Origin of the sequence: Prevotella sp. HCN-7019 (genome assembly GCF_037890215.1) — a bacterium.
Lineage (GTDB): Bacteria > Bacteroidota > Bacteroidia > Bacteroidales > Bacteroidaceae > Prevotella.
The window spans coordinates 1-92,129 of record NZ_JBBKBO010000011.1 but is presented as its reverse complement, the minus strand read 5'-3'; the positions used below and the strand labels follow the sequence as shown (position 1 = coordinate 92,129).

The following is a 92,129-nucleotide window of genomic DNA, read 5'->3' as shown; positions in this document are numbered from 1 at the left end:
GCCATACAAAATAATTCTATAACTTTGCTTTCGGTGATCATAGCGATTATTGTTTGTAATCCTTTGTAATTCAGAACTATAAAGATACAGCAATTTTCGCTAATCACCAATTTTACAAGTACTTATAATTCATCGAACTCACGTTAAATAATAAAATTATAAACATATGATTATTAATTGAAAAACATCAAAGCAATTTTCATTATTGTATAATCAGAATTTATTTTGTAAATTTGAACTCTCATTATTATACATACGTATGAGAATAAAAAAAGTTATATTAATATATTTCAGTGCGACATACACCACCCGCAAAGTGGTGCGTGCGCTGGCCCAGACATTCGGATGTGAGGTGACAGAACTCGACGTTACAAGCCGTCTGCCTGATACGGAGGTGAGAATGGCAGGCGAAGGCGAGCTGCTCATCGTGGGCATGCCGGTGTATGCAGGACGCATACCGCAACAGGGAGCGCAGGCCCTGGACATGATAAAGGGCGACGGCACTCCGGCAATAGCCGTGTGCGTGTATGGCAACCGCGACTATGACGACGCGCTACTCGAAACCGCCGACCTGCTTGCAGACAACGGATTCCACACCGTGGCAGCCGCTGCATTCATAGCACAGCACTCCATATTCCCGCAACTTGCGGCCGGACGGCCGGACGAAGCCGACATGGCAAAACTGGAGGAGTTCGGTCGGGCATGTAAGGAAAAGATTGATGCATGGCACAATGGCGACAGCATACCCGCACCGATAATAAAAGGCAACAGGCCGTACAAGAAGCCGGGGGCAATACCTTTGCATCCTCACGGCGACAAGAAGAAATGCAACAGTTGCGGCACATGCGCACGACTGTGTCCGGCAGAAGCCATCGGCACAGACGAGCCATGGAAGACCGACGGCGACAAATGTATATCGTGCGGGCGCTGTGTGGCAGTGTGTCCACAGCATGCGCGACGCTTCAGCGGACTGCTATACGCCGTAGCGGAGAAAAAGATAGTAGGAGGCAACAGGGCAAGAAAAGAGCCCGAATGGTTCATCGGGTGAATCATCCGGACTCTTAGTCATTGCAGCCGTGCAAGGCATGCCGCTTTCCGCAGAACGGAACAGCGCGGCGTGCAGCACGGCTGCTTTGTTTTCTGTATCAGATACGCACCATTACAGCTTGCGGATCCAGATGTTGCGGAAGCTGATAGGTTCGCTCGGGTCGCCGTGACTCTGGAGAAGAATCGGGCCTGCGCCATGGGCACGCACCTGCGGGAAGCCGATGTACTCGGTAGTACCGATGATGGTGGTGTTGTTCTGAACCAGCACACCGTTCTGAATAACGGTAACACGTGGGAATGAACGGTATGTACCGTCTTCCTTGAACACAGGAGCTGTGTAGATGATGTCATAAACATTCCATTCACCCGGCTTGCGCATTGCGTTCACCAGCGGAGCTGTCTGCTTGTAGATACTGCCGGCCTGACCGTTCACGTATGTGCTGTTGTTGTAGCTGTCGAGCACCTGGAGCTCGTACATTCCCTGCAGATAGACACCGCTGTTGCCGCGTGCCTGTCCTTCACCGTGAATATTCTCCGGAACGCGCCACTCAATATGGAGCTGGAAGTTCTCAAACTTCTCCTTTGTGCGGATGTCGCCTTTGCTCTTGTCAACAGTCATCACGCCGTCAGCAACCTTCCATTCTGCCGGACCGCCCTGTGTGTTCTCCCATGCGGAAAGATCGCTGCCATCGAACAGAACGATGGCATCGGACGGAGCAGTGAAGCCACCACCCTGCAGATCTGAACCCGGTGCGACAACAGTTGTCACCGGTGTGTAAAACTCAGACATCTCCGGGCGCATGCCTTCCTGGGCATACGCACTGCCTGCTGCGGCGAGCATCAGAGTTGCCGCGAAAAGATTTCTTGTGTTATTCATAATAATAATTTATTTGGTAATTTATATATATACATATAAAAAACGGCGCCCGTCATAACATAACGGGCGCACGCTTGTATGTTCTATCACTTGCAGTTGTAGGAGTAAGAAGCCTTTACGAACGGAGCTTCCTGCAGATAGCGGAGACTTGCCTCAACGCTTTCCTCAACAGGCATTGTGTACTGTTCTATTTCGGCAACGATGGCCTGCACTCCGGCAACATCGGCATTGCGGAATATTGCGTCGTATCCAACCATGCCGCTCTGACCGATTTCCTTGTCGTCCTTCACATGATAGATCTTGAAACGTCCCGGATAGCGCTTGAAATAGCTTACCGGACTGCACTGGCCGCGAACCACCCAGTAGAGGTCCATCTGGAAGAACACGTATTCAGGATTGGTATTCTCGAGCATGTAGTCGTACATCACCTTGTCCTCAACCTTCTGGAACTCGTGCGAATGGTTGTGATATCCGAACTGCATACCTGCCTCTTTGCACATCTTGCCCACTTCGTTGTAGTAGCGGCAGTATGTGTCAAGGTCTTTCAGTGTCTTGGGTACTTCCATCCACGGGCATACGATGTACTTCATTCCGGCAGCCTTGTGGTCGGCAATACATTTGCTCCACCACTTCAATGCCTCTGAGAAGTCGCCGGAAGCAAGTTCTTCGCCACTAAGGCCATGACCTATATGAGAGGACAGAACCTTCATGCCGGCTTTCTCAACATCCTGCTTGAACTGCGACGGAGTACGGCCGTAGAATGTTCCTCGGCCCTGGTCGTAGTTGGCAGCCTCAACGCTTGTGTATCCCATTTTGCCCAGTTTGTTGAGAATGTCGGTATATTTCTGGTCGGCCTGTCCGTCTTTGTTCACGCCGTCAAGAATGCTTCTAACAGAAAAAAGCTGTATGCACACGTCCTTTTTACCTTTGGCAAAAGCCTGTGTACCTGCTGTCAGAGAAAACAACACTGAAAGCAATACTGAAACAATTATATTTCTATTCATCATTGTCCTATGTTTTTTATGTAATAAAAGAAACTGTTCCGTCTCTTCACATCATCGACGTTCCGGACCGAAACAGTTTCTTTGTTATTCATTTATCGTTATATCAGCGATTATTTCAAAACCTTGATACGGATGTTGCGATACCATACATCGTCACCATGATCCTGAAGACCGATATATCCCTCATGATTCTTGCCACCCATGTTGTTGAGCAGTTCATATGCGATTGGGAAATCACCGTTCTCCTTGAACTTGCTTGCCTGAAGCATTTCTGTCCATTTCGGAGTCCAGAGGTGGTATTCAACTACGTTCTTGTCGTTCTGACCGTGGATAACGGTTCCTTTGTAAACCATGATCTTAGCCTTGTTCCACTCACCGGCCGGTTTAGCGTTCTGTGGTTTGGCTGGTATCATGTCATAAAGAGAAGCTGACTGACGGTTACCGTCCTGTCCGAGCTTAGCGTCCGGATGTCTGTCATTGTCGAGCACCTGATACTCAGAAGCAGACTGCCAGATAGGCAGATATACGTCCTTGCCGTTCTCTGTTGTTGTAACTTCCTGTGCAAGATAGAAGATACCGGAGTTACCGCCTTCAGAAATCTTGTATTCGAGTTCGAGTTCGAAGTTCTGGAATTTGGAAGCGAAGATAAGGTCGCCACCGCCTTCTACCTGAGCTTCTCCTGTGCCTGAACCCTTCAGCTTGATAGCGCCGTCTTCAACAGTCCAGCTCTTTGGAGGTGTGTCCATACCGTAGCCACGCCAGCCGTTGAGAGTCTTACCGTCGAACAGAACGATGTAGCCGTCCTTGTCAACCGGGAATTTAGAAATATCAACATTCTTCTTGTCAGCAACCTTATAATCAAGTTTTGCCTTGTCTGCAGGTTTCTGCTGGTTGCATGTACAACCCGGGCATGTGCAGTTGCACTCGCACTTATTTGTCTTGTTGCCGCATGACGTTACCATAAGCAACGCGCCGACAAACACTACTAATAATTTCTTCATAAGTCTTTGTGTCTTTTAAAATTTTGATTTTAGCTTACTCAAGAACTTTCACACGGATATTGCGGTACCAAACGTCGTCACCGTGATCCTGAAGTCCTATATAACCGCTGTGAAGCACTCCACCACAGTCGTTGAGAAGAATGAATGCCTGAGGCCATGCCTTCTCGCTGAACTTGCTCTGCTGCAACAGATCGGTCCACTCTTTTGTCCAGAGTTTGTATTCAAGAACCTTCACATCGTTCTGATAGTGTGAAACAACACCGTCCTTAACGACAATCTTTGTCTTGTTCCATTCACCGTAAGGATTTGCATTCTGCGGTTTTGCAGGAATCATGTCGTAAAGCGACGCAGACTTGCGGTTGTTGTCCTTTCCGAGTTTTGCGTCAGGATGGTTCTCGTTGTCCAGCACCTGATATTCAGGAGCAGAAATGTAGATAGGTTCGATGTTCATCTTGCCGTCATTACCTATTGTATAGAATTCCTGTGCAAGATAGAAGATACCGGAGTTACCGCCTTTACATATCTTCCATTCCATCTCAAGTTCGAAGTTTCTGAACTTGTGTGCGAAGATTACATCGCCACCTTCTTTTCCGTTGCTTCTTGAGAATTTGAGACATCCGTCCTCAATCTTCCAGCAGTCCGGCATATAACTCTTGCCATAACCACGCCATCCATTGAGAGACTTGCCGTCGAATATCACATAATAGCCTTTATCAACAGGCATATCAACAAGCACATTCTCAGCTGCGCCCAGTGAAGGAGATACAGCCAGCTTTGTGACTTTCATTCCTCCACTGCACGACATAAGAGTGCCTGCAAAAGCGATACCTGCCAATGAATAAAATATTTTCTTCATATTATCAGATAATATCCTTTCTATTGTGTACTGTTAACAAATTAAGGCATATCAGGAAGTTTCCAACCATCACGATAAGTATGCTTGATAAGTTCGTTTGCGAACTGCTGAGCATTCACAGGATCGGTCCATGTCTTGTTGAATGACGGGTGTCCGTTGTGGATTGTGAAACCGTCCTTTATGACGGTGCGTATTGTTTCGTTTGCACCGATGTTTGTGAATCGCATGTTTTCACCATCCCATTCAAGAGTTTTATGAAGACCCTGCAGACGAACTGCGAGAACGCCCATAACAACCATTTCGTTGAACGGACCTGCCTCTGAGAAGTCTGAGTTTGTCTTTACGCGGTTTTCTTTGCTTTCCTTGCAGGCACGTACCCAGTCCATTTCGTGAGAAACTTTCACGCGGCGTGCAACCTGAGGAGCGTTCGGCTTGCGGCCAGAGAGCAACCACGGTTCCTGTCCGTAGCAACCACAGATAAGTGTATCTTTTGTTCCATGGAATATTGTAAGACCACCACCAGACTGCATGAGTTCTTTACCTTGTGGGAATCCAGCTGGACGGTCAGGCATCATACCACCATCATACCAGTGAACCTCAACTTCCGGCAATGCAAGCTTAGGCATATTCTCGCGAGCCGGGAACACCATCTTAACGTGCTGTGCCTGCGGTGCGCAAGCGTTGAGCAGCAATGTAGAAGAACCCTCAACCTTTGTAGGATATCCAAGTTTCAGAGCCTTGAACGGCTGATGCAGGATGTGGCAAGCCATATCACCAAGAGCACCTGTACCATAATCCCACCATCCGCGCCAGTTCCACGGCTGATAGATAGCGTTATACGGATTCAGTTTTGCAGGTCCTGTGAAAAGATCCCAGTTGAGTGTATCAGGAATCGGATCTTCTTTTTCAGGAGCATTGAGTCCCTGCGGCCAGATAGGACGGTCTGTTGCACATTCTACTTTTGTAACTTCACCAATCTCGCCATTCCAGATCCAGTCGCATACAAGCTGTGTGCCGTCCCAAGAAGATCCCTGGTTACCCATTGATGTTGCCACACCTGTTGAAGCAGCAAGCTTGGTAAGCAAGCGTGATTCATACACAGAGTGTGTCAGAGGTTTCTGGCAATAAACGTGCTTGCCAAGTGTCATAGCATCCGCAGTAATGATAGCATGAGTGTGGTCGGCCGTTGCAATGATTACAGCGTCGATAGTCTTGTTCATCTCCTCATACATCTTGCGATAATCCCAATATCTCTTTGCATTAGGGAATTCGTCAAAAACACCTTTTGCGTAATCCCAGTTTACGTCACAGAGTGCAACAATGTTTTCTGTGTCTTTCACTGCATTGATATTGGCATGTCCCATACCACCGATACCAACTACGGCAATATTAAGCTTGTCAGACGGAGCTTTGTGTCCGTGACTCTTGCCTAAGATAGAACTCGGAGCAATAGTGAATCCTGCGATTGCAGCAGCTCCTGTTTTAAGAAAATCTCGTCTTGAAATGTTCGACATGATTGTTTTGTTTTTAAGAGTTTATATATTAGGTTGGCATTAAATAAAAATCTTTTTCTTAAGGGCGGTCTTTTCAATCGTCCGCCCATTTGTTCTGTCCGAGCAGTCCGTATCCATTCTTGATGGTTCTGCGGCGCTGGAGTATCTCGTCCAGTGTTTCCAGATTTCCGATAGCCGGAAGTTCATGATTCTTGGTGTCTTCAAAGAATTTCCATGCATACTCTGAAGCTATTGCAGAATCGCGGAATGTAGGAAGCTGAGGATTCAGACGTCCTTTCTCCAGACTCTCAGCAAAGAGTTCTCCCATAACATCTATGTTCTTTGCACCATAAGGAAGTTCGGTTATCTCGGTCTTTGTCACACCACGGAGTTCTACAACCGCTGTCTTGAAATCGTGATGCATGCGTACGATACCCTTTGTTCCTATCAGATCGACATAAGAATTGTGTGTCTGATCCTTTGACAATTGTCCGTAAACAAATCCCTGTGTAATGTCGAAAACAACACCGTTGGTGAATGTGCCATGACACTGCACCCACCACGGATCCTTGTAGTTCCACATTCTTACGCCCTGTGCATTCCAAGTCTTGTATTCCGCTCCGGCATACCATCTTGTTATGTCCACATAATGCATTCCGCAGTCATGGAATGCAGGGCCTTCATATTCGTGTCCCTCGCCGGGCGCAAGTCCCGGTGTCATATGGCACACACGTATTATAGCGAGTTCGCCGAGTTCTCCCTCGTCGATATATTGTTTCATTTTGTTGTGATACCACGAATTGCGCAGATAGAGGTTGACAGTCGACAACACATTCGAACCTTCCACACAGTTCACTGCCGCCCACTCTCTTTCCGGAGTATCCGCGATAGGCTTTTCCGATATCACATGCTTGCCATGCTTTACGGCTTTCTCAATCTGTTCCTTGCGCATGTTTGCCAATGTCGACAATATCACACACTGTACGTTGTCGTCATTGAATATCACATCCTCATTATCCACCACCTTTGATTCCGGCGATAGCTTACGTGCCATAGCCTGTGCCTCCGGATCAACATCACAGATGTAAGAAAAGTGATATTTTCCTGTTGCATTGAATTTACGCAGGTATTTGCTGCCCATCCTGCCAAATCCGATTAATCCAACGTTTATTTTAGAGTTTTCCATTATGATTTAGTTTAGCTATTCATTTTTCAGTTCGGTACATTCTTCCTCAATGTCATCCTCAGCCGGAGCCGGTTTCACAAGGAAGGCGCTGAGTTCCCACAATACGTATACAGGGATGAACACAGCCATAAGTGTGAACGGGTCAGACGACGGTGTTATCACAGCTGCGACAAACATAATAGCGACAATCGCATGTCGTCTGTACTCAGAAAAGAAACTTCTGTTCAGGAATCCCAGTTTTGACATCAACATGGCAAGCAACGGCAACTCGAACACAATACCCATCATGAAAATAAGCATCAGGAAATTGTTCATGTACGAGTCTAACGACAACTGGTTGGTTATGAACGAACTTATCTCGTATGTGTAAAGGAATCTGAGCGTAAGCGGGAATACCACCGTATATCCTATGACACATCCCAGATAGAACATTATCGTACCGAAAAGAAACGTAAACTTGATGCCTTTACGCTCGTTGTCATACAACGCAGGACATACAAATTTCCATACTTCGTAAACCAGATAAGGAAATGCAACGAGCAATGCAAGCCACAAAGAGAGCGAAATGTGCAGAAAAAACTGCGAAGACAATTTTATATTAATAATGTCAACATGAAATGGTTTGATAACCTCTCCGGGAACAAGTGGCAACACCTTGCCCAACCTTGCAAGAAATCTGTAAAGGAAGAAATCATCCCGGCTCGGCGCCATCACTACGTGATCGAATATGTAAGGAATAAATGCAAAACCTGCGACAAAGAATATTCCTATTGCCGTAAACGACCTCACCAACGTCCAGCGCAAAGCCTCAAGATGGTCCCAGAAAGTCATGTCCGCTCTTAATGCCATTATGGGATACGCTGTTTTTTAGTCTTTCTTTTTATCTTCGGCAGACGCGTTGATGTCTGCATTCAAATCTTTTTCAATTCCGTTCACTCCGTCCTTAAAGCTTTTGACGCCTTTACCCAGACCTTTCATGAGTTCAGGTATCTTCTTTCCGCCAAAGAGAAGCAATACTATCAATGCTATAATCAGCACCTCAGGCATGCCTATCGAACCTAAAAATAACAGTTGAGAAATAATCATAGTAGCATTTACACTTTTAGTTAGTTAATCAGTTATGTTTTTCACGCTTTCTTAAAAGCATGTTCAAAGTTAAAACTTTTAAATTGAGCTATCAAATAAATTCACAATTAAATCCTTCTTCTGTTATTTTTTTAACTCTCGTTAAAATCTGAATTCTTTTTTTTACGTTAATTTTCGGGCAGTGAAAATATGATAACCCAACCGCTGCAAAACATGACACAATATTTGTAAAATATACTTTTTTTTAATACATTTGTCCCCAAGAAAAACATAACCATAACAAAAACAACAAATCAAAACAATGAGAAAACTATTGCTTACCTCCGCCATGATCCTCGCAATAGCCGCCAGCGGACAGGCCGGAACGAAGAAAACTAAAACCAGCGGCAACCCTATTTTCCAAGGATGGTATGCCGATCCCGAAGGCGCCGTGCTCAATGGAGAATACTGGATTTTCCCTACCTATTCCGCTGCATACGATGATCAGATATTCATGGACGCATTCTCATCCAAAGACCTTGTGAACTGGACCAAGCATCCGCGTGTACTCGAGAAGAAGAACGTAAGCTGGGCACGCCGCGCAATGTGGGCGCCGGCCATCATACATGCCAACGACAAATACTATCTTTTCTTCGGAGCCAACGACATCCAGAACAACAACGAACTCGGAGGCATCGGTGTCGCAACATCCGACAAACCAGAAGGACCGTACAAGGACGCACTGGGCAAACCGCTCATCGGCCAGATAATAAACGGTGCACAGCCTATCGACCAGTTCGTATTCCGCGATGACGACGGACAATATTATATGTATTACGGCGGATGGGGCCACTGCAACATGGTGCGCTTGTCGTCCGACCTGCTCAGCGTAGTGCCGTTCGAGGACGGAACAACATATAAAGAGGTGACCCCGGAAAACTACGTTGAAGGTCCGTTCATGCTCAAACGCAAAGGCAAATACTACTTCATGTGGTCTGAAGGCGGATGGGGCGGTCCCGACTACAGTGTGGCTTACGCCATCGCCGACTCACCTTTCGGTCCGTTCAAGCGCGTAGGCAAGATTCTGCAGCAGGATCCTGAAGTGGCAACAGGCGCAGGACATCACTCCGTAATACAGGTTCCGGGCAAGGACGAATACTACATTGTATATCACCGCCGCCCGCTCACCGAGAAAGGACGCGACAGCCGTGTGACATGTATCGACCGCATGTACTTCGACAAGGACGGCTACATCAAACCGGTGAAGATGACTTTCGAGGGTGTGAAAGCCGTGAAAGCACCGAAGAAATAAGAACATAAGGCGTAAAAGACAATACATACGGGAAAAACCACAGGAGCCCACCTGACATAAAAACAGACAGACTCCGACAACAATAAAAAGAACCCTGCCGCAACTCTCGCAATGAGTATGGCACGGTTCTTTTATTTTTATCTTCAGCAAGCCACACTCTTCCGCCCTGCCGCTTATCCGCTCCGCGTCAGATGTCTCCAGAATCCTCAACCTCATAACACCACACATACAACAACATGCTCAGCCCCATCTTTGTTCTGTACACCCCATACTGTCCGGCCACCACACCGTCATACATATAATTTTCATACGTAACAAAAATTTCAGACAAATAACATCCACAATACAATAAATCTCCGTAACTTTGGATTCAGCGTACAGTGGCGCCACAGTCACATCTCTTTCCCCCGCCACTGAAGACAATACGCGTTTACCGTTATAATCCTGATAACCATAAAGATATATTATTTCTAACATCATTTTCACGTTAAGACCAAGGAGATAAATATATGAAAAGACTTTTTGTTCATGCCATCTGTCTGTTACTGGCACTGTCCGTACAGGCCGAAGAATGGAGTCCTGCCGAATGGCCGGTACTGAAACACTACGACCAGAACCATCTCTATCACATCGCCCTTCCCCTGGGAGGCATCGGCACAGGAACAGTATCGCTGGGCGGACGCGGCGAACTGCGCGACTGGGAGATAATGAATGTTCCTGCAAAACAATACAGCACCGTGACTCCGGGCAACAACGCGCCCTTCTTCGCCATATATACTAAGGAAGCGGGAAAGCAGGCGCAGACCACACTCCTCAGCGGTCCGCTCTACGACCACGAATATCTCCACTACGAAGGACGACCCGTAAACCATCACGGATTCCCTCGTTTCTCCGAAGCCTCGTTCGACGCAGCCTATCCGTTCGGACAGGTACGTCTGGCGGACAAGGCCCTTCCGGTAAGAGTCACCGTCAAAGGATTCAATCCGCTCATTCCCGGCGATGCAGACAACAGCGGTCTGCCGGTTGCCGTTTTGAGCTATGAGGTCACCAACCTAACTGATGCTCCGCTCGAAGTAGCAGTGTGCGGATCCATCCGCAACTTCATAGGCAAGGACGGAAGCAAGTACACCTTCAACTGGAAAGGCGATTATGTGCCGCTTGGCGCCAAGAAAAACAAGAACACATACAAGGATGCCGACGGACTGAAAGGCATATATTTCCACTCGGAGGGAGTGCAACAAGACGATTCTGCCTACGGAACGATGGCTCTCACCACACAGTCGTCAGGAAAGGTTTCCTACAGGACGTCGTCCGTGCCCGACGACTGGAACAACGCCATACTGAACTTCTGGGACGACTTCAGTGCCGACGGCATGCTTACGGAATGCGACGTACAGGCCGACGATGACCCGATGGCGTCGCTGGCCGTCATGAAGACCATAGCACCGGGACAGACCGCCACCTATTCGTTCTTCCTAACATGGAGTTTCCCCAACCGCAAGGCATGGTCGGAATCTGTTGTGGGCAATTACTACTGCACGCAATATCCGGACGCCTGGCAGGCCGCCTGCTCCATAGTGCCGCGCATTCCTGAGCTGGAGAAGAGCACCCTGCTGTTTGTCAACAGTTTCCTGAGCAGCAGCCTACCCGACGTCATCAAAGAGGCAGCCCTGTTCAATCTGGCCACACTCCGCTCGCAGACCGTATTCCGCCTGCCAAGCGGTCATCTCATGGGATGGGAAGGTGTGATGGACCGCTACGGCTCGTGCATGGGTTCGTGTACTCATGTATGGAACTACGAGATGGCCACATCATTTCTTTTCGGCGACCTGGCGCGCACCATGCGCGACGTAGAATTCAACTACGCCACACGCGATGACGGACTCATGAACTTCCGCGCCGCCCTGCCACTTTCCGAGGCTGCCAAAGGTAATGCGGCTGCAGCTGACGGCCAGATGGGATGTATCATGAAGTTCTACCGCGACTGGCAGCTGTCCGGCGACAATCAGTTCCTCGCCGACAACTGGGAACAGATAAAGAAAGTTATGTCCTACGCATGGGTGAAAGGCGGATGGGACGGCAATCAGGACGGCGTGATGGAAGGTTCGCAGCACAATACGATGGACGTAAACTACTTCGGACCGAATCCGCAGATGGGCTTCTGGTATCTGGGAGCGCTGCGTGCCGCCGAAGAGATGGCAGCAGCCATGAAGGACCGCACGTTTGAGAAGAAGTGCCGGCAACTGTTCGCACAGGGTTCCGAATGGATGGACGCCAATCTTTTCAACGGCGAATATTATGAACATAAGATAACCGATCCCGCCACGTTTGAGTTCATCAATATGGACGACGAGTCGCGCATTCCGCCCTATCAGCTGGGAAAAGGCTGTCTGGTCGACCAGCTTGTAGGGCAATATATGGCCCACATCTGCGGGCTGGGCTATCTGGCTGACCCGACAAACATACGCACAACGATGGAGAACGTCATGAAATACAACTACGTGGACGACTTCAGCCGCCACTTCAACAACATGCGTTCCTACGTCATGGGGCACGAATCCGGACTACTCATGGCCTCATGGCCCAAGGGCAGACTGAAGGTGCCGTTCCCCTATTTCGCCGAGGTGATGACCGGATTTGAGTATTGTGCCGCCGTCGAAATGATGTACGAAGGCATGGAAGACGAGGCACTCACCTGCATCAAAGCCATACGCGACCGCCACGACGGAGCACGCCGCAATCCGTTCAGCGAGGCAGAGTGCGGCCACCACTACGCACGCTCCATGGCCAGCTGGGCTGCGGTGCTAGCCTCAAGCGGTTTCCATTATTCCGCCGTAAGCGGATGCATGCAGATAACCGACCGCCCGGGCAGATACTTCTGGAGCAACGGATACGCATGGGGAGTGTGCGAAGTGAGCGACAGCAATGTCAGCATTGAGGTACTGAAAGGATGTCTGAATCTGAGAAAACTCACCGTAGGACAGCGTGTCATCAACACCGGCAAGCTGAAACTGGGCGACGGCAGACGGACGTGGAGCCATAAGTTGTAACGTCGGCAGGCGGTGCCAGCACCGCCGCCTTCACCCTGTGCCACACCTACTGCCGCACAAACTCGCCGACATAACGCGGCATGCATAAATATGCAAAAGCATAACGACGACTGTATATTTATTCATCGTCAACTTCACGAGAATCGAATATTTGCAAACAAGAGTGCACCCGACCGCAAATACGCGAGTTTTGAGCACTTTGCGTAACAGTTTATCCGTCAGCAGGTTACGCAATTCCGAAAATTCACATTGCTTCCATCAGCTTGCGATAGAGCCCATATCACCACCTGATATGCACCATTTCATGCCCTGATATGCTTCATTTCGGGCATCAATAAAGTCTGTTTTGCAGGCTCAAAAAGCCCATTCCGGAAAACAGTCAGCGGCGAAGTGTTTTGCGAGGGCATTTTTCTGAGGCCTCCGAAAAAAATCTTTAGTTCGATAAAGGCGTTTTCGCTAAACTTCGTTTTCTATTTTGAAAAAAAATTTTGTCAAGATTTTTTACTTTTCGTTTTGCATATTTATGCAGAAAATTCCCGATATGCCCTTTTTCGTCTTCGGCACGGTAAGTGCAGCAAATGCCTGTTCCGTATGTCTTTACACACAGTTTCCGGAACGCAGACGAAAGCGCAGGCACACAAGAAGGGCGTCGTAGCAGGATGTGAATATCCGTACGCTACGACGCCCTCAAGTTGTCTATATTCTGATGGCGGGCCCTTATACCGGCTCAGGTCTGACTGGAAGATATACCGACGGGCATTCATCCACTCTTCTGCCGGAATCACCTGACAGGCATCAACGCTCTATGTATCTCAGCGAGCCCGGCACCATCTCGAACTTCTTACCCTTCTTCGTGAGTTCCACTATGGCCGTGCGGCGCGGGCTCACCTGCGAGTTGCTGTTGTGAGTATGCAGCACGTACATCCAACGTCCGTCGGCATCGCGGAACAGATCGCCGTGGCCCGTGCCGTTCTCTCCTGTGAGCTGACGCGACACGATGGGCTTCTTGTGCTTCTTCCACGGTCCGAGTGGCGACTTTGCCGTGGCGTAACCCATGGCGTAGTCGATGTTGCGGAAGTCGTTGCATGAGTAGAACATGTAGTATGTGCCGTCGAGTTTCACCACCGTAGGACCTTCGCTCACGCCCCACTTGCTCTTGGCAGTGTTCTCCCATCCGTCCTCGTTCACCGAGATACACTCGCGGGCGGTCTCCTCCTTGAGCGAACGCATGTCGTCGTTCATTTCGGCCACGTAGATACGGTTGCCGTCGATAAGGCGCACATGATACATGTATATCTTGCCATCGTCGTCGCGGAACACGAACGGATCAATCTCCTTGGTCTTCGCCGGTATCATGGCCGGCTCGTCCTGAACGAACGGTCCGAGTGGACTGTCGGCCCAGGCGATGGCTATCTGTTCGTTGGCAGTGTAGGCCATGGCGTAACGTCCGTTGTGCTTGAACACCTGAGGAGCCCAGAATCCCTTTGTGCCGTAGGTGTTGCCCCACAGTGCATAGCCGTCAACTGCGCCTGCCGGACCGCTCCAATGCTGCAGGTCCTTGGAAGTATATACCCAGAATCCGTTGTCGGAAACGGGCGAGGTGCCGTACAGATAGTATGTTCCGTTGTCGCTGAATATGGTCGGGTCGGCCAGATGTATCTGTCCGAAGTATGGCTTCTCACACTCCTTGGCAGGCGCATCACCAGCCACCTCGGGCCAGCCGTCCTTCCAATCGACGCGACTGAGGAACACCACGCGGCCGTCGTCAGCCTCGGCTTTCTTGTAGCCATGATAGAGCATCCAGTCCTGACCGTAGTCGTCGGTTATGAACTCAGCATTATGACCTGTGCCGACAAACGTGTCGTCGCCGTGTACCATCACCTCGTAGTGGTTGTCGAGCAGGCGCTGTCCCTTCTTGTCAACATACGGTCCGAAGAGGTTTTCGGAGCGTCCGTATGTCACACGATAGGTGCTCTTGGCGCCCTCGCAGCACGATCCTGCCGAACCGAACAGATAGTAGTACTTGCCGCGCTTGTGTATGTAGGTGCCCTCCATGAATGTTCCCGATATCTGTTTTTTCTCCGCTCCGGGTTTCACAGACAGTCCGTCGTCAGACAGTTCTATGCCGTATATGCCGCGGAACGAGCCCCAGAACAGATATTTGTGGCCGTTGTCCTCGATGTAGAACTGGTCGATGCTGTTCTGCACACCAATCTCCTTGCTTATGAAGAGCGGACCGTGGTCGGTGAACGGGCCCTCCGGACGGTCGGCGGTGGCCACGCCTATACCGCACGTCCATTCGCCGCCCCACTCCGACTTAGAGTAGTAGAGCACGTATTTGTCGCCTATTCTGTTGATGTCAGGCGCCCATATGCCGCCTTTCTTATTCCACTGCGGACGGGTTTCCTTGGTAAACGCCGTGCCCACAAACTGCCAGTCGATAAGATCGCGCGAACGGTATATCGGCAGATTGCGTATATCCTCCGTGGCGTAAAGATAGAAATAGCCGTCGTCGGCGCGTATCACCGTCGGGTCGGGCAGACTCGTGTTTATGACAGGATTGGTGTAGGTGTCGCCGGCCAGTGCACAGGCAGAGACGGACAACACGAGAGAAGCTGCTAAGATTCTGAGTTTTTTCATTATCTGGTCTGTATGAGTCATGACCGGCCGCAGGCGGTGTCGCTCTGTGCCGCAGACTTTCTGCCGCAGCCGGGACATTGCGCGTGGCCGGTCATGGTTCGGTTTATGGTTTGTTGTGTGTTATTTCTTTGTCAGGAAATTAACCGTACGCTCGGGCGAATAGAGTTCCCAGAGCGAAGCCACGGTCCATCCCGGAGCGAATATGTCGTTGTAGAAGCCCTTGCCGTTGCGGCCGTAATCCCATGTGGTGTGCTGCACTACTTCCGGATAGAATCCTTCAACACCGATGCCGCACAGGCGCTCGTTGACAGGCAGAAGCTGGTTGAGCGATGTGTAGATGACGTCGTATATCTTGCCGAAACGCGGCTCATTGAGTTCCTCGCCCAGCCATTTCACAATGTGCGGGAGTTCGAAAACGAACACGTCCACGTGGTTGTTCTCCACAGACACGTTGCCCCATCCGCGGCTCTTGAATCCGAGATCGCCGAGCATCTGGCCCTGTGCGAACGGCACGTCCCACAGATAATACCATGAAAGAGCGAAGTATGACGCTTTCTTGCAGAGGTCGATGTAGTGGCTACGCTCCTTGCCTTTGGTCATCATTGCCATGTAGTATGTGGCGGTGACGGCACTGATGGCTGCCTCCTTGTCCTCGCAGTTGGCGTCGAGTGTTGATGAGAAGTAGTCGCTCTTCGATATGATGTTTGTCTCAAGATAGTCAACCGTGCGCTCGGCTGCCTTCAGATATTTCTTGTCGCCGAAATATTTGTATCCCATAACGAGTGTGGATGTGGCCGAAGGTGTGCTTCCACCGCTGCCGTCGATCACAGAACCGTCGTCGCGGAACTTGCGTGCAAAGCTGCCGTCCTCATTGAGCAGAGTGAGGAAGTTGTCGAGCAGAGTGCGTATTTTCTTCTCCCACTCCTTGTGGGTGCGGCCCTGCCTCTTCTCGTATTTCAGATAGTGCATCACTGCGTAAGCACCCTCAGACTGCTGGCGTATGGAATGTACCACGTCCATGTCGGCCGGCATGGGGTTGTTCATGTTCAGGTCGTCGTAGAAATATCCCTTTGCAGTGAAGCCGTGGGCAAGGAAGCTGTCGAATATGTCATTGCCTATCTTCACGAGATCCTGCTGTCCTGTGGCCTCGCCGTATTCAATGGCGTTGAACGCATTGAGCAGTACACGGCCGCAGAATCCCACCTGCATCAGTGTGGCGGGTTCGCAGTCGGAACAGCGCAGACCGTGGCCGGAGTTGAACTTCAGGTCGTACTTGTCCACATACGACTTGCGGAAGTAGTTGGCCAGAGTGGCTTTCATCTTGTCCGGAGAGTAAAGCGGTGTGACGGGCTGCGGATTCAGACGGTCGAAGCAATACTCCCATGTCTTGCCGACAAAGTCGCCGTAGTCGGCCGACTTCACCTTGCGTATGCGCCAGCTCACGCTCTTTGTCTCGCCCTTGTCCATCTTCACGAAAGCCTCAACGGCCGGAGCGAGGGTGAGCTTGCGGATGTAACGGCGCGGAGTTTCGATGTAAGGATAACCGAATGTGAGCTTTGCGGTTCCGCTCTCGTTGTCGAATCCGAGATAGCCCACAGATGTGTTGCCCGACAGAATTATCTCGCCCTCGCCAGCAGTGGCAAGCGCGTCAACGCCCTCGGCATCCATACGAAGCACTGTTGTGCCCTCGCCTGCTGTGGCGTTATAGGCTCCAGTGAGCGGCGACGACAGACGGTCCTCACGGAAATTCCAACTCTTCGATGTGTGGAACGACGGTGCCTCTTTAGGCGAACGCAGATTGCGGTGATACCAGAAACCCGGCAGATAGAACTCGCAAGCATCGGTGGTGTAGCCCGTATTGAGCTCGGCACCGAAGTTGAAGTATGTAGTGCCCGATGCGGTGAAGGTGAGTGTCACCACCTCATCGCCGTCAACATTGCTCACACTCTTGCTTATCGTGAGCGGAAGAGCGGCGTCGGCCACAAGTTTGTTACCCTGTTCCTTGAGTTCATAGGTCACAGCCTGATTGCCCGGCTGCTTGATACTGATGTGTGTCACAATATCCGCAGCATAGGCGGTCTGCACCGCCGCCAGCACGACGGCGCACATTAAAGTCTTTGAAAAAATCCTCATTGTTTTCCTGTTTGTGTTTTTATTTATTGTCTATGTCAGTAATCTTCGTCACCGCCGCAGCTTCCACGGCACACCGTATGCAAAATGTTTGCATATTGTAATAATGCTTTACAAAAATAAATATTAATTTGTGAAAAAAGAGCCCGTATCATGTCAAAATTTCAAAAATAGACAATATTATCGTCACTTTTGCATGTTTGTTTGTTGTTATAGACAAAAACACCGTAATGCGTGGACAATTTTACAGACCGACGGAAGCTTTCCGGACATGCATCCGGAGAATGCCGCCAGAGCCATCGCTCCAGCACAGCAGCCCCGTATGCACACGGACGGACAACAGCCGGAAGGTCATAAAAATGTCATTATGCCACTGCGTACAAAAAAACAGCGGCATGGCGCACGGCGTTACAATTTTTATTACTAAATTTGTACAACTAACTAAATCGCTGCAACCGGCGGAACGGATGTTCCGTCATCTTAACAATCAATCAAAATGAAAACAAACAGACGCACTTTTCTCAAAACGATGGGTACAATAGGACTGTTCTCCATCGTTCCGCGCAACGTGCTTGGAGGTAACGGACACATAGCTCCGAGCGACCAGCTGACAAAAGGTATCATCGGAACGGGCGGCATAGGACGTTCTTCCTATCACTTCACAAGCGATGAGCACTGCCGTCTTGTGGCGCTCTGCGACGTGGACAGCAAACACCTTTCGGAGGCCGTTGACATGGCAAAAAAGAAGTTCGGAGAGGACGTTAAGGCCTATCACGACTTCAGAGAACTGATTTCCGATCCCAATGTAGATGTCGTGCACATCGCCACTCCGCCCCACTGGCACGCGCTGATGGCCATCGAGGCGGCAAAGGCCGGCAAGGATATCTGGTGCGAAAAGCCTATGACACGCACCATAGGCGAAGGAAAACGCGTCATGGAAGCTGTGAAACGATATAACAGAATATTCCGTCTGAACACATGGTTCAGATTCACCGATACATTCTACGGCCTCGGAACACCTGTCCTGCCATTGAAGAAACTGGTTGACAGTGGCCTGCTGGGATGGCCTCTGAAGGTAGTGGTGTCGGGCGCTACCGGCTTCGCCTGGAAATTCTTCTGGGTTGGTAAGGAGAATCTTGAGACACAACCGGTGCCAAAAGAGCTCGACTACGACTTCTGGCTCGGTCCGGCTCCGTTCAAGCCATACAATGTCCACCGCACCCATCAGACGTTCCGCGGCTACTGGGACTACGATGGCGGCGGTCTCACCGACATGGGACAACATTATCTGGACCCGGTGCAGTATATTCTGGGAAAGGACAACACGTCGCCTGTGAAAGTGGAAGTAGATGCTGCACAGCAGCATCCTGACGCTGTGGGAATATGGCGTAAGATAACATACACATACGATGACGGCTGCCAGATAGTGCTTGAAGGCGAAGGATTTGAAAGCAGTGAGAAGACGGCTTACATCGAAGGACCGAAAGGAAAGGTCTATAAAGGATTCGAATGTACCATACCAGACATCATGAACAAACTCGCCGAATATCCTGACCCGGTGCCGCAGAACACCGACTTCATCGACTGTCTGCGCACGAGAAAGAAGTTCGCACTCAACGAAGAGAACGGACACCGCAGCTGTACACTCGTAAACATGGGTGCAGTGGCACTGAGACTCAACCGTCCTGTGCTCAACTTCGATCCGAAAACACAGCTGTTTGTCAACGACGACGCTGCCAACGCACTCGTCGACCAGCCTATGCGCGGACAATGGCATCTGTAATGCCGCGCGCTGATAAAATGCTTTCTAACACAAAACCATAATGTAATTGTACTTTACACAACAAAAAGAAAAATGAAAAAATACCTGATTATTCTGATTGCGGCATTCTTGTTTGCACAGACGCAAAGCATCGCACAGACTGACAGCAGGAACAGAACACCTGAGACAGTCATTGCCGACGCACTGGCGCAGATGCCTGCCAAAGACAGCGAATCATTCAAACAACTCATGGGAGAGATGGCAGCCACGGGAAGCGCCGGCATACTGCAGATAGCCGCAACCATGAACTTCGAAGGAAACAACACCTCTGCGGGCGAGTATGCGCTTGGTGGTCTGCAAAGCTACGTCACAACTCCTGACGGTCAGAAATACAGAGACGAGATGCGCAAAGGTCTGAAACTCGCCATAGACAAGACCGACAACCTTCGCAAAAAAGTTTATCTGATAACGGTTCTGACAGGATGTGCCACAACAGCCGACCTACCCGACTTCATCAGATACGCCCAGAATAAGGATCTTAGAGATGCTGCCCTCGCATTCATAGGCAGCATAAAAGGTAGCGAAAAAGAAAAAGCCGACTTCGTCAGAACATCTGACGCAGAGCCTATTCTACTCGCCAAGATAATCAAATCGTGCAATCTGACTAACTGCAACGACCTTCTTGTTTCATGGCTCAGCGGTGCCGACGCCGTAACTACCGCAGCGATATACGACGCTATGGCCGCTGTCGCACCGGCAGACAAACTGACGCTTCTGGCCGAAGCGGCTCAATCAGCCGGATACAAACCCGAAAGCACTCACGCCACAGATGCATACATTGCGATGCTCGACCGCATCTGCAATGACAACAAAGAGATTGTCGAAAAGGAAGCAAAGAAACTCATGAAGTCAGAAACACCGGCAATGAGATGTGCCGGACTGCGTCTGATGCTCAAAGCCGAAGGTCCGAAAGGCATATCCACCTTTACCAAAGCTCTGCGCGACCGCGATGCCGAATACCGCAACACGGCACTTGAACATGGTCTGGAATACTGCGGACCGACAGCTTTGGACGCAATGGCCAAGGCAATGCCGCGTCTTTCCTATGACGGACAGACCGATGTGGTGCGATGGATAGGCAATTACAATGCGACAAACTACACCGACGTGGTGCTCAAAAAGCTTAAGAAGAGCAGCGGAACACTGCTTTCAGAATCGATAATAACAGCCGCAAAACTCGGTGGTGAGCAATCACTCGAGGCTCTTATCGCACTGCTTGGCACACAGAATGCAGAAGAAGCAAAGAACGCACTGTACTTCTTCAATGGCGATCTGCGCGAAGCCATGGTTCAGGCACTCAACTCCGACGATAAGAAAGTAGTGACAAATGCTCTGCAGGTTGTCTCTAAACGCGGCATACGCAATGCTTTCGACAAGGTGCTCGCACTCACATCGTCCGACGACAAGGACATCAGCGCCGCCGCACTCGAGGCTCTCGGTCATGTGGCTGGTCCTGATGAGCTAGACCGTCTGTTCGCAATGCTCGACAAAGCTGACGAGGAATCGGCAGCAAAACTGCAGGATGCCATAATCACTATAAACTATAAATCAGCACCGGAAAAGGCCTTTGAGATGACGAAAAAGGCAATGGACGCATCAGCAAAGCCCGCCCGCTACTACCGGATACTGGCAAGCACCAACACCGACGAAGCCATACAGATACTTCTGGAAGCCGGAAACACCGAGGCACAGGCTGCTCTGCTCGACGTAAAGAACATAAAGATGCTGCCAATTCTGCTCGACATGGCGAAAGACAAACGCAAAGGCGAGGCAAAGGATAAGATACTTTCACGTTATCTCGACCTTGCATCAACTGCAGATGCAACACCGGTAGAACGCTATCTGATGCTCGTTGCAGGTATGGAAAGCGGCGCTTCCGAATCACTCGGAAACCGTTTCCTCAAAGCGATCGGCCAGACACAGACACTCCAGGCTCTCGGTTACATGAGAAAATATTATGACACATCTGAATATGCAGACGTAGCCGCAGAATGCATAAAGGACATCGTGGCTGCACACGACGACTTCAACGGCGGCAGACACGTGAAGGAAATGCTTGAGCAGGGCATCGCCACATACATCCGTCAGGTGGACAACCACGACGCAGGATACGCCGTTGACCAGATCAAGGGCCTGCTCGCAAAACGCACACCGAAGGGATATTCGCTGTCAACAGGCAGAACAAAGATGAACCGTCGTGGCTACTGGAAGATGAAAGAGAGCTTCGAAAACTTCAACCTCAGCTTCGACTGGAAGAGCGGCGACAACCTTGAAGTGAGCCTGCGCGACATGTCCGTACTCACATTCGACAAGGAAAAAGGCGTGAAACTCTACGGAGAGAACCAGCAATGGCATCCTTACAGCAACGTGGGAGAATGGAATTCGGCCGACATAAAGGTTGTTGACGACCGCGTGTTTGTAAGTGTCAACGGCAAGGAACTCATCACAAACGCCGTAATTACAAACCCGAAAGAAGGTAAAAGTCTGAATGCTGTAGGCGGCATAGGATTCCAGGCTGCCAACGACTCGCTCATCGTGAGATACACACGCATACGCAAACTGCCTTCCACTCCGGTATTCCAGCTCTCTGCTGAAGAGAAGAAGGAAGGATTTGAAGTGCTGTTCGACGGACGCTCTCTCGACAAATGGCAGGGCAACACAACAAACTACGTGCCACAGAACGGCAACATCTACGTTTCAGCAAACTACGGCGGAAGCGGAAATCTCTATACAAAGAAGAAGTACAGTGACTTCGTTCTGCGCTTCGACTTCTGTTTCGATACTCCGGGTGTGAACAACGGAGTCGGCGTACGAACCAATCTCGGAACAGACGCAGCCTATGACGGCATGGAGATACAGATTCTCGACCATGACGATCCGATATACAACGGTCTGATGCCATACCAGCAGCACGGTGCTGTTTACGGTATCATAGTTCCGGAACACGTCAAGTTCGACAAGGTGGGTACATGGTATTCTGAGGAAATACGCGTCGTTGGCGACCGCGTGAAAGTGACAGTCAACGGAAAAGTGATACTCGACGGCGACATCCGCAAAGCCTGCAAGGGGCACAACGTTGCACCCGACGGCAGCGAGCACAACCCTTACACAGTTGACCACAAGAATCATCCGGGACTCTTCAACAAGGAAGGCTACATAAGCTTCTGCGGCCACGGTCCTGGCATAATGTTCAGAAACGTGCGTATTCTCGACCTCAGCAAGAAGTCGAAAAGACGCTGACACGAAATCCTTCAGGCGCCGGCGCACAACAGAAAAAGCGCCGACGCCACACATAAAAAACAAAGCCCTCGACACACTCACGCATGCCGAGGGCTTTTTCATATATAATGTATAAAGCGAATTTACTTTATTACATTCCTGCGCAGGCTATGCCTGCATTTCTTTACAGCGGTCGTCCCGTGAAGGACGGCCGTTTTCAATTACATTTCTCCGCCTTCACCACCATACTGCTGGCTTTCGAAATCCTGCATATTGTTTTCCTTCTGCGGTTTCTTCTTTGCCTTCATGTTACCGAAGTTCCATGTCACGGTGAGATTAACATTGCGTCCGCCACGTTTGTTCATCTGATATCTTGTGAACGTGTCGCTCTCAGTATAGTTCACCCATTTGCGTGAATTGAGCAAGTCGCGGCAGTTGATGGCCACGGTGAGTGCCTTATTGAAGAAGTTCTTACGCATTCCCAGATCCACACTGTAGTTGGCTTTGCGGTAACCCTGTGTTATCACCTGGCGGGCGTTATAGCGTCCGGTGGCCTGTACCGATATGTCGTACGGCAGGATGACACTTGCAGTCATGCGGGCGTTCCATGTGAAGTTGTCGTTGCCCTCACCTTTCACAGTCTGTCCGTCGATGTCATAACTGAAACCGTTGAGCTTGTAATAATAAGCATTTGCTGTGGTCGTAAGATCGAGGATGCGGAACAGTTTGTTCTTCAACACAAGTTCCAGACCTGAGCTCAGGCTCTTCGCTACGTTCACGCTTGTAGAATACATCAGTCCGTCTGTAGAGCTCTGATAGTTTATACGCTGTATCACGTCGCTTGTCGGACGGTAGTATGCACTGACGAGCAGCGAGTGTTTGGTCCATGTCTTGAGATAGTTCAGCGAGAAAGAATTACTGAATTCAGGAGTCAGTTCAGGGTTACCGAACGATACCATAGTTGCGTCACGAGTATCGCGGAACGAGTTGAGCTGTCCGCCCCACGGACGACGCAAGCGTCGTGTATAGTTGAGTTGCAGCTGCTGTGTTTCTGTGAGTTGGTAAGAAAGGAACAGACTGGGGAACAACTGGAAATAATCCTTCTTGAAAGCCGGGTCGCGCTTCGATGCATCATGCTCCTGCTCCCATGTGTAACTCTCGGTATTCACCTTCCAGTATTCACCGCGCAGACCTCCCATGACGTTCAGTTTGCCGAACTTATAGCTCAGTGTGGCATACAGTGCATGCAGATCCATATCGTAGATAAATCTGTTGAAATATTCCTTGTCCTCCACACTGTTGGCTCCGTTCCAGCTGGTATCGTCGATATATGACTCCTGCGGTGTGTTCTCATGCGAAAAATTGCCCAAATAACCGGCCTCTACCTTCATGCGGTCGTTTATCTGATTCTCATAATCGAGCTTCACTTCCCAGCGATTGTTGTTCATATACATCGGGCGATACTGGTAGTCATATTCTGTCGGACGTTCCTCGCTGTAATACGTGGTTGAGTCCTGATATAGGTTATCATTATCGCTTTTCCACTTGTTTGCATCCACAGTGAAGTCCAGGAAATGCTTGTCCGAGAAGTTGTGACGGTAGTTGAACTCGCCGTAGAACATTCTCATGTCATTCTCACTGCGTGTGCTTCTGAACATGACACGCGAATCTGTCGCATTACCAAGCGTGCCGTAGTGATATGGTATGCCGCTCGAGTTCTTTCCGGCACCTATCATCATCATTCCGTTGAATGAGAAGTCATCCTTGTCTGTGGCATGCCATGTCAGACCGGCCCGGGCAAAAAGGTTGTTACCGGTGTTCTTGCTGGTTCCCTTGTAGCGCTGATATTCGTTGGTGTTTGTGAATATCTGGTTGCTCTCCGAACGTCCGTCGTTTGAACGATGACGGTAGCCAACATTTGCGTATGCGTCGAATTTTGAGCTGTTGTAGTTGATGTTGAAACTTGTATTAGCGCTTCCGCGTGTTCCTCCACCTGCCTGCAACGATCCGTAATAACCGGCCTTGCGGTCTTTCTTGAGCACAATATTGATAATTCCGGCCGAACCTTCTGCGGAGAATTTGGCCGACGGGTTGTCTATCACTTCTATTCTTTCAATGCTTTCTGCCGGAAGCTGCTGTAGAATCTGTACGCGATTGTCCGACGTCAGTCCGCTCGACTTACCGTTTATCCACACCTCCACACTGCTGTTTCCGCGGAGCGACACGTTGCCGTCGTTGTCCACTTCCACCGAAGGTATGTTATCGAGCACGTCGCTTGCTGCCTCACCACTATTCGAAATGAGCTGAGTCACGTCGAACGACTTGCGGTCAACTTCCAGTTTCATGGTGGACTTCTGTCCTGTGACGGTCACTCCTGCCAGCATGTTCTGGTTTTCCGACATGTAAATACGTGTAAAAGTTCTCTTCGGGTTCTCGGCTGTGATTTCAAAATCACGCACTTCTTCTTTGTAACCCACAAACGAAAGTGTCAGGACATAGGCACCATTCTTAAGGTCCTTCACCGTGAAGTTACCGGCAGCATCGGTCATACTTCCTCCGACATATTCTCCGGAAGCCTTCTGCGTTACCCTTACGTTCACGAATCCGAGCGGTTCGGAATTCTGCTTATCCAACACTTTTCCCTTAACAAATCCCTGTGCCGATAGAGTGCATGCACTCATACACAGCAATAAAAAGAATAATATTCGCTTCATAACGGTCTTTTTGACGTAAACGGAACGTCAAAGTTTAATTCTGTAACAGAAAAAAAATATCTGATAAAATAATGTGTATGCAATTTTAATGTTATTCTCTGAAAAAATTGTACCTTTGCATCTGATAAAAGGGCTCCTATAGTTAAATGGATAGAACGGAGGTTTCCTAAACCTTTGATCCGGGTTCGATTCCCGGTGGGAGTACCAGCGGCAGACGCGGACAAGCTCACTAAGAGATGTCCGCGTCTGTCTTTTCACTCAGTCTCCACCATAATTCTGCACATGGCGTCAGCTACTACAAACCGTCCTCCTGCGGTTTCTGCATGTCAGTATTCTCATTTCAGCCGGCCGCAATATTCCTTAGGCGTCATACCAGTCACGTGTTTGAACATCCGGCTGAAGTGCTGCGGATAATCAAACCCGAGGTCATAAGCCGTCTGCGACACGCTCCTACCCTCTGCAAGCAGGTTTTTCGACTGCTGCACCACATAGTTTCTTATGTAGTCGCGAGCCGTGTCGCCCGTCATTTTCTTTATCAGATCGCCGAAATAATTGGTCGACATGCACAACTTGTCTGCACAATACTGCACACTCGGCATACCCTGTTCCATCTGCCGCCCGTTCTCATAATAGTCGTGCAGCAGTGCGTCGAAGCGCTTCAGCACGTCCGTATTGGCAAGTTTTCGCGTCATGAACTGCCTCTGATAGAAACGGCTGCAGAATCTTAATATCAGTTCGAGATAGCCCGTCAGTATGTTGTCCTGAAAATCATCCCTGCCGTTTTCCAACTCGTTCTTCATCTGACGCATCAGCGACACCAGTATGTCATGTTCCTCGCCCGTCATATGCAGCGCCTCGTTTATGCGATAGTCGAAAAACGAATACTTCCTTATGTCTCTCTGCAACGCACTGCCGTGCAGCAGGTCGGGATGGAAAAGCACCGCCCACCCCTTTATGTCCACCCGCTCGCCGTTGTCCTCCTTGCCGCCTATCTGTCCCGGCGCCACACAGATGAGCGTGCCCTTGCGGTAGTCGTACTTGCCACATCCGTAGGTCAGGTCCACAAGATCGTCGTCGCGGAGAAATATGCCATACACACTGTAATTGTTCAGACTGTGTCTTATGGGCGACACCTCCGAATAGTCAATCACGCTTATGAGCGGGTGTCTGTCGGCATATCCCAGCCAGCCGCTATAGTCGGCCACCTTCCTCACATGAAGAATCTTTGTCATAATACAGCAGTGTTTTATTTCCTGTTGCAAATATAGTGTTTCGCAGCGTATATAAGCCAATGTTCTCCGAAAATCCGTAAAACTGGTAAGAACCTCCAGCTTCGTGGTATCACAGGCCGCCCGCCTTTACATAATTTTGTCAGCAGAAACAACAGACAAAGTACATGACAGAAAAGACATACGCCAACACCGAAGACAGGCTCTATGCCGACGATGTGGTGAACTACATAGCACTGCGCCACCACATCAGCCCGCAAGAACTGATAAGACATTTCACCGCACTCGAGAAAGAAGGCCGGACGACAGACGTCACATCTTCCGTCAGACTCGAACAGAACGAAATCGAGATGCTGAGAGACCTGTGCGCGACAATATACAAGGAACTATAAAATAGAAGAATATGGACAGAAGAACATTTTTGAAACTGACATCAAACTCGGCAATGCTTGCCGCCTTCGGTCTCGGAAGCAGCAGCAAAGTGCTCGCAAGTGAAAGAACATCCGACTCAAAACCCTCCGGTGACAACAAGCCGGCCGACATGGAACGACGCAAACTGTCCGGACTCGATGTGTCGGCCATTGGTCTGGGATGTCTGCCTATGGTGGGATATTACGGCGGTAAATACGAAAAGCGCGACATGATAGCACTCATACGCCACGCCTACGACATGGGTGTGACCTTCTTCGACACTGCCGAGGTGTACGGACCGCACCTGAGCGAGGAATGGGTGGGCGAAGCCTTGCAGCCGTTCCGTGACAAGGTGAAGATAGGAACGAAGTTCGGTTTCGGTGTGGAGGAAGGCCGGCCGACAGCCCTTAACAGCCGTCCCGACCACATACGCCGCGCAGTGGAAGGCTCGCTGAAGCGTCTGCGCACCGACCATATAGACCTGCTCTATCAGCACCGCGTCGATCCGGAGGTGCCAGTGGAGGATGTAGCGGGAACAGTGAAAGACCTGATGAAGGATGGCAAGGTGCTCCACTGGGGCATGTCGGAGGCGAGCGCACGCTCCATACGCCGCGCCCACGCCGTGTGTCCGCTCTCGGCTGTGCAGAGCGAATACGCCATCTGGTGGCGTGAACCCGAAACAAAGATATTTCCTACGCTTGAAGAACTCGGAATAGGTTTCGTGCCCTACTGTCCGCTGGGGCGCGCTTTCCTTACCGGAACAATCGGCGAGGACAGTACGTTTCCGCAAAACGACCGTCGCCACAATCTGCCGCAGTTCACACCCGAAGCACTCCGCCACAACATGCCTCTCGTGGCTCTGGTACGCCATTGGGCCGAGCGCAAAGGTCTGACTCCGGCACAGTTCGCCCTAGTATGGATTCTCTCGCGCAAGCCCTGGACCGCTCCGATACCCGGCACAACAAGCCCTGCACATCTGGACGAACTGCTCGGCGCGGGCACCGTGCGCTTGTCGGCATGGGAGATGGATGAGTTTGAGAAGGAATATGCACGCATCGACCTTATGGGTCACCGCGCCGACCCCTTCACCGAAAGCCAGATAGACAAATAGGACCTCTCACCCCGACTATCAAACATAGCAAAAATATATGTCTAAAACATTCATCTTTCTGCTGTTCCTTGCCGTGCTGTCTGGTTTTATCGCCCACTCCTATCTTGCCACAGACAACGCTACAGACCGCAATCAGACCCAAAACACCCAACCAGGCATGTGCGCCAAGCTGCCCATGGAGGCCGACGGCATTGTGCGGTTGTCAAAGATAGAGGTCTATCCGGAGCATCTCGAGGAATACATGAAGTATGCCTCCGAGGTGGGCGAAGTATCGCTGCGCACCGAACCTGGCGTGCTCACGATGTATGCCATGAGCGAAAAGGACAGTCCGTGCCGCATAACCATACTCGAGACTTACGCCAGCCGCGAGGCATACAAGCGGCATATAGCGTCGCCGCACTTCAGAAAATACAAGGAGGGGACGCTGCATATGGTGAAGTCGCTCACGCTTTCGGATCAGACACCCGTGAATCCGGCCAACAGGATAACCAACTATATGGAATGACGCAGGCACGCGCCTCATTTCCCAAACAAAGTCGACTGCCATCGTGGCGGTCGGCTTCGTTTTTATGACACATGCGTCAGGATTTGCATAAATATACAAAATAAAAAGTAAAAAATCTTGACAAAAATTTTTCGCAAAATAGAAAACGGAGCGCTGCAAAAACGGCTTTATCGGAGCACTGAATTTTTTCGGAGGAGCCGGAAAAACGTGCACGTAAACCGCTTCACCGCCGACCGTTTTCCGAAATGGACTTTTTGAGCCTGCGAAACAGACTTTATTGATGCCCGAAATGAAGCATATCAGGGCATGATATGGTGCATATCAGGTGGTGATATGGGCTCTATCGCAGCACCGTATGGACGATGTGATTTCAAGAAACATTGTAAACAGCTGACTGACAAACACTTAAGCAAAGTGCTCAAAATTCGCGTATTTGCCTCCGGATGTTCTTCTGTTCGCAAATATTCGATTCTCGTGAAGTTGACGATGTATAAATATTCATCCGCCATAACGCAGACTGCATATTTATGCAAATGCGCGATAAACCGATGACAGGAGCAAGGCACACGGTAGATACACATACAAATTTCTCCGATTGCACAGCCTGCCGGCTCTTAATCATAATGTTTGCCGCAGCGACTCAACGTAAGCTATGTTTTGCAATAAAAGCATAATGATTATAATACAGGATATGCCATAAACACAATGAATATATTACACCATTGACAAAAAAGCTACAAAGCATATTATTGGTCTGTTTGGCAAAAAACGGAAACAAACAACCGGCCAATCATCATCTTCTTATATTAAAGGCGATTGCATGCGTTAATTATTGTGAATAATACAAATTTATTAAATATATACACTAATTTTGACTTTCGAAATTTCGGCCAGAAAGTTTCAATTAGTAATTTTAGACGAAGCAAAATAATAAAATAGACACAATAAGACCTAAATTAGAAGCTAATAATTATTCACGTTATAAAATTTAAAATTATTGTTATGAGAATTATTAAAATGTATGCAGGAATGCTTTTCGCATTCTTATTGACAACATCATGCAGTGAGGATGACAACACATCCGGCAAAGGACCAGACCCGGTTGTGGTCACAACGGAATTTTCTGTCGCCGGTCTGGCAGGACAGGCTGTAACAGTAGAGGCTGCTGACGGAACAACCAATGACATTGTATTTGATGCGGAGGGTAAATCCAAGATTGAAGTTCTGAAGACTGATGAATCGAAATTACCGGTATATACAAAACTGAAGATCGCAGACAAAAGCATACGCTTAGGCAGACAAGCCGGCACACCTATCGTGTTTGACTACGAAAACGGTGAAGTGGCACAGCGCACCAACAGCGACGGAAGCGTAATTATAGGCATCGTGGACGAATTTGCAGCCATCATGGCAGACGCGGAAACAGACCCTGACATGCTGGCAAAGGCTTACACACAGGAGGCAGACCTCTACTTCAACGGTGTGACCGACTGGCAACCTATAGGCGCCAGCTTCTCCGCTCCTTTCACAGGAACGTATGACGGCAACGGCTTCAACATACACAACTTTTATCTTGCACCGGAAGGACAACAGCTACAATATACAGGACTGTTCGGTATCACACGCGATGCTGTACTGAAAAACATAACAATAGCATCCGGCGAGATTAAAGGTTTCCGTTATACCGCAGCCATCGTGGCAAGAGTTCAAAACAATACAAGCGAAGTGATCAATTGCCACAATTACGCCAGTGTTACAGGTGAAGAGACAGAAACCGGAGGTATTGTTGCTTCTGCAATGAGCGGTGTAACAATTAAAGACTGTACCAACCATGGACTTATACATGGTAAAAGCACTATTGGAGGAATTGCATCAAGCAGCAACGGCAATGCGAATATAACAAACTGCACCAACTATGGCGACATAATATGCACAACAGGCGGTGCCGGAGGTATAATAGGCAACAGCCAGGGTATGGTTGTGGAATGCAGCAACGAAGGCAATGTGGAAGGTGCGACTTCAGTAGGTGGAATAGCCGGTCAGGCTAGCGGTTATAACATGCAACTGAACAAATGCACCAACAAAGGAGGAGTGAAAGTGCACGTAAACGGCGGAGGTGGTATAGCCGGAAACGTCGGAATGGGCGTGACAGTTCTGGAATGTACAAATGAAGGAACAGTGATGGCAGACCCGCAGACCAATGAGGACGAGACACAGACAGATGTTGAAGCCATAGGCGGAATTGCAGGAATGGTATCGCAGGGAGGAAACATAAAATCATGCGTAAATACCGCTGATGCGGTAATCGTTGCCGGTACAACAATGTCTGTGGGCGGAATTGCAGGATATGTACGCAACGGCGAAGTGACCGACTGCATCAACAAAAACAATATCAGCAGCCAAGGCGTAAACACAGGAGGTATTGCTGGTTTCAATGCAGGCAACATCTATTCGTGCACTAACGAAGGAAGCGTGTCCGGAAAGAACTTTGTCGGTGGAATAGTAGGATTTAACGAAGAGGGTTACGGCAAGGTACGCTTCGGTCTTAACAACGGCAATGTGAACGGCACAGACGGTTTTGTCGGAGGTATTGCAGGCTCGTCGTATGGCACAATCTCCGCTTCACGCAACAATGCCGCCATCACCGGCACAACCGTAACAGGCGGAATCACAGGTGGAATGGCCGCATACGGTTATGTGCTTGCATGCGCCAACTATGGCAAAGTGAAAGGCACCGACAACGTGGGCGGCCTCGTAGGCGAGATGCGCCAGTCTGGACTTATTGAAGCTTCGTTCTCTGTTGGCAACGTAAGTGGCAACACCAACATAGCCGGTATATGCGGTGTTATGACCGATATGTCTGGCGAATGTGGCGTATCGGCAAGTTACTGGTCTGGAAACTGTCAGAAAGGAGTAGCCGTTGGCACAGACGCACCAATGGACGTATACTACTTTGATGACGGAACAACCGCACCACAAGGCGTGACAACAGGCTGGCCTTCGGAGACACAAAACAAGAACTGGGGTGTGAGCGAGGATGGCACAAACTCCAAATGGTGGAAAAATCTCGGAACAAAAGGTAAGGCCGAATACCCTAAACTGTGGTGGGAAGCATAAAAAACATTTATAAATAATGTGTTATTGGAACGCCGGAAATCAGCCACGTTCCAATAACACTTTTCTGTTAATACCATTCAAAAAGCATATTGTGCATATTAATATATGCCATATAAGATATATATTTCTGTTATCTTATATCATTACCGACAATCAGCCTGCAGACATTTCATATCACATTATTCCATATAATATGCCATATTTACAACACAAACATTATGGTACACTATGACATATTGGGACAAACGGCATGGATTTTGTTACTAAAAAAACTAAAAAGATAAGTTTCTGTTCGAATGTAACAGCATAATATACGTATATTTGTAAAACACAGCAAGCGGCGCGGCATAAACAAAAACATATCGTGACACGCAGCCGGAGGCTTTCACTTCAAACATAATAAAAATTAATAACAAAGCGAAACCAACAAACAGAAAAATCATTATGAACTTCAAGAAACATTTAGGATGGATTATCGCCGGAGCAGTGGTGCTGCTTCTGGTAGTATGGTGCGTAACCGGTTACAACGGACTGGTGTCGATGGACGAGAAAGTGAGCAACAACTGGGCCAACGTGGAAACTCAGTATCAGCGTCGCGCCGACCTCATACCGAACCTTGTGAACACAGTCAAGGGCTACGCCGCACACGAAAGCAGCACGCTCGAGAACGTGGTGAAGGCGCGCAGCGAGGCTACACAGGTGAAGCTTGACGCCGACAACCTCACTCCGGAGAAGCTGGCGCAATATCAGAAGGCACAGGGTAACATATCGACAGCCCTCGGACGTCTGCTCATGGTGGCTGAGAACTATCCGCAGCTGAAGGCTAACGAGAACTTCATCAACCTGCAGGAGCAGCTCGAAAGCACGGAGAACCGCATCACCGTGGCACGCCGCGACTTCAACAATTCGGCTAAGGAATACAACGTGGCGATACGCCGTTTCCCGAAAAACATACTCGCCGGACTGTTCGGATTTGAGAAGAAGAGCTACTTCGAGGCTGCTGAAGGCGCAGAGAAAGCTCCTGAAGTGAAATTCTGATATAACAAACAATGAGGCACATATTTATATTAATAGCATGTCTTGCCACGCTTGTGCTGCCTTCGGCGGCACAGGACAGCGTGCGTGCATACAAGGTGGAGGATGTGCCCAACGTCAGACTGACCGACACACGGCTGCACGTGAGCGACCCGACAGGCATTCTGTCGCCTGCCGCACGCGACACCATAAACGCCGTGTTCAGCCGTCTTGAGAAGGAGACGGGCATCGAGGCGAGCGTGGTGATGCTGCCGTCGATAGGCGAAGACAACGCTTTCGACTTCTCTCACCGCCTGTTCCGCCTGTGGGGTGTGGGCAAGAAGAAGAGAAACAACGGACTGCTCATACTCTTCGTGGCCGACCAGCGCAGCATACGTTTCACCACGGGCTATGGTCTGGAAGGCGTGCTGCCCGACGCGGCATGCAAACGCATACAGACGAGATATATGATTCCGGCGTTCAGCAAAGGCGACTGGGACACGGGTATGACGGCAGGAGCTAAAGCCGTGTATGCCCGGTTGAAGGACAGTATGAAACCCGACGCCGCAGCCGACGAGGGATTTCCTGTAGGCGGACTGGTGTTTCTGGTGCTGGCCATAGCACTTATGATGATGCTGCCACGGCTCATCAACCGTCGCACACGCAAATGTCAGTACTGCGGCAAACCGTCATTGCGCAAGATGTCGAGCGACGTTTACAGAACAGCAGACGGCGGACACGTGAGAAAAGACGTGTTTGTGTGTGACAACTGCGGACGCATCACCGTGAAGCATACGCGCCTTGATGACAACGGAGGAGACAGCACCGGAGCATTTCTCGGCGGCATGTTCCTCGGCTCCATGTTCGGCCGCGGCCACGGAGGAGGATTTGGCGGATGCGGATTCTCGGGCGGCAGCTTCGGCGGAGGTGACTCCGGAGGAGGCGGAGCCGACTCCAACTGGTAAGCAGGACATATAATAATGACTATCGTTGCAGCGACTCGCCGACATGACGGAAGCGCTGCAACTTTTCGTTTCACATAACACATAAGGACAATGCAACACACACCTATGACAACAGCGGCCGAAGTGACAGCCCGCATGATAGCCATGGCCAACGACGGGCAGCGCGAGGTACTGATGAAATTCTTCAAGACAGCTCCCGGACAGTATGGCGAAGGCGACGAGTTTCTGGGCATACGCGTGCCGCAGACACGGCGCGTGGTAGCAGAGGCTGCCGATATGCCGCTGAAGGAAACGGAGGAACTGATATACTCGCCGTGGCACGAGATAAGGCTATGCGGATTTCTCATACTGACCGAACACATGCGACGGCTGACACTGCGCCGCGCACTCAACGACACTGAGAGCATGGAGAAGCGCGAGAATCTGGTGAAATACTATCTCAGCCACGCCCGACAGGCCAACAACTGGGACCTGGTGGACCTCTCTGCCGGAAAGATTGTGGGCATGTGGCTCACCACACCTTCAATAGCAACGGAGCAGGAAAAGACGGAAGTGATGGACCATCTGGCTGAAAGCACGTGTATGTGGGAGCAGCGCATAGCAATGGTATCGACAATAGAACCCACGCGTCAGGGCGACTTCCGATATGTGCTGCGCTATGCGGAGAAACTGAAAAAACATCCCCACGACCTGATGCATAAGGCCGTGGGGTGGATGTTGAGGGAAATGGGAAAGCGCGACATGAACATGCTGCGCGCTTTTTTAAGCCAGAATTATGCCGATATGAGCCGTACATCGCTGCGTTACGCCATAGAACGTATGGAGGAAGACGAGCGCCGGCAGTGGCTCACCATGCAGCCATAAAGGCCTTAAAAGCCACATGCACGGGCTATACGGTCCGGCATCAAGACCATAAAAGACAGGAGGCTGTCAGCGTTTCAGCAGTTTTGCAGAACCGTTGGCGGCCTTCACTACATATACGCCGGCAGGAAACGACGAGGCCGGGATTGTGGCACTACCGTCTGCTGACACTGCAGTTTCTGATAATTTATCGCCAGCCACGCTGTAAACGCCTACCCTTCCTGCAGCGGCACCACTGACAAACACACTCTCGCCGTCGGCGCTCATGGATGCCGTAAGTGCGGCAGAAGTTTCAGACGTGATGTTGTCTACGCCCGTATTGACAGACTCTATCTTCATTGAACAAACGCGGTCATTCCATTCATTGCCTATCCATGGATTGGTTGTAGTGAACGTAACAGATTCGCCGTCGAAGTTATCGCCCGAATACATGGTCACCTTATAGCCAGACAACAGCTTGAAAGAAGTGATGTCGTTGGCACGGATGCCGTAAAGCGCCATTTCGGTGCGGTTGAAAGAGCCCTCGGGCAGAGTCACCATGTAGCCGCCATAATTTACGTCCTGATAGAAGCGTGCGGCTGCCTTCTCAACCGTTTTTGTGGGGAATATACGATTGATGGCGGTGGCCCACTCGTTGACATTGCGATCCTCATTATTATAAAACCACAAAAAACCTCCCTGAACTCCATCAGCGTCGCGCCAATTCTTGAAGCGACTCTCCATTTCAGAGAGATTATCACTTTCTTCACAATTATACCCAATATACATCGGAATATCGCCGAACACCTTCCATTCAGAAGGTTTGTTATTTGCGCCACCACTATATGTCTGCAGATAGACAATCTCACACGTGCCCGGTTCTTCGTTCAGACGGCTTACAAGCTGCTGCCAATATTCGCGATTCATGTACGGAGCAATAGTTGTCTTATAGCCTATGTCGGCAAGCATGCGATGGAACTTGACAGCAGTTTCGATGTCATAGTCCTGCTCCTGGTCATTGTTGACAGCAACAATCTCGGGTATCATATCCTTCAAAGCCTTGAAATTTTTGTAGAGAACGGTCTCCTCGCCTGTTCCATAACGGTTGATGAAATCGCGTATATTGCCGTAAGAACCGTTGCCCCAACCGCCAATGCAGATCTCCAGACGGTTGATTGTGGTGGGCTGAGTGACGAGCGACTTAATGTCGTCAACATAGTGTGGTTGGTATCTGTCGAACACATACTCTCCGTTCTGGCAGATTATACCGCCGGCCTCAGCCGGAGTCTGTGAATCCCAACTGTAGTCAGTGGTCAGCGAACCATCCTTCTCGACGTTCACATTGAAAAGAATAGCTGTGGTGTAACCGGAGTTTTTCAGATTTGGTATAGCCGTTTCGCGTGTACGGCGTATGTGTCCACAGGCATAGATGGCCGACTGTGCGTAAAGATCGGCTGCTCCGGCCACGAGCAGCGACAGCATGATAAATGTTCTGGTAAGTGTTTTCTTCATATTATTAAGATAATAGTATGGTTTTTGTTATTTACTGATTTTCCTTATAATGGTAAGTCCGTCACGCAGCGGAAGAATAACTTTCTCAACACGCTTGTCGGCAGCTACATGGTCGTTGAAACGGCGTATGCCGACTGTCTGATGGTCGCGGTCGTAGGCATGATCGGTCACATGACCGTCCCAAAGAGTATTGTCAGCAAGAATGTATCCGCCCGGCCGCAGGACTGACATGACCATTTCGTAGGTCTCAACATATGTGCGCTTGTCGCCATCAATGAACGCCATGTCGAACTCTATGCCGAGCTTGGGTGCCTCGGTTATGGCGTCGCCGATGATGAACCGTATCTTGTCGGCCACGGGCGAGCCTTCGAGCCACGGACGGGTGAAATCTTCCTGTTCGTCGTTTATCTCGAATGTCCACACCTTGCCGTCGTCGTCAAGTCCTTCAGCCAGACAGATGGCACTATAACCACTGAATGTGCCCACCTCAAGAATGTTGCGCGGACGTATCATGGTGACAAGCATCTTGAGCAGACGGCCCTGCAAATGGCCGCTCGCCATGCGTCCGTGAATGGTGTGGATGTTGGTGGCACGATAGAGACGATAGAGATAATCGCCTTCGGCATCTATATGATTGAGAACGTATGACTCAAGTTCACTGTCCATAGCTTCGTTATTTGATGTTTGCGTTAAGTATATTCCGCGATTATTCTGCGGCCTGAGTGGCAAGGCCTTTAAGTGCTTCTACGGCAAGACGGTAAGAGTCGAGACCGAAACCACAGATGACTCCGGCACAGGCACAGGAAATCATGGAATGGTGACGAAACTCTTCGCGCTTGTGCACATTGGATATGTGTACCTCAATGACGGGTGCCTGAAGCGAGCGTATGCAGTCTTGCAGAGCTATACTTGTGTGGGTGTAAGCACCTGCATTGAGCACAATACCGTCGCAGGAAAAACCGATCTGTTGCATCTTGTCGATGAGCTCGCCTTCGATATTACTCTGATAATAATTTATCTCTACGTCGGGATATGCGGCACGAAGCTTCTGCAGATAGTCGTCAAACGAACTGCTGCCATATATGCCGGGTTCGCGCCGTCCGAGCAGATTGAGATTCGGGCCATTAATGATCTGTATTTTCATAATGTCGGTTTTTGGTTATGGTGTCGCCGGTGTGTGGGATAAGGTCTGCATAAAGGATATCAACTGCCGGCAACAACTATGATACTGCAAAAATAAGGAAAATAATTCTGAATATCACAGACGCGGGGTGGCATTTTAGGATTACGGGGCGAATGTTGCGGTAAGACACACGAAAAAAGGCGTAACAGCAGAAATAAGGAAACAAAAAGCTCCGGCTTCTGCATGTGCAGACGCCGGAGCTTATGTGTTATTAAAGAATGCCATCAGGCAAGCAGACGCTTCACAACAGCAGAAATGGCACGACCGTCGGCACGGCCGGCAAGCTGTTTAGAGACAACGCCCATAACGCGGCCCATATCTTTCATACTCTGGGCACCGGTTTCGGCGATGACCTTCTTCACTTCAACCTCTATTTCAGCCTCACTGAGCTGCTTGGGCAGATATTCCTCAATGACTGCAGCCTGAGCCAGTTCGCCGTCAGCAAGATCCTGACGACCGTTGTCGATGTATGTCTGGGCAGATTCACGTCCCTGTTTTGCAAGTTTCTGAAGTATCTTGAGAGCATCTGCGTCCTCGAGAGTATCGTTGGCTCCGGGAGCCGTCTTTGCCTCTAGGAATACTTTCTTAATGTTGCGCAATGTCTCAAGACGCACCTTGTCGCGGGCCTTCATGGCCTCTTTGATGTCTTCGCTGACTTTATCGAAAAGTGTCATAATATTGTTGTTTTAAGTAAAACTGATCAATCCCTGTATAGGTTCTCCATTGTCCTTGTTCTCTGCGACAGGCGTCTTGGCCACCAACAACTGGCGTATCTCCTCTAGTTTCTGACGTGTACGCTTGTATGTCGGCGTATTCTCGACCGCCATTATAACTTCTTCGTTGTCGAGATTATCGGGAGAGAACAGGAAGATATGCGGACGACGCTTGTACTGATTGCAGCCTCCATCTCGTCCGTAGAAGCGCTGGCGGCGGTTGGCGCGGTCGATTTCGTTCTCTTCCTCACGCGCCAGACGGTCGACCTCTTCCTGAGTGTGTTTCTTCAGGTGCTTGTTCATTCCATCCACGTTCTCGATACCAAAACCGGTGGCAAGTATTGTGACCTTGACCTTCTTGCCCAGTTCGGAATCGATGCCGACACCCCATTTGATTTCGAAATCGCTTCCGAAACGCGACATGAAGTCGTTGACATCGTTCATTTCCTCCATCATCAGACCGGAATTGTCGCCATTCTCATTGCAGAAGTTTATACTGAGAAGTATCTTCTTGGAGTTGAATACATCATTATCATTGAGCAACGGAGAATTGAGAGCATCCTCGATGGCTTTGCGCACGCGTCCTTCGCCCTCACCATAACCCATACTCATAATGGCGACACCACCGTCCTTAAGTACGGTCTTCACGTCATTGAAGTCGAGATTTATAAGTCCGTGATTGGTGATTATCTCGGCTATGCTTCGTGCCGCAACACTCAATGTATCGTCGGCCTTGCCGAAGGCTTCGAGCACAGGCAGCTCGGGATAGATCTCACGCAGTCGCTCGTTGTTGATAACAAGCAGTGCATCGACATGTTTGGACATTTCCTCAACACCATCGAGCGCCTGATCGATCTTGCGTGCACCTTCAAAACGGAAAGGAATAGTCACAATGCCGACTGTAAGAATGCCAAGTTCTTTTGATACACGAGCTATCACAGGAGCTGCACCCGTGCCAGTTCCACCACCCATTCCTGCCGTGATGAATGCCATCTTCGTACCATCGTTGAGCATATTTTTCACGCTTTCGATGCTTTCTTCAGCTGCCTGGCGGGCTTTCTCCGGTTTATTACCAGCACCGAGTCCTTCCTTGCCGAGCTGCAGACGCACGGGAACTGGTGAATCGTTGAGGGCCTGATTGTCGGTATTGCATAGCACGAACGACACGTCATGGATGCCCTGACGGTACATGTGGTTGACGGCATTGCCACCTCCTCCGCCAACACCGATTACCTTTATTATTGTGTTTTCCTTAGTGGGGAGTCCGAAATCCACCATTGGGGAATTTGTATTATTGTGATCCATAATATTTTATTTTATCTAAGTTACTGATCTTCCGGAGCTACAAGCGATTTGAAGAATTTCTTCATAGACTCCTTGAACTTGTTGGTTGAAGAATTTTTCTTTCGCTCTTCGCGCTCAATACGCTCTTTCTCTTCCTGTTCGGCCTGTGCCTTGCGTTCCTCTTCTTCTTTACGGCGACGCTCTTCTTCTTCCTTCTTGCGGCGTTCCTCCTCTTCCTTACGGTTGATCACTCCACCTCCGGCAGCTGATGGCTGGCGCTGGACATTATTGTTTGAAGCATTTTGCTGAGCATTTCCAAAGATATCGTCGGATATAGGTTCACCGGCACAATTCATGTCACCCTTCAAAAGAAGACCGCATATGGTATTCATGGTTCCGTCGTGCGGAATAACAATTTTAGGCGTCGACGGTGTTATACTTGCATGTACGAACTTGCTGACACGCACCTTCTCCATATGAGTTGTCTGACGGAAAACAACATCGATGTTGCTCATGTTGGAACCGCCACCGGTAAGTACAATACCTCCAAGGAGTTTGTCGGAATATTCATTCGGCACTTGTGCCCACACATTTTCAACAATCTCTTTGACGCGAGCCTCGACTATTTCAACAAAAATACGGCTGTCAACCGAACGCTCCTGATCGACCGGAAGCATCAGAGTACCATCAATGTCGTTGTTGTCGGTATATGCACTGCCATACTTCAACTTCATCTTCTCTGCCTCAACCTCATCCATCTGCAGCGACTCTATGTCTTTTGTGATATTGCTGCTGCCAAGAGGGATAACTGCTATGTGACGAAGAATATCACGATAATACACCGATACGGTAGTAGTATCTGCACCGAGATCAACAAGCATGCAACCAGAACGTTTCTCAGTCTCTGTGAGCACAGCATCAGCCATTGCCAAAGGAGAAAGATACATCTCAGCTATTGCAATACCGGCACTATCGAAACATTTGTTCAGACTGCGATAGAAAGACTTGCGCCAAAGTATATTGAGGAAATTGCCCTCTATATGCGATGACTGGATTCCAACCGGATCAATCTGGTATTGAGAATCAACCTTATATTCAAGCGTAATGGCATCGAGTATTTCATAATCCGGATAAGTCACACCACGATTGATGTCCATGATTTCATTGACAAGGTCCTGCGAAACAATTGTATCCGCAGGAAGATCTTTCTGAATGACATTTCTGACGCTGCGGATGCTCTGACCTCCAACGCCCACATACACTTGGGACACTTCTGTCTTAAGAATCATCTTCAGCTTGTTTATGATATTTGTCAGACAAAGAGCCGTTTTGTCAATATTATAAACAACACCTTTGCGTATGCAAGAGGCGGCATCCTCCTTCACGGCAGCAATAACGGAGATGCTACCGTCGGAATTCTTTCTTCCTGCCATGCCGGTCATCTTGGATGATCCAAGCTCTATTGCTACTATAAATTCATTTGCCATACGTTATAATGTTTTTTTCTTTTGTTCGGTTTGTTGCTGTTTCTGCTGTTTGTTCTGCTGATCGGTTGCAGGTTTTTCCGATGCTGCTGAAGACTGTGTCTCCACAGTCTGCGGTGTCGGTTGGGGATTATGGACAACTGCCTTATGCGAACGTTTCTTGCATATTATCTGATTGTCAAATTCGAGATTAATATACGAGTATTTGTTCCAGCCGGCATATGACAATCCGTATTTATAAAATTTGACAAGACGTGTCATTTTCCTACCAACAAAATCGGATATCAGTTTCTCGTGACTTACATTCTTCTGGAATTCAGGCAGGCGTCCTATGTATACGATATGATCGCCAACACGAGGAACGAGTTCAACACCCCCTCCGGGAAGCACGTGAATCTGTTCGATAAGATTACGCCATACGTCGTTTGCCATAAGCGCTTTTCCCATAGGGGATATGTAGTTTGTCGCGAAACTTGGAGTGATGTTGCCACTCGCGATAATCAGGTTACTGACATATGAAGAATTGGGCATGACGCTGTTCTTGTCGTCAACATAATAATCATCGCCATTGTCTGCCTTGATGCGGATGACCGGCAACAACTGCGTGATGTTGATAAACACCTGTCCATCTTGAGTTTTGTAACATTCGGCCGTTTTCACAAACGGACTCATCTTAAGGCGGTCCTCAATTTTTCGGGCGTCAACATAGCGCAATGGTTGTCCTTTTGGATATATGCCACCGGCCACAAGACGCTTCTTTATTTCTGCTACAGTGATAAATCCATTATTGCTCTCGTCGGCTATCGAAATATTTACTTTTGTACATTTCTTCTTCGTTTCATCGGGTTTGTTGAACGCGGTGAAAGCAAGAACGATATAAATGCCCAGCACTACATCGAGCAAAATGATAAATGTCCTTTTCCAGATTCGCTTCACTTAGACTCAAGTATCTTTGTGATTTGTGGCACGTAATTGTCAAGATCGCCGGCTCCAAGAACTACCAATACATCGAAGTCTCGGCCTTTCACAAGGTCGAGAACATCTTCTTTATGTATCATGCTCTTTTCCACACCGGGTTTGAGGTTGTCGTAAATCAGCAGGCTTGTGACTCCCGGTATAGGCTGTTCACGTGCCGGATATATGTCACAGAGTATCACTTCATCAAGCTGACTCAATGCATCAGCAAAATCTTTATAGAAGTCACGGGTGCGTGTGTACAGATGCGGTTGGAATATTGCAGTTATCTTACGGTCCGCATACAACTGCCGTATACTGCGCGCACTCTGATATATTTCCTTTGGGTGATGGGCGTAGTCGGAAAGGAAAACAAGTTTGTCTGTCTTTATCTTGAAATCGAAGCGTCTGTCAACTCCACGATAAGTCTTCAAACCATATTTCAATTCTTCAGCCGTACAGCCACAAAGCTGAGCCATGGCCATTGCTGCAACACCGTTTTCGATGTTGATAGGTATCGGTTGGCCAAGTTCGACATTCTTTACATTCTCTATTGGAGAAACAAAGTCGAAAGTAATCTCACCATTACAGATTCTGATATTTTCAGCATGGAAATCACCGGAATCAAGGCTATATTCATACACCTTTACCCCGTCCTGCACATGCTGTTGCATTTCAAGATCCTTATGAATAATAAGAGCACCACCCTCCTGTATAAGCGTCGTGTAATGGTTGAAACTTTCAAGATATGCTTCCTTGGTACCATAAATATCAAGATGGTCAGGATCCGTAGAAGTGATAACACTTATCCACGGACGCAACCAATGAAACGAGCGGTCGAACTCATCGGCTTCAATCACAACATAGTCGCTATTTTGTGAGAGAATATAGTTTGTTCCATAGTTTTTCAATATACCGCCAAGGAATGCATTGCTGTCAATATGACTCTGGTGCATTATGTGTGCACAGATTGATGACGTAGTTGTCTTACCATGAGTACCGGCAACACACAATCCTTTATGAGTTCTTGTAATTGTACCAAGCACCTGTGCACGCTTCTCTATTTCAAAACCGTGTTCCTTAAAATATATTAGTTCCTTATGCGTAGAAGGTATGGCCGGAGTATAAATCACAAGACATGACGCAGCATTACGACATGCCTGAGGGATGCTGTCAATATCTTCTTCGTAATGAAGAAGCATACCCTCTTTCTCAAGCTGTGCTGTAAGAGTAGATGGTGTTTTATCATAACCGGCCACGACAACGCCTTTATGCATGAAATAACGGGCCAAAGCACTCATTCCGATGCCTCCGGCTCCAATGAAATATACAGATTTTATATCTTTAAGTTCCATATTCATTTACATTTAAAAGACATACTCAGCTTTCTGCTAATTTTATCACCTCGTCAGCAATAACCTCTGCAGAATTTTCCTTTCCAAGCATACGGATATTTGTACTCAACTTTGCAAGAAGATCGGAATTTTTCACTGTATCAACAGCCAATGCCAGCAAAGAATGCGGAGCATCTGCATCTTTCACGTAAAGTGCCGCATCTTTGTTAACAAGAGCCATTGCGTTCTTTGTCTGATGGTCTTCTGCCACATTCGGTGAAGGCACAAGAATAACAGGTTTTCCTATAAGACAGAACTCACTGATAGAACTTGCTCCAGCCCGGCTTATCACAAGGTCTGCTGCCTTGTAAGCTGCACCCATATCGCCGATGAAATCCGTCACCTTGAGCATAGGAAGTTCCTTATGAGCTTTCAACTGTTCCATAATGGCTGCATTATAATATTTTCCTGTCTGCCAGATGAACTGTACACCGCTGTTCTCCACCAAATCAAGATGCTGCATAATGCTTTCATTTACGGTACGCGCACCGAGACTACCACCAACAAGCAGTATTGTTTTCTTCTCCGGATCAAGTCCAAATGACCTTATGGCGTCTTCACGACTGATGCTGTTCTCTATAAGAGATTGTCTGACAGGGTTACCGGTAATGACAATTTTATCGGCCGGAAAGAATCGTTCCATTCCTTCGTATGCCACGCAGATGCGCTTTGCTTTCTTTGCCAGGAGTTTGTTGGTAACACCGGCATACGAATTCTGTTCCTGTATAAGACATGGAATACCCATCGAAGCACACTGATTAAGTGTCGGACCGCTGGCATATCCACCCACTCCAACGGCAGCCATAGGTTTGAAATCCTTTATAATCTTACGTGCCATACGCTGACTCTTCCATATACGATAGAGCACTACGATATTGCGCAACATGTTCTTACGGTCAAATCCACATATCGGCAAGCCTTTTATCTCGTATCCAGCTGCAGGCACACGCTGCATTTCCATTCTGCCTAAAGCACCTACAAACAGTATCTTTGCATCAGGGCGCTTTGTCTTTATGGCGTTGGCTATAGAAACTGCCGGAAATATGTGTCCACCTGTTCCACCACCGCTTATTATGACTCTGAGTTCTTTCTGCTCTTTTTCCATTTTCAACCTCCTGTTTCAAATGACAAAATTAATCATTTTCTGACAATAATAGAATTCATCACGCGGTTTTTATTCTGCGTTGCATCACATCATTCACCATCACTTGAGCGGTTCCCGGTTTCTGTTCAGACTGCTCTCTACGTTTGGCCGAACGACTGATACTCAGAATAGCTCCGATATACACACAATTGATAATTGTTGAAGTACCGCCCTTACTTATTAGCGGAAGCGGCTGACCTGTCACCGGAGCAAGTCCCACGGCAACACACATATTGAACAAAGCCTGTGTCACCAGTAACAATGCAAGTCCCATAGCAAGAAATGCCGGGAAGTTATTCTCACACCGATTTGCAATTCTTCCTGTACGGAACAATAATATAATATAAAGCATCGCCACAAATATAGCACCGATAATCCCCATCTCTTCTATTATGATGGCATAGATAAAATCAGAGAACGCCTGCGAAAGAAAATCACATTCCTCCGAATTTCCAGGTCCCTTGCCTGTTATATTGGATGATGCTATCGCGATATTGGCATGTGCCCACTGCCCGTCCTTGTCTAGGTCCACATCCTCAGCTTTCAACGGTTTATTATAGATAAAATCGTCAATACGCGCTTTCCATGTATCAAAGCGATGGAACACTTTCTCCACTGCAGATTCTTCCTTCTTATTTTCCGCTACAACTTGTGTCACATCCACATCCGACACAGTTTTCTCACGTTGTCTGTCCGTACCGAAAACCATCACCATTGCGAAAACTCCCGATATGACAAGAGCCGTTACCCCAAGTAGTTTTCCTAGCTGACTTGCCGGGACACGCCCTATCAGCATCATCATAAAAACTACTAGACACAATAGTGCTGCCGTAGAAAGGTTCTCAAGCATGATAAGCGGAATGAAAAACATACACACCGTCAATATATACCTGAAAGCCTGTCTGTCAGCACCTTTTTCAGTCTGCATTGCGCTCAGAATCTGCGCCACAGCCAGCACAAGTGTACCTTTTGCCAACTCCGATGGCTGGAACTGTATGCCCATGACCGTCACCCATCTGTGCGCTCCATTGGTCATTTGGCCAACTATGTACACACTTATGAGTGCCACAAATGAAACGCCAAGCATAAGCGGCAAGGCTATTCTGAAATATTTGCACTTTATATTAAGCGTAACAACCATGAAAAAAATTCCCATCAGCAGTATGCTTATGTGCTTCAGAACTGGTGCTATGTAGTTTCCCCCCTTGTATGTCAGCTGCGAAGAGGCCGAATAAACCTCGACCACGCTGATGATACAAAGGAAAAAGAAAACCATCCATATCACCTTATCGCCTTTGAAAATATTTCCAAAAGTCTTGTTCATAGTTGATTCTTTTTTTGTTTCAAATTTTATCCTTTCGGACTAAAGCGCTCTTACAAGAGCCTTGAACTGTTCGCCACGATCCTCCATATTCTTAAACAGATCGAAGCTGGCACAACAAGGGCTCAACAGCACAGTATCACCGGACTGCGCCAGTTCGCGGCAAGCCTTCACACAATCTACCATATTGTTCGTGTCGCGCACCGGAAGTCCGAGTCGGTCAAAGAAATTATGCAGTTTAGTATTGTCTGCTCCGAGATAAACCAAAGCTCTGCACTTCTTCGTCACCATATCCTTTATCTCATTATAGTCGTTGCCTTTATCCTTTCCGCCAATGATAAGAACTGTCGGAGAGGTCATACTTTCAAGCGCATACCAGCATGCATCCACGTTAGTCGCCTTCGAATCGTTAATATATTGCACGCCTTCAACTATAGCAACCTTCTCAAGTCGGTGTTCCACTCCAGGAAAATCACCCAAACATTTACGCAGCGTTTCGCTATCTATTCCCGCAGCCACCGCAGCTATACCGGCAGCAAGCGAATTATACATATTATGTTTACCTCTGAGTGAAAGTTCCTCCTGCGGCATTTCAAAATATCCGGGAGTATTTATCTCATACATTCCATTGTCGAGGAATGCGGCACATGCTTCATTCTTTGTCTCAGAGAAAGCGTATCTTGCAACCCTGACGTCATATTTCGGAAGTTCCTTTGTAACCACCGGATCATCATTCCAATAGATGAAACAATCTTCATCCGTCTGATTCTGCAGTATGCGCATTTTTGCATCAATATAGTTCTGCATACAGTTGTCATAACGGTCGAGGTGGTCCGGCGTTATATTCAGTAATATAGCGATATTGGCCCGGAAGTCATACATATCGTCAAGCTGGAACGAACTAAGCTCTATTACATAGCAGTCATGTGGATCCTCGGCCACCTGAAGAGCAAGCGAATTTCCGATATTTCCTGCCAGTCCTACATCCAGTCCGGCTGTTTTGAAGATGTGATAGATAAGAGAAGTTGTCGTGGTCTTACCATTGCTGCCTGTTATGCATATCATTTTCGACGATGTGTAACGTCCGGCAAACTCAATTTCACTTATTATCCCTATGCCTTTTTCCATGGCTTTTCTTATAATGGGAGCCTCCTTGGGTATACCGGGACTCTTGATTATCTCATCAGCATTCAGGATTTTCTCCTCCGTATGCTGTTTCTCCTCCCATTCTATGCCATGATCGTCAAGCACTTTCTTATACTTGTCCTTTATGGCAGACATGTCACTTACAAACACGTCGAAACCTTCCTTTTTAGCCAAAACGGCTGCACCGGCACCGCTTTCACCGGCTCCAAGAACTACAATTCTTTTCATATCATGATGGTTGATACGTCAACCGCGTTTTTATCTTATTTTCAGTGTAATTATAGTCATTGCCGCAAGGATTATCGTGATAATCCAGAAACGTATGGTAATTTTGGATTCGTGAATTGCTCCTTTCGGCTTTTTCACGAGATATTTACATTCCGGATCGAGCATTTCCTGTTGTGTGCGGAAGTTGTCGTGGATAGGCGTACGCTTGAAAATACGCTGTTTCACGCCGCGCCGCTTTCCGAGTTTGTAATAATAAACCTGAAGTATGACGCTCAGACTCTCTACAAAGAATATGCCACAGAGTATCGGCAGCATAAGTTCCTTGTGAATGATAATGGCCGAAACGGCGATAATTCCACCAATGGTAAGCGAGCCTGTGTCACCCATAAACACCTGGGCCGGATACGCATTGTACCAAAGAAATCCGATAAGAGCACCCACAAAAGCACACATAAACACCACAAGTTCCTGCGAACCCGGGATATACATTATATTAAGATAGTTGGCAAACTCCATGTGACTGCTCACATAAGCGAGTATGCCTATGGTCACACCGATGATGGCCGAGTTTCCCGCACACATACCGTCCATACCATCATTAAGGTTGGCACCGTTGGACACGGCTGTAACAACAAGAATTGTCATGATAACAAAGAGTATCCAACCTGCTGCAGTCTTGTATTTTCCACAGAAGCCCATGATGTGCGAGTAGTCAAGATTATGGCCTTTAACAAACGGAATGGTGGTTTTCAAAGACTTACGAGCTTCCGTACGATGTTTGACAACAATTTCCTCACCCTGTTGTTTTACGGCAAGATTCTCGTTCATCTTCACATCCGGCGACATCCACAACACAAGACCGACAATCAATCCTATGCTGACCTGACCTACAATCTTATATCTTCCCTTCAGGCCTTCCTTATTGCGACGGAATATTTTGATGTAATCGTCCAGTCCACCGAGTATTCCAAGCCACACGGTCGTCACAATCATAAGTATAAGATAAATATTGCGCAGACGACCGAGCAGCAACACAGGAACAAGAATGGCAACTATTATGATGACACCTCCCATAGACGGCACACCTATTTTTTTGACTCCGAACGGATCGATATCGGCTGCACGCTGTGTTTCAGTAATCTGTTTTGAACGCAGATATTTTATGAATCTCTCACCGAACCATGCTGATATAACGAGCGAGAGCATCAGTGCCAGAAGAGATCTGAACGATATATATCCCCAAAGATGGGCCCCGGAAATACCATACTCTTCCAGAAATCTGAACAAATAATATAACATTGGCTTTTCGTTTTATTGTTTTTACGCTATTACTTTGATCATCTCTGTATTCACCTCATGGTCTTTCAGGCCTCATGGCCTGTTATACCGATGAATTCTCTCACCACCTCGTGGTCGTCGAAATGATGCTTCACACCTTTTATTTCCTGATAGTCCTCATGTCCTTTACCAGCAATAAGCACTACATCCCCCTTGTTTGCCATCATACACGCCGTGCGTATAGCCTCCCTACGGTCAGCGATACTTATGACTTTCTTCATCTGCTGGGCATTCAGTCCGGCAAGCATATCATTGATGATATCCTGCGGTTCTTCGAAGCGCGGATTGTCACTCGTTATTATCACTCTGTCACTCTGTGCCACAGCCTCCTGTGCCATGAGCGGGCGTTTGCCCTTATCACGGTTGCCTCCGGCACCACACACAGTTATGACATTGCCACGTCCATTGAGCACCTCATGTATGGCGTTGAGCACATTCTTCAGTGCGTCTGGTGTATGGGCATAGTCCACAATGGCCGTAAATCCTTCCGGTGAGCGTATAGGTTCAAGTCGTCCGTTCACGCTGTGCAGTGTACTGAGTACCAGCAGGATGCCTTCCGGCTTCTGACCGAGCATCACCGCTGCACCATAAACGGCAAGCAGATTACTGAGATTGAATTTTCCTATAAACTGCACGCCTACCTCGCGACCGTCAATTTCAAGATACATACCTTCGAAATGACACTCCAACAAACGTCCTTTAAAATCGGCCATAGTGCGTGTGGAATAGGTTTTCACCACAGCTTTGGTATTCTGCACCATCACCATTCCGTTCTTATCGTCGGCATTGGTAATGGCAAAAGCCGTCTTGGGCAGTTCATCGAAAAATGCTTTCTTCGCATCACGGTAGTTCTCAAAAGTCTTGTGATAATCCAAATGATCGCGTGTGAGGTTCGTAAACAGTCCGCCGGCAAAGTGCAGTCCACCAATACGTTTCTGTGCAATGGCGTGCGAGCTGCACTCCATGAACGCATACTCACATCCGGCATCCACCATGCGTGCTAACAGAGAGTTGAGTTCTATAGGGTCGGGCGTAGTGTGATCAGCTGGTATCTTCTCGTCAATAATATAGTTGCACACAGTGGAAAGCAGTCCGCATTTGTGTCCCAACTTTGTGAACATATTATATAATAAGGTGGCAATGGTTGTTTTACCGTTCGTACCGGTCACACCGACAAGCTTAAGTTTCTTTGAAGGCTCACCGTAGAACATTGTCGCTACCTTGCCGACAGCGTCTTCCGTAGATTCCACCTGCACATAGGTTACACCTTCTGCAGATTCAGCAGGCATATCCTCACACAACACCGCCACAGCTCCAGATTCAACAGCGTTGGCTATGAAGCGGTGACCATCTACCTGTGTTCCCTTCATTGCCACAAAAAGATGGCCTTTCTCTATAAGCCGCGAATTGATGTTCACACCTGTGATATCAACTCCGTCATCGCCCTTTATGGCAACGGGCTTTATGTTTTTAATAAGTTTTCTCAGTTCCATATATTGTCGTTTTTATCAATTCCAACGTTATTTTCCTAACCCAGCACAAGCTGGCATACCATACCTTTGCGTGTAGTACGTCCGGCAGGAATACTCTGTTCCACCACCTTTCCTCGGCCCTTCAATCTCACTTTTAGCCCTCGGCTTTCGAGTATATACACCGCATCACGTGCTCCCATACCCGTCACATCGGGCATATCGGGCAGATTACCCACTTTCTCTCGTGTGAGACTTACATTATTGCCGTCTTTCTCCGCCTTACCCCATATAGGATTGCCATCTGCATAAGAACCACTCCAGTCGGCACGTGGTTTGAAGCCAAGATACTTGAGCACATAATCGGCGGCGAGGATATTACCGTTTTTCACATCTGGTACAAGCACCGAAGTAGAATCACGTGCGTCACGTACATCGAGTTTGATGTCCTGCGCCATTATTCCTTCGGCTATGTTGTGGAACACCAGACCGCTCATACCACCTCCTGAAGCCGGCAGTCCTGACTTCTGTATACAGACAATACAGCTGTAGCGCGGCTTGTCGGCCGGGAAGTATCCGGCAAAACTGAGCAGATAGTTCACTGTGCCACTCTTATATCCGGCCGCACCCTGCGAAATCTGTGCTGTTCCCGTCTTTCCGGCCACCTTGAATGACTTCGATCCGGCCTTCTTTCCAAGTCCCTGACTCACCACCTTTTCCAATATAGTCTGTATCTTTCCGAGCGTTGAAGGCTTGCAAATGCTCTCTCTCATCACCTGCGGAGGATATTCGGCAATCACCTCTCCATCCTTCACCACCTTCTTCACAAAGCGCGGCCTCATCATACGTCCACCGTTGGCTATGGCATTATAGAATGTAAGAGTCGATATTGGCGGTATCTGTGTCTCGTAACCGATACTCATCCACGGTAGCGACGTCTTACTCCAGTTGACATACTGGCGGCCTTCCTTCTTCGGCATTCTTATACGCGCCGGTGACGATCCGGCAAGCGGAATCTTCAGGTCGTCGGCAAGCCCAAGACGGTAGATGCCTTCAACAAATTTCTCCGGATGATCCTTATAATGATCGTCGATAATACGGCTCACTCCTATATTCGAGCTCACCATAAGCGTCTGCGGTAGTGTCAGCATGCCATAGCCGCCGCGGCGCCAGTTATGATCGCGCATCTCGCGGCCATACATGGGCCACACGCCTCCGGCCGTCTCCACACGTGCAGTGGTATCCACCACTCCGTCGTCGAGTGCCACCATAATGGAAGCAGTCTTGAATACCGAACCCGGTTCGAGCAGGTCGCTCACAGCATGGTTTTTTCTCTCGCGGTATTCGCCGTCGCCACATTTCTCCATATTCACAATGGCCTTCACATCTCCGGTAGCCACTTCCATGACAATGGCCACACCCACGTTGCCGTTTATCGCCTTCAGCTCGTCTATCACAGACCGCTCAGCCAAATCCTGCATAGTCACGTCTATTGTCGTAACAATATCCGCACCGTCGACAGGCGGAGTATCCATAATGCTCAGGAACTTGTTAAGCACCTTGCGACGATGTGTTATTCCATCTTCACCACGCAGCACTGAGTCGTAGGCCAACTCCAGTCCATAACGCGCCGAGTCCTTTGCACCGTACAGTTCACCGAGTGTACGTCCGGCCAGCGAACCATATGCACGCTTACGGGCATTGAATTCCTCGCAGTGGAATCCACTCCTGTACTTCAGTCTCATATTAAACACAGGGAGCGATTTCACTTCCACATAAGTGTTATAATTAATACGCTTTGGCCATATCGCCCAATGACGGCTCTGCTTCTCACGTCCTTCCTCAAGATGTTTTCTGAACTCCGACGCCTTTTTCTCCGGAAATATGGCGTTCAGCCCTGTAGTAATTGAATCGAGCTTTGCCTCCCAAAGTGAATCATTGCCGGCTTCGCGCAGAGCTTTAAAGTCCATGAAAACCTTATACTCAGGCAGCGACGAGGCCATAAGCAGTCCGTCGCAACTGAGAATATTGCCGCGCGTTGGCTTCACAGTCACACTGTCGGCCTTCACTCTGTCAGCCACATCAAGCCAAAAGTCGCGGCGGGCAGTCATAATGTACATGGCCCTGGCCACCACCGACACGGCCACCAACATGAGCACAATGGCGATGAAACTGTAACGGGGTGTTATTTTCTTTGAATCGAACTTACTCATTCTGTGGAACGTTTATTATGTATGGAGGTTGTTTTGAAATATGCAACGTGCTATCCTTACTCAGTCTGAGCTGTTCCAGCACACGGCTCTCGCGGCTCATCTCCGTGAGCATACTCGTGCTCGACAGAGCTTTATACTTTGCATCCTTAAGTTCTTTGGTCAGATTATCTATCTGAATGAGATACTGTTGGCAGCTGTATCTGTTGGATATATATATCACAACAAAAAGCGTAATGAGCAGGAACACCCATATCTGTCGTCTTATCGGCTCCGTGTTGAGGATATCACCACCGAGTATTTTTCCCAAAGTAAAACTGCGTGAGAGCGGTTCCTCGCCTTCGTTGGCATGTTCTCTTATGACATCGGCCAGCGACTCCGGCTTCACATCTTCCTCCAGCGCGGCATCAGCAGCGACTGATTCTGACGTTTCCGGTTCCGCCTTACGGTCCTTCATGTTCATGATGACCTCCACGGGATCTATATCTTTCTTTTTCTCTTCTTCGTTCATATCTTCTCTGCTACTCTCAGTTTTGCGCTACGACTGCGCGGATTGACAGTCTGTTCCTCGTCAGTAGGCACAATCAGACGACCATCCACCGGACGGAACGGCGTAAGCCTACGACCGAAGAAATCCTGCTCCACACATCCTTCTGCATTGCCGGATTTTATCATATTCTTCACAATACGGTCTTCTATCGAGTGATAAGTTATGACCGACAGACGACCACCCGGGCGCAACAGACGAGCTGCAGCGGAAAGCATTTCGCGCAGAGCGTCCATTTCATGATTCACTTCTATGCGGAGCGCCTGAAACAGGCGGGCCATGTCTTTCTTCTCGCGACCGCGACCCACATAAGGCTCTGCCGTCTTCAGCAGGTCACCCGTAGTAATCAGCGGAGCATTCGAACGGGCCTTGACTATGGCAGCCGCGATACGTCTCGACTGACGAAGTTCACCGTACATGTATATCACATCAGCCAAACGAGCCTCATCGTAATTGTTTAGTATGTCAGCAGCAGTCTTTCCCGAGCGCTTGTTCATGCGCATATCGAGCGGAGCCTCAAACCTGAAAGAGAATCCACGACTCTCGTCATCAAGATGATGCGACGACACCCCAAGGTCAGCCAGCAGACCGTCTATCTGCTCGACACCATAATAGCGCATCCAGTTCTCAAGATAGCGAAAATTGCTACGCACGAAGGTGAACTTTTTTCCGGCATCCACAATATTGCGTTCTGCATCGGCGTCCTGATCAAAACTGAACAGGCGGCCGTTGTCATCAAGACGCGAGAGAATTTCCCTCGAATGCCCACCACCACCGAACGTTACATCCACATACACTCCTCCTGGGCGTATGGCGAGTCCGTCAACGCTCTCCTTCAGCAGCACCGGCACGTGATATGTGCCCGCCACCACCGGCATGGCGTTCTCATCTGTTATCTGTCGTATTGTTTTCATCTGTACCAATTGTTCCGCCGTACATAAGTGTCTCAAGTGCAGCACCGAACTCGGCGCTGTCCATAAACGGCGTCTGAAGTGCTTCGCTGCTCCATATCTCGATGGTGTCGCCCATACCGATGAATCTCACCGACTGACTTATTCCGGCCATCGCAAGATAGCGGCGCGGCAGAAGTATGCGACCACTGGCATCTATCGTCAGGACTTCTGCATCGGACACAAACTGGCGGAATATCTGCTGATGAGCTGCATTCCAGCGGTTTAGCCGCGAGCGAAGCACATCCATCTGCTCATTCCATACCGATGCCGGATAAAGCACAAGGCACGACTGAAAAACATCCTTGCGCAGCACAAGACCTTCCTCGCCTGCAGGCTGCAGTTCTTTACGAAAAACTGCAGGCAGGAAAACCCGGCCTTTGGCGTCGGTTCTGGCTTCTATGTTACCGATAAATCGCACTTTCACCTAATTAAACGTAATCTGGCTTCAAAGATACACAAAATCCACCACATTCACCCACTATTCTCCACGAAAATTTAAATATTTTTTTACAATCTACCCATAGCACCACCACATCATCTTCAACACATCTCCGGCGAGCTTACGAAAAGCGATTTTATAATTGAAATATATCAACTATAAAAATGCTTTTGTTAAATAACCCCACCACAAAGACATACTTACACCCGGCGCACTTTTCAGCAGCGAAATCACCATCAAACCGCCTCATACACACAAACACATGAACACCTGCTACTTGCACAACAACACACAGCAATCCAACATAAACATACGCCACAGAAAAGACGTTATTATTTCAGGAAAAACCCACAAAAAACTACAACATACCCTCCGATAGAAAGACATTACCTTCAAACCTTAGCAAAGGAATACGCCTTATGCAAAAACATCGATGAAATGGACAAAAAACAACGCATCGCAACAAAAATCCAAGAAGACTTACCATCATGCCATAAAATATTTTTTCATTTACAAATTAACTTAAAATTGTTAACAAAACGAGACAGAAAACTTCAACCGTATAAACCACAACACAACGCCACGACACACCTGCATAATGCCGAAAACACACTTTTCAAAATGATGGCATAACACATCCGATATTTTACATTGTCATGTCAAAAACGCTAACAAATGAACTTTTTTACATAAAAATATGAATATATTAAAAAACTTATGATAACTTTGCACCACATTAATGTTAAATACACGAATGCTCGAAACAACAGAGAGAACCATAGACCTTGACAAAATCATCCACGAGAAGATGGGTGCGAAAGCCAAATATGTGCCGGCGATTGCTGTGAGATGGCTGAAGCACATCATACACCAGGACGAAGTGAACAGGTTTTTATGGGAGAGCCGCGACAAAAAAGGCACAGAATGGCTTGAGGAATGCACCAGATACCTCGACATGACGCTTGAGATAGAAGGATTGGAGAATCTTCCCGACAAAAACGACGGCCGGCTCTACACTTTTGTATCAAACCACCCGCTCGGAGGAGTCGACGGTGTTGCGCTCGGAGCAATCATAGGCCGCCACTACGACGGACGCTTCAGATATCTGGTGAACGACTTGCTGATGAATCTTCCGGGGCTGGCACCACTCTGCATTCCAATCAACAAGACAGGAAAGCAAAGCCGAAGTTTCCCGGAAATGGTAGAAGCAGGATTTTCCGGCGACAATCATATTCTGATGTTTCCTGCAGGTATATGCTCACGAAAGATTGACGGACAGATACACGATCTGCCGTGGAAAAAGACATTCATAACAAAAAGCGTGGAGACACACCGCGACATTGTGCCGATACACTTCGGCGGACGCAACTCCAACTTTTTCTATGGTCTGGCCAACATATGCAAGGCACTGAACATAAAATTCAACATCGCAATGCTATTTCTTGTCGATGAAATGTACAAAAACGTGCACAAGACATTCCGCGTGGCAATAGGAAAGCCGATACCGTGGCAGACCTTCGACAAATCGAAAACAGCGATGGAATGGGCAAAATACGTACAGGACGAGGTTTACAAACTATGACATCCGGCCTCGGACTACGCAATTACCCGAACTGAAATATCCATATCATAAACTAACAAAAATGGAAGAAGCAATAATCCAACCGATCAGCAAAGAACTCATCAAAAGCGAGCTCACACCTGAGAGACAGCTGCGCATGACAAACAAAAGTCACAACGAAATATATGTCGTCACAGCAAACAACTCGCCGAACGTGATGAAGGAAATCGGACGACTGCGCGAAATAGCATTCCGCGAAGCAGGAGGCGGAACGGGAAAATCAATGGATATAGACGAATTCGACGTGGGCGAAAACTGCTACAAACAGCTCATCGTATGGAATCCTGAAGCAGAAGAGATAATCGGAGGCTACCGCTATATGCTCGGAACAGACTGGAAACTCAACGACAACGGACAGCCCAAGCTCGCCACCAGCCACATGTTCCACTTCTCCGACAGGTTCATCAACGACTACATGCCATACACAGTGGAACTGGGACGCTCATTCGTCTCTCCTGAGTATCAGAGTTCGAAGATGGGCTCAAAAAGTCTTTTCGCTCTCGACAACCTTTGGGACGGTCTCGGTGCTCTGACAGTTATTCGTCCGAACATAAAATATTTCTTCGGCAAGATGACCATGTATCCGTCGTACATCAGACGCGGAAGAGACATGATTCTCTATTTCCTGAAAAAGCACTTCGACGACAAGGAGAACCTCATCATACCGATGAAACCGCTGAAAATCGAAACTGACGAGAACGAATTGAGAGAACTTTTCTGCGAAGACGACTTCAAAAAGGATTACAGAATACTCAACCGCGAAATACGCAAGCTTGGCTATAACATCCCGCCACTAGTAAACGCTTACATGGGACTCAGCCCGACAATGAAACTCTTCGGCACAGCCATCAACTACGGATTCGGCGATGTGGAGGAAACCGGTATTCTTATAACCGTGGACGAAATTCTCGAAGAGAAACGCATACGCCACATCGACTCCTTCATAAAGGAACATCCGGAAGCGCTGAAGATAACAAGCGGAGCCAACACCGTGATATACAAGGAAAAGGAATAACGTGACAACCACTTCCGTCACATCAAGGTGTGTACACCCATAACAAATCATACCCTACATTCCTAACCTTACCTAACGTCACAAACATTGTATTGCAGCACGCGAAAACACATACAGACCGACCGCTGCAGTATGCTGAACATACAGGAAACGGGTGCGTGCACTCCACGCACCCGTTGACAAACCCAATACAGAACACGAAACCGGCACACTACCAGCCGGCTTCTGCTTTTTACAATCACACCGAAGCTGAAATTTTTTAACAACCTAATTTATCAACTTAACAGTAAAAACAATTTTTTATGAACGTCAAAACGCTTGTATCTGCTTTTGCTGTAGCTGCAATGATGTTATCCGGCAGCATGACTACAAAAGCACAGACTCCGAGACCGGAGTATCCGCGTCCGCAATTCGAACGTAGCGAATGGGTCAATCTCAACGGAACATGGACCTACTCATTCGACTTCGGCCGCACAGGAAGAGACAAAGGATGGCAGAACACCGCCGCATTCGACGGCAAGATCACCGTACCATTCTGTCCGGAAAGTTCGCTCTCAGGAGTGAAATACACCGATTTCATCAATACCATCTGGTATCAGCGCAAGATCAACATCCCAGCAGGATGGGAAGGAAAGAAGATATTGCTCAACTTCGGAGCAGTGGACTATGAATCACACATCTTCATCGACGGTAAACTCGTACGCCGCCACTTCGGCACAGGTTCTTCGTTCTCATGCGACATCACAAAATTCGTGAAGGCCGGCCAGCAGCACAACCTCGTAGTGCTCGTGAACGACAACCTGCGCGACCGCAAGCAGCCGGGAGGCAAGCAGAGTTTCGGTTTCTTCTCTGCAGGATGCAACTACACACGTGTGACAGGTATCTGGCAGACAGTATGGATGGAAGCTGTAGCAAAAGAAGGTCTGAAGTCTGTATTCGCAACTCCGGACATCGACCAGAAGCAGCTCGTCATTTATCCGCAGTTCTATCAGGAGAGCAACACAAACAAACTGGTTGTGACAATATACGACGGCAAGAAGGCTGTAGCTTCAAAGACAGTCAACTGCACAAACAACTCCGTTATCGTACTGCCTGTAAAGAACATGAAGCTGTGGAGTCCTGAGTCTCCGTTCCTCTACGACGTTACTTACAAAGTAGTGAAGGACGGCAAGACCATAGACGAAGTGAAGTCTTACGCCGGTATGCGCAAGGTGCACATCGCAAACGGATATTTCTATCTGAACAACAAACCATACTTCCAGCGCCTCGTGCTCGACCAGGGATATTATCCTGACGGCATCTGGACTGCACCTACTGACGAGGCTCTCAAAAGAGACATCGAACTTGGAAAAGAAGCCGGTTTCAACGGTGCACGTCTGCATCAGAAGAGCTTCGAGGAGCGCTATTATTACTGGGCTGACAAGCTGGGCTACCTCACATGGGGCGAGTCTGCAAGCTGGGGTATCGACGTAAACAACGAGCTGGCAGCACGCAACTTCATCTCTGAGTGGACAGAACTCGTGGAGCGCGACCGCAACCACCCGTCACTCGTTACATGGACTCCGCTCAACGAGACATGGGATGCCAATAACTCTGGCGTTTACACACGCTTTGTAGAAGACGTATACAACATCACAAAGGCTATGGACAGCACACGTCCGGTGAACGATGCCAGCGGTGACTGCCACGTGAAAACAGACATCTGGAGCGTTCACAACTACGAGCGCGATCCGGAAAGACTCAAACAGGCCTTCACATTCGAGAACGGCAAGGAGCCTTACCGCAACACAATGGATCGCAAGGACTGGCTCGCATGCTACGACGGACAGCCTTATATGGTCGATGAATTCGGCGGTCTTGCATGGATACGCGAATCTGAGCGCAAGGGCAACTCTTGGGGCTACGGCTCTGAAATCAAGTCTATGGAAGAATTCTACAAGATTCTCCAAGCTGAGGTTGACGCTCTGAAGGACAGCAAGCACGTGGTTGGCTTCTGCTATACACAGCTCACCGACGTTGAACAGGAGCAGAACGGTATCTACTATTACGACCGTACTCCGAAGTTCGACATGAAACGCATCAAGGAAATCTTCGAAAGAATACCTTCTATTATCGAGAATCCGCAGGATCTGAGCTATTAATAATAGCCCTACAATACAAGAAAACCGGAGACGCTTTCTGCGCTCCGGTTTTTTATTTCCCCTTTATTTCAGATACCCGTTATTCTCTGTCACAAGGTCTGTTTCCTGTTCTGCATAAATTCCACTGTGATTGCCTGCAATAAACAACAGTGGCATCAAGCCCGTACCGGTATTATTGCTTTATGTTGAAAAAGAATAAATCGGGCCAGTTACAGATTTTCAGTATCCTGTGATTTCTCCGTCCGAGTTTTCTGTTCTACCCACAAAAATAAGCGAGAATTTGCGGACTGACTCACCATCGGACGCAAATACACGAAATATGAGAGGATAATGCAAGTAACTGAATAGCAAAGACTTATGTCTGATACATATTTCTTCGTCCTGCGATAAGCACTGTTTCAGCATACGGTTAAGCCCATATCTGGGGCTGAAATTAACCAGATCACACCCTAAAATAGACTGAATCAGACCATGAAACGGGCATTATCAGAACGCATAATGAATTATCCGGTACTCCACAACAGGGTATGACATAAGTCTGTACGAAGCGAACCGGCCTTCTTTATATAGTATTTAACATTTCTTTACATCTCTTTTGCGATTTTATTTTGTCAAAAAAAAGTCAAGAAAAACTGTAAGTCCAGCACTCGAGTTTTCTCTAAAAAGACCCATCTTACGGGTAAGATTACACACGGAAAATATGCATTATTCTTGCGGTAAGAATTTATCAGTAGTGGCAACGTGAATTTATTGCTATGCGAACACATGTGCAGCCTATATCCAAACCTCTACGCATGTCCGGAATTTTTCCTTTTCCCGCAATACTTCATAAATAAAACCAATCTCCACAGAATTTCCGTCAATCCACGATTCCGACACTTTTCCGCCATTTCATCGATGCTTTTATTATTCAGAACAACTGTTCCTAACAAACCATAAAAGCCCCATAAAACCGTAAAAAGTGCCATTCCATCGCATTCATTCCTTCCTACGACAAAAGAGCAAAGGCCTTTCCGTCGCACACAGCGGATTTTTCCTGTGTGCGGAAAACTGCCGGCATACGTTTCAGACAATAGGAAGCGAAGTGCCGTTTATCTTCTGATAGATGTCAAGTGCGAATATATCGGTCATTCCACTCACAAAATCTATCACGGCCATGATGCGTGTCTCCAGGTCGTCACTGTTTATATCATACTGGCTGCTGAACCGTTTGCGCAGCTGACCCGAATGGAATTTCTCCGGACTGAGTGCAGCCTCCATCAGCGTTTCCATCAGTGTCTCGATGATTTTATAACCGCTCAGTTCCACATCGAGCACCGGTTTGCTGTTGTATATTTTCTCACAGCTCAGCTTTGCACAGGCTTTATAGGCATCGCGCACAAGCGGGTCAATGTTGTCGATAAGACTTCCTTCGAGCGTGCCCGACATTATCTCGTCCTCATGCTCTACAAAAGCGCGTGTACATTCCGCCACGAGTTTGCCTATCACCCGCGCCCTCATATACACCACCTTTTCGTTGTCGTCGGTCACATCTTCATCCACTATGCGTTGGAGAAGATATTTCCGGGTCTCCTCATCAAAGAATCCGAGCAGCAGACGCTCCGTCTCATCGTATGTGAGAATCTTCAGTTTGTGGGCGTCTTCGATGTCCATTATCTCATAACAGATGTCATCCGCCGCCTCTACAAGATAAACCAACGGATGGCGTGCGTATCTTATCGGTTCGCCAGGTGCAGACTTGCGGATTATGCCCAATTCATCGGCGATTTTACAGTAAGCGTCGGCCTCCGTACAGAAGAAACCGTACTTGCCGTGAGAACCGGCACAACTGCTCGAGAATGGATATTTCACCACACTTGCAAGAAGCGTGTATGTCATGACAAAACCGCCTATACGGCGTCCGCGGAAACGGTGGGTAAGCAGGCGGAACACATTGGCATTACCCTCGAAACGTATGATATCGTTCCACATTCCCGGATTCACGAGATCCTTCACCCGCTGTCCCGCGCCATCAGTAAAGAATGCCTGGATGGCCTTCTCGCCGCTGTGTCCGAACGGAGGATTACCCATGTCGTGAGCAAGACAGGCGGTGCTGACTATGGTTCCGATCTCCTCAAACAGAGTTCCGCCAAGTGTCGGGTCGCGTTTTATTATCTCATGCGCCACGTCATTGCCCAGTGACATGCCCACGCTCGCCACTTCAAGGCTGTGGGTAAGCCGGTTGTGCACGAAGATACTGCCCGGAAGCGGGAACACCTGCGTCTTGTTCTGCATGCGGCGGAACGGTGCCGAGAATATCAAGCGGTCGTAGTCGCGCTTGAACTCCGATCTGTCGTCATGACGCTGAGCGTGCCTTTCTTCCTGTCCGAAACGCTTGTTGGAAATCAGTTTGTGCCAATCCATTCTCATATATTCAGTCTTTGATGTCATTACGACACAAAATTAGACTAATTTATTCCCATTTCCAAAAATATCATTGCTTTTTTGTCCTGCTCCCGGCCCACACCAGCCGTCTTGTGATAAAATGTCCTGCAAACTGCCGTTCCGGTTGTCCGTAAGTATTATTTAATGCTAAAATTTAAGTTATGTGAATATTATTAGTTATTTTTGCAAACTAAAACAATAACGGCGATGATTAAAATCAAAGTAGTAAACAAAGGCAATCAACAGTTACCAGAATACGCAACACCGCTCAGTGCCGGAATGGACCTGCGGGCAAACATAGGTGAGGACATCGTGCTCAGACCGATGGAACGCCGCATTGTGCCCACCGGACTCTACATAGCGCTGCCTGCCGGATACGAGGCACAGGTGAGACCGCGCAGCGGACTCGCACTCAAACACGGCATAACCGTGCTGAACAGTCCCGGAACAATCGACGCCGACTACCGCGGCGAGATAGGTGTGCTGCTGATAAACCTGTCCGACAAGGATTTTGTCATCACCGACGGAGAACGCATTGCACAGATGGTGATAGCACGCCACGAACAGGGCGAATTCGAAATAGTGGACGAGCTGGACACCACAGAGCGCGGTGAAGGCGGATACGGACACACAGGAGTCAAGTAAGAACAATGTCTAAATCATCGATAAACAAACTGCCGCTCGTCATCATATCGGCGATATTGCTCGGTGCGATATTGCCTATGACAGTTCATGGCAGCAATGAAAACAACACACCGACGGCTTCCGGCGACAGTCTTTCCTACAACGACAGGCGCCGGTATGACTATTTCTTCATCGAAGCCATCCGCAAACAGAATGCAGGCGAGTACGACGCGGCATTCGAACTGCTGAACCATTGTCTGGAGATAAAGCCCGACGCAGCCGAGGCCTATTACGCCAGAGCGTCATATTTCTCCGAGATGCAGATGGACTCGCTGGCCTTGCGCGACATAGAGAAAGCCGCTTCGCTCAATCCGGAGAATGACACCTATCAGGAACGGGTGGCACAATACTACATCGGCTCCGGCAACTACGACAAGGCCATAACGGCATACGAAAACCTGTTTGAGCACCACAAGGACCGCAGCGACGTGCTCAACGTTCTTGTGCAGCTGTATAATCAGAAAAAGGACTACAAAAACATGCTCGACGCCCTTACCCGTATCGAGCAGATAGAAGGAAGTAGCGACGAGCTGACTCTTGCCAAAATGAACGTCTACGAGATGAAAGGCGACAAGAAAATGGCGGAAAAGATGCTCAAGTCACTCACCGAAACCCATCCTAACGACGCCATCTACAAAGTGATGTACGGCAACTGGCTGCTGCAGAAAGGCAAGGAAAAGGAAGCCTACGATATGCTCACCGCCGCACTGAAAGACGATCCGGACAACGAAGCGGCCCAGAGTTCGATGTACGACTACTACCGCTCGTCAGGCCAGGATTCGCTCGCGACAATCGTGCGCGACGGCATACTGCTCAACAAAAAGACATCTTCGAAGACCAAAATATCAATGCTCAACCAGCTGATAAAGGAAAGCGAGAAGAGCGGTGGCGACAGCATTGCCATACTCGAGATGTTCGACAAGGTGATAGCATCGGACAAGTCCGACGCCGACATCGCCACACTGAAAGCTGCATACATGGAACTCAAGAAGATGCCGGAGGACACCGTGAACAACGCTTTCAAATATGTACTGAGCGTGGCACCCGAAAACACCTACGCCACAAAGAAGCTCATAGAGTCTTATTGGAACAAGCAGAAATGGGACGACATCGTGAATCTGTGTACACAGTCGGTGCTCTACAACCCTGAGGACATGACCCTGTACTACTTCATGGGACTCGCCTACTTCCAGAAAGACGACGATGACAAAGCCCTCGACGCCCTGAAAAGAGGTGTGGACGAGATAAACGACGAAAGCGATCCGGCCATCGTATCAGACTTCTACGCCATCATGGGCGACATACTTTATAAGAAAGGCATGCCCGAAGAGGCTTTCGCTGCCTACGACAGCTGCCTGCAGTGGCAGGAAGACAACATTGCCTGCCTCAACAACTACGCTTACTATCTCAGCGAACTCAACCGCGATCTTGACAAAGCGGAGCAGATGAGCTACAAGACAGTGAACGCAGAACCGAGCAACGCCACATATCTTGACACCTATGCATGGATTCTTTTCCTGAAAGGACGCTACAGCGAGGCCAAGAGTTTCATAGATCAGGCGCTGGCAGCAGAAACAGACAGCACCATCAGTGCGGTTGTAATAGAACACGCCGGCGACATATACGCCATGAACGGCGATATGACCAAGGCTGTGGAATACTGGGAGAAAGCGCTCAGCATGGGCGGCGAGAAAGCAATACTGAAGAAAAAGATAAAGCAGAGAAAATACATAAAGAAGAAGTGAGCGCGGCAAGCCGTACTTCCGGACGGAAGTTTCCACCACAGCCCGGTGGCAGGGCCACCACACACTGATGACTCTTCAATACGGCCTCCAGACAACATACGGCCGGCAAGACATGTTCAGAGACACAGCATCGCGCCGCAAACCGCCGCACATTCTTCCGCATACCACACAACAACAAACCATTCATGATATGAAATCATTCAGACTGATACTTCCGCTTCTGCTCCTGCTCGCATCGTGCGCAAGCAAGAAATCCATCGTGTCAGACAGCGGACAGAAGGACGCCTCCGTCACCACCGGCGGACAGCAGACTGCAGGAATAGAGAAACTCGCGTTCATGCAGAAAGTAGCCGACAGCCGTGTATATGCCAAGAACATCGTGGGCAACATGACTTTCAGCATCCAGACAAAGGGCAACGACGTGTCCGTGCCGGGCTCGGTACACATGCGCGAGAACGAGATCATCAGACTGCAGATATTCATTCCGCTGCTCGGCAGCGAGATAGGCCGCATAGAATTCACACCCGACCAGGTGCTCATAATCGACCGCATGCACAAAGAATACATACAGGCCGGTTACGACCAGGTGGCGTTTCTCAAAAACAACGGCATCAACTTCTACACTCTGCAGGCCCTGTTCTGGAACCGTCTGTTCCTGCCGGGTGAGGAAAAAGTGAGCGAGTCGGCCCTCCGCAAGTTCGAGGTGGATACCAATGCCGCCGGACAGACTCTGCCAATAACATTCACCAACGGCAACATGACCTTCACATGGAATGCCGGCAAGAGCGACGGACAGATAACCGAAGCCAACGTGGCCTACCGCAGCGCCACGCACGGAACATCGACACTCAACTGGAAGTACGCCAACTTCAAGAGCGTGGGAGTGAAACTTTTCCCGTCGCTCCAGACATTCAAGTTCACCACCACGGCTACAAACAGACAGCAGGAAGCAACCGTGAGCATCAGGATGAGCGAAGTGAAGGACGACTCCAAATGGGACACGAAGACCACAATATCGTCAAAATACAAGAAGGTAAGCACCGACGAAATAATAAAAAAACTATTGAGCCTTTAAATGAAACGTATTTTCTCCATATTTCTCATTCTCGCGCTGGCCATGACACTGCCGGCACAGACCAAGCGCACCACTCAGACCAAGAAGACAACAACCACGGCCACAAAAAAGAAGACGACTTCAAAACGCACCACACAGAGCAAAAAGAAGACCTCGTCAACAAAAAAGACGGCCACATACAGCAACTCTTCCATAAAGGGTCTGCAGTCAAAGCGCTCGCAGCTGCAGAAAAACATCAAGCAGCAGGAGAAGGCTCTGCGCACCAACAAGGCTGATGTGCAGAAGCGTCTGCAGAATCTTCTGGTGATAAACAGCGAGATTGACAAACACGAGAAAAACATCCGGCAGATAGAAAGCGAGATAAAGACACTCGACAACAACATAAAGATACTCAACGCGCAGCTCAAAACGCTCGAACGCCAGCTGAAGGAACGCAAGGCGAAATACATAAAGTCGATGAGATACATCACACGCCGGCACACCGTGCAGGACCGTCTCATGTTCATATTCTCGGCCGAGAGCTTCACACAGATGTACCGCCGCATGCGCTTCGTGCGCGAATATGCAGCATACCAGCGTGCACAGGGCGAGATGGTTAAGTCGAAACAGGAGCAGGTGCGTGAGAAACAGACACAGCTGCAACAGGTGAAGAACCAGAAAAACAGCCTTCTGAACAAAGGACAGAGAGAGCGCGAGTCGCTCGAAGGACAGAAGGACGAGCAGCAGAAAATGGTGAAGACACTGCAGAAACAGCAGCGCACCATACAACAGCTCATAGACAAACAGCGCAAGGAAGACGCCGCGCTGAACGCTCAGATAGACCGCCTCATCGCCGAGGAAGTGGCCAAAGCCAAGGCACGCGCCGAAGCTGAAGCCAAGCGCAAGGCTGAGGAAGAGGCCAGAAAGAAACGCGCCGAAGAACTGGCACGCAGAAAAGCGGCTGCCGAAGCCGAGGCAAGAGAGAACGCCAAACGCATAGCCGAGGCACGCAAGCGTGAGGAGAAGATGAAGGAGGCAGCAAGGAAGGCTGCCGAACGCGACAACGAGCGTGCACGCGAGAAAGCAATGCAGAAAGCACGTGAGGCAACAGCCGAACGCGAAGCGGCCGAACGCAAGGCCGAGGCCGACGAGCGTCGCAACCGCGAGGAGATGGCACGCGAGAAGCGTCGCGCCACAACAAGCTCGACTGTGAGCAGCGCCGACCGCAAACTGAGCGGCAGTTTCGAAGCCAACCGCGGACGCCTGCCAATGCCTATCACCGGCACCTACCGCATTGTAAGCCACTTCGGACAAAACAACGTGGAGGGCCTCAAGGGCGTGACTATCGACAACAAGGGTATCAACATCCTTGGAAGTCCGGGCTGCAAGGCCCGCGCCATATTCAACGGAGAGGTGAGCGCGGTGTTCGGATTCGGCGGTTCGATGGTCGTAATGGTACGCCACGGAATCTACATCTCCGTATACTGCAACCTCAGCTCCGTAAGCGTGCACCGCGGACAGAGCGTATCTACAGGTCAGCAACTCGGTACTGTAGCACGCGACAACATACTGCAATTCCAGCTGCGCCGCAATCTTGAGAAGCTGAATCCGGAGTCATGGCTCAGATAATGAGCCGAACCGGACTGCGGAAAAGAGTATTCCGTTCATGACAACACATGCAACAGACCTGCATAAAACATATATACAGAAAATCCCCGCACCATCAGGCGCGGGGATTTTTTTGCTTATCCTTTTTCGTTTTTCATTTTTCCGTCATACAGTCTGTCCGCCGAGATCGAGTCCGTCGAGCATCCGCACATACACGTCTATGGCATCAGCTATCTCGCTAAGGCATATATACTCGTCGGCCGAATGCGAACGCGCCGAGTCGCCCGGTCCTATCTTCAGCGAGTCGAACGGCATAAGAGCCTGGTCGCTGAGCGTAGGCGATCCGAAAGGCGTCATGCCCAGCTCCACGCAACGGCGCACAAGAGGGTGATCGTCGCTGATGCCCGATGAGTGAAGACGGAACGAATGTGCCTTCACTTCGCTCTTCAGGTGGCTGCGCACTATGTCGTACACTTCCTCATTGGTGTAAAGCTCGTTGGTGCGCACGTCCACTACCATCGTGCAACGGTCGGGCACCACGTTGTGCTGGGTACCGGCGTTTATCACCGTCACGTTCATCTGCGTAGGTCCGAGAAAGCGGCTCACCTTATCAAACTTATAGCTTCGCATCCAACACAGATCTTCCAAAGCCTCGTATATGGCGTTCACGCCTTCGCCGCGGGCTGCATGTCCGGACTTGCCCCGGGCCGTGACGTCGAGCACCATCAGTCCTTTCTCTGCCACAGCGGGCTGCATGCGTGTGGGTTCGCCCACTATCGCCACGTCGATGTGTGGCAGTTGTGGCAGCACCATGGATATGCCCGATGCACCGGACACCTCTTCCTCGGCCGACGCCAGATACACCATATTATAACTTCTGCGCCGTCCCGACATTATGCGGAACACCTGCAGGAGCGCCACAAGTCCGCCTCCACAGTCATTACTGCCCAGTCCGTATAAGCGGTCGCCCTCTACCTGTGGTTCGTATGGGTCGCGCGTCCACGAGTCCACCGGCCTCACAGTGTCTATGTGAGCATTGAGCAATAGCGTGGGCCTGCGCTCATCGTAATTGCTGTCAGTCACCCACACATTGTTTCCTGCGCGCCGACACGTCATGCCCCACTCCTTTAGCGCACTCTCCATCACGTCGGCGGCCTTCTCTTCCGAACGACTCACCGACGGCACGGATATCAGTTTTTTGAGCAATGCCACGGCATCGCCCGCATAATCTCTATTGTCCATAATGATGATAATATAATTGTGCAAGACGCAGAGTTTCCTTTCCCTTCTGCAGCCTCATCTGCATGTCATGTTGCAAAGATAGTGAAAGGTGAGTACAAAGACAAGACGGGGAAACGAAGTTTTACCAGAATTGCTTTTGCCGAGCCGCATCCAATCTTGTGCAAAGATAGTGAAAGGCGAGCGCAATGATGAAGTGGAAAAACCGTGTTTTTACACCTTTGACACTGCCGAGCCGCATCCTATCTTATGCAAAGATAGCGAAAGACGGCTGCAACGACAAAAGAAAAATGACGTTTTTCAACTTTCGGATTTGCCGAACCGCATTATATGGCATGAATACATGACTTGCAACTTATGCAAAACACACTCCACATAATGCATAAAAATACAATATCGGCAGTAAAAAACTTTTATAACAGATTTCTTAAAAAGAGGAACGGGAAGTACCGAATAATTATATAAAAATCCAGTATCAATATGCTCACTACATTATCCGGACCATTATGACCTGCGAAAAAGGCTTTATTGAGTCTCAAAAAAGTACATTTCAGGCCGTGATAAAGTGCATATCAGGCCACGAAACGGCCTGTTTCACACCACGATAAAGCCCATTCCGCAACACCGCAAAAGGTCCGCCGAACCGTAACTCAACACAATACACTATTTATCAGCCATTTACGCGCAGTTTCTGAAACTCATCCATACGTCTCCCAAAACGTCTGCATTCATAGTAAGGCTATTCTCTGCGAGTTGATTCATTACGTTTATGCATAAACCTTGGTCCGCAAATGAATATTTATTCAGAAACATCCGACAGGAACGCATGCCCAACAACCGCATTCGACACGCAGACACCAGCAACTTACACACGTAACACAGCGAACACACCAAAGACCAGACAGCATAGAAATAAGCATGGCGAAATTTTGCATGTACCGCTTTTATAACTACCTTTGCACGACTTTATGTTCTGCGCTTCGCATAATGTGCAGTTACACAAAACGTGCCACGACGACATACTACCGGCACTGCATATCGGAATTTTTGCGCGGAACATCTGAAAGACCTGTCTTTTCAACACTACAAAAACAATAAACATCACATTCTGTGTAATATGAACAAATCAACAAGAAGTGTGCATGCAACACTCACAACAGTTTTATTCTCCACACTCCCACTGTTCTCTTTCGCGCAGACAGAGAAAGCCTGCAACTTTCAGGGACACATCATCGGAGTGGAAAGCGACACATTGATTTCGCTGGGATACGATCTCAACACGTCCGAAAGGCTCTTCACCGACACCATTGCAATGGAAGATGGCGTGTTCAAAACACGTATCGAGCAAAACGTTCCTATGACAATCGTATTGAGTCCGCTTATCTCACAGTCGGGAAAATCGGACAAGGCAGCAATGGCAGCCGTATCTCTCGCTACCGAGAAAATCATTTTCCTACCCGGCGACAATATGACAGTAAACGGCGAGATAAACAGATTCTCCATAAGCGGAACACAGCTGTATGACCAGCTCAACGGCATTGCCGCACTGAAAGAGATAGAAAAAGAAAGAAGAGGATTGTTCGACGAGAGCAGCGCACTATACGCAAAAGGCAGAAAACCTACGCAGGAAGAGCTCGACGCAATACGAAAGAAGTTTGAAGACTGCGCCGGCAAGGAGGCTGGAATTATAATAGACTACATCAAGGCCAATCCCGGAAACATAGCCTCAGGATATCTTGCCACACGACTTCCACTGGAGAAAGGCGTCGAGGCTGTAGCACTTTTGAGCGACAACGTGAAACAGGGACATCTCAAAAGTATGATTCTCAGAATAGAGAAAGCCTATAACGACAGAAAGGCAAAGGAAATAGCGAAAACAAAAATGCAGAAAGGCATGCCGGCACCCGACTTCAAGCTCAAGAATCTGGAGGGCAAAGTGATGTCGCCTGCTGACTTCAAAGGCAAATATCTGCTTCTCGATTTCTGGGGAACATGGTGCGGATGGTGCATAAAGGGTATTCCCGACATGAAGAAATATTATGCCAAATACAGTTCCAAAATAGAATTTGTGGGTGTGGACTGCGGCGACACCGAAGCCAAATGGCGCCAGGGTGTCAAGGAGCACGGGCTGCCGTGGACAAACCTCTACGCCGATAAAGCCTCCACTATTACCAACGACTATGCCATCAGCGGATTCCCTACCAAAATACTGATAGATCCGGAAGGCAAACTCGTGGAGATATTCGTGGGTGAGTCACCCGAACTCTACAACCGACTGGACAGTCTTTTCGGCAAATGACATAACATCTGTACATAATACAACATACAGCCTGCACCCGGCTCAAAAACCGCACGGGGCAGGCTGAAAACATTTTAAGGACATGATGATAATCACTTCTCTCTATCACGCTCCATGCGCCACGCTGTTGCTGGGTTCGTATGACGGACGGCTGTGCATGTGCGACTGGCTCGAAGGCCGACACAGCACCACTACCTACCGCCGCCTGTGCCGCACACTCGGAACACTGTTCGAGGAAGGTCCGTGCGACACGAACAGAGCGGCTGCCGCACAGCTCGACGAGTATTTCGCGGGCAGTCGCCGCCGGTTCGATCTGCCCCTGCTTCTCTGTGGCACACCTTTCCAAAAGGAGGTATGGACCGCACTGCAGGACGTCGGCTACGGTTCCACCATGAGCTATGCACGTCTGGCCGGAACGATAGGTCGTCGCGCAGCTGTCAGGGCTGTGGCAAACGCAGTGGGCGCAAATCCGCTCTCTGTCATCATACCCTGCCACCGAATCACCGGCAGCGACAACAGTCTGACAGGATATGGCGGCGGACTCGACGTAAAACGCTTCCTGCTCGGACTCGAACACAGTGCTCCGGCAGAGCTTTTCCGACCATGACAACGGGCCATGCATGCCCTTTCACCATACCGCTGCAACAGGTCGTACCGCTTCATGACAAATGACGGTTTTCCGGGGCACATGAAGTGTGTGCGGTAGAAGCCTCAAAGTAGGTTATTTTAAGAATAAAAATTTCGCCCGACAAGTTTTTTTTCGTAAATTTGCATGTTATTATTTTTCATGCAAAGAAATGACTGATACACAAAACAACGCAAGCAATTATTCAGCCAGTAACATCCAGGTCCTCGAAGGACTTGAGGCCGTGCGCAAACGCCCGGCGATGTATATCGGCGACATAAGCGAGAAAGGTTTGCACCATCTGGTGAATGAGACCGTGGACAACTCCATCGACGAAGCCATGGCCGGCTACTGCACCGACATAGAAGTGACCATCAATGAAGACGAATCCATAACCGTCCAGGACAACGGACGAGGCATCCCGGTGGACGAACACAAGAAACTCCACAAGTCGGCACTTGAAGTCGTGATGACAGTGCTGCACGCCGGAGGTAAGTTTGACAAGGGTTCATACAAAGTCAGCGGCGGTCTGCACGGTGTGGGTGTGAGCTGTGTGAATGCTCTTTCTACTCACATGAAGTCGCAGGTGTTCCGCGACGGCAAGATATACCAGCAGGAATACGAAAAGGGAAAACCACTCTATCCTGTTAAAATTGTGGGCGAAACAAACCTGCGCGGTACACGCCAGCAGTTCTGGCCGGACCCCACCATATTCACAACAACACACTATCAGTGGGACATCGTAGCACGACGCATGCGCGAGCTGGCCTACTTGAACGCCGGAATACGCATAACACTGCGTGACCTCCGCCCCGACGAGGATGGAAAAACACGCGAGGAAGTATTCCACGCCAAAGACGGACTGAAGGAATTCGTGCGTTACGTTGACCGTCACCGCACTCCGCTGTTCGATGATGTCATCTATCTCAAGACCGAAAAACAGGGCGTACCTATTGAGGTGGCTGTGATGTACAACACCGATTACAGCGAGAACATCCATTCTTACGTAAACAATATCAACACAATAGAAGGTGGTACACACCTTACAGGATTCCGCGCGGCACTCACACGTACGCTGAAAAACTACGCCGACGCCGATCCGACAATATCAAAGAACATAGAGAAAGCCAAGATAGAAATAGCCGGTGAGGACTTCCGTGAAGGTCTCACTGCCGTCATCTCCATCAAAGTGGCCGAACCGCAGTTCGAGGGACAGACCAAGACAAAGCTCGGAAACAGTGAGGTGGCAGGTGCTGTACAGCAGGCCGTAGGCGAAGCTCTGACCGACTATCTCGAGGAACATCCGAAGGAGGCAAAGCTCATCTGCGACAAGGTAATACTGGCAGCAACCGCACGTATAGCCGCACGCAAAGCACGTGAGAGCATACAGCGCAAGAACCCAATGACCGGAGGAGGTCTGCCGGGCAAGCTGGCCGACTGCTCGAACAAGGATCCTAAGGAATGTGAGATATTCCTCGTCGAGGGAGACTCGGCCGGTGGATCTGCAAAACAGGGCCGTGACCGCTACACACAGGCCATTCTACCACTGCGCGGAAAGATTCTGAACGTGGAGAAAGTGATGTGGCACAAGGTGTTCGAAAGCGAATCGGTAATGAACATCATACAGAGTATCGGCGTGCGCTTCGGCGTTGACGGCGAAGACGACAAGGAAGCAAACATCGACAAACTGCGCTACGACAAGATCATAATCATGACCGATGCCGACGTCGATGGTTCTCACATCGACACGCTTATCATGACTTTGTTCTACCGCTTCATGCCGAAAATCATACAGGAAGGCCATCTCTACATCGCCACTCCGCCGCTCTATCTCTGCTCATACAAGAATCAGGTGAAAGAGTACTGCTACACTGAACAGCAGCGCCAGGCTTTCATCGATCGCTACGCAGACGGAAGAGAAGACAACAAGAGCCTGCACACGCAGCGCTACAAAGGTCTTGGTGAGATGAACCCCGAGCAGCTGTGGGAAACAACAATGGACCCGAAACGCCGTCTGCTCAAACAAGTGACAATAGAGAATGCGGCCGAAGCCGACGAGATATTCTCAATGCTCATGGGCGATGATGTTGAACCTCGCCGCCAGTTCATCGAGAAGAACGCTACTTACGCCAACATCGACGCATGAAAAAACGCTGAAACATATAACGGAAAGGTCGTGCCGCACGGAAGCGGTACGGCCTTTTTAGCATATGAGAACAGCTCCTCAACACTTCATCCAGACCTGATATACACATTCATCCTAAACATATACCACTATGAAAACAAGATATCTGTTTTTCGCCGCATTACTCACAGCAATGGCCATAATGCCTGCTTCTGACGCTACGGCACAGTCAGCCAACAACAATCACCGGCAGGACAGACCCCGTCAGCAACGTCGCGAAAGACCGGCACCGCGCTTCGACTCAGGCCTTGCCGTTGTTCCGGGAACGACATTCGATATCAAAGGCCGTGACTTCCACCAGGGTGACAAGATTGTCTTTGCCTATGCCGACAAGTCGTGGCAACCTTTTGTACTCGAAACTACAATGAAAGGCGACACTGCAGTGAGCGTAGTCATACCACAATCGATGAAATCGGGGAATTTCATACTTACACGAATGAGAGGCCGCTCGTTCCGCCAACTCGGACGAGCACGCATCAACATCGTAAAGACAATGCCTGCAAGCGCGCAGGTGATTGCCCACAGAGGATTTTGGGCGACACAGGGATCGACACAGAATTCGCGCGCATCACTACGCAAGGCACTCGAACTGAACATCTACGGTTCGGAAACTGACGTATGGCTCACGCCCGACGGACACCTCATGGCAAATCATGACAGAGAGTTCAAAGGCCATGTCATAATGAACACTCCGGCTGACTCGTGCCGCATGCTGACACTCGCCAATGGTGAAAAAATGCCTGAACTCACCGAGTTTCTCGACATTCTGAAAGACAGTGACAGCCCTACAAAACTCATAATAGAAATAAAAGATCATGGTGACGTCGTACGCAATAAAGCCGCAGCCACAGCAGCCGTGAAAGCTGTAAGGAAGGCAGGAGTGCAAGAAAAGGTGGAATACATCTCGTTCAGTGACGATGCCTGCCGACAGATAGCAGCCGAAGACCCGCAGGCAAAGGTCTCCGCACTGACAGGAGGTATTTCTCCCGCCGAACGCAAGAAGATAGGATGTACAGGCATAGACTATCACATTAATGAACTTCGCAAGCATCCTGAATGGGTGGAGGAGGCCCGCAGACTGGGCATGACCGTCAACGTATGGACAGTGAACAAAGCCGATGAAATGGCCGAAATGACTAATCTTGGTGCCGGATTCCTGACGACAGACAGACCTCTCGATGCCATAAGGATAAAAGAATACTACGACAGCCGGCATTGAAAACACAGCATATGGCGCACACCAGTACTATACGGTGTACGCCATCACACATTAAATTATAGCCATCCGACCACCGATATTTACAAAAAAACATTATCTTTGCACATAAATCAGCGTTACTATTAACTCACATGTATGCCTTACATTAAGAAATTTGCAGCTATAATCGTAACGCTGCTGTGGTGTCTGGACAGCACGGCACAGCAATTCGGACTGTCGTGGATAACACATCCGCAGCCAGACAGCTGCTCGGTGGTTTGGTTCAGACAGTCGTTCACAGCGGAAGAACGGCCTCAGCAGGCTTACATAACCGCAGCCACAACAGGATATATAGAACTTTACGTCAATCAACGCAACGTCACCGGCGACGTGCTCACACCTCTACGCGAAAGCATGTCGGACAATCCGATAGCCGTAACTTATGATGTGACACGTTTCATGAGACAAGGATCGAATACCGTGGCCGTGTGTTACGCTCCATCTTTCCCGCACCACGTGCCGGCACAAATAGCAGTTTCGCTCTACGGACGTGATGCCGACGGCATGCCTTTCGCATACAATACAGATGAAGGATGGCTTTGCCGCACAGACGCGACATCGCTCACAACAGACGGACATGAAGTAATTAATGCCACAGAAAGCCCCATTTCATCGTACACCGATGAGCTTGACGTGGCATGCTGGACACCTTCCGAAATGGCAGAAACCACAAACATGCAGCCTGCCGAACAACGTATGATACGCTATGAAGCAGCAAAGATAGGAGGAATAAGGCAACAACGGTTCTTCGACATCGAGGGTGACAGCGTGGTGTACGACTTCGGCACTGCTTTCAAAGGACTTATAAGAGTAACTCTGCGTGACACCAGACGTGGCGAACACATAAACATCGGTGGAATGGAATATGTGTGCAGCGGAGAGTCCGACGAGCAGGCCATACAGCGTTTCACAACAACCGACTGCCGCAGACTGCTGATATACGGCGACGATCATTTCGACAAAGAACAGATACAAAAAGTGGAAGCGCTCGAAATAATAACCTATACAAGAGATCTGAAAGAATAGAATGCCTGATAAAAAGCATTCCGACATAAAACCGAAGCTACCGTTCACGTACACGGAAACTACAATTCAGCGCAACAGGGATGTCGCTTCTGAAAACACATTAAAAAGCGGATACACGACAGGAGGCATCATTATATCCGGACGATGAAACCGGTTGTTTTTGCCGATGGAACCGATTATTTTCACTAACGCAAGGAAATTACTTAACAATACATAAAACCGCAAATGAAAAAACTATTACTAACAGTATTCATGCTCGACATCGTCGGCATGGCGTCTGCAGACATCATCCCGGGTAAAACTTACAGGATAGCGTCTGCAGCCAACGAAGAAAGAGTGATGTTTGTGGACAATTCGTCATTCACAAACAACACACCAATCGTCATCTGGACCGATACAGAAGTGCCGGCACAGCAGTGGGAGGCTGTCTCCAACGACAATGGAACATTCTCTTTCAGGAATGTGTTCACAGGAAAATACCTTGCAAGAAACTCGGCCTTGGTATCTACAAACTCCAAAATACAACAAGCTGCCACTACAAGCAGCATGGGACAGTGGAATGTCGAGCCTGTAAGCGGACGCGACGGATACTATGTCATCACACAGTCGTCTGCATCCAATACCTTCATCCTGCAGACTCCTGCAGCCAGCGACGGCGCATCCATGACATTCCAGGCATGGAACGAAGGCAGTACTCCGTCAAACGCACAGATGTGGAAGTTTGAGGAAGTAGAACCTATAAGCCAGTTCAGCGACGCACTCCGCACACAAATGATGGACGCATGGCTCAAGCAGCACCTGCGCGACCGCGGTACATCCGGCAAGACTTTCGGCGACGGTGGCGGCTGGGGCGACGCAGAGATGCTGGAAACTGTGCTCGATGCCTACGAAACAACGGGCCGCGAAGAATATCTGGACGTATTCAGAGACGTGTTCAACTATTTCAAGATGGCAGTAGGAACCGACTGGCTCAAATTGAAATATGATGATGTGTACAAATGGTATGGCCACGAATTCAACGACGACGTGATGTGGATGATCATAGCTTCGGCCCGCGCCTATCATCTCACAGGCAGTTCCATGTACCTCAATTATGCCAAAGACAACTTCGACAGAATATACGACCGTGCCTACAACCAGTGGGGCATGATGCGCTGGAAAGAAACTGATGAGACCAGAAACGGTACGAACTCATGTATCAACGGTCCTACAGAAGTCGCCGCATGCTACATTGCCATGGGACTGACCGACGAAAATGAAAAAGAAGAATACTACGAAATAGCACGCGATCTGTATGAGAAACAGCGTCTGTACCTCTTCAATCCGCAAACAGGAGAGGTTTACGACAGTTTCACCTGGAACACAAGCACCAACCTGCCGTCAAACTACAACCGCTGGGTATCGACCTACAACCAGGGCACAATGCTCGGCGCGGCCCTCATGCTCTACAAGCACTACGGTGACGAAATGTACAAACGCGACGCCGAAAAGATTGTGGAGCGCACAAAAGAAAGCCTCTGCAACTCGGACGGAATAATACATGTGTGCCAGACCGTAGACGGTGACCTGTGCGGATTCAAGGGTGTTCTCATGCGCTACCTGCGCCGTTACATTGTAGAAATGAAGAAAACCGAGGATATAGAATGGATGAAAGACAACGCCTTCATGGCCTTCAACAACCGCAACTCAAAGGGCATAACATCATCGGCATGGCTCACCAAATCGAATGAGAATTGGCTTTCAGACACCGAAAAAGACGGAAACGGCAACTACAAGAGCTTCGCCAACCAACCGTTCGGCAACTCTACAGCCATCTCTGTAGCTTTCAACGCTCCACTGAGCGCCGGGAACATAGAACGTGACGCCTATTCCACCATCGAAGCTGAGAACTTCAACGCGCTGCGCGGAGTGTATGTCACAAACGGCACTGGCGGGAACGAGAGCGAGATAAGCAACATAAAGAACGACTACTACACATATTACGCCAACGTTGACTTCGGCACACGTCCGGCAAAAACAGTAGAAATAAGAGTTTCTGACTCGTCTACAGCCAACGCAAAAATAGAAATACGTCTCGGCGGAACAGACGGAACGCTCATCGGAACTGCCGATGTGCCGTCAACAGGAGGATGGAAGACCGTAACGGCAAACATCACACCGACCGACGGAACACACGATGTGTATCTGGTTTACAAACCGGGATATTCCTCAACCGGATGTTTCAATGTTGACTGGTTCAAGTTCAGCACAGACGCACAACCGCTGCCCGGCGACGTAACAAAGAGCGGCGGAACACTAACCTCATCGGTTGACGGCATACAGACTGCCGCTCTCAACGACAACAGTCTCACATCGGCAGTAAACGTAAAAGCCGCGAGCGCACAGTTCACATACCGCTCGCCCATCGCCGTAACGATCAAGGGCTACTCCATCGGCAGTGCAAGCGGCAATGCATCAGCCGACGCCAAGAGCTGGACTCTGTCTGCATCAAACGACGGAGAAAGCTGGACCGTGCTCGACGAACAGACCGATCAGACATTCGCAGCACGCTGCCAGATGAAACGCTATGACACAAAAGCCGACAAGGCATACACTATGTTCCGCCTCAACGTGACGAAGAACAACGGCGCATCGAACCTCTCGATAAGCGAATGGCAGCTCCACGGACTCGCCATATCGGCAACAGACATCACTGCCGACGGCGGAACACTCAGCGAGGGCGACAAATCAGTGACCGACAAGAACGTCGCCACATCAGCCAAAACAGAAGGAGAGACAAACTCGACATACCGCTACAACAGCAAGGCTCTGTACAATATAACATCGTACAGCATAACATCGGCCGCAACAGGCAACGCTCCGAAGAGCTGGACTCTCTACGGATACGAAAACGCAGAGTGGACTCCGATAGACTCACGCAGCAACCAGCAGTTCACGCACAACGGCTGCACACAGTTCTATAAGGTAACAACCGACAGGAACTATCAGAACTTCCGCCTCGTGATAGATGCCGCAGACACTCCTGCCGAAGTGGCCGAGCTGCAGCTGTTCGGTGACATCATCCCCAACGGCGAACTCTACAACGACATCACCGACAACGGAGGCACCATTCTCTCATCCGATAACGCCGACGAGGCAGCGCTCCGTCCGCTCATCGACAACAACGGAACAAGCACATATACTCTGCCATTCGACGGCGAAGCATGGATAGAATACCGCTCGGAGATACCTGTCAAGATAACTACACTACGCATCTGCTCCGGCCATGACACCGACCGCAGCCCGAAACAGTGGACACTGCAGGCATCAGACGACGGCACATCATGGACAACGCTGACAACCGTATCGAACGCCCGTTTCAACACCAAGGCTTCGTTCAAGAACACAAACATATCAAACGGCAACAGCTACAAGCGTTTCCGCATCAACTTCACACAGGCCTCTGACGACGCTGCCGACGCACTGGTAATAGGCGACATACAGATACACGGCGTATGTATCTCAGACAACGACATCATAGGCGAAGGCGGAACAATGACCGCACAGATAAACAACGACAACGCCGGCGAAAATCTGGACAAACTGTATGACAGCACAGCCGACAGCAAATTCGTGTTCGACTATCTCGGCAACCCGTGGATAAAATATGAGACAGGCACACCGACAAAAGCCAACATGTACAGCATAACATCGGCAAACGACGAACCGTCGCGCGATCCACAGAGCTGGGAACTGCAGGGCTCAAACAACGGAAGAACATGGACAACCATAGACACACGCACCGGACAGAGCTTCTACGCACGCAAGAACACACAGTTCTACAGCTTCGACAACAACCAGACATACAATTTCTACCGTCTCATTCTGACCGAGAACGGCGGAGCACAGCTGGCACAGATGAGCGAATGGCAGCTGTTCTACAGCGACAAGATAGCCACTGGCATCGACGACATCACATCAGGCGAAATACGCCTCAACGTATATCCTAATCCGGTAACCGACGTGCTGCACGTGGACATGCCGGAAGACGGCACGCTGACTATATACAACACCGGCGGCCAGGCAGTGGCAAGCATCAGCCTGAAGGCCGGCGAGAACAGCATACCGTTCGCACAGTATGGTGCAGGAATGTACATTGTGAAGGCACAGGCCGGCAGCAAGACGCTCACGGAAAAGGTTATAAAGTAACACAACGCCATACATACACAAAAAAGCGGAGACCATTGGAAGGTCTCCGCTTTTTTATTGTCATCATGCACAAGTGGCCGCGCCCGCCATTCACGGACGCCATGCCACCAACACGGTTTATTCCTTAACAAGCTCGATGATACGGCTTGAAAGCTCGCCTCCGGTGAGAACCTTCAGACCGACTTTCATCAGATAATCGCCCGTATATACTCTGTCGTGGAAGTACATTCCCGAACGTGCGTCGGGCATGAGGCATATCTCCTTCACGCGATAACGCGCATCGGCATCCAGTCCCTGCAGACGTGTGGGGTGAAGATTCTCGCCAACACGCGGATGAATGTCGTAGGCGGCCACAATGGCATGACTCTTGTCCTCAGACACACGCTGTATGACGCAGTGATTGCCGTCGTAAGGCGAAACCAGACGATAGGTCATCGGGCTGAACACGAGCTGTTTCAGACGGTTGTATTCCTTCAATGCGTTCTGACAGAAAGCCTTGTCGGCCGGCGCCATGTCGTGGAGTCCGATGTCGAAACCCAGCTTACACATGAACGCCACGTCGGTGCGGAACTTCACAGAAGCACGGCGGTTCATGTTGGTTACATGAGCACACATCACCTTTGCGGGCATAAAGTGAGAGAAGCCCCACTGTATGAAGAGACGCTCCACTGGGTCGGTGTTGTCGCTGCACCAGAATTCGGTGTAGTATTTCAGTGCTCCGAAGTCGCAGCGTCCGCCTCCACTCGAGCACATCATCATGTTCAGGTCGGGATATTTCTGCTGTATACGTTCAAGCGTCTTGTAGAATCCGCGCACATAGTCAATGTAAAGATTGCCCTGATTCTGCTTCTCATAGTGCGAATAAATGTTGGTTATCGGGCTGTTGCAGTCCCACTTGAAGAACTTGAGATTAGGATTCTCCTGCATCAGATTGTCCACCACACCGAACACGAAGTCCTGTACCTCAGGATTGGTCATGTCGAGTACCAGCTGATTGCGGAAGTAATAGGTATCACGATTTGGCAGACGCAGTATCCAGTCGGGATGTTTCTCGGCCAGCTCACTCTTCGGATTGACCATCTCCGGCTCTATCCATATACCGAATTCCACACCTTTCTCATTGGCTGTCTTCACCAGATAAGGCACACCATTGGGCAGTTTCTCTTTGGTAACCTGCCAGTCGCCCAGTCCGGCAGCGTCGTTGGAACGCGGATATTTGTTGCCGAACCATCCGTCATCGAGCAGGAACAGATCGACGCCAAGGTCGCGTGCTTCGTCAAAGAGCGATGTGAGCTTGGCCTCATCGAAGTTGAAGAAGGTGTTCTCCCAGTTGTTGAGCAGAGTCATACGGTCCTCCTTGCCCTTGAACAACTGATGATCGAGCGCCCAGCGTGCGAAACGGCGGCTGCCCTCACCCACTCCTTCGGTGCTGAGGGTGAATATGAATTCGGGAGTGACAAACACCTCGCCGCGCTTCAGACGATAGAGCGACGCGTCGGGATTGATACCGCTCAGAACGCGCAACGCACCGTTATGGTCCACCTCAAACGTAAATCTGAAATTACCGGTCCAGGCTATTGTACCCATGAGCACAGTGCCTTCGTTCTCGCGCGCCGGAGCATCAAAGCCCAGTTCGAAGAACGGCTGCATAGCCATGGCCGTACGTGTGCCGAGGCGGCTGTCGAGTATTTTCTTGCCGTTGTTGAGCTCCGTGTGCTTCATCTGCATCTCCTTCGACCAGTCGCCGCAGAATTCTGTCAGATAATACTTCTCACTCTCGAAATAGAGCATGGACGAAGAGTAGCGCGAAAGATCCACTCCGCCCTTCTCGTCGTGGCTTATCTCGGTCCACTGCTTTATGATGTCCTCTTCGGCATAGGCCACGTAGTGCAGAGTGACATTAACCGGATAGACTTCGTCCTTCAGTCTGATGACAGTCTCAGTGCCGCCGTCGGTGGCGCGCTGTTCGTGCGACACGTACTTCAACACTGTGGTAGGATTGCCATCGGCATGGCGTATTCCCATCGCGGCGTCATAATAATCCTCCGTACCCATCACCGGATAGGCTTCGAATCCGGCAATGTTGCTGTTGGTGGGTTTGGCCCACGGCTGGTCCAGATCGTCGAGATTGGAGTCGGCCGAAAGTCTTTCGCCCAGATAGGTCTGATACAGACGACCGTTGTCTTTCACCTGCAGCACGAGCTGGGTGTGGTCTGTGGTCACCGAAATGTTGGTGCGTCCGTCCGCCGCGGCATATCCCGCAACGGCAAGGACAAATAAGAGTAATTTTTTCATACAGATATAATGTTATTGTTAGTTTGAGTCATAGATAGTGCGGAACAGCCGCAAGAAAGCCGGCGGAAGGCGACGATTGCTGCGTTATTACAGTGCAGGATTACAAACGGATGCAAACAATCGCCACCTCTGCCGTGCAAGACAAAGTTACAGAAATATTTTCTCAGACTGGCCACCGTATGTGTTTTCTGCCATCGGAATGCCGGGATACGTGCTGCGGAATATCAAAAAACACAGATATCGTAACATTTTCCGCAATGTCCGAAGCTGCCGTTATGGATGTGTCGGCATGAATAATACATGCAAGGAAAGTACATTCGACGCAATGATAAAACCCATAATGCACAACGACAAAAGTAAGAACGCGAAGCAAGAAAGGCTTTTCTGCGGAACAGTACGGCGGAAAACATCGATGAAACCGCATTTTTTTTGCAGCAGAATACTCTCCACACAGCTCTCCATAATTCTATTTCGAGATTTTCAACTGTCTATCTTTTTCATTGTCACGATTGTACAAACATGCAGAAAGTCCGATGCTTTCAGCGCAGCGAAGAGAAAATAGAGCACGGTTTGTTTCGTTCTTCCCTGTGTTTGTCTTATCTTTGCACATGGAGCATGGCGACGGTCGGAAAAAACGGAAAGAAGTCATCTGTACATCCGCCGTGGAAATGCATGTAGAAAATTACCGTACTATACAAACCTAAATTCAAACAATGCACAACAAGGCATACATTTTTCTGGCCGCTCTGGCGGCATGCGCGTGCACACGCCCTTCGGCAGTGAGCACGGCCGGATGGCGTCTGAGCTACGACAAGGGAGTGGACATAGTTTATCGGGGCGACACCATCGCGAAAGGCTCATGGGCCGAGTACGCACTGAATGGCGACACGATGAAATCGGGAAATTATGAACATACGACGTTCAAAAAGCAGCGCATAGACGACCGCTACGGCCGTGGCGTGAGCTGGACACTGACCATGAGCGGACGCGACATGCCGCAGCTCGTGAGGACTTTCAGACTGTACGACGGTTTCATGCTGACGGACATCGCACTGGAGGCCGACTCGACGGTCAGCACTTCGTATATGGCTCCGCTGGTGACACGTCACACGGGAGACATGATAAAAGGTCTGATGAAAAGGGCGGTTTTCGTGCCTTACGACAACGACAAGTGGATACGCTACGCCTCTTCAGCCCAAGCGGGCGACTCATTGCGCAGCTATGAGGTGACGTGTGTGTATGATACCGAAGGCAGACAAGGACTGGTGGCAGGAGCGATAGAGCACGACACTTGGAAAAACGCCGTAGAGCTGACTGACGGACGCCGGAACATGAAACTCTACAGCGGTGCGGCCGACGAGCTCACACGCGACGTAAAGGGCCATGGAGCGGTGCGTTCGGCACGTCCGCGCTCGGAAGTGATGATGCTGGGATGCTACGACGACTGGCGCGATGGAATGGAGCATTTTGCCGATCTCAACGCAGTGACAACACCGCCGCGCCGATGGGACAGCGCTGTGCCGGTGGGATGGAACAGCTGGGGCGCGCTGCAGTTCGGCGTGAACCACGACAACGCCACGGAGGTGGCAACGTTTCTGGCCGACTCACTCATGCCGCGCTCGTTCCACAATGCCGACGGACTGATATACACCGGGCTCGACTCGGGCTGGGACAGTTTCAAGGAAGCGGAACTGAAAGACTTTGCCGACCGTTGCAAGGCCATGCACCAGGTGCCGTGCATATACTGGACGCCATTCACCGACTGGGCGAAGAATCCGGAAAGACAGGTGGACGCAATGCCTGAATATAAATATAAGGACATATATCTGTATGCCGACGGCAAGCCGCAGGAGCTCGACGGGGCTTATGCCATCGACCCGACCCACCCGGCAGTGAGGGCTATGATGGAGAAAACGGCGCGGCTTTTCAGACGCTGCGGCTACCGATACGTGAAGATGGACTTCATGACGCACGGACGCATGGAGGCCGACTCATGGCACCGCAAGGACATAACCACCGGCACGCAGGCCTACAACTACGGCATGCATCTGATAGACAGCATATTCAGCGATATGTATATAAATCTGTCCATTTCACCGCTGTTTCCGGCGCAATACGCTCAGTCGCGCCGCATAGCGTGCGATGCATGGAACAAGATAAAAGACACCGAATACACGATGAACGCACTGACGTGGGGCTGGTGGCTCGACCGCGTGTATAGCTACAACGACGCCGACCACGTGGTATTGCGCGACGCCACCGAGGGTGAGAACCGTGCGAGGGTGACGTCGGCCGTAATCACGGGCATGTTCATCACGGGCGACGACTTCAGCATCAAGGGCGACAGCACGGCAAAGGCGCGCGCCGTGAGCATGCTGGGCAACGAACGGGTGAACGCACTGATAGACGGCAGGGCTTTCCGACCGCTCAACGCCGACGACGACCGCAGCGAACACATGTTCGTACGCGCCGAACTGGACGGACGGGTGTGCCTGGCGGTGTTCAACTATGGTGACGAACCGATGACTTTCAGTCTGCCTGTGGAACGCTTGCCGATGCAGAAAGGCACTGAATATAAGGTGCAGGAGCTGTGGAGCGGTGAAACCGTCGACAGTCGGAACAGCGTTACGCTGCCGTCGAAAGATGCGATGATATTCGTGTTCCGCCCCGAATGAAATCAGAAACGAAAGCATGAAAGAAGGCTCGGCAGAAACCCGTGGGGATTGGTCTTGTTCATGAAATGCCATAGGATGCAGGAAAACTTCCTGACAACACATTATGGCATAAAACGCGACAGGCCTTTCCTCACGTGACGATAAATCCGCATCGCCACAACCGGCAAATCATCACCGCAAGAAGGACGCATCTTTTCAAATGATTTCCCGACGCCTGATATCTGCGTTTTTAAAGAAAACCCGGACGGAGAACTCACAGATTTTCTTGACTTTTTTTTGACAAAAGAAAATCGCGAAAGAGATGTAAAGTAATGTTAAATCCAGCATCTGAAAGGCTTGTTCCGGTCTGACAGACTTGTCGTATACCCTGATGTGCAACCTCGGATAATTCGTCTTGCGTTCCGATAGTGCCTGTTTCAGCCTCCGGTTTTGCCCATTTCATGGTGTGATATTGCGCATATTAGCCTCTGAAACGGGCCATATCATGTGCTGAAACATTGCTTATTGCATAATGGAAAAATATCTCTTGGATGCAAGTTATTGATGTCCAGCATTTTGCGTAAGTCTCTTATTTTTCGAGAATTTACGTCCGAAGGAAAGTCAGCTCGCAAATACTCATTTATTTTTCGGGGTAGAACTGAAAACTCGGACGGAAAAACCGCAGGATACTGAAAATCTGAAAGTGCCCGGATTAATTTACTTCCAACAGAAAAAAACAACGCCGATACGAAAGCGAAGCCGCAGGCTTTTTTATCATAACCGCTCTCCACCGGATTTCTGATAATATGAAAAGAGTCATATCATGTCCTGTTACAGGCGATGATATGACTCTTTATCTTTTGCCTTCCGGTCATGTAAGGATGCCTGAAAGCGTGACGGAGTGTTGTTTGCCGGTCTGTCATCAACGGGTGATGACTTCCAGACGCACCGTCACAGGCGCATGGCAGATATTATTTCTTTACGAACTTCACACCGTTCTTGATGTACATTCCGCGGTCGAGTTTATCTACATCGGTGCCTACATAACGTCCGTCGATACTGTATATGCGGTTGTCGGAAGCTTTACCGGTCTCCTCTGTCACAACATTATTAATGCCGGTGGTCACCGTAGCATTGCCGTCAGAGATAGTCAACATATATGCGCCGTTGATATCTTCGTTGAAATGAACAGGCTGCCACTCTGACTCTGTTGTCGCTTTTGTAGCAAGATAAATCTTATAAGTGCCGTCTGCAAGACCGGATGTACTTACCGACACACTGTAATCACGAGCATTTTGCGGATAAACGCTGCGATAAGCAAAGTTGCTGAGTTTCTCACTTCTAAGTGTTACAACGTTTCCGCCATTGACAGGCTCAGCCATAAGAGCGAGGTTTCCGCTGAAACTGTTCACATCACAGTTCATAAGATTTGAACAAACACACAGAAGCATTGTACCTACATTCTTTACCTCGAACTTTCCAACTGTTTCGTATGTCTGTCCACCACTGGTAATCCAGGTTATGGAAGGCATTATACCCCACTGTGAGATATAAGGCAATTCTGGCGCATCGGATGTGTGCATCAGAATCATATCCTGACTGTACGAATAGCTTCCTGTGTTGGAGTTGAGCAACGCAACCTCAAAATATCCATTGCCGCTACCACTCCATCCCCAGTTTACATGCACAAGACCATCGGCATCGTAACCGTCGAATACAAACGCATGACCGGCATTCTGTGCTGTAACACCACCATAGAGAATAGGACGTCCGTTGCTTATCTCCTCGAAAATCATATTCATCCACTCTGCCTTTGTATATATGTCGCGTGTGTAAAGTCGTGTGTTGTACTTGAAATACTTGTTAAGCGCCACAGAAGCATCATTACTGAACGAACCGCTGCCATTAAGACCGTAATTCATGTCCACGGCAACACCACAATGAAGCATCAGCTTTGCAACAGCATCGGCCTGCTCTGTGGTGTAATTGTTTCCAGAATAGACATCGAGCATATTGTCGTACTGATAGGTAGTACTTTCGAAATCGTAGTTACCATTTTTGCCATCGATGGCATATCCCTTGTATCCCTGACCTGTCACAGGATATGAATGATATTTCATTATCTGTGCCATGGCTGTAGCCATACAGCCTGTAGGATAGCTCTTGCCTGTGATTCTTACAAGTTCTTTATTGTATGGTGTCATCTGATCCCATCTGGTTGTAAGAAGCTCAGCCACTGCTTCCGGATATTCTGCGCTACGCAACTCCGCAGCAGACTTAACCTCTTCGCCGTTCTCAAGGGCTGTCTGCAAGGCATTTTCTGTCATATTCATCCACCATTGCATGGCAGGCGGCATGTTGTCGGTGGTGAACTGAGTGTCAGAATAACCAAGTACTGGCGCAAAGTTATCATCTGTAGCAATGACTGCGAATCCACCGTACTTGTAACCGATGACATTAAGCATCTGGCCTTTCTGCAATACCTCAAGTTTCTGGCTTGCACCTGCAGAATGCATGGAAGGACGAAGCTTGATGACTTTTCTTGCAGCATTCATCATATCCTCCACGCTTCTTGGACCTCCGAGAACGGATACTGTCATCAAAGACAGCACAAGCAATGATAAAAATTTCTTCATAATATATTTCAGGTTTTAAAGTTTGATGTTTTCAAAAAAAAGGACATGGCATATCCCATTGAAGGATATGCCGTGTCCTTAAATTCATTGTCAATTAGTTTCGTGTCAGAGTGACGTTATCGAAGATGTCAAGATATCCACCCTGGCCACTGTCTGTCTGAACATAGAGCCAGATACAGTATTCCGGATCAAACGTCAAAGTGTTAGGTATTGTTCCTTCATCTGTCAATGACCACTCTATCGGGAACACTCCCTGATAAACGCTATTGTGGTCATTAGCTGGACCGAACAGCCACATCAGATGATAACCGTAGTCAGGCATATAAGAGATTTCTTCACCACAGACAAGTCCGAGTTGTCCTGACATGGATTCCTGATTGAACTTATATTCAAATTTCCATGAATATGTCTCACCGGCACCCATTATGTTTGCAGCCTCACATGTGAGTACGCTCTCATAGTCAGAACTTCCTTCTGCAGCAGCCTTTATAGTTACAGGGAATGTTGTCTTAGCGCCGTCAAGATTTGTTGCAGAGAAAGTCCACTCTCCTGCGAATGCTTTGTAGAAGTCAGCATCGTTGTCTGAAATAGTTACTGTTGTCTGCTGGCTTGTTATCTCTGCACCTTCTGCTGAAACTATTGTAAGAGTGAACTGACGGTCATTGTTGATCTTACTATCGTCAATCACCTTCACCTCTACATTTATAGTTCCGGTGCTGAGAGTATCGCTGTTAAGATTCAGCGTCTTGTCAGTTATTGTATAGTTCTCGCCTTCAACAGCTCCGTCCTCACCTACAGTAGCCGATTCAATCTTCACGCGTACCGGACCGTTGCGATGACCGCTGACAGTTATTGGAACCTGAACATAACCGGCTGTTTCTTCCACGGTAATGGCTGTGTTTGCAAATCCTACAGTGCATTCTTTCGTATTGACGTCATCTTCAGAACATGACGCGAAGAATGGCAGGACTGCCACCATAAGCATTAATAATTTTATATTCTTCATAATCGTATTTTTACTTTAAATGGTTGAATTAATAACCCGGGTTCTGCACAATCTGAGGATTTGTATCCATCTCGTGCTTAGGTATCGGCCATACGAAACGATAGTCGCCTGCAGGCTTTGACAGATTTGTAGAATAATCTGCACCAGGCATTGCACAGATTTCTTCCTGCTGCGGAGTACCACGTGTCACACCCATGTCCCAACGTTTCAGATCAAGCAGGCGTGTTCCTTCACCGAGGAACTCACGATGACGTTCGTCTCTGATTTCGCTCATTATTCTGTCAGGTGAAGAGAAGCTCTGTGCCTGATAACCTGCGATACGCTTTGCCTTGAAGTCGTTCAGATACTGAGCTGCTTTAGTAAGATATGATCCGTCTGTCTTTGCAAGTTGTGCGTATGCCTCTGCAGCAATAAGATACATTTCAGAAATACGGATCACTTTAGGCTCAATGGTGAATCGTGCATAGTCGTAACCATTAGTTGCCTCGTATGGATATGCTTTCTCCGGATATTTATTGAACGCAAGCACATTACCAACAACACCAGTACTTGTCTGGAATGTCAGTGGCAGGAAATAAACACTCTTACGATAGTCATCATCCGAATAAAGATCAAGGACAGTCTGTGTAGGAACATATCCCGGTGCACCACCTGATGTGTAAGGCAGATACTGCAGACCAGTCTGCGAAGACAACTGAGATGTTGCACTTGCAGCCAGTTTGAAGATAGTTTCTGTATCAAAGTTACCGGCCCACATTTGAGTAAGTCTGTCAACAGAACCGGCAAGTGTATAAGTAGTTGTCCCAATAACTTCTGTTGCCTTTTCTGCGGCAGTAGCATAATCATCCATAGCCAAAGCCACACGCGCCTGCATTGCCTTTACAGCGTCAACTGAGATATAATAGTTAGACTGTTCTCCTGCTACATTGACATACAGAAGAGCACTGTCAAGGTCGTCTGTTATCTGCTTGTAAGTTTCGCGCAATGTCTTGCGGGCCGGATATGTGGCAGAATTAGACGAAGGATAATAGTCAAGACGGTAAGATACACCGCTGTTTTTCTCGTCAGCATTACTGTTGTCGTAGTCTGCGCAGAAATACTGTGCAAGATTGAACAGGAAATAAGCGCGTACGAAGAAAGCCTCACCCTTTACATTCTTAACTGTAACCATGGCCTGATCTGTAAAGAGGTTCTTATTTGACATGTCACACTTGTTGTAGCCATCTATGATGAAGTTGGCACGGGCTATCATTGTCTGGCTGTTTGAATAAAGAGCATCTCCTGAACTCAGACTTGTATTGAAATCCCAACGGTGCAGATCACTGAGACCAGTTCCTACAGTAGCGTTAAAATCATCACTCTGCTCATCTGGACCTGTACAAAAATAGCTACTGCCGACAAATGAGCGCATACCAGTGTAGAGCGGCACACTCATGTTTGTAAAATCGGTAGGCGTCATAAGAGCTTCATCTTCTGGAATTGCATTGTAAGGATTCTTGTCCATGTCGCATGATGCGAGCGTGAGAGTTAATGCAAGAGCCGGTAATAATATATATTTGTTCATTTTATATTTCCTTTATTTTATTTTTTATACACCTAATTATCAGAATGTAAGCTGTGCACCTATAGAGTACTGACGTGTGTTAGGATAGTCACCGAATGTCATTGTGTTGTTGACTTCAGGATCGTAGCCCTGATACTTGGTGAATGTAAGCAGGTTGCGGCCTACAAGGAACACTTTGGCACCCTTGATAAAACCTGTCTGGTTGAGCCAGTTCTTCGGAAGTGTGTAAGAGAGCTGAGCAAATTTCAGACGCACGAATGAAGCATCCTCAAGGAACATGGTGTCTGCCTGACGTACCACATTGGCTGCAGGAATATTTGTCTTATCACCAGGCTTCATCCACATGTCGAGCATTGAAGCAGCCATGTTGTATGTTCCGTTTGCCTGCGGATCCTCGAGCCAAAAACGTTCGTTGTTCCACATGTAGCGGTCGAACATTCCGGTGAACTGCAGATCGAGCTGGAAGCCCTTCCATGCAACTGTTGTAGAAAGACCACCTGACCACGGAGCAATCCAGCTTTTGCCTGTCTGTACACGGTTGTCCTCGGAATAAACCTTTGTATAGTTACCATTCTTGTCGAGCCATACACTCTGGCCATCAGCCGGATCAACATGACTCCAACGAACCATATAATATTCACCCATGTCGTGGCCTACTTCAAGCATTTGGAAGTCGCCGAGCACATAAGAGTCGAGTCCTTGGAAGAGTTTTGTAACCTTATTCTTGTTGTAGTTTCCGTTAACCTTTACATTCCAGTACCAGTCCTTGTTCTTGATGATGTCAACACCGATAGTGAAATCAAAACCGCGGTTATACATCTCAGCAACATTTCCGTATCCAGAGCTGAAACCAGTTGTATAAGAATAAGGTATAGACATCAACATGTCAGATGTTACCTTATTATAATACTGCAAGTCGAAATCTACGCGATCGAACAGACGACCAGACAGACCGATATTGAAAGTCTTTACCTTCTCCCATGTAAGATCAGGGTTACTTGGGTTTGCGATGACTGTTCCTGAAGAATTAATATACATTGAGCTTGAAGCACCTACAAGGCCGAGTGCCATGTATGCCTGCGGAAGACCTGAGTTACCTGTCGAACCATAGCTTACGCGGAACTGGAGGTCCTTGAGCCAGTCTTTTGTAACATCCATGAAGTCTTCATTAGATACAGTCCACATGAATGCGGCTGCACCAAATGTACCCCAACGATGGTCTTCTGCAAAGAGAGAAGAACCGTCACGACGGATACTTAAGTCAAGGAAATACTTATTAGCATAAGAGTAGTTGAGCATTCCGAACCAAGAGTTGCGAACTTCTTCTGAAATAGAATGAGACGGCACCAAAGGATCTGCATTTGATGTAGAGCTGAGAAGCATAAGGCGATTGTCTACAAGACCTGTACGCATAACACCGAAAGCTGTCGTCTTGTTTGTCATAGACTCCTGACCGAGAAGAACAGTAACGTCATGATCCTTGAGGAAGTTGAACTTGTATTCTGCAGTATTTGTCACAGTCCAACGGTAGAAATTTGAGAACTCCTCAGAAGCCTGACCTGTTGGCATCTGCTCGCCAAAGCCATCATCTACAAGATTATAGCATTTGTATGATGTACGCAGATCATTCCAATCGAGACCGATTGCAGAACGGAGGTTCAGACCCTTTATCGGGTTGATATTAACAAATGCATTCTCATTTATACGCACTCGGCGCTGTATCTCCGGCTGTTTGCTTGCAAGATAGTCAGGATCAAATGTTCCACGACCTCCTGCATTCAAAGAATACCATTTTAGCTTTTCACCATACCCGTTGAATGCACTGTTAGCATAATCAATTGTTCCGTCAGGATTGTATGCCAAACCAAGGATCTCATGTGTTGTCTGTGTAGGCAGATAAGCATGAGCAGCCCAAGGCTTGTTATAAACACTTGTTTTCTCACCATTGATCACAAGAGTAGTCTGTGTCTTATTATATGCCAAGTTTGAATTTGTTCCTATCTTCAACCACGGAGTGATGTTGAACTCGAGGTTTGCACGCAGAGTCTCACGACGCATGTTAGAGTCATCGTACAGACCGTCTGCATCATAATGAGAGAATGACACCAAATATGCTGTGTTCTGAGAACCACCACGTACGCTTGCGTCAATCTGAGAAATTGGAGAAGTATTACCGAGGAAACGGTCTACCCAATCTGTTCCGATATTATACTTCTTATAATAGTTCTTCATTGCCTGAAAAGACTCGTTTGTCAGGTTTGAAGGATTCATCATTTCCTGGAACTTAAACCACTGATTTGCGTTCATCACGTCTGTTCCATCATGTGCAACCTCAGACACAGAATACTGGGCAGAAACAAGAACTGTAGGAGCCTCTCCGAACTTACCTTTCTTCGATGTAACGATAACAACACCGTTTGCTGCACGTGAACCATAGATGGCTGTAGAAGACGCATCCTTGAGCACTGTAACACTCTCAATATCGTTCGGGTTGAGCGAAACGAATGTATTAGAAGAAATTTCGCTACCGTCCAATATATAAAGAGGTTCTGTCTCTGCATTGATTGATGTGACACCACGGATAGTCATAGATGATACAGCAGAAGGCTCACCTGAAGATGTGAATACCTGCAGACCTGCGACCTGGCCCTGCAAAGCGTCACTGACACTAGCTGCCGGACGGAGCGAAAGAGCATCACCGGAAACCGATGAAACTGAACCGGCAATAGTTCCGAGTTTACGTGCCGAACCGTAACCAGTTACAACGACACCTTCAAGTGTGTGGCTGTCAGACTCAAGTACAATGCGCATGTTGCTTGCAGCCTTGACTGTTTTGGGTACCATTCCCAGATAAGTGATCTGGAGTTCTGTGCCCACCGGCACGTTGATTGTGAATTCTCCGTCGGCATTTGTAACTGCGCCTGCATTCAGGCCC

At 48.9% G+C, this 92,129-nt stretch carries 62 protein-coding genes, 1 tRNA gene and 1 pseudogene; 28 read left to right on the top strand and 36 right to left on the bottom strand.

Annotation, left to right across the window (positions count from 1 at the left end):
- Nucleotides 1–259 precede the first annotated feature (259 nt).
- The gene (locus WKT13_RS12110) at nt 260–1,048 is read left to right on the top strand and encodes a 4Fe-4S binding protein (RefSeq protein WP_340324066.1); all 789 of its coding nucleotides are present in this window, start codon (nt 260–262) and stop codon (nt 1,046–1,048) included.
- Nucleotides 1,049–1,159: 111 nt separating this feature from the next.
- On the opposite strand, the gene WKT13_RS12105 is transcribed toward WKT13_RS12110, so the two are convergent.
- From WKT13_RS12105 to WKT13_RS12070, 8 genes are all read right to left on the bottom strand, one after another.
- Nucleotides 1,160–1,924: a 3-keto-disaccharide hydrolase gene (locus WKT13_RS12105; RefSeq protein WP_445323605.1), complete on the bottom strand. Its 765-nt coding sequence runs from the start codon at nt 1,922–1,924 to the stop codon at nt 1,160–1,162.
- A gap of 86 nt (nt 1,925–2,010) precedes the next feature.
- On the bottom strand, nt 2,011–2,928 hold the full coding sequence (locus WKT13_RS12100) for a sugar phosphate isomerase/epimerase family protein (protein WP_340324070.1): 918 nt from the start codon (nt 2,926–2,928) through the stop codon (nt 2,011–2,013).
- Between the two features lie 110 nt (nt 2,929–3,038).
- Entirely contained in the window at nt 3,039–3,929 is an 891-nt protein-coding gene (locus WKT13_RS12095) for a 3-keto-disaccharide hydrolase (protein ID WP_340324065.1), read from the bottom strand.
- Between the two features lie 34 nt (nt 3,930–3,963).
- Nucleotides 3,964–4,785 (bottom strand): 3-keto-disaccharide hydrolase, encoded by an 822-nt coding sequence (locus tag WKT13_RS12090; protein WP_340324064.1) that lies wholly within the window; start codon nt 4,783–4,785, stop codon nt 3,964–3,966.
- A gap of 41 nt (nt 4,786–4,826) precedes the next feature.
- Entirely contained in the window at nt 4,827–6,299 is a 1,473-nt protein-coding gene (locus tag WKT13_RS12085) for a Gfo/Idh/MocA family oxidoreductase (RefSeq protein ID WP_298618271.1), read from the bottom strand.
- A 73-nt stretch (nt 6,300–6,372) separates the two neighbouring features.
- Entirely contained in the window at nt 6,373–7,464 is a 1,092-nt protein-coding gene (locus WKT13_RS12080) for a Gfo/Idh/MocA family protein (RefSeq protein ID WP_298618272.1), read from the bottom strand.
- Nucleotides 7,465–7,479: 15 nt separating this feature from the next.
- Nucleotides 7,480–8,313, bottom strand: coding sequence for a twin-arginine translocase subunit TatC (gene tatC, locus WKT13_RS12075; protein WP_298618273.1), 834 nt, complete (start codon nt 8,311–8,313; stop codon nt 7,480–7,482).
- Nucleotides 8,314–8,331: 18 nt separating this feature from the next.
- Nucleotides 8,332–8,544 (bottom strand): Sec-independent protein translocase subunit TatA/TatB, encoded by a 213-nt coding sequence (locus tag WKT13_RS12070; RefSeq protein ID WP_298618322.1) that lies wholly within the window; start codon nt 8,542–8,544, stop codon nt 8,332–8,334.
- 334 nt (nt 8,545–8,878) lie between these two features.
- Between WKT13_RS12070 and WKT13_RS12065 the strand changes: the two genes are divergently transcribed.
- Both WKT13_RS12065 and WKT13_RS12060 read left to right on the top strand, forming a co-directional pair.
- Entirely contained in the window at nt 8,879–9,841 is a 963-nt protein-coding gene (locus tag WKT13_RS12065) for a glycoside hydrolase family 43 protein (protein ID WP_298618323.1), read from the top strand.
- Between the two features lie 509 nt (nt 9,842–10,350).
- Nucleotides 10,351–12,891: a GH116 family glycosyl-hydrolase gene (locus WKT13_RS12060; protein ID WP_340324063.1), complete on the top strand. Its 2,541-nt coding sequence runs from the start codon at nt 10,351–10,353 to the stop codon at nt 12,889–12,891.
- A gap of 795 nt (nt 12,892–13,686) precedes the next feature.
- Here the strand turns inward: WKT13_RS12060 and WKT13_RS12055 are convergent.
- Both WKT13_RS12055 and WKT13_RS12050 read right to left on the bottom strand, forming a co-directional pair.
- A complete protein-coding gene (locus WKT13_RS12055; protein WP_340324062.1) occupies nt 13,687–15,531 on the bottom strand; it encodes a family 43 glycosylhydrolase in 1,845 nt (614 codons plus the stop codon).
- Between the two features lie 120 nt (nt 15,532–15,651).
- Complete coding sequence (locus WKT13_RS12050) at nt 15,652–17,664, bottom strand: hypothetical protein (RefSeq protein ID WP_445323604.1); 2,013 nt, start codon at nt 17,662–17,664, stop codon at nt 15,652–15,654.
- A gap of 493 nt (nt 17,665–18,157) precedes the next feature.
- Between WKT13_RS12050 and WKT13_RS12045 the strand changes: the two genes are divergently transcribed.
- Together WKT13_RS12045 and WKT13_RS12040 are read left to right on the top strand one after the other, a co-directional pair.
- Nucleotides 18,158–19,444, top strand: a complete 1,287-nt coding sequence (locus tag WKT13_RS12045) for a Gfo/Idh/MocA family oxidoreductase (protein WP_298618281.1) — start codon at nt 18,158–18,160, stop codon at nt 19,442–19,444.
- 72 nt (nt 19,445–19,516) lie between these two features.
- The gene (locus WKT13_RS12040) at nt 19,517–22,723 is read left to right on the top strand and encodes a family 16 glycoside hydrolase (RefSeq protein ID WP_340324061.1); all 3,207 of its coding nucleotides are present in this window, start codon (nt 19,517–19,519) and stop codon (nt 22,721–22,723) included.
- Between the two features lie 200 nt (nt 22,724–22,923).
- Here WKT13_RS12040 and WKT13_RS12035 read toward each other — a convergent pair whose 3' ends face one another.
- The gene (locus WKT13_RS12035; protein WP_340324060.1) at nt 22,924–25,416 is read right to left on the bottom strand and encodes a TonB-dependent receptor domain-containing protein; all 2,493 of its coding nucleotides are present in this window, start codon (nt 25,414–25,416) and stop codon (nt 22,924–22,926) included.
- A gap of 132 nt (nt 25,417–25,548) precedes the next feature.
- Between WKT13_RS12035 and WKT13_RS12030 the strand changes: the two genes are divergently transcribed.
- Nucleotides 25,549–25,623: transfer RNA gene (locus WKT13_RS12030), tRNA-Arg, on the top strand.
- Between the two features lie 128 nt (nt 25,624–25,751).
- Here WKT13_RS12030 and WKT13_RS12025 read toward each other — a convergent pair.
- A complete protein-coding gene (locus WKT13_RS12025) occupies nt 25,752–26,648 on the bottom strand; it encodes a helix-turn-helix domain-containing protein (protein ID WP_340324059.1) in 897 nt (298 codons plus the stop codon).
- A gap of 164 nt (nt 26,649–26,812) precedes the next feature.
- On the opposite strand from WKT13_RS12025, the gene WKT13_RS12020 reads away from it, so the two are divergent.
- The 7 genes and pseudogenes from WKT13_RS12020 to WKT13_RS11990 all read left to right on the top strand — a co-directional run bounded on the left by WKT13_RS12020 (nt 26,813) and on the right by WKT13_RS11990 (nt 34,632).
- Nucleotides 26,813–27,037 (top strand): hypothetical protein, encoded by a 225-nt coding sequence (locus WKT13_RS12020; protein WP_340324058.1) that lies wholly within the window; start codon nt 26,813–26,815, stop codon nt 27,035–27,037.
- 11 nt (nt 27,038–27,048) lie between these two features.
- Nucleotides 27,049–28,167, top strand: coding sequence for an aldo/keto reductase (locus WKT13_RS12015; protein WP_340324057.1), 1,119 nt, complete (start codon nt 27,049–27,051; stop codon nt 28,165–28,167).
- Between the two features lie 73 nt (nt 28,168–28,240).
- Nucleotides 28,241–28,672: pseudogene (locus tag WKT13_RS12010) on the top strand (putative quinol monooxygenase); the annotation flags it as partial.
- A 1,002-nt stretch (nt 28,673–29,674) separates the two neighbouring features.
- Nucleotides 29,675–31,789: a hypothetical protein gene (locus WKT13_RS12005; protein ID WP_340324056.1), complete on the top strand. Its 2,115-nt coding sequence runs from the start codon at nt 29,675–29,677 to the stop codon at nt 31,787–31,789.
- A 444-nt stretch (nt 31,790–32,233) separates the two neighbouring features.
- The gene (locus WKT13_RS12000) at nt 32,234–32,827 is read left to right on the top strand and encodes a LemA family protein (RefSeq protein ID WP_340324055.1); all 594 of its coding nucleotides are present in this window, start codon (nt 32,234–32,236) and stop codon (nt 32,825–32,827) included.
- Between the two features lie 11 nt (nt 32,828–32,838).
- Nucleotides 32,839–33,768, top strand: a complete 930-nt coding sequence (locus WKT13_RS11995) for a TPM domain-containing protein (RefSeq protein WP_340324054.1) — start codon at nt 32,839–32,841, stop codon at nt 33,766–33,768.
- Between the two features lie 90 nt (nt 33,769–33,858).
- Nucleotides 33,859–34,632, top strand: a complete 774-nt coding sequence (locus WKT13_RS11990; protein WP_340324053.1) for a DNA alkylation repair protein — start codon at nt 33,859–33,861, stop codon at nt 34,630–34,632.
- A 66-nt stretch (nt 34,633–34,698) separates the two neighbouring features.
- On the opposite strand, the gene WKT13_RS11985 is transcribed toward WKT13_RS11990, so the two are convergent.
- From WKT13_RS11985 to mraZ, 17 genes are all read right to left on the bottom strand, one after another.
- On the bottom strand, nt 34,699–36,120 hold the full coding sequence (locus tag WKT13_RS11985; RefSeq protein WP_340324052.1) for a hypothetical protein: 1,422 nt from the start codon (nt 36,118–36,120) through the stop codon (nt 34,699–34,701).
- 27 nt (nt 36,121–36,147) lie between these two features.
- Nucleotides 36,148–36,786 carry an O-methyltransferase gene (locus WKT13_RS11980; protein WP_298618288.1) on the bottom strand — a complete coding sequence of 213 codons (639 nt, stop codon included), beginning with the start codon at nt 36,784–36,786 and terminating at the stop codon, nt 36,148–36,150.
- Between the two features lie 40 nt (nt 36,787–36,826).
- Nucleotides 36,827–37,264, bottom strand: a complete 438-nt coding sequence (gene aroQ / locus WKT13_RS11975; protein WP_340324051.1) for a type II 3-dehydroquinate dehydratase — start codon at nt 37,262–37,264, stop codon at nt 36,827–36,829.
- 263 nt (nt 37,265–37,527) lie between these two features.
- The gene (locus WKT13_RS11970) at nt 37,528–37,977 is read right to left on the bottom strand and encodes a GatB/YqeY domain-containing protein (RefSeq protein WP_298618290.1); all 450 of its coding nucleotides are present in this window, start codon (nt 37,975–37,977) and stop codon (nt 37,528–37,530) included.
- 12 nt (nt 37,978–37,989) lie between these two features.
- Entirely contained in the window at nt 37,990–39,321 is a 1,332-nt protein-coding gene (gene ftsZ, locus WKT13_RS11965) for a cell division protein FtsZ (RefSeq protein WP_340324050.1), read from the bottom strand.
- Between the two features lie 20 nt (nt 39,322–39,341).
- Complete coding sequence (gene ftsA / locus WKT13_RS11960; RefSeq protein ID WP_340324049.1) at nt 39,342–40,787, bottom strand: cell division protein FtsA; 1,446 nt, start codon at nt 40,785–40,787, stop codon at nt 39,342–39,344.
- 3 nt (nt 40,788–40,790) lie between these two features.
- Nucleotides 40,791–41,687 (bottom strand): cell division protein FtsQ/DivIB, encoded by an 897-nt coding sequence (locus WKT13_RS11955; protein ID WP_340324048.1) that lies wholly within the window; start codon nt 41,685–41,687, stop codon nt 40,791–40,793.
- A 29-nt stretch (nt 41,688–41,716) separates the two neighbouring features.
- Nucleotides 41,717–43,093 (bottom strand): UDP-N-acetylmuramate--L-alanine ligase, encoded by a 1,377-nt coding sequence (gene murC, locus WKT13_RS11950; protein WP_340324047.1) that lies wholly within the window; start codon nt 43,091–43,093, stop codon nt 41,717–41,719.
- A 25-nt stretch (nt 43,094–43,118) separates the two neighbouring features.
- A complete protein-coding gene (murG, locus tag WKT13_RS11945; RefSeq protein WP_340324046.1) occupies nt 43,119–44,237 on the bottom strand; it encodes an undecaprenyldiphospho-muramoylpentapeptide beta-N-acetylglucosaminyltransferase in 1,119 nt (372 codons plus the stop codon).
- Between the two features lie 58 nt (nt 44,238–44,295).
- Complete coding sequence (locus WKT13_RS11940) at nt 44,296–45,600, bottom strand: FtsW/RodA/SpoVE family cell cycle protein (RefSeq protein WP_298618296.1); 1,305 nt, start codon at nt 45,598–45,600, stop codon at nt 44,296–44,298.
- Between the two features lie 39 nt (nt 45,601–45,639).
- Nucleotides 45,640–46,971: a UDP-N-acetylmuramoyl-L-alanine--D-glutamate ligase gene (gene murD / locus WKT13_RS11935; protein WP_340324045.1), complete on the bottom strand. Its 1,332-nt coding sequence runs from the start codon at nt 46,969–46,971 to the stop codon at nt 45,640–45,642.
- Between the two features lie 30 nt (nt 46,972–47,001).
- Complete coding sequence (gene mraY / locus WKT13_RS11930) at nt 47,002–48,270, bottom strand: phospho-N-acetylmuramoyl-pentapeptide-transferase (RefSeq protein WP_340324044.1); 1,269 nt, start codon at nt 48,268–48,270, stop codon at nt 47,002–47,004.
- Nucleotides 48,271–48,335: 65 nt separating this feature from the next.
- Nucleotides 48,336–49,802 (bottom strand): UDP-N-acetylmuramoyl-L-alanyl-D-glutamate--2,6-diaminopimelate ligase, encoded by a 1,467-nt coding sequence (locus WKT13_RS11925; RefSeq protein ID WP_340324043.1) that lies wholly within the window; start codon nt 49,800–49,802, stop codon nt 48,336–48,338.
- A gap of 35 nt (nt 49,803–49,837) precedes the next feature.
- Entirely contained in the window at nt 49,838–51,991 is a 2,154-nt protein-coding gene (locus tag WKT13_RS11920; protein WP_298618300.1) for a penicillin-binding transpeptidase domain-containing protein, read from the bottom strand.
- Nucleotides 51,984–52,499: an FtsL-like putative cell division protein gene (locus WKT13_RS11915; protein WP_340324042.1), complete on the bottom strand. Its 516-nt coding sequence runs from the start codon at nt 52,497–52,499 to the stop codon at nt 51,984–51,986. Before WKT13_RS11915 ends, WKT13_RS11920 begins: the two co-directional genes overlap by 8 nt.
- A complete protein-coding gene (rsmH, locus tag WKT13_RS11910) occupies nt 52,496–53,413 on the bottom strand; it encodes a 16S rRNA (cytosine(1402)-N(4))-methyltransferase RsmH (protein WP_340324068.1) in 918 nt (305 codons plus the stop codon). The genes WKT13_RS11915 and rsmH overlap by 4 nt, the downstream gene beginning before the upstream one ends.
- 7 nt (nt 53,414–53,420) lie before the next feature.
- A complete protein-coding gene (gene mraZ, locus WKT13_RS11905; RefSeq protein WP_298618326.1) occupies nt 53,421–53,906 on the bottom strand; it encodes a division/cell wall cluster transcriptional repressor MraZ in 486 nt (161 codons plus the stop codon).
- Nucleotides 53,907–54,365: 459 nt separating this feature from the next.
- On the opposite strand from mraZ, the gene WKT13_RS11900 reads away from it, so the two are divergent.
- The 4 genes from WKT13_RS11900 to WKT13_RS11885 all read left to right on the top strand — a co-directional run bounded on the left by WKT13_RS11900 (nt 54,366) and on the right by WKT13_RS11885 (nt 58,704).
- Complete coding sequence (locus WKT13_RS11900) at nt 54,366–54,560, top strand: hypothetical protein (RefSeq protein ID WP_340324041.1); 195 nt, start codon at nt 54,366–54,368, stop codon at nt 54,558–54,560.
- Nucleotides 54,561–54,681: 121 nt separating this feature from the next.
- Nucleotides 54,682–55,509, top strand: a complete 828-nt coding sequence (locus WKT13_RS11895; RefSeq protein ID WP_340324040.1) for a 1-acyl-sn-glycerol-3-phosphate acyltransferase — start codon at nt 54,682–54,684, stop codon at nt 55,507–55,509.
- A 61-nt stretch (nt 55,510–55,570) separates the two neighbouring features.
- Nucleotides 55,571–56,563 carry a GNAT family N-acetyltransferase gene (locus WKT13_RS11890; RefSeq protein WP_298618303.1) on the top strand — a complete coding sequence of 331 codons (993 nt, stop codon included), beginning with the start codon at nt 55,571–55,573 and terminating at the stop codon, nt 56,561–56,563.
- A gap of 302 nt (nt 56,564–56,865) precedes the next feature.
- The gene (locus WKT13_RS11885; protein ID WP_445323603.1) at nt 56,866–58,704 is read left to right on the top strand and encodes a glycoside hydrolase family 2 protein; all 1,839 of its coding nucleotides are present in this window, start codon (nt 56,866–56,868) and stop codon (nt 58,702–58,704) included.
- A gap of 1,065 nt (nt 58,705–59,769) precedes the next feature.
- Here the strand turns inward: WKT13_RS11885 and dgt are convergent.
- The gene (gene dgt / locus WKT13_RS11880) at nt 59,770–61,107 is read right to left on the bottom strand and encodes a dGTP triphosphohydrolase (protein ID WP_340324067.1); all 1,338 of its coding nucleotides are present in this window, start codon (nt 61,105–61,107) and stop codon (nt 59,770–59,772) included.
- A gap of 228 nt (nt 61,108–61,335) precedes the next feature.
- On the opposite strand from dgt, the gene dut reads away from it, so the two are divergent.
- The 4 genes from dut (at nt 61,336) to WKT13_RS11860 (ending at nt 66,240) form a co-directional block, all read left to right on the top strand.
- Nucleotides 61,336–61,773: a dUTP diphosphatase gene (dut, locus tag WKT13_RS11875; RefSeq protein WP_298618304.1), complete on the top strand. Its 438-nt coding sequence runs from the start codon at nt 61,336–61,338 to the stop codon at nt 61,771–61,773.
- Nucleotides 61,774–61,778: 5 nt separating this feature from the next.
- Nucleotides 61,779–63,557, top strand: coding sequence for a tetratricopeptide repeat protein (locus tag WKT13_RS11870; protein WP_340324039.1), 1,779 nt, complete (start codon nt 61,779–61,781; stop codon nt 63,555–63,557).
- A 190-nt stretch (nt 63,558–63,747) separates the two neighbouring features.
- A complete protein-coding gene (locus WKT13_RS11865; RefSeq protein WP_340324038.1) occupies nt 63,748–64,632 on the top strand; it encodes a DUF4292 domain-containing protein in 885 nt (294 codons plus the stop codon).
- Nucleotides 64,633–66,240: a murein hydrolase activator EnvC family protein gene (locus WKT13_RS11860; protein WP_298618307.1), complete on the top strand. Its 1,608-nt coding sequence runs from the start codon at nt 64,633–64,635 to the stop codon at nt 66,238–66,240.
- Nucleotides 66,241–66,384: 144 nt separating this feature from the next.
- Here the strand turns inward: WKT13_RS11860 and WKT13_RS11855 are convergent, their stop codons facing one another.
- On the bottom strand, nt 66,385–67,461 hold the full coding sequence (locus tag WKT13_RS11855) for a M20 family metallo-hydrolase (RefSeq protein ID WP_340324037.1): 1,077 nt from the start codon (nt 67,459–67,461) through the stop codon (nt 66,385–66,387).
- A gap of 1,114 nt (nt 67,462–68,575) precedes the next feature.
- Between WKT13_RS11855 and WKT13_RS11850 the strand changes: the two genes are divergently transcribed.
- The 6 genes from WKT13_RS11850 to WKT13_RS11825 all read left to right on the top strand — a co-directional run bounded on the left by WKT13_RS11850 (nt 68,576) and on the right by WKT13_RS11825 (nt 79,039).
- Nucleotides 68,576–69,757, top strand: a complete 1,182-nt coding sequence (locus tag WKT13_RS11850; RefSeq protein ID WP_340324036.1) for a TlpA family protein disulfide reductase — start codon at nt 68,576–68,578, stop codon at nt 69,755–69,757.
- Between the two features lie 82 nt (nt 69,758–69,839).
- Nucleotides 69,840–70,364, top strand: coding sequence for a methylated-DNA--[protein]-cysteine S-methyltransferase (locus WKT13_RS11845; protein WP_340324035.1), 525 nt, complete (start codon nt 69,840–69,842; stop codon nt 70,362–70,364).
- Between the two features lie 190 nt (nt 70,365–70,554).
- A complete protein-coding gene (gene gyrB, locus WKT13_RS11840) occupies nt 70,555–72,528 on the top strand; it encodes a DNA topoisomerase (ATP-hydrolyzing) subunit B (RefSeq protein WP_340324034.1) in 1,974 nt (657 codons plus the stop codon).
- A 130-nt stretch (nt 72,529–72,658) separates the two neighbouring features.
- Complete coding sequence (locus WKT13_RS11835; protein ID WP_340324033.1) at nt 72,659–73,786, top strand: glycerophosphodiester phosphodiesterase family protein; 1,128 nt, start codon at nt 72,659–72,661, stop codon at nt 73,784–73,786.
- Between the two features lie 135 nt (nt 73,787–73,921).
- Complete coding sequence (locus WKT13_RS11830) at nt 73,922–74,851, top strand: alpha-L-rhamnosidase N-terminal domain-containing protein (protein ID WP_340324032.1); 930 nt, start codon at nt 73,922–73,924, stop codon at nt 74,849–74,851.
- A gap of 225 nt (nt 74,852–75,076) precedes the next feature.
- On the top strand, nt 75,077–79,039 hold the full coding sequence (locus tag WKT13_RS11825; protein WP_340324031.1) for a glycoside hydrolase family 76 protein: 3,963 nt from the start codon (nt 75,077–75,079) through the stop codon (nt 79,037–79,039).
- A 117-nt stretch (nt 79,040–79,156) separates the two neighbouring features.
- Here WKT13_RS11825 and WKT13_RS11820 read toward each other — a convergent pair whose 3' ends face one another.
- Entirely contained in the window at nt 79,157–81,334 is a 2,178-nt protein-coding gene (locus WKT13_RS11820; protein WP_340324030.1) for an alpha-galactosidase, read from the bottom strand.
- 713 nt (nt 81,335–82,047) lie between these two features.
- Between WKT13_RS11820 and WKT13_RS11815 the strand changes: the two genes are divergently transcribed.
- Complete coding sequence (locus WKT13_RS11815; protein WP_340324029.1) at nt 82,048–84,009, top strand: alpha-galactosidase; 1,962 nt, start codon at nt 82,048–82,050, stop codon at nt 84,007–84,009.
- A 950-nt stretch (nt 84,010–84,959) separates the two neighbouring features.
- Here the strand turns inward: WKT13_RS11815 and WKT13_RS11810 are convergent.
- The 4 genes from WKT13_RS11810 to WKT13_RS11795 all read right to left on the bottom strand — a co-directional run.
- The gene (locus WKT13_RS11810; RefSeq protein WP_340324028.1) at nt 84,960–86,624 is read right to left on the bottom strand and encodes a C10 family peptidase; all 1,665 of its coding nucleotides are present in this window, start codon (nt 86,622–86,624) and stop codon (nt 84,960–84,962) included.
- 94 nt (nt 86,625–86,718) lie between these two features.
- Nucleotides 86,719–87,630: a Calx-beta domain-containing protein gene (locus WKT13_RS11805; protein ID WP_340324027.1), complete on the bottom strand. Its 912-nt coding sequence runs from the start codon at nt 87,628–87,630 to the stop codon at nt 86,719–86,721.
- 28 nt (nt 87,631–87,658) lie between these two features.
- Nucleotides 87,659–89,194: a RagB/SusD family nutrient uptake outer membrane protein gene (locus WKT13_RS11800; RefSeq protein WP_340324026.1), complete on the bottom strand. Its 1,536-nt coding sequence runs from the start codon at nt 89,192–89,194 to the stop codon at nt 87,659–87,661.
- Nucleotides 89,195–89,233: 39 nt separating this feature from the next.
- A partial coding sequence (locus WKT13_RS11795) for a SusC/RagA family TonB-linked outer membrane protein (RefSeq protein WP_340324025.1) occupies nt 89,234–92,129 on the bottom strand: 2,896 nt, incomplete at its 5' end.

Excerpts from the sequence above, each read along its gene's own strand:
- WKT13_RS12110 (WP_340324066.1), top strand. The coding sequence starts at position 260 with ATGAGAATAAAAAAAGTTATATTAATATATTTCAGTGCGACATACACC.
- WKT13_RS12105 (WP_445323605.1), bottom strand. The coding sequence starts at position 1,924 with ATGAATAACACAAGAAATCTTTTCGCGGCAACTCTGATGCTCGCCGCA.
- WKT13_RS12100 (WP_340324070.1), bottom strand. The coding sequence starts at position 2,928 with ATGAATAGAAATATAATTGTTTCAGTATTGCTTTCAGTGTTGTTTTCT.
- WKT13_RS12095 (WP_340324065.1), bottom strand. The coding sequence starts at position 3,929 with ATGAAGAAATTATTAGTAGTGTTTGTCGGCGCGTTGCTTATGGTAACG.
- WKT13_RS12090 (WP_340324064.1), bottom strand. The coding sequence starts at position 4,785 with ATGAAGAAAATATTTTATTCATTGGCAGGTATCGCTTTTGCAGGCACT.
- WKT13_RS12085 (WP_298618271.1), bottom strand. The coding sequence starts at position 6,299 with ATGTCGAACATTTCAAGACGAGATTTTCTTAAAACAGGAGCTGCTGCA.
- WKT13_RS12080 (WP_298618272.1), bottom strand. The coding sequence starts at position 7,464 with ATGGAAAACTCTAAAATAAACGTTGGATTAATCGGATTTGGCAGGATG.
- tatC (WP_298618273.1), bottom strand. The coding sequence starts at position 8,313 with ATGGCATTAAGAGCGGACATGACTTTCTGGGACCATCTTGAGGCTTTG.
- WKT13_RS12065 (WP_298618323.1), top strand. The coding sequence starts at position 8,879 with ATGATCCTCGCAATAGCCGCCAGCGGACAGGCCGGAACGAAGAAAACT.
- WKT13_RS12060 (WP_340324063.1), top strand. The coding sequence starts at position 10,351 with ATGAAAAGACTTTTTGTTCATGCCATCTGTCTGTTACTGGCACTGTCC.
- WKT13_RS12055 (WP_340324062.1), bottom strand. The coding sequence starts at position 15,531 with ATGAAAAAACTCAGAATCTTAGCAGCTTCTCTCGTGTTGTCCGTCTCT.
- WKT13_RS12050 (WP_445323604.1), bottom strand. The coding sequence starts at position 17,664 with ATGAGGATTTTTTCAAAGACTTTAATGTGCGCCGTCGTGCTGGCGGCG.
- WKT13_RS12045 (WP_298618281.1), top strand. The coding sequence starts at position 18,158 with ATGAAAACAAACAGACGCACTTTTCTCAAAACGATGGGTACAATAGGA.
- WKT13_RS12040 (WP_340324061.1), top strand. The coding sequence starts at position 19,517 with ATGAAAAAATACCTGATTATTCTGATTGCGGCATTCTTGTTTGCACAG.
- WKT13_RS12035 (WP_340324060.1), bottom strand. The coding sequence starts at position 25,416 with ATGAAGCGAATATTATTCTTTTTATTGCTGTGTATGAGTGCATGCACT.
- WKT13_RS12025 (WP_340324059.1), bottom strand. The coding sequence starts at position 26,648 with ATGACAAAGATTCTTCATGTGAGGAAGGTGGCCGACTATAGCGGCTGG.
- WKT13_RS12020 (WP_340324058.1), top strand. The coding sequence starts at position 26,813 with ATGACAGAAAAGACATACGCCAACACCGAAGACAGGCTCTATGCCGAC.
- WKT13_RS12015 (WP_340324057.1), top strand. The coding sequence starts at position 27,049 with ATGGACAGAAGAACATTTTTGAAACTGACATCAAACTCGGCAATGCTT.
- WKT13_RS12005 (WP_340324056.1), top strand. The coding sequence starts at position 29,675 with ATGAGAATTATTAAAATGTATGCAGGAATGCTTTTCGCATTCTTATTG.
- WKT13_RS12000 (WP_340324055.1), top strand. The coding sequence starts at position 32,234 with ATGAACTTCAAGAAACATTTAGGATGGATTATCGCCGGAGCAGTGGTG.
- WKT13_RS11995 (WP_340324054.1), top strand. The coding sequence starts at position 32,839 with ATGAGGCACATATTTATATTAATAGCATGTCTTGCCACGCTTGTGCTG.
- WKT13_RS11990 (WP_340324053.1), top strand. The coding sequence starts at position 33,859 with ATGCAACACACACCTATGACAACAGCGGCCGAAGTGACAGCCCGCATG.
- WKT13_RS11985 (WP_340324052.1), bottom strand. The coding sequence starts at position 36,120 with ATGAAGAAAACACTTACCAGAACATTTATCATGCTGTCGCTGCTCGTG.
- WKT13_RS11980 (WP_298618288.1), bottom strand. The coding sequence starts at position 36,786 with ATGGACAGTGAACTTGAGTCATACGTTCTCAATCATATAGATGCCGAA.
- aroQ (WP_340324051.1), bottom strand. The coding sequence starts at position 37,264 with ATGAAAATACAGATCATTAATGGCCCGAATCTCAATCTGCTCGGACGG.
- WKT13_RS11970 (WP_298618290.1), bottom strand. The coding sequence starts at position 37,977 with ATGACACTTTTCGATAAAGTCAGCGAAGACATCAAAGAGGCCATGAAG.
- ftsZ (WP_340324050.1), bottom strand. The coding sequence starts at position 39,321 with ATGGATCACAATAATACAAATTCCCCAATGGTGGATTTCGGACTCCCC.
- ftsA (WP_340324049.1), bottom strand. The coding sequence starts at position 40,787 with ATGGCAAATGAATTTATAGTAGCAATAGAGCTTGGATCATCCAAGATG.
- murC (WP_340324047.1), bottom strand. The coding sequence starts at position 43,093 with ATGGAACTTAAAGATATAAAATCTGTATATTTCATTGGAGCCGGAGGC.
- murG (WP_340324046.1), bottom strand. The coding sequence starts at position 44,237 with ATGGAAAAAGAGCAGAAAGAACTCAGAGTCATAATAAGCGGTGGTGGA.
- WKT13_RS11940 (WP_298618296.1), bottom strand. The coding sequence starts at position 45,600 with ATGAACAAGACTTTTGGAAATATTTTCAAAGGCGATAAGGTGATATGG.
- murD (WP_340324045.1), bottom strand. The coding sequence starts at position 46,971 with ATGAAAAGAATTGTAGTTCTTGGAGCCGGTGAAAGCGGTGCCGGTGCA.
- mraY (WP_340324044.1), bottom strand. The coding sequence starts at position 48,270 with ATGTTATATTATTTGTTCAGATTTCTGGAAGAGTATGGTATTTCCGGG.
- WKT13_RS11925 (WP_340324043.1), bottom strand. The coding sequence starts at position 49,802 with ATGGAACTGAGAAAACTTATTAAAAACATAAAGCCCGTTGCCATAAAG.
- WKT13_RS11920 (WP_298618300.1), bottom strand. The coding sequence starts at position 51,991 with ATGAGTAAGTTCGATTCAAAGAAAATAACACCCCGTTACAGTTTCATC.
- WKT13_RS11915 (WP_340324042.1), bottom strand. The coding sequence starts at position 52,499 with ATGAACGAAGAAGAGAAAAAGAAAGATATAGATCCCGTGGAGGTCATC.
- rsmH (WP_340324068.1), bottom strand. The coding sequence starts at position 53,413 with ATGCCGGTGGTGGCGGGCACATATCACGTGCCGGTGCTGCTGAAGGAG.
- WKT13_RS11900 (WP_340324041.1), top strand. The coding sequence starts at position 54,366 with ATGGACAAAAAACAACGCATCGCAACAAAAATCCAAGAAGACTTACCA.
- WKT13_RS11895 (WP_340324040.1), top strand. The coding sequence starts at position 54,682 with ATGCTCGAAACAACAGAGAGAACCATAGACCTTGACAAAATCATCCAC.
- WKT13_RS11890 (WP_298618303.1), top strand. The coding sequence starts at position 55,571 with ATGGAAGAAGCAATAATCCAACCGATCAGCAAAGAACTCATCAAAAGC.
- WKT13_RS11885 (WP_445323603.1), top strand. The coding sequence starts at position 56,866 with ATGAACGTCAAAACGCTTGTATCTGCTTTTGCTGTAGCTGCAATGATG.
- dgt (WP_340324067.1), bottom strand. The coding sequence starts at position 61,107 with ATGGATTGGCACAAACTGATTTCCAACAAGCGTTTCGGACAGGAAGAA.
- dut (WP_298618304.1), top strand. The coding sequence starts at position 61,336 with ATGATTAAAATCAAAGTAGTAAACAAAGGCAATCAACAGTTACCAGAA.
- WKT13_RS11870 (WP_340324039.1), top strand. The coding sequence starts at position 61,779 with ATGTCTAAATCATCGATAAACAAACTGCCGCTCGTCATCATATCGGCG.
- WKT13_RS11865 (WP_340324038.1), top strand. The coding sequence starts at position 63,748 with ATGAAATCATTCAGACTGATACTTCCGCTTCTGCTCCTGCTCGCATCG.
- WKT13_RS11860 (WP_298618307.1), top strand. The coding sequence starts at position 64,633 with ATGAAACGTATTTTCTCCATATTTCTCATTCTCGCGCTGGCCATGACA.
- WKT13_RS11855 (WP_340324037.1), bottom strand. The coding sequence starts at position 67,461 with ATGGACAATAGAGATTATGCGGGCGATGCCGTGGCATTGCTCAAAAAA.
- WKT13_RS11850 (WP_340324036.1), top strand. The coding sequence starts at position 68,576 with ATGAACAAATCAACAAGAAGTGTGCATGCAACACTCACAACAGTTTTA.
- WKT13_RS11845 (WP_340324035.1), top strand. The coding sequence starts at position 69,840 with ATGATGATAATCACTTCTCTCTATCACGCTCCATGCGCCACGCTGTTG.
- gyrB (WP_340324034.1), top strand. The coding sequence starts at position 70,555 with ATGACTGATACACAAAACAACGCAAGCAATTATTCAGCCAGTAACATC.
- WKT13_RS11835 (WP_340324033.1), top strand. The coding sequence starts at position 72,659 with ATGAAAACAAGATATCTGTTTTTCGCCGCATTACTCACAGCAATGGCC.
- WKT13_RS11830 (WP_340324032.1), top strand. The coding sequence starts at position 73,922 with ATGCCTTACATTAAGAAATTTGCAGCTATAATCGTAACGCTGCTGTGG.
- WKT13_RS11825 (WP_340324031.1), top strand. The coding sequence starts at position 75,077 with ATGAAAAAACTATTACTAACAGTATTCATGCTCGACATCGTCGGCATG.
- WKT13_RS11820 (WP_340324030.1), bottom strand. The coding sequence starts at position 81,334 with ATGAAAAAATTACTCTTATTTGTCCTTGCCGTTGCGGGATATGCCGCG.
- WKT13_RS11815 (WP_340324029.1), top strand. The coding sequence starts at position 82,048 with ATGCACAACAAGGCATACATTTTTCTGGCCGCTCTGGCGGCATGCGCG.
- WKT13_RS11810 (WP_340324028.1), bottom strand. The coding sequence starts at position 86,624 with ATGAAGAAATTTTTATCATTGCTTGTGCTGTCTTTGATGACAGTATCC.
- WKT13_RS11805 (WP_340324027.1), bottom strand. The coding sequence starts at position 87,630 with ATGAAGAATATAAAATTATTAATGCTTATGGTGGCAGTCCTGCCATTC.
- WKT13_RS11800 (WP_340324026.1), bottom strand. The coding sequence starts at position 89,194 with ATGAACAAATATATATTATTACCGGCTCTTGCATTAACTCTCACGCTC.